Consider the following 101,475-nt stretch of genomic DNA (forward strand, 5'->3'; position numbering starts at 1 on the left):
TGCACGCAAAAAATCCACCAGTTTTGAATGGACTGATGGATTTTTTGTGATTCAGATAAAGATTTCCTTTATTTCAAGAGATTTTATTCTCTTATTTTTCATTTATCAGGATAATGATCCGCTTTAGGTTTACTGCAAATATAGCCATCGCTCCCTGTATCTCCATGTTAATGAGGCCTGATGATGACGCCGTGTCATAACCATGCCTGTGCTTTAACTCGCTGTTCTTTGCCGCTATCTTATAACGCTCCTTCATTTTTTCTTTGAAGTGTTCTGTCTCCTGAAACTCTGCCTGTTTACTGTGGGCATCGCTTTTTAGGGTTTCACTGTATGTTTTCTTTTTCGCCCCTTCCTTATAACATCCGTCCCTGTATGGGCAGTATTTGCACTTTTCGATATCAAAAAAATAAATCATGCGCGGATTCTTATTCTTCTTTTCTTTTTCACGCCTGTCCAGATATTTACGGACTGCCAGATGCCCTGCCTTACACTGATACATTCCTGCGTCTTTATTAAATTCAAATTCATCCTCTTTTGTCCGCTTTCCCTGCGTAATTACGCTGTTTAATCTGGAAATCAGTTCATAGCCGCCATCTTGTGCCGCTTCGATATTTTGCTGCTCGGAATAGGCTTTATCTCCAATTACTGTTTTCACTTCCATTCCGGCTTCCCTGCTTTTTTGAATTAGTTTCGGCAGTTCTTTCCCATCTGTCTTTTCTCCGTTGGTAACTGTGGCTGCTGTAATGATGCGTTCCTCACTCATTGCCATATGTGTTTTGTATCCAAAGAAAGCGGTATCTGCCGTTTTATGCCCTGTCTTTGCTTCTGTGTTTTTAGCTGGAAACAGTTCTTTCATTGATTCATCTATTTCATAAACAGCGCGCCGCAGTTTCTTTGACTGCTCCAGAAGCGCCTGCCTTGGTGTTTTCTGGTTGTGCCTTGATTTTGTATGGGTTGCATCCACAATAATGGATTTTGATTTTATAATGCCTTTTTCTAATGCAATTTGAACTGTTTTTCCAATCAGCATATCTAACAGGTTCATATCTTTTAGGCGCAGCTTACGGAATTTTGTCAGAGAACTTGGATTAATTACTGCTTCTTCTGGTGCCATATCAAGAAAGTATTTGAAGGACATATCATATTTGGAGCGTTCTGCAACGTCAATGTCAGATAATTCATAAATGGATTTCAGAAGCAGATATTTGAACATCCTGACAGGCGAGATTGCATTGCGTCCATTATCAAGACAGTATTTATCAATAAGCTCTTCATAAATAAATCCAAAATCTACCAATTCTTTAATCTGCCGGAGCAGGTTGTCTTTGGGAATGACTAACTCGTATATTTCCATATAGGGACTTAATAATAACTTTTGCTGTTGTTCAATCATGATACCACCGCCTGTATTTGATAATTACATTATACCAAATATAAGCGGTGGTATCTACTTTTTCAGCGGCCTCCTTGAAGTGGGGGTGGTGATTAGGGGAATTAATCGGTTTTGCGGATTACAGCGTATTCTTACAGAAAAAGACAATAGATACAAGAAAATAGAGGGGATTGACGTATATTCTGAATGGTGCAGCTATACAAAAATTTTTTCGGAAGCTGCTTTGGAGGAAACGATCGAAGCATATAAAAATTCAAATGCCGGTCTTTTTTACCAGTCTCAGGGAATATTTGAAAAGGTTCTGGATTGGAGCCGTATGGTAAATAGGGAAATTGAAGGTTTGGAGGAAAAAGAAAAAACGGCATTCGATGGCGTAAAAGAAGCTCTTTCAGAAGCTTCTAAATTTGCCGATACCGCAGTGGTTTCCAGCGCAAATTCTAAAGCAGTTGAAGAAGAATGGCATAGATGCGGACTTATGGATTATGTAGATTATTTCATGACACAGGAAATGGGTTCAAAAGAGGAGTGTGTTTTTATTCAATTTTGGCAGGAAAAGAAATAGAAAGCTGGAAGGAGTTCAGAGATATTATACTAAATGCATTTCTAAATGAAGAATATCAAAAGACTTATAGTGAAAAAAAGATAAAGGAATTTGAAAAAAATCTTCAGTAAAATATAAGCCACTTTGACATGTTAATTAATGTCAAAGTGGCTCAAGCAGGTTTGGAGAATCGTTTTTAGATACAATATCGTTTTTTCTTTGTTTCTTCCAGCTTTTTCTTTTGCCCAATCAAGCAAGGTTCCTGCAAGCGCTTCTGTATAAAAATTTGCAAGGAAATTTTTAAACTCTGGATCGAGATGTTTTTCTCTGGTCTTGTCAGCTTCATTGATAATTGTAGATATAATGTCTATAAAATCTGAATAAAAGAAACGCTTCATTTCATCCCGTCCAATGGCATCATAGGCACAGTTGATAATATAATCGTTTTCGTCAATATAATTCATAATAAATCGGATTGCATCTTCATAATCCACTAATAAGTTGAATTGCCTTACAATATCAATGGCTTCTTCTGTTAACATCCACCGCAACAGGGTGTATATGTCATCAAAATGGTAATAGAAGGTATTGCGGTTTACGCCGCAATTTTGAATGATTTCTTTTACCGTGATTTTTGAAAAAGGTTTATGACGCATTAATTCTTTTAATGTATCAATTCCGGAAGTATTAGAAGAAGAAAAACGAATCAGCGCCGTATCCGATATAAGGGAAATCATAGGCGATGAAAATGCGATGTCTGGAAGCGCTGTTTCAACAGCTACAGCCACAACAAATACCGTTTCAGAAATCAGGAAAATTACAGTGATTGCAGTGTTGTTTGTGCTTATTGTACTAATACTGACTACTACCTCATGGGCAGAACCGCTGATTATTTTGATTGGTTTGGGGATTGCAATCTTAATCAATGGCGGAACAAATATGATGTTTGGCGAGATCTCTTTTGTGACAAATGCAGCAGGGAGTATTTTGCAGCTTGCGGTTTCACTGGACTATTCTGTATTTTTAATCCATCGTTTTGAGGAATGCCGGAAGGAGCAGCCAGACGAGCAGATAGCAATGGTGGATGCGCTGTGCAAGTCCACGACTTCTATTTTGTCCAGCGGCCTTACAACAGTGATCGGTTTTCTTGCGTTGGTATTGATGCAGTTTAAAATCGGGCCTGATTTGGGTCTGGCTTTGGCAAAAGGAATAGCAGTCAGTCTTATCACAGTTTTCATTTTTATGCCTTCCTTGATACTCATGGCTTTCAAGATTTTAGACAGGACAAAACACCAGATGTTTATGCCTGGATTCCAAAGATTTGGGAAAGCAGTAAACCGTATCGCAGTTCCTTTGGTCTGCGTATTTGCCATTATCATTGCGCCCGCTTATCTGGCTTCTAATGCAAACGAGTATTATTATGGCTCATCAAATATTTTTAATGAAGAAACACAGTTAGGCAAAGATATTGCTTCGATTGAAGAAGTGTTTGGACAGCGTGATACTTATGTATTGCTGGTTCCATGTGGAGATACAGCTACGGAAACAAAACTTTCAGACGAATTGCATGAGCTGCCTGAAATAACAAGTATTATATCTTATGTTGATATGGCAGGCGCAGAAATCCCCCTGGAATATCTGGATGAAGACACACTGGCAATGCTGATGAGTGATGACTACAGCCGTATGGTGCTTTCCGTAGACGCCCATTATGAAGGTGAGGAAACGTTTGAATTGGTTGAAACAATCAGGGAGATTGCTGAATCCTGTTATCCTGGGACGTGGTATCTTGCAGGAGAGGGCGTAAGCACTTATGACTTAATGGATACGGTAACGGTGGATATGGTGAAAGTAAATTTAGCCGCGATTGCTGCTGTTTTCATCGTGCTTCTTTTGACGATGAAATCGATCTCTTTGCCTGTTATTCTGGTATTGAGCATAGAAACGGCTATCTGGCTGAATCTTTCCTGCCCGTATTTTATGAATCAGACAATTTTCTATATTGCATATCTTATCATCAGCTCTATTCAATTAGGAGCCACGGTAGATTATGCAATTCTTATGACAGACAGGTATAAAGAAAACAGGCAGACGTTTCAAAAGAAAGAGGCTGTATGGCACACGATTTCAGATGTGACAGTTTCGATCCTGACATCTGGTATTGTGCTTACAGCAGTAGGGTTACTGTTGGGCTATATATCAACCAATCAATTATTGGCACAGCTTGGCATTTTTGTAGGACGTGGCGCGATTTTTTCGTTGATGATTGTGCTTCTGATTCTTCCGGGATTGTTATTTTTGTTTGATAAACTGATTACAAGAACACCGAAAAAAAGCAGGGAACATAAGCCGGCGGCTTTAAAGCGCAGACATAGACCGGCATTATTAAGGAGGTAATGTAAAATGAACTGTTCTAAATTAAAAAAAATTTTGGCAGCCTTACTGGCGGCAGCCATAGCTGCAACTGCTGTTTTGCCAGTTTTTGCGTCAGCTTCTGAAGCAAATTCACAGAAAGAAGAAGTAGTGTATGTAAATTTGGATAATGGCGGCTCTGCAAAGGAAATCAATGTGGTCAATATTTTCAATGTAGAAAGCGGAAAAGTTGTTGATTATGGAAAATATCAGAATATAAGAAATATGACTACCACGGATGAGGCGGATTATTCGGGTAATACAGTGACAATCCATACGTCTGCGGAGAAACTTTATTATGAGGGGAAACTTGACAGTGTAGTTATGCCCTGGGATATTAAGATTCAATATTATATGGATGGAAAACCTTATTCCGGAGAAGAAATTGCAGGCATGAGCGGTGCAATGAAAATGAAACTCCAGATTGAAAAAAATGAAAAATGCCGGGGGAACTTCTATGAAAGTTATGCATTGCAGGCGTCTTTATCGCTGGATACTGACAAGTGTAAAAATATTGTCGCAGGGGATGCTACTATTGCCAATGTAGGGAGCGATAAACAGCTCACTTATACGATTTTACCCGGCAAAGGGGCAGATATTGAAATTACGGCAGATGTGACAGATTTTGAGCTGGGTGGAATATCCATCAATGGAATCCCATTAAACCTTAATATAGAAGTGGATGATGATGAACTGATGGATCAGGTTACAGAACTGCTGGATGCAATCGGGAAATTAGATGATGGGGCAGGAGAATTGCAGGATGGCGTTTCCAAGCTGCAGGATGGAGCAGAGACTGAGTTAAAAGATGGGGTACATGACCTGACAGATGGAGCTTCCAAACTACAGGATGGGGCCTATGCGTTAAAAGACGGTGGGAACAGCCTGCAAAGCGGAGCCGCAGAACTGCAAAATGGAGTAAACGAGTTAGATGAAGGAATTCATTCTTTGAATAGCGGAATAGGGCAAATGCAGGAAGCGCTGAATGCTTTAAATGGACAGTCGCAAGAACTTGTAAATGGCTCTTCTTCTTTTCGAACAGCGCTTGGGAAACTGCAGGAAGCATTAAGCGGCATATCTGTAACAAGTGAAGATTTAACCGCATTGACAGACGCATCTTCTGCGATAAAGAGTGGAATTGATGATCTTGTTTCAGGAATCACTTCACTACAAGATAATATAAGTTTTAGCGCTTATAAAGCGGCCATGCTGCAGAATGGGTTAGATATTGATGGACTTCGCCAGAAAAACGAGTCAGCAATCGGAAATTTACAAGGACTGATCAGCAGTCTGTCCTCCCAGATTGAAACTTTGAAAAATGCAGGGATGGATACCGGAGACTTGGAAGCGCAGCTTGGGAGCCTGTCAGATATTATTGCATTGCTTGGCGCTAATAATGCAAGCATAGGAGGAACTGAAAGTTATCTATCAGCGCTCAATTCTAACTTGTCTGCATTACTGCAGGGCGCAACAGCTTTACAAGCGAATTACGGAGCCTTTGACAGCAAAATTGGAGAATTGGTAAATAAAATCGGAGGTCTGGCATACCAGATGTCGGAACTTTCCACAGTGGTAAATACATTGGTAACAGAGTATGAAAAGCTAGACAGAGGAATTAGAGGATATACAGATGCGGTTGCAAAAATTGTTGCAAGTTATTCGCAGATTACTGACGGAGCTTCCAAACTTGTTTCTGGGAGCGGCGCATTAAAAAACGGAAGTGATAGTTTATACAGCGGAACAGGAGAACTGCTTTCTGGTATTGTGGAAATATACAATGGAACAGGCACTTTAAAGGACGGAACAGGCACTTTAGATGAAGGGGTTGCAGAATTGATTTCCGGCATAGCGCAGCTTTATGACGGTGCAGGAAAGTTGAAAGACGGAACCTCCGAAATGCGGGAAGAAACTGATGGCATGGATTCAGAGATTACAGATAAAATTGACGAATTGCTGGAAACTGTTACCGGAGGTGATCTGGAAGTCGTATCTTTTGTGTCAGATAAAAATACAAATATAGATAAGGTGCAATTTGTGATTAAAACAGATGGAATTCATACAGAAGAGATAGAAGAAGACAATGCCGTGGAAGCAAAGACTTTGAATATGTGGCAGAAATTTTTGAATCTGTTTGGCCTGTATGATAAGGAGTGAGCGCTAAGAGAATAATTAATAACAAAATACTATATGGAGACTGTAGAATTTCGATGAGCTGAAATATAGGAGATAAGAAAGCCGGCAGACTTAATTCTATCTGCTGGCTTTCTTTCATGTGTGCCCGATGGGCACACGTTCTAACGGGTGAAAGTCCCCAATCCGCCCGGCAGTGGGAAGGATACAGCCGAAGCCAAGGGAGTCCACAGTGAGGTGGAATCTGAAGAAAGGATTAGGCAAAACTTTGGCTTACTGCATTCGAGGCTAAATGCAGGGATAAGATTGCATGACAAATCGAAGTCCAATAACTGCACGGGACTGTATTTAGTATTTATAGAGCGAGTATAAGAGAAAGAGGGCTGAACTTTAGGAGATGTGAGTAAATGAATGTAACCAAAGATGGGTTTAAGGACAGACAACTTCATATGGAAGACTATCTGCAAATGGAAACTGCGGAACAGGGAGAGTATGCAGAAGTGTCCGTCTACCAGCGGATTACTGAAAACAACGACATCATCATGGACTTGTGGACGGACAATCTACTGGAAGTGATTTTACGGAAAGACAACCTAAACAAGGTATATAAGAAGGTAAAATCAAACAAAGCCTAGGAACTGACGCCGCTGTTTGAACCACAGTTTTTGGAGAACAGCTATGGGTTCAGACCGGGGAGGAGCCAGCATGACGCACTAAAAGCCTGCAAGAGGAATGTAGACGAAGGGTACGTGTATGTGGTGAGCATGGATTTAGAGAAGTTCTTTGACAAGGTGAACCACAGCAAATTAATAGAGGTGCTGTCACGGACAATCAAGGACGGACGTGTAATATCGCTGATACACAAATACCTGAATGCAGGAGTATTGCAGAACGGATTCTTCGAGAAAACGGAAGAAGGAGTGCCGCAGAGAGGGCCAGTAAGTCCGGTATGCGGAAATGTGATGTTAAATGAACTGGACAAAGAACTGGAATGCCACCGGTTCGTGAGGTCGCAGACAACGCGCTGATATTCTGCAAGAGCAGAAAGAGTACGGGGAGGACGCTTGCGAACATCATTCTATTCATAGAGGGAGAATTATTCCTGAAAGTAAACCGAGCCAAGACAACAGTAACTCACGTCAGCAGGATAAAATATCTGGGGTATGCATTTTACAGGAGCAGAGGGAAGTGCAGATTCCGGGTACACCCCAAGAGTGCCAAAAAGATGAAAGGCAGGATAAGAGAGATAACTCAGAAAAACAAAGGGTGGAGTAATGACTACCGAAGACAGAAACTAGCGAAGTACGAGGTACCGAAACCTAAGAGTATTAAAGCTTGAAGAATGGCAGGTGCATCAGATAGCCAACAGCCGGAAGGGTTACTGGAGGACAGCGCAGATATTAAGCGTAGCCCTCACCAATAAAATAATAGCCAAGCGGGGCTATATCTCTATGCTTGACTATTATCTGAAAGTATCGTGAAAACTATTGAACCGCTGTATACCGAACGGTATGTACAGTGGTGTTATTCCGACTTTTTCATTATTCCGAAATATCCAGTCTAAAGTTACATTTATAAGGAATCTGTGTCAAAAAGTCGGGATAATTATTGTCTTACTTTAAGCAGTAGAGCCGCTTCAAAAGTTCTTCATCATCTTTCCAATTAATGTCGTATTCAGTTGAATATAACGGATTTATATCGGATGTTGCTTTGTCAATGGCTTCTTTTTTCATTGTTGTATCAGCATTGTTACTATTCACAGCCAATTTATTGGCATGTCAAAAAAAGCGGGTGGACAGTGATTGTTTGCCCGCTTTTTTGTCAGATTGATATTTTATGCTGATTTATGTATGAATATTTCCTCTACAGTATATGGAGTTCCTTCACAAAGACGCTGCAGCGCATGGATCTCATTTATGTTATTTCTGCGGCATGTTTCAATATAAGTCTTTATCCTGGCAAAGTTCTGTGCCGCTTTTTCTGATTCAAACTGTCCAGATATTTTCATATGGGATTTTATTCCACGCAGCCCCCTTTCTGAAAGATTATTGGTGGTCGGCAGGGTAAAGTATTCTACCCAAAGAAAATAATTTCTTCGGTATTCCTCTATCCGTTTCAAAAGGGTTTCCTCAAAACCCTTATGTGGGATGGGCGGTCTGGTAATGGAAATCCGCAGGTTGGTGCAAATTTGGATTTGAAGATATAGTGTGCCGTTTGCCCTTAAAGACGATGCCCCGATGCGAATCATCTCGGAATCGCTCGGGGGTTAAATATCAATGTTTTTACTTGCTTGAGTTTTGTTGACATTTAACCGCTGGAGTAATAAAACGCATGAAATAGTTCAGATAGAGATTAATTTTTATTGCAGGGCTGGATATCTGGCGTTAAGATAAAAATGAAACGGCATTTGGCAAATCATTGATTTAGGAGACCGAAATGAACCAGGAGATGACATTACAGCTTTTCAGGGATACAGAAGAACACATGCATTTTCATCCGGACATGGAAGTGATTTACGTTATTGAAGGGGATGCAGCCGTAACGATCCGGGAATGGGAATACCATCTTGGCAGGAATGATTTCATTCTGGTAAACTCCGGGATTGAGCATTCTCTGTCCTGCCGGGAACATGCAATCCTTTGTTCTGTTTGGTATTCTCCCAGGCTGGTTGCAGAAATGGCAGACGGTGAAAACCTTTATTTTCACTGTAACAGCGTAAATGACAGCGGCCCTGCATATGACAGGATGCGGCAGATTTTCCGCAGCCTTATTCTGGATGAAGTGGACGGGGCCAGGGAAAGCCTGTGCAGCCAGAGAAGCCTCTTGTACCGTCTGTTGGGAGAGCTGAACAGCCATTTTCTGGTGAAGGAAACAGGAGGTACGGGCAATTATCAGATTTCAGAAGAGGATATGCGCCTGCAATATGCACTGCAGTATATCAGCCGGAATTATCAGGGAACCATTGGCCTTTCGGAACTGGCAGAGCAGATGTATATGTCGGTTTCCACGCTGTCCAGGCTGTTTAAGAAAAAAACAGGAACCTATTTTGCCGATTATGTAAAGCAGATGCGCCTTCGCCATGCCTGTCAGGAACTGGCATTTTCCAGTGATAATATTACAAAGATTGCCGTAGAGAGCGGATTTACCAATCTTTCCGGATTCAACCGGGCATTTCGGGAAACTTATGGGGCGTCGCCATCGGAATACCGTAAAAGAGAGCAGAAGGCCCTGGCTCCTGCAGATAGCGGGCAGCAGGATTTGAAGCAGCGGCTTCAGAAGGAACTGCAGGAGGAATTTATCTCTGAAACGCCTGCCGGAAACCATAATCTTACCGTTTATGCGGACACAGAGTCCGGAGAAGATTACCGGAAAGTATGGGAAACAACCATCAATGTTGGGGCGGCGGCTTCCGTGCTGATGGCAAATATCCAGTATCATATTACGTTTCTTGCAGAAAATCTTGGTTTCCGGTATGTGCGCATTTGGAATCTGTTTTCCAAACAGATGAAATTGACAGACGGAATCCATACAGGCAATTATAGTTTTGATAAACTGGATATTGTGTTTGACTTTCTCAGGAAATATCACCTCTGTCCCTTTCTTGATATGGGAATTAAGCCGGAAACTGCGGTCAGAACAGCCGTGGAAGTAGTGTATTTTGAAGATGAGTCTATTTTGTTCCATTCCCAAGAGGCGTGGGAAGCAACGGTGCGGGCGTTTTTGCATCACGTCATAAGCCGCTATGGGAAAGAATATGTGGAACAATGGATTTTTGAGTCAGGCTATGATCCGGTTCATGAGAAAAAGTATTATGAATCCGAAGATTATGATTACTTTGATACCTATCAGTTCCTTTACCGGGAAGTGAAAAAGCTTCTGCCGGGGGCACAGGTTGGCGGGCCAGAAGCAATCACTAATTATAAGCCGGAGCGGATCAAAGATTTTTTGGAACGCTGCAGGGAAAGCGGATGCATCCCGGATTTTGTTTCGGTATTGATGTTTCCGTATTTGACGAAGGAGAAAGAAAATGGAATTTCAAGGCTGCGCATATCAAAGGAGGATTATGAAACAGAAGAGTTGAAGGAAATCCATGAAATAATGGCGCAGGCGGGAATCAGCAGCAGGGTGTACGTTTCCGAATGGAACGGCACTCTTTCCAGCAGAAATTACCTGAATGACAGCTGTTACCGGGGAAATTATCTGATTAATAAGCTGATAGAGATGTGGGGGCAGGCAGATATGATTAATGTTTGGATGGCTTCTGACTGGGTAAGCAATTATTTCGATGTCCGGGGCGTGGCAAACGGGGGAAACGGCCTGCTGACCAAGGATACCGTCTGCAAGCCCGTATATTATGCCCTGCTGTTTTTAAACCAGCTTGGCGGAAAGCTTCTGGCAAAGGGGAAGAATTACATTGTAGCCAGTAATGGACAGCAGGAATATTATATTCTCGGCACGAATTTCAGGCAGCCTGGGGAAGGGTATTTCATGAAACAGGAAAATATAGAGAATCCGGGAGAAGTGGCAAATCTTTTTGGAGACAGCAATCCGCTGGAACTTAAGATTATCCTCCAGGGAGTCCAGCCAGGCAGATATGTGGTGAAAAAACGGACGGTCAGTCCGGAAGAAGGGAGCCTTCTTGCAGAATGGGGAAAGTTTGGGTATGACAATGACCTGGGCAGTCCGGAGGTAAAATATATCCGCCAGCTCAGCGTTCCCCGTCTGTATATGAAAAAAACAGAAGTGGCAGAGGGAGAGCTTCAGATAGAAGAAACGCTGTCCGCCCATGAGATTGTATTTCTGCATATTTATCCTGTCTGAGACGGAACGTAAAAGGGAAATGCAACAATTGCTATACAATTGTTGCATTTCCCTTTTTGTTGTCGGAAAGGATGAAAATAATGGCAGAAATCCTGCCGCTTGATGGGAAGTAAAAAGATTCAGAAGAACTTATAATAAGACCATGCAAAAGAGATATCTCAGAACTTTGGCGGCCGGCAGTGCCAGAGTTTAATCATTTGAGAAAAGAAAGGCGAGAAAAATGAATCAAAAGAAAACAGCTTCAAAAGCGGCCGTAATCTGCTACGGATTCGGGGATTTGGCGTCACAGTTTGTCTGGACCTTTGTAGGTTCTTACCTGACGATTTTCTACACAGACGTGGTAGGGCTTGCGCCCATTGCTGTATCTGCCATTATGATGGCGGCTCGGGTGTGGGATGCAGTCAACGACCCGATGATGGGGGCTATTGCAGAACGGACCCGTTCCAAGTTTGGAAGGTTCCGCCCCTATATTGCATTCGGATGCCCGTTTCTGGCAATATTCGGGGTTCTGACTTTTACCAGTCCCTTTCAAGGCGGTTCATCGGCAGGAGTGATCTGGGCGGCAGTTACATACATTGTGGCAGGCATGCTCTATACACTTACCAATATTCCTTATGCAGCTTTGGCAGGAGTGATGACGGAGGACGCCAACCAGAGAAACCAGATTAATACTTCCAGAAATATCGGCATGAACCTGGGTATGGTGATTGTAAATGCCTGTTCTGCAGGTTTGATGCTGAAATTTTCCGGGGCAGGGGCAGAGGTGGCAAATGGAAAGGGCTACATGATGACAGCAATAGTTTACGGACTGATCTCGGTTCCACTGTTCCTGATTGTATTCTTTACCGCCAGAGAAAATGTGCAGCCGACAGAAAAAGTAAAGCCATTTTCTTTTAAAGAAACGTTCGGCAGTCTGGTAAAGAATAAATACCTGATGATTGTGACGCTGGTGATGGCGATCCAGATGACGGCGTTTATGGGACGGATTGCCGTTACATCCTTTTATGTGATTTATTGCCTGGGTTCTTTTACCATGATTGCGCTGATTATGACAATTCCTTCCATCGGCGGCATAATCGGTTCCCTGTTTGTGCCAATCGCAGCGAAAAAAATTGGAAAACGGAATGTGCTGATGGGTTCCATGGTAATTCAGGGGATTGGACTTTTGGTGATTTACCTTGCGCCTTTTGACAATATAACGATGGTGCTGGCAGGATGTTGGATTTTTGGACTGTTCAATGTGGGATTTCCCATGACTCTTTCCATGGTGGCGGATTCCGTAGATTATATGGAGCTGAAAACAGGGCTTCGGACCGATGGCACAGCTTATGCAACTTACGGTCTGGCAACTAAATTTGGTAACGCCGTAGGCGGAGCGGTGGGAGTGCTCCTTCTTGGGGCTTTCGGTTATGTGGCAAATGCAGAGCAGACGGCCGGAGCGTTAAAGGGCATCAATATTGTGGTTAATCTGATTCCTGCCATCCTGTTTTTCCTGGCAGCGGCAGCATGTCTGTTATGGAATATCACAGATAAGGATGCGGAGGATATCCGCAGGCAGTTAAAAGAAAAAGCAGCAAGCAGGAATGGTGAGGCCGGAGCATAAAAAGCCAGATATAGTTGTTCCAAAGGAAAGATAAAAAGATAAGAGCGGCGGAGAGCCAAAAAGCAATATATACGATAAATTATGAAACAAATGGAAAAAACAGGAGGAATTAATCATGAAAAATGGAAAATTACAGGTAGCAGTTGTTGGATGCGGCGGAATCGCAAATCAGAAGCACTTTCCGGCATTGAAGTCCCAGGCAGATAAATGTGAGATAATTGCATTCTGTGACATTCAGATAGAGCGGGCAAAGAAGGCGGCAGAGGAATACGGTGCAGAGGATGCGAAAGTATATGCTGATTACCAGGAACTTCTGAAGAATAAAGAGATTGATGTGGTGCACGTATGCACCCCCAATGTGGCCCATTGCCCCATTACGGTAGCGGCTTTTGAAGCAGGCAAGCATGTAATGTGCGAAAAGCCCATGGCAGCAACCACAGAGGATGCACAGAAAATGATGGAAGCCTGGAGAAAATCAGGAAAGAAGTTTACCATTGGATACCAGAACCGGTTCCGCACCGATGCACAGGCGCTGAAACGGGCGTGCGAGGAAGGCAAGCTTGGAGAAATTTATTTTGCAAAAGCCCATGCAGTCAGAAGAAGGGCTGTTCCCACCTGGGGCGTATTCCCGGATAAATCCAAGCAGGGCGGCGGACCTTTGATTGATATTGGAACCCATGCCCTTGACATTACCCTGTGGTGCATGGATAACTATGAACCACAGACCATTACAGGCTCCGTATTTGAGAAGCTGGGCCATCTTCCGGAGGCTGCAGAAGGAAATATGTTCGGACCCTGGGACCCCAAAACCTATGAAGTGGAAGATTCTGCATTTGGCTACATCAAAATGAAAAACGGCGCAACCATTTTCCTGGAGTCTGCATGGGCGTTGAATGTGAAAGACTCCAGAGAGGCGGCCACCACTCTCTGCGGGACTAAGGCAGGGGCAGAGATGATAGGCGGAATGAGCCAGGAAGGGTATGATCTGGTGTTCAATGAGACTACAGGCGGAATTTTGACGGAAGAGCATATTTCCGATACAGGCGCAATTGCGTTTTTTGAAGGAAGCAGCGGGGGATCGCCGGAGGTAAAAGAATGTAAGCAGTGGTTAGAGGCCATAATCGAGGACAAAGAACCGCTGGTAAAACCGGAACAGGCGTTTGTGGTGACAGAAATCCTGGATACCATTTACAAGTCCGCAAGGGAAAATAAAGAAATTCGTTTGTAACAGGAGGAGATTATTATGTCAAGAATTAAACCGGCTGTAAGCCTTTACAGCCTGCAGGATGAATATTTGAATCACAGAATGGATTTGGCGGACCTTATGCGCTATGTGAAGGAAAAGGGAGCTGAAGGGGTGGAAATCCTTCCAGATCAGATGTTAAAAGGCGCTCCTCATATTTCCGATGAGACGCTGAATCAGTGGAACAGCCTTTTGGCAGAGACAGGGCTTGCGCCAGTGATTGCCGATGTGTTTTTAAATACAAACCTATATAAAAACAGAACGCTGACCCGAAAAGAATGCATTGGGCTTCTGGCAGAGGAAATCAAACAGGCTGCCCGCCTTGGCATCCATTTGATCCGATTGGTGTCCATGGTTCCATACTGGGTGATTGAGCCGCTTCTTCCTTACTGTGAAGAGTACGACGTAGCAATTGCATTGGAAATTCATGCAGGAATGGCCTTTGACATTCCAGAAACAAAAGCGTTTATTGAAGAAATGAAGCGGGTAAATTCCCAATATGTAGGTCTTGTCATTGACACCGGCATTTTCTGCAAGCGTTTCCCCAGGGTGGTGCGGGAATATGAAACACAGAACGGAACCAGCAAAGAGGTGTTTGACTATATTGACTCCCTTTTTGACAAAGGCTCTGACCTTCACCGGGAAATCCGGGAAAACGGATATCAGTATCCAAAAGAATTAGAGGAAGCCATACAGACAGAACACGACAGGATGTTTGTTCCCCTCTGTGACGGTTATGAAAATTATAAATTTGAAGATTTGGATGAATATATGCCGTATATTAAGCATTTCCATTTCAAATTGTTTGAAATGACGCCGGAAGGGCCGGAATATTCCATGGATTACAAAGGGCTGCTCCAGTATCTTCATAAAAAAGGCTATGACGGATATGTGGCAGCAGAATATGAAGGAAACCGCTTTACTTTGCCAGGGGAGAAAATGAAAGAAAAAGAACAGGTAGCGGCGCAGCTCGCCTATATTAAGGAGTGCCTGAAAGAAATCGAAGGACAGGAGGGAAGATAGGATGTTTGACAATAACGTATTCAAAGAAAATACCTGTAAAAATATGATAGAAAACGGTAAGGTTACAGGATATGGAATGGAAACTAATATCACATATTACAGAGGAATTCCCCTGTCTATGGTGGAATATATCAGAGTATGCACAGACGGACAAGAAGTTCCCTCAGAACTCATCAGGATTTCTGTGGATCAGACCGACTGGTTTACGCTGAAAGAAGCGGAAACGGTGACAAGCTATAAGTGGGAATACGGAGAACCGCTGTACATCCGCGTAGATCAGGAAGGCGGGCTTGCAGCAGGAACCCATAAGATAACATTGACAGTAGCCACACGGACGGCCTATATTCCGGTGCCATTAGAGGGAATTCGGGAACGGGAAGTGACCATTGCATAGAGGGGGAGGACAAAGATGAAGAAAAAGAACGTATTGGGAATTTCCTTCGGCCGGAAAATGGGAAACACAGACGTTATGGTAAAGACATCATTGATGGAATGCGAGAAAGCGGGACATGAAGTGCATTTTATCCATGCCGATGATTTGGATATTAAACCCTGTACGGGATGCATCTCCTGTGTAGTAGGCATGACCACAGGAAGAGGGAAAGGCGGCTGTCCTCTGAAGGATGAATTTCATATTTTGGAGGAAGCGCTGATGGAATGCGACGCAGTGATTGTAGGTTCCCCAACTTATGTGTTGGGACCCACCGGAAGGTTTAAGACCGTATGCGACCGCATTGGGCCTTCCCATGACATCACCTTTCGAAAAGCCGCTTATGAAGAGGGGCTTGCAGCAGGAAAAACGCAGGAACAGCTTCCGGACGCCAGAAGCTTCAAGAAACGTGTAGGCGCGCTGCTTTCCGTAGGCGGCGCCATGACGAAGAACTGGCTGTCCTTTATGCTTCCTACCATGTATGAGTTTACCATGTCTATGGGAATTGATGTGATTGATATGCATGAATATCACGGCGCAATGGCGTATGAGCATGTGCTTGGCAATGAAAGACAAATGGAACGCATGAAGAAAATGGGGCAGAATATTGCCGCTGCCCTGGCCGCAGAAGAAGAGGAAGAACGAATGAAGTGGAGGGGTCAGGAAGACGGGGTATGTCCGGTTTGCCACTGTGACATGCTGACCATTTCCAAAGACAGGTCTTCCATTGAATGTCCGGTCTGCGGGATTTACGGAGAACTGGAATGCCGGGATGGTAGGATTCAGGTGCATTTTAGCGAAGCAGAGCAGCAGCGCTCCAGGCTCCGGTGGGACGGCAAGCTGGAGCATTCCACCGAGATTAAAACAAAGGCTGTGGGGCCGGGGCAGATCCCCAATTTACAGGAATTAAAGAAGCCATATATAGGATATGCGGAATAAAAATTGCTGATGCCAGGTGAGAAAGGAAGGATCGTATGAAATTAGGTTTAATTACATCTATTTTAGATGGAATGACATTGGAAGAAGTGATAGAATTTGCAGCAAAACAAGGTTTGAAATGCCTGGAAGTTGCCTGCTGGCCAGCAGGCGGCGCACAGCGCAGGTATGCCGGCGTGAGTCATATCGATGCAGAGAATCTGACGGAAGAGAAAGCTGCCGGCATCAAAAACCTCTGCCAGGAAAAAGGAGTGGAAATTTCCTCCCTTGCCTATTATCCAAACACGATGGACCCGGATTTGGAGAAACGGAAAGGGTATATCAGCCATCTTTACAAGCTGATAGACGCATCAGCCATGCTGGATGTGAATATGGTGACGACCTTTGTGGGAAGGGACCCGAAAAAAAGCGTTTCCGAGAACCTGGAATTGGTGAAGGAAGTATGGCCTCCAATTGTAAAGTATGCAGAAGAAAAAGGGGTAAAGATAGCCATTGAAAACTGCCCTATGCTGTTTACTGAGGACGAATGGCCAGGCGGACAGAATCTGATGACAACGCCGGATAACTGGAGGAAAGTTTTTGCCATAATTGACAGCCCTAATTTTGGAATCAATTATGACCCCTCCCATTTTGTATGGCAGCAGATTGACTATATCCGGCCCATTTATGAATTTAAAGATAAGATTTTCCATGTGCATTATAAAGACATTAAGGTGTATCAGGAGAAGCTTGCCGATGTGGGCGTGATGGCGGTTCCACTGGCCTATATGTCTCCTAAGCTTCCTGGGCTTGGGGACGTGGACTGGGGCCGATACGTCTCGGCTTTGACGGATATCGGCTATGATGGATACACCTGCATTGAAGTAGAGGACAAAGCATTTGAGCAAAGTTTGGAAGATGCCAAAAAAGCTGTAATTTTGAGCGCCAGATACCTCAGAAATTTTGTGATTTAGGAGATTTAGGAACTGGCGGGAAGGCTGAAAACCATGCAGAATGAATAGTTTAAGTCAGAAAAAAGGAGGGTTTCAGAATGATGGGAGATATCAGGATTGGAATAATCGGATATGGATTTATGGGCCATGAACACGTAAAAATGCTGACAGAGCTGGAAGGCTACCGCATTGTGGGCGTTGCTGACATTGACAAAGAGCAGTTAAAGGAAGTTCCAGAAGGAATTAAGCGTTATGCTTCAGATGAAGAGTTAATCAATGATCCGGAAATTCAAGTGGTTCTGATTTCTGCAAATAATAACCAGCACCATGGGCTTGTGCTTCAGGCAGCGCAGGCAGGAAAAGACATTATCTGTGAAAAGCCGGTTGCTATGAGCCTGAAAGAACTGGACGATATGGTAAAGGTGACGAAAGAGTGCGGCGTTAAGTTTACCGTTCACCATCAGCGCAGGCTGGATCCGGATTACCGGACAGTAAAGGAGATTTTTGATCAGGGAACCCTGGGGAATGTTTTTACTATCAAGAGCAGCCTGTATGGATTTAACGGAAATATGCATGACTGGCATGTATATATCAAAGAAGGCGGCGGAATGCTGTATGACTGGGGCGTGCACCTGCTGGATCAGATTTTGTGGATGATGCCGGAAGCAAAGATTACAAGTATTTATGCAGATATCCGCAATGTCATCAATTTTGAAGTAGATGATTATTTTAAAATATTGATGCGGTTTGACAATCATATTGTGGCAGAGGTGGAACTGGGCACTTATTACCTCACCGATAAGATGCATGACAAATGGTTTGAACGTCATTGGTTTATCGGCGGAAATCAGGGCAGCGCTTATGTGGATGGATTTGAGCCGGAAGGAAAAATCGTGCGTACCGCAGGGCTTCTCCAAAATGTTGGCGGCACAAGGACTATGACGGCAGCAGGCCCCACACGCTCCTTCGGGCCGCCGCCGGAAGGAAAAATCCTGACAGAGCCGGTGCCGCAAGTGCATACCAAACATCGGCAGTATTTTGAAAATTACAGAAAGGCTTATGTTGGAGAAGAGGAATTTCTGGTAAAAATTCCGGAGACCAGAAGAGTGCTGGCGCTGATGGACGCCGTCAGGGAATCCGGAAGAACCGGGAAGTCGGTAGAATTTGAGGGAGGGCTGTAAACAGAAAACATAAACAAGAAAGGCCAGGGAAGATTGGCGCATTCCCTGGCCTTTTAGTTGACTTCAAAGTTTAAACGAAGAGAACGGTATTTGTTTGGCGCAACTCCTTTATATTCCCGGAATTTCCGTATAAAGTAACTGAAATTGTCAAATCCAACGGAAAGCGCGATATCAGAAATCGGCATTTTTGATTCAGAAAGCATTTCACAGGCTTTTTCTATTCGATATTCATTGATAAAACTAATCGGCGTCTTTCCAATTTCCTGTTTAAAGTAGTGGCAAAAATAATTGGGGCTCATAAAGCATATTTCAGATAAAGTCTGCAGGGAGATTGATTCTGCGTAATTGATGTGAATAAACTCAATTACTTGTTTCAATTTATTTAAAGAATCTTTTCCTTTGGATGATAACGTGTTCTTTAAGAGATAATTTGCCTGAAAAAATAGTTCAATCATGTGCAGTATGTGGAGTTTAATGCTTAAAAGGGCGCATGTGGGGAGTGTATGATAAAGATTTATAATCTTCTGCATATGGAACAGAATCTGTTTTTGGTCAGCCGGCGAAAATGCAGAGCAGAAGGTTGGAAACAACAATGTTCCATTGGTTATCGGCCGGATGAAATTATGCTGGCAGGCGTCATACAATGCGAAGTCTAAAAATCCAGGGTTAAAGACAACGGCATGGTGCAGGGATTCACCAATAGATTTAATTTCATGCAGTTGGCCGGAATTGATAAAACAGAATTCCCCGGGATTTAAAACAAAGGATTTCCCGTGAATGGTCAAATTAAGAATTCCATATTCTGCATACACCCATTCCAGTTCTTCATGCCAGTGCTGCGATACAAAATAGAATCCATCTTTGTCATGGTGGGAATATACTTGTAAAGGAAAAACGGAAGTTCCATGGGTTTTATCTTCATGATAAGCGCGTGACATATCTATCAACTCCTAAATCGTAAAATTATGTTATTATCTGATAAAATTATGCAAGTAATCAGGACTCCTTTACAGTATACTAAAAACACCGAAGAAAAACAAGAAGCGAGGTTTAAGAAAAATGGTGAAAGAAAAATGGTGGAAAAGGAGTGTCGTATACCAGATATATCCACGAAGCTTCTGTGACGGCAATGGTGACGGAATCGGCGATATTAACGGTATTCGCTCAAAATTGTGGTATTTGAAGAAACTGGGAATTGATGTAATCTGGCTCAGCCCGGTCTATGGTTCCCCGAATGCGGACAATGGTTATGATATCTCTGATTATTATGGAATATCACCGGAGTACGGTACAATGGATGAGATGAAGGCTCTGATCCGGGAATGTGAAAATTGTGGTATTAGAATCATGATGGATCTTGTTGTGAACCATACCTCTGATGAACATCCGTGGTTTATGGAGGCGAAAAAATCAAAGAATAACCCATACAGGAATTATTATATCTGGAGAAAGGGCGAAGCGGGTTCACCGCCCAATGGGCTGGAATCCTGTTTTGGAGGCAGTGCATGGGAATATTCGGAAGAAACAGGGGAGTATTATCTGCACTTCTATCATAAAAAGCAGCCGGATCTGAACTGGGAGAATGAGGCAATGCGAAAAGAAATCTGGAAAATGATGAATTTCTGGATTGATATGGGCATCGGCGGTTTCCGGATGGATGTGATTGATGTCATTGGAAAAATCCCGGATCAGGGAATTAAGGAAAACGGGCCGAAACTTCACGAATATCTCCAGGAAATGAACAGGGAGACATTTGGGGATAAGAATTTGATGACGGTAGGGGAATGCTGGGGAGCAGATATTGAGAATGGAAGTTTATATTCTGATCCGGAGCGGAAGGAACTGGATATGATTTTTCAGTTTGAACAGATGCTGACGGATCAGGTTCCGGGGAAACAGAAATGGGATTTGAAGCTTCTTGAATTGAAACAGTTAAAGCAGGCTTTTGCAAAATGGCAGAAAGCATTGGAGGGGAAAGGATGGAACAGCCTTTTCTGGAACAGCCATGACCTTCCGAGAATCGTTTCCAGGTGGGGAAATGACAAAGAGTACCGGGTGGAATCGGCAAAGATGCTGGCGACTGTGCTCCATGGAATGAAAGGGACGCCTTATATTTATCAGGGAGAAGAAATAGGGATGACGAACTATCCGTTTTCAGGTATTGAGGATTTTATGGATGTGGAGTCTGTCAATATGTATCAGGAACGAAAGCAAATTGGGTATTCAGAGGAAGAAATTATGGAATCCCTTTGTGCAAAATCAAGGGATAATGCAAGAACTCCCATGCAGTGGAACAGCGGCCCCCAGGCAGGATTTACAAAAGGGACGCCCTGGTGCAGGGTAAATCCCAATTATACAGAAATTAATGCGGAAGAGGCGTTAAAGGATTCGGATTCCATATTCTATTATTATCAGAAATTAATCAGTCTCCGAAAAGAAGAACCTATATTAATCTATGGAACTTTTGAGCTGCTGTGTCCGGAGGATGAACAAGTTTTTGCGTATATGAGGGAATGGATGGGAAAGAAATGGCTGGTAGTATGTAATTTCTATGGGAAGCCAGCAGAATTTGACTATCCTGGGAGGGGCAGAGTTATCCTGTCGAATTATAGACAGGATAGCGTAACTCAGCTGGAACAGATGAAATTGCGTCCATATGAAGCAGCCATTTATGAAATGATAGAATCAGGAAATCATATAATCCAAAGGAGGGACTAAGAATTATGACAAAGGAAGAACGTTATCAGGCGTCTGCCGAAGAGCTTTTAAGGTTGGTGGGCGGAAGAGAAAATATTATCAGCGCCGCTCACTGCGCAACCAGGCTCAGGCTGGTGTTGAAAGATGAGGAAAAGGCAGATGTGGATGGAATTCTGAAGGTGGATCTGGTGAAAGGCCAGTTTGCCAACGGAGGCCAATTCCAGATTATTATTGGCAGCGGCACCGTAAATGAAGTTTATAAACGATTCATTGAAACAGGAGGGATCGCAGAAGCAACGAAAAGCGAAGTGAAGCAGGCGGCGGTGCAGAAGATGAATCCGCTGCAGCGGCTTGTAAAGACGTTGTCTGACGTATTTGTACCGCTGATACCGGCATTGGTTGCCAGCGGTTTGATGATGGGATTAAATAATGTGCTTACGGCAAACGGGCTGTTTGTTCCGGGTCAGTCTTTGGTAGAAGCATATCCGGCGCTTTCCGATATTGCTGCTATGATCAATACATTTGCCAGTGCTGCGTATGCCTTTTTGCCCATCCTAATCGGGTTTTCTGCCACAAAAATGTTTGGGGGCAATCCGTATCTGGGGGCAGTGATCGGCATGATTATGGTTTCGGGAGATTTACTGAATGCTTATGCCTACGGCACTGCTGTAACAGAAGGGACAATCCCGGTATGGAACATTTTGGGGATTACAATAGAAAAGGTAGGATATCAGGGAACCGTTCTTCCGGTTCTGGCTGCTTCTTATATTCTTTCGTTTGTAGAGAAAAAGCTGCATAAGTATATTCCGGAGATTCTGGATAATCTTTTGACGCCGCTTCTTACGGTTATGATTACTGGCTTTGTTACTTTTACAGTTGTAGGCGGGATTATGAGGACGGCAGGCGATATGCTGACAAACAGCTTTGTGTGGATGCATGATACATTAGGAATTGTAGGCGGTATGGTTTTGGGCTTTTTATATTCTCCCCTTACTATGACGGGTATGCATCACAGCCTGCTTCCAGTAGATATCCAGATGGTAGCGGCAGGCGGCTCCTTCCTGCTTGCGATTGCGTCCTGTAATAATGTGGCTCAGGGCGGCGCAACACTCTGTGCCATGCTTCGGACAAAGGATAAAAAATTAAAGAGCGTTGCGGCGACTTCAGGTGTATCTGCTATGCTGGGTATTACAGAGCCTGCGATGTTTGGAGTTAACCTGAAACTGAAATATCCGTTTTATGGCGCTATGGTTGGATCCGCTCTTGGAGGCGGGTATGTAACGATGACCAATGTTTTGAATACAGCTCCCGGAACGGCAGGAGTTGTGGGGTTTGTCTGTGTGCCTGCATCTAGTATGCTGAACTTTTTGATTGGTGCGCTAATTTCTATTGCGGCAGGATTTATCTTTACATATATCATGTCAAACATGAAAAAGTTTAATAAAGAACTGGAGAAAAAAGAAGTTTCTGCAGAAGAAAAAGCAGATACGTCTATGGGTGTTTTTCCGGCAGCAGAAAAGAATGTAATCTGCAGTCCGCTGACAGGAACAGCAATTCCAATGAGCGAAGTGCCGGATGATACCTTTGCCGCAGAAGTATTAGGAAAGGGAATGGCAGTAATTCCCTCGGAGGGTAAAGTGACAGCGCCTTGTGCGGGTGAGATTTCCACGCTGTTTGATACGAAGCATGCCATTGGCCTTACAACGGAAGAAGGGGCAGAGTTGTTAATTCATGTGGGTGTGAATACGGTAGAGCTTGAGGGGAAGTATTATGAGGCCCATGTGGCACAGGGCGATCAGGTAAAACCAGGACAGCTGCTTCTTACATTTGATATTCAGAAAATTCAGGAAGCAGGTTATCCTGTGACCACTCCGGTGATCATTGCCAACACGGACGATTACAAAAGCGTGGAAGGTCTAAAGTCCGGTGAGGTTCACTGTATGGAGCCTCTCATCAAATTGGAGGAAGCATAATGACAGATAAAAAGATTGTGTTTTTAGATATCGACGGGACATTTACGGTCCCGTTGGAAAAACCAACAGAACTTGCGTCAAGGGCAGTGCAGGAAGCAAGAAAAAATGGACACAGGGTTTTGATCAGCACAGGACGTAATATGGCCATTGTAAGTGAAGATGTTCTGGAAGTAGGGTTTGACGGTGTGGTTGCCAGCGCAGGAAGACATATAGAAATTGATGGGAAAGTGATCCGTGACAGTGTGCTTTCGGAAGAAACCATTCAGAAATGCCTGGAAGTTTTTCATAAATTCGGAATCTACTGCCGCATAGAAAGCCCGGAGGGAATTTATATTGACAATAGCCTTCAGGAAATCCTTACGAGCGCAACGGCAGATTTGTCTAATTCAGAGTTGATCCGGATGAAGAAGGAACTGGCTTCTGACGTTGGGGTAAAGCCGTATACGGAATATCCTCGCAAGGGAGCGTATAAGCTGGGCTTTATCTGTACAGACCTGGCAGAACTTGAGAAAACAAAACCGTATCTGGAGCAAGAGTTTCATTATGTGGTGCATCCCTATGCAAAAGATGCGGACTGCTATAATGGCGAGATTATACGGCGGGATATGGATAAAGGCGAGGCCATGGAACGCGTCTGTGAATACTATGGGGCAGATCTGGCAGATACGGTTGCTTTTGGCGACAGTATGAATGATCAGCAGATGCTGGAATATGCAGGGATTGCCGTTGCCATGGGGAATTCCTGCCAGGACTTAAAAGACAGTGCAGATGTTGTCTGTGAGAGTGTTGAGGAAGATGGAGTTTATTTTGAATTGAAAAGAATGAATTTGATATAGGGAGAGGAAACATCATGCAGATATCATCGAGGTGTCTGCCTGCATAAAAAATGATCCATAACAGAAAATTTCAGGATGAAAGAAAAGGAATTTTATGTTATACTGACTGCAAGGCAGCATATTTGAGGAGATGGCGTGCAGCACATCTGCCGGAAAGGAAAGAATATGAGAAAAAAGAAAAATCTGATTCGTTTTATTTGCATACTTGCAGCAGTGTGTTCCATGACTATGGGAACCTTGCCAGTCTTTGGGGCCAAGCTTCCGGCTCTGAAGGCAGAGGGCACCCGTCTGGTCAATGAGAAAGGGAAAACCGTCCGGCTGAAAGGGGTCAGTACCCATGGACTTTCCTGGTATCCTCAGTATGTGAACCAGAAGGCGTTTACCTATATGAAGAAAAATTGGAAAATCAATACCGTGCGCCTGGCTCTTTATACCAGTGAATATAACGGTTACTGCACCGGGGACAAGGCAAATCGCAGGGCGCTGGAAAAGAAAATCGATCAGGGCGTAAAATATGCCGTAAAGGCAGGATTGTATGTGATCATTGACTGGCATATTTTAAGCGACGGCAATCCCCGGACCTATGAAAAAGAATCTCTTGCATTTTTTAAGAAAATGGCTTCCAAATATAAGAAATATACCAATGTGATTTATGAAATCTGCAATGAGCCAAATGGAGGCGTTTCCTGGGATACCATCAAGTCTTATGCCGAAAAGGTGATAAAGGCAATCCGTGCCAGAGATAAAAACGCCCTGATTCTCATTGGAACGCCCAACTGGTCCCAGGATGTGGAGCTTGCGGCTCAAGACCCAATCAAAGGATATAAAAATCTGATGTATACCCTGCATTTCTATGCGGGAACTCATGGGGAATACTTAAGGGAGAAAGCGCAGACGGCATTGGATCAGGGACTGCCCCTGTTTGTGTCGGAATTTGGAATCTCAGACGCTTCCGGCAGCGGGACGCTGAACAAAACAGAAGGCAGCCGCTGGATGAAGTTTTTAAAAAAGAATAAAATAAGCTATATTGGATGGAATCTTTCCAATAAATCAGAAAGCTCTGCATTACTGAAAGATTCCTGCAGCAAAACCTCCGGCTGGAAATCCAAAGATTTGACTCCCTGGGGAAAGTGGCTGCTAAAGCAGCTGAACATGGAATAGCGGTGAAAGGATTCGATTAGGAAGAGAGGGCTTATGGGAAAAATTCTTCCAGGTACAGATCCCGGTAATAATCCAGCTCCTCTGCAATAATTTCATCCAAGACCCGCATTCCCAGAAGCTCCACCGGGGCTTTGTCATCGGTCAGAATCAAATCCCCGGATTCCCTTAAGGATAACTGTCCGGAAACGGTTTCCATCATATCAGAAAGAGCCGGATCAGAAAGAGCGTTTCTCCTGGAATCAAAGGCTTCCATCGCTTCAGAATTCTGGAAGGCAAACACCTCGCAGTTGGTTCCGCCGTTTACCGGGGCAGTATAAACATATTCAAAAACGGTTCCCATCGTATCACAGAGATAATCATTGATGGAATTTTCAGAACCGGATTTCATATTCATATTTACCACCATAACGCCGCCGGGATTCAGATGCCCTGCCACTTCCGTGAAAAATTCCTTTGAGGACATCTGAAAGGGGATGGTGATATCCTGATAAGCGTCTACCATAATTACATCATAGGTTTTGTCAGAGGCTGCCAGGTAAGAGCGGCCGTCATAGATAGAGACTTGTACAGAATCCGGCAGTTCAAAATATTCCGTTGCAAGATCTGCAATTTTTTCATCTATTTCCACCCCCTCAATGGAACATCCCGGAAAATATTCGCTGCAGTATTTGGCAAAGGTTCCGGTGCCCAGGCCCAGAATCAGAATATCTCCGGGCTTATCCTTTGTGATTCCAGCCATCAGAGGCGCAGCCAGCGCATAATCATAATACATTCCAGTAAGGCGGGCGTCTTTCATCAGAATGGACTGCACGCCGAAGAGTACGTTTGTAGACAGAATAACAGAGGAATCCGTTTCTTTTACCTGCAAATAATTATAGATGGATTCATCTTCCAGCGTAATATCCTTTTCCCAAAAGGCAAAACTATAGGAAGAAGAGGTCAGCCCCAGCGCAAGAATCAGCAGGGCAGTCAGCCCGCATTTTACCATTTTTTTGCGCAGAGAGAAAAAATATATCATACTGATACAGGCCAGCACGCCGGAAAATATCAGAAAAGTCACTGCCGTTCCCACGGAAGGGATCGTTACGAAGGTGGGCAGAAAGGTTCCGATAATACTTCCGATAGTATTTAAAGCTCCCAGCTCCCCTACGGTCTTTCCATTGTTGTCAAGGCTGCTTACAGCATATTTCACCAGCGAGGGAGTGACAGTCCCAAGGAGCGCGCATGGGAAAGCAAATACAGCCAAACAGGCAAAAAGCGCAGCCCACACCAGAAAGTTTTTGGTGATAAACACTGCAAGAAACAGCGAGATTCCGCCGATCAGATACCTTCCTGCAAAGGGGATCAGTGCAATCCAGACAGCGGCAAGGAGGAGTCTTGCGTACAGCATGTCCGGGGAGGGTGATTTGTCTGCCAGACGGCCGCCCCACACATTTCCAAGAGCCATGGCAATCATAATAACGCCGATAATTACAGTCCACACAATCTGAGAGGAACTGAAGTAAGGGGCCATCAGCCGGCTTGCGCCCAGTTCCACTGCCATGACAGACATGCCTGAGAAAAATTCCGTCACATACAGAAAGTATTTGTTGTTTAAAATGTTTTTGTCTTTCATAAGTTACCACCTTTTATTTTTGATTTTATTCCTATTCTAACACAGACATTAGAAAAAAAGTAAAATTTTTAAAATTTTTGAATAAAGAGAGAAAATCCGTTCATACTATTATCATCCGAAAGGGACAAAGCCCCCACTTGTCCTGCTCGGTGAAGCAAAATGCTTTGAACCAAAGATAAGGTTAAATACTTATCCTCCCCTTTTTAAAAATCCCCTGTCTGCATTTGCAGGCGGGGGATTTTGTAAAGTCTCTGTCCATTTCCCGGCCTGAGAGAAGGCTTTTTGGTTTTTCATAAAAAACCCTTTGAAAAACTGGAGAAAATGAGTTATACTAGTAAGGCCTGTATAAAAATGCGCAGTGGAAGGATGGTATTTAAAATGGCGTTATTAGAACAATGGAAAGAAATTGCATACAATCAGGAAACAAATAAAGGGGATCTCCAGAAGTTCTGGCAGAGATATTTTCTCTTGGAAAAGGGAGTGTACGAGCAGCTGTTAGAAGAGCCGGATCAGGCAGTGGAAGGCACGGTAAAAGAGCTGGCGGAAAAATATCAATTGTCCATTATGGATATGACAGGATTTTTAGACGGCATTAACGACAGCCTGATTACTCCTAATCCCATTGAAGAAATGGAAGAGGATACTCATGTTAGCCTGGCGTTTGACAAGGAAAAATTATACAAGAACATGGTGGACGCCAAGGCGGACTGGCTCTATGAGCTGCCCCAGTGGGAGAAGATATATGATGAAGAAACCAGGCACAGACTGTATCTGGAACAGAAGAAGTCCGGCACAATCATCAAGGAAGATAAGGTATATCCCAACGATCCATGTCCTTGCGGCAGTGGGAAAAAGTACAAAAAATGCTGCGGAAGGAACAAATAGACCTTTACAGACAAGGGAAAATGGATTATAGTATAGGAAGCAGAATTTCCGGACAGAAGCGAGTGTAAGTTTTTTGGCGCTGCAGTCTGAGGATAACTGCAGGTTATGAAGAAACAAAAGCGTTGATAGGAAGAGTAAGCTGTGAAATGCCGGGTTTTCTTATTTTAAATATTGCGTATCTATAAGAAAACAGGCAGAGAGAACCGTCGAAGAACGAGATTTGTTCAAAGGCTCTGTGAATCCGCAGAATGGAAGTCAGCAAGAGCCGTTCAAGGCAAGATTCGTTCGGGCGCTGGAAACGGTTTGGCAGGAAACAGCCCAAGACCACCCTGGAGCGGCCAAGGCCCGGTGACTCCGTTATCGTCAGAATGAGAGGTTTTGTTTTATTTGTTATACATAAAACAGAACAAGCAGGGTGGAACCGCGTTTGATACGTCCCATGCAGTACAGTTGATGTTGTAGTGCATGGGATTTTTATTTCACAGAAAAAGCACTGCCAGGCGCAATTGTCTAAGCTGGCATTGCGCTGCTGATTAGAAAGGAGAAATAATGATGTGCAAATTGAAAGAATGGACCAAAACGTTAACGGATGTTGTGGCAATGACAAAGAAAGAATATGTTCTGACTATTGCTACCAGCTTATTAGGGGGAATTGTCATAGGCTTTGTGTTTGCCCCTAAACGAACCAGGCATACTACCATTGGTTCCCATAACGGCAGTGATAATAACAATAATGGGAAGGAAAATGGGAATGAATATCCAGATGATTTCTATGAGAACTGGGAAGATGCCGATGAAATGGAAAATATGGAAGATTTTGAAGATATGGAAGAAGAACTTTCTTTTCATTAGAAAAAAGACAGAAAGAGGAGCGTAAAAATGAAAATTACATTAAAAGACGGTTCCGTAAAGGAATACAGCGAAGCAAAAAGTATCTATGACATTGCATTGGATATCAGCGAAGGTCTGGCCCGCATGGCCTGTGCAGGGGAAGTAGATGGACAGGTGATGGATTTGCGGACTGTAATTGACAAAGACTGCGGGCTGAATCTTCTCACCCAGAAAGATCCAGAGGGAATCCGCACGGTTCGCCATACTTGTTCCCATGTGCTTGCAGAGGCGGTAAAACGGCTGTTTCCCAATGCAAAGCTGGCAATCGGTCCCTCCATTGACGAAGGGTTTTACTATGATTTTGAGGCGGAACCATTTTCCAGAGAAGATCTGGACAAACTGGAAAAAGAGATGAAGAAAATCATAAAAGAAGGAAACCGGCTGGAGAGATTCACCCTTCCCCGGGCCGAAGCCATTCAGCTAATGAAAGACAGAGAAGAACCCTATAAGGTGGAATTGATTGAAGATTTGCCGGAGGATGCAGAAATCTCTTTTTATAAACAGGGAGAAGGATTTACCGATCTCTGTGCAGGTCCGCATTTGATGAGCACAAAGCCCGTTAAGGCCTTTAAGCTGATTTCTTCCTCCATGGCTTACTGGCGGGGAGATTCCAACAAAGCTCAGCTTCAGAGAATCTACGGTACGGCTTTTGCCGCAAAAGATGAACTGAATGCTTACCTGGAGCATTTAGAGGATATTAAGAAACGGGATCACAATAAGCTGGGACGGGAGATGAAGCTGTTTACCACTGTGGATGTGATTGGACAGGGACTTCCCCTGCTCATGCCCAGGGGAGCCAAAATTATCCAGACCATGCAGCGGTGGATTGAAGACTTAGAGGATAATGAATGGGGTTATATCCGCACCAAAACTCCTCTGATGGCAAAATCTGATCTGTATAAGATTTCCGGCCACTGGGATCACTATATTGACGGCATGTTTGTGCTGGGAGATGAGGAAAAAGATAAAGAAGTGCTGGCATTGCGTCCCATGACTTGCCCTTTCCAGTATTATGTATACAAGGCAGAGCAGCATTCTTACCGAGATCTGCCTTTGCGTTACGGAGAAACTTCCACCCTGTTTAGAAATGAGGATTCCGGAGAAATGCATGGACTGACCCGTGTCCGCCAGTTTACCATTTCGGAAGGCCATCTGATTGTCCGCCCGGATCAGATGGTAGAAGAGTTCAAAAAATGTATTGCGCTGGCCAAATACTGCCTGTCTACCCTGGGCGTGGAAGAGGATGTTACCTATCATCTTTCCAAGTGGGACCCAGAGAACCGGGAAAAATATATCGGCGAACCAGAGGTCTGGGAAGAAACCCAGCAGCATATGCGGGAAATTATGGATGAACTGGAAATCAATTACACAGAGGATGTGGGAGAAGCAGCCTTTTACGGGCCTAAAATTGATATTAATGCCAAAAATGTTTATGGAAAAGAAGATACCATGATTACCATTCAGTGGGATGCGCTGCTGGCGGAACAGTTTGATATGTACTATATCGATCAAAACGGAGATAAAGTGCGGCCCTATATTATCCATAGAACATCCATGGGCTGTTATGAGAGAACGCTGGCATGGCTGATTGAGAAATATGCCGGCAAGTTCCCCACCTGGCTGTGTCCAGAGCAAGTCAGAGTGCTGCCGATTTCCGATAAATATGAAGCTTATGCAGCGGAAGTCGAAAAAGAACTGAAGGCCAACGGAATCCTCTGCACCACAGATAACCGTTCGGAAAAAATTGGTTACAAAATCAGAGAGAGCCGGCTGGAAAAGGTTCCTTACATGCTGGTTGTGGGTCAGCAGGAGGAAGCAGAACAGACAGTTTCCGTCAGAAGCCGGTTTGCAGGAGATGAGGGCGTGAAGCCTTTAAGTGATTTTATCAGTCAGATCTGCAAGGAAATCTGTACAAAGGAAATCCGCAAAGAGGAAATGACGGAAGAGTCTAAAAAGTAATTTTCCCAGGGCGTTTAGCGGAAAGAAGCGGTAAAAAGGTTCAAAAGCAAACTCTTCAGAGTCTATAGCATAAACATTGAAAAGCTGAAGTCTTAAGTATAATTCATTTTAAATTTTCAAATACTAGTACAGCGGATATTGAGCGGAAAGAAGCGAGACATCCGCTGTATGATTGTTGTGGTAAGAAAGGAGATATAAAATGACACAGTTAAAATGTTCAGCAAGAAACTGTATGTACAACGATGAGCAGCTTTGCTCCAAAGGGGATATTACCATCGGAGGCCATGATGCTTCCAAATCCAATGAAACCTGCTGTGAAAGTTTTCGGGAGAGAACGGGAAGCATGACGAACTCTGTGGGACATGCAAGTAAGGAAGTCAGCGTAAAATGCCAGGCAACCAACTGTGATTTTAATGATAACTGCAGATGCAGCGCAAATGAAATTGGTATTGCAGGAAGCAATGCATGCAGCTGCGGAGAAACAGAATGCGCAAGCTTCGACTGCCACTGTAAATAGACAATGGATTATTCCGGCAGCTGTGACTGTCACAGAGGATACAGTCAAAATTGGAAAAATATGTAATTCTATAAGAACAGTTTGTGAATTTATAAAAAATACTTGTAATATTTGAAAACAGGAAGTAGAATGGAACTGTAGCGTTTAAACAGTATTCTTCTTCCTGTTTTTGTTGGATATAAAAGTTTCTTTACAGACAAAATCTGTAAAGAGTATAGGCTTGAGCGTATATAATCAGGAAGAGGCACAGTGCATATGGAGGATAACAGTGAGAAAGAAATCTCATATATCATTGGCAAAATACATTGTAGACAGTTTAGAAGAGCAGGAGCTGCAGAAGCATAAAAAGGCATTTTATTTAGGCAGTATCCTTCCAGACTGCAAGCCTTCCTTTATTACAGTGAAGCATGAAATGGAAGGGACGTTCCCTAAGGTACAGCGGGAATTAGAGGAGCTTGTGCAACGTCAGAGAAACTCTCAGATTAATATGCGGGTGTTTTACCGGAATCTGGGAGAAGTCATTCATTACATAGCAGATTATTTTACATTTCCCCATAATCCTCACTATCCTGGCAATCTGAAGGATCACTGTATCTATGAGGAACAATTAAAGCGGGGACTAAAGGAATATATTGCCAGCGGTGAGGCGGAAAGAAACAGTCAGTGGATTCGCTTTTCGGTGACAAATCTTAACAGTACGACAGATATTTGCAATTTTATACGGAAAGCACACGAAACTTATGTTAAATTGAAGAATTCTGTCGAAGATGATTGTCGACATATTGTGACATTGTGTCATCAGGTGGTAGTGGCGGTAATCCGGCTGATTAAGCGGGATACAGCCCCTGAGATCACAGCGGCGGCAAGTTAGGAAAATGATAAAATGTCGAATAAAAGCATTTTATGTCGAAATGTCCTGTAAAAAAATGGCGATTTTCGTTTGCTTTTTTTCTCCAAAGATAATACAATATATGCGAGGGGAAAAAGGAGCATAAGATGAACATGTCAGAGCTGGTGAGAGAGATTGAAATTAAACGACAGGCATTGGATGTGGAAGCAGGGAAGGCCATCTGGACGCCAGAGTGTTATCAGATGAGTATCCAGTTGGATAAACTGATTGAAACTTACATGCAATGCAAAGAGGAAGTTCAGCTGCTGAGCTGCAGCTGAATTAAGCAACAAACAGAAAAAGGGAAGGGGCGGATAGCTCCTTCCCCAGGGGGAAGGAAGCAGAGTTGAGAGACGATGAGAAATCAGATTGCAAGCGAGTCTCAACTCTGTCTTTCTGTTATAAAATATTAAAAAAATTGAAAAAAATATTGACATATGACGAAATATGATAAAGAATATAAAGTGAATACCATCTTAAAGAAATGTAAGATTATTTAAGAAAAAGAGGGCATGATATGGGACTTGGAAAAACAAAGAGACTGGTGAAATCAATTTCAGAGCTGAGGGATGATAATTATGCAGGGGAACCGGAGTTAAGTGATATCTACCGGCGTTTAGTACATAACAGGGATCAGTTTGCAGAGATTCTTGAGAAAAATATCAAGGCAGTGATGCAGATTAGTTCCCTGGACTTAACGGTGCAGCATGAAACAGATAAGATTCTTGAGATATCCCATAATGTGGCGAAGGCTACAGAGGTTATTTTTGGAGCCGGCGGGGATCATTCAGAAGTGGAAGGCAACAATTCCCTGGAACAGCTGACCAACACGATCATCAGGGTGTCAGAAGAGACAGAAGAGGTCTATCAGAAGATTGAGAAAGGGCAGGAAGAGCTTACCTCTATTCGGGATCTTTCGGATCAGGCCATCGAAGTATCCAAAGAGATGCGGAAGGATATGGATGAACTGCTGGATGTGATTAATAATATGAATGAGGTAATTTCAGGAATAGAGTCTATTTCCATGCAGACCAATCTTCTTGCATTGAACGCCTCTATAGAGGCTGCAAGGGCAGGAAGAGCAGGCCGGGGATTTGCTGTAGTGGCAGATGAAATCCGTGCTTTAGCAGAGCAGACTCAGAAATTAACCGGAGATATGGGAGAATTTGTGGAAGGAATTCGGGGAGCCTCCCAGAAGAGTGCCGGAAGCACCACGAATACGATAGAAGCGCTTGGAACTATGACCGGAAAGATTGGGAACGTATGGGAATTGAATGATGAGAATCAACGGCATGTGTCGAAGGTCAGCGAATCTGTTACTTCGCTTGCGGCAGTCAGTGAGGAAATCAGCAGCACTATGGCCGAGATGGAGAATCAGCTGAGGAACAGTACAGATTTTATGCGTGAGATCGGAAACGAGCTGATGAAGGCTACAGAGCCGGTGGTGGATATTGAGGAAACCCTGGATTCTGCAGTCAAACTGATGGGAAAGATGTCCAATGACAGCTTTTTACAGATGAAAAATGCAGAATTCTGCAAATATATGCAGAATGCCATTGGCGCCCATCGGAGCTGGATTAATAATTTGGAGAAAATGGTAAAGGAACGGGTGATTGTGCCTCTTCAGCTGGATTCTTCCAAGTGCGGATTCGGACATTTTTATTATTCCTTTACGCCGGAGATACCGGGAGTCCGGGAAATATGGGATGGATTGGCGGAGAAGCATCAGAAGTTCCATGCCTTTGGTTCCGATGCGATCAATGCATTGTTTAATGATGATTATGGCAAGGCAGAACAGGTATGCCGGGCGGCAGAAGAATATTCCAGAGAATTGATTGCAGACATGGAGAAAATCATTCGTCTTGCAGAAGGTTAAAAGCAGAAAACCGCTTTACGGCAGGTTATTTGTCGTCAAAAGCCGAACAAAGAAAGAAAGTGAGCATTCACTTTCTTTCTTTTTTGTGCAAAATGTCTTAAAAAACACTGATTTCAGAAAATTTGACAGAAATCTGGCAAATAGGAGGGAAAATTTGCCTTTTTGGATTTCACAAATTTACTATTGCTTTTTTGTCTGTGATAAGCTAGAATGTAATAAAAGTGGAGAGAAGTGGTGAAAAAGGGTGATAAGTGGTGAGAAAGTGGATAATAATGTTGGCAGTGCCCACAGAATAAACCGCCACATCCTTTCTGACAGAAGGTGATGTCTATGTTCATGGGTGAATACAATCACACAGTTGATACAAAAGGCAGACTGATAGTTCCGTCCAAATTCAGGGAATTGTTGGGAGATGAATTTGTTGTGACAAAGGGACTGGATGGATGCTTATTCGTGTATTCTGGTGATGAGTGGAAGCTTATGGAAACCAAATTCAGAGAAGTATCACAATTCTCCAAAGAAGCCCGGAAGTTTGCAAGATTTTTCTTTGCAGGTGCAGCAACCTGTGAAGTGGACAAACAGGGGCGTGTACTGTTGCCGGCAACCCTCAGGGAATTTGCCGGGATTGAGAAAGAGGTTGTCTTGGCAGGCGTGGTGAACCACATAGAAATCTGGAGCAAAGACAGATGGCAGGATACTAATGAATATGATGATGTGGAGGAAATCGCAGAACATATGGCAAGCCTGGGACTTTCGATTTAATGCAGACTTTGGCTGCGGATGATCTGTGGAGAAGCCTAAACAGGAGAAATAATAAAAAGGAACAGAAAGGGAGCTTATGGAATTCAGGCACAAGTCTGTACTTTTAAAGGAAACAATTGAATACCTGAAGATTAACCCCGATGGAATATATGTGGATGGAACTTTGGGCGGCGGCGGACATGCCTATGAGATATGCAGGCGCCTGTCCTCCAAAGGAAAATTAATAGGAATCGATCAGGACGAGGATGCAGTTCGGGCAGCCGCCCAAAGGCTGTCGGAATTTGAAGACAGAACACAAATTATCAGAAGCAATTACCGCAGGATGCGGGAGGTTCTGGCAGAATACGGTACAGAACAGGTCAATGGCATTTTGCTGGATTTGGGAGTTTCCTCCTACCAGCTGGATGACCCTGAACGGGGATTTACCTACCGGACAGAAGATGCACCGTTGGATATGCGGATGGATAAACGTCAGAAGTTTACAGCAAAAGAGCTGATAAATACATATAGTGAGACAGAGCTATACCGGATCATCCGGGATTATGGGGAAGATAAATTTGCGAAAAACATTGCAAAACATATTGCAGCAGCAAGAGAAGAGAAAGAAATTGAGACAGCAGGAGAACTGACAGAGGTGATTAAGAGAGCAATTCCTGCCAAGGTGCGAATGAGCGGCGGACATCCGGCCAAGCGTACCTTTCAGGCTATTCGAATTGAGTTGAATGGCGAATTGGAGGTTTTACAGGATTCTCTGGAAGATATGGTGAAGCTGTTAATTCCCGGAGGAAGGATTTGCGTGATTACGTTTCATTCTCTGGAAGACAGAATTGTCAAGAATATCTTCCGGAACTGTCAAAATCCATGTACCTGCCCGACTGATTTCCCGGTTTGTGTATGTGGGAAAAAATCAATGGGAAAGACAGTGACAAGGAAGCCTGTTCTGCCAACGGAAGAAGAAATAGAATATAATTCACGGGCGAAAAGTGCAAAGCTGAGAGCATTCGAAAAGGCATAAAATGTAAGACTTAAATTTAAGATAGGAGTGAAAACAGTGAGACAGCAGGGAAATGCAGCGCGTAAAGAAAAAACTGTAAGCTACATAGAAGGGAATACAGTAAGAAAACTTCAACCGGACCCAGCGCGGCGGAGTGAAGAAACCCATCGGGAGTTTAAGGAGAAGCAGAGACTTGACAGAGAACAAAGAGAAAGAAAGCGGACTCTTCGGGCAGCGGCCAGAAGGAATCAGGAAAAAGCTCTTCAAATGAGCCCGGGCTATGTGTTGTTTTTAGCAGCGGCAATGCTGGTGATGGTAGGAGTGACTGGCGTTTATTTGAAGCTGCAGTCGGAACTTACCACCAGAATCAGGCATGTGGCGTCCCTGAAAAGTGAAGTGATGAACCTTAAGACAGACAATGATGCAGAGCAAAAGCGGATTGATACTTCCGTAGATTTGGAAGCGATTCGTCAGAAAGCTACAGGAGAATTGGGAATGATTTATCCTGGAAAGGATCAGATTATATATTTTGAAGTGGATTCCAGCGATTATATGAATCAATATCAGGATATCCCGGTAAAATAAAGAAGGTAATGACTATTGGCAACGAAAAAAAGAAAACCCGGAAAAAAGAAAGAACCCTTTAAGTTTTCCAGAAGAATGAAGAAAAAACTGCTGGTCATGGTTTCTCTTATCATGGCGATGCTGGGAGGGCTCGTTGGAAGGCTGATTTATATCGAGCAAGTCAAGGGCGATGAATATGAGAAACAGGTACTGAGCCAACAGGGATATGAAAGCCAGAGCATTCCATATCAACGGGGAGAGATTCTGGATTCCAAAGGAACCATATTGGCAAACAGCGTGGATGTATATAATGTAATTTTGGATTGCAAGCTGATTAATGAGGAATTTTACGACAGGGAGACGGAAAAGGATGTCAAGAAATATGTGGAGCCTACCATTGCGGCGCTGACACAATGTTTTCCGGATGTTACGGAAGAAGAGGTAATGGCTGCTCTGACAGAGAAAGCAGACAGTCGTTATTTTGTTTTGCGTAAAAAGCTGTATTATGACGAAATAAAAGAATTTGTAGAGTTGGAAGCAAAAGTAAATAAAAAGGGGAAAAAAGTAAATCCGAACGTACAGGGGGTATGGTTTGAAAAGGAATACCAGAGGGAATATCCTTACGGTACGCTGGCGTGCAAAGTGTTGGGATTTACCACTTCGGGAAATGAAGGAATCGGCGGGTTAGAAGATTATTACAATGACATTTTAAACGGCGTGAACGGCCGGCAGTACGGTTTTTTGAATTCCGATAATAATTTTGAGAAAACCATCAAAGAGCCGATCAACGGCAATGCAGTGGTGACTACTCTGGATTTGAATATCCAAAAGATCGTTCAAGAAAAGATTGCGGCATTTCAGGAAAAATACAGAAACGGCGTAACAGAGGGAGCAGGCAGCAAACAGGTCGGGGTGGTTGTGATGAATCCCCAAAACGGTGAGATTATGGCCATGTCAGACGGTCTTGTTTATGATTTGAATCAGCCAAGAGATTTATCCCTGTATTATTCGGAAGAAGAAATAAAATCTTTCAGTGAGGAAGAAAAGCTGAATAAACTGAATGAAATCTGGCAGAATTATTGTATCACTTATACCTATGAACCGGGTTCCACCGCAAAGCCGTTTACTGTAGCCACCGCATTAGAAACCGGAAAAACCAGGGAATGGTATGACTGTGACGGGATTGAGAAAATCGGCGGCCATGATATCAGATGCGTACAGCGTTCCGGGCATGGTCCCCAGACCATGGAACAGACTTTGATGAATTCTTGCAATGATGCAATGATGCAAATGGTAGTGGACATTGGGAAAGAAGATTTCTATAAATATCAGAATATTTTTAATTTCGGTTTGCGGACAAATATTGATTTGCCGGGAGAAGCCAGAACCGACACTTTGATTTATACAGTGGGAAACACCGACGCAACTTCACTGGCAACCAATTCATTTGGTCAGAATTTTAATGTAACATTGGTACAGCTGGCATCGGCGTTTTCCTCACTGATAAATGGAGGATATTACTATCAGCCTCATCTTGTGAAGAAAATTGTGGATGAAAATGGGAATACTGTACAATCTGTGGAGCCTGTGGTATTAAAGCAGACCATATCCCGGCAGACCAGTGATACTGTGAGACAGTATCTTTACAGTGTGGTATCAGAAGGAACTGGAAAAAGCGCCAAAGTGGATGGATATTCCATGGGCGGAAAGACCGGTACGGCACAAAAAGGGAATCGTGACGATAAGAAGTATGTGGTGTCTTTTATCGGATTTGCTCCGGTAGAAAATCCGGAAGTGCTGGTTTATGTGGTCATTGATGAGGCAAATGTGCCTATAGAGCAGCAGAGCAGCAGCCTTGCCACAGAACTGGCAAAGGAAATCTTCACAGAGATTCTTCCTTATTTGAATGTATTTCAGGATGAGGAAACAGAAAGCGGAGAAGAACCGGAAGGAACAGAGAATCTGCCGGAAGGAGACAATCCTGCAGGAACAGAAAATTCGCCGGAGGGGGCAGAGAATCCATCGGGAGAAGGAGAACCGGAAGGAACAGAGAATCCACCGGAGGGAACAGAGATTCCGCCAGAGGGCGGAGAACCGGAAGGGGACGAAGAGTCGCCGGAGGAGGGAGGCCAGGAAGGGACAGGGAGTTCCCCGGAGGACGAAGAGGGCCAGGAGAATCCGGGAGGAGATGAATATCCGGCAGAGGGCGTGCCGGAGGCTATGCCGGAAGGAGCTGAAAATCCGGTGCCAGAGGAGCAGTAAAAGAAGAGAAAGTGGAAAAACAGTACATAACCTCACAGAATATGTAATAAATTATAGTAATTGTAATTGTGAGGTTACTGTATGTTCCGCAATAAAACCTTTAATCGAAGGAAAATATTAATTGTTTTTACCGTGATTCTTCTGGTATTGTCCATTCTTGTAGGAAGGCTGGTGTATCTGATGATTTTCTGTTCTGAATATTACGGACAGAAAGCGGAAGATTTGCATGAGCGGGAACGAGATATCAAGGCGGCCAGAGGCAAAATCATTGATTCTACCGGCACTGTGCTTGCTACGAACCGTACGGTGTGCACTATTTCTGTTATTCACAGTCAGTTGGAGGAGCCGGAGGAGGTAATCCGGGTGTTGACCAAAGAACTTGAGATGGAAGAAGAGACGGTGCGCAAACGAGTAGAAAAGGTAAGTTCTATTGAAAGAGTAAAATCCAATGTAGATAAAGAAGTGGGTGACCGTATCCGTAATTATGGACTGGCAGGAGTGAAAGTAGACGAAGATTATAAGCGTTACTATCCTTATGGAACATTGGCTTCCAGGGTGCTGGGATTTACCGGAGGTGATAATCAGGGAATTATCGGACTGGAGGTTATGTATGAAGACTATCTGAAAGGCAGCAGCGGAAAAATTCTCACGCTTACAGACGCCAGGGGAGTGGAGATTGAAAATGCCGGAGAACGGCGGCAGGAGCCGGTAGATGGATATAATCTGCATATCAGTCTTGACTACAATATTCAAATGTACTGTGAGCAGGCAGCAAAAAAGGTGATGGAGGCGAAATCTGCAGACGGAGTATCGGTCATTGTAATGAAGCCGGATAATGGAGAGATACTGGCAATGGTAAATGTGCCGGAGTTTGATTTAAACGATCCGTTTACCCTGATACAGGAAGAAGAGGAGCAGTCAGAGACGAATCAACAAGATCTGCTGAATCAGATGTGGCGGAATCCCTGCATTAATGACACCTATGAGCCAGGTTCTGTATTTAAAACAATTACCACGGCGGCTTCTTTTGAGGAAGGAGTGGTATCCTTAAACGACCATTTTTTCTGTCCCGGATATAAAATGGTGGAGGACAGAAGAATTCACTGCCATAAAAGGGCAGGGCATGGAGCGGAAGATTTTACCCAGGGGATTATGAATTCCTGTAATCCGGTTTTTATTGAACTGGGACTTCGGCTGGGCGTCGATAATGTTTATAAATATTTTGAACAATTTGGGCTTTTGAACCGGACAGGAATTGATTTGCCGGGTGAGGCGTCCACAATAATGCATGATAAGAAGAATGTAGGTCCGGTGGAACTGGCTACCATTTCTTTCGGACAGTCTTTTCAGGTTACGCCAATCCAGCTTGCCACAACAGTTTCTTCCTTAATTAATGGAGGAAATAGGATTACGCCTCATTTCGGGGTATCTGTAAAGGATGATCAGGGCAACTTAATAGAGACGCTGCAGTATGACGTAAAGGAAGGGATTGTCAGTGAAAGCACCTCTGAGACGCTGCGGAGCGTTCTGGAAAAGGTGGTGTCTGAAGGGAGCGGGAAACGGGCATACATAGAAGGGTTTTCCATTGGAGGCAAAACTGCCACTTCCCAAACATTGCCCCGGAGCGCCAACAAGTATATTTCCTCTTTTCTGGGCTTTGCCCCGGCAGAGGATCCTCAGGTGCTTGCGCTTCTGATAATCAATAATCCCCAAGGAATCTATTATGGCGGGACCATAGCGGCTCCTGTGGTAAAAGAAATTTTTTCCAACATACTGCCGTATCTGGGAATTGAAAAACAGGCAGTTCCGGAAAAAGAAGATTCCGCGGAAAATTCAGAGGAAAATTCAGAGGAAAATTAAAAGAAAGATGCGGTGAGGGTAAAACATCGTAGAGATGAAGAGGTGTAGAGAAAATGACACAGAGAGTAATAGTTCCGGTATTGATTGCTTTTGCCATTACAGCCCTGTTAGGGCCTGTGGTAATTCCTGTGCTGAGGAAACTGAAAGTAGGACAGACAGAGCGGGAGGAGCTGAAATCCCATTTGAAAAAAGCCGGTACGCCTACCATGGGAGGACTGATGATACTGGCTGGGATCCTTGTAACTTCCATGATATATGTGAAGGACTATCCCAAAATTCTGCCGGTTCTGTTTGTGACTGTGGGGTTTGGCATTATCGGATTTCTGGATGATTATTTGAAAGTAGTGCTGCGGCGTTCTGACGGGCTGCTGCCCTGGCAGAAAATGGCGGGCCAGATACTGGTGACGGTTGTGTTTATTTTCTATATGAATCAATATACAGAAGGTTCCTCAAGGATGCTGATTCCCTTTACCGGAGGCTTTGAGCATGGAATTTATCTGGATTTGGGATGGCTGGCAGCGCCGGTTATGTTTCTGGCTATTCTTGGTACGGTAAACGGTGCAAATTTCACAGACGGCCTGGATGGTCTGGCTTCCAGTGTAACAGTATTGATAGCAACCTTTTTTTCCGTAGTTGCAATCGGAACCGGCAGCGGCATAGAACCTGTCACCTGCGCGGTAGTGGGGGCGCTGCTTGGATTTTTGCTTTTTAATGTATATCCTGCCAGTGTTTTTATGGGGGACACAGGCTCTCTTGCGTTGGGAGGATTTGTAGCTTCCACTGCTTATATGATGCAGATGCCCATATTTATTTTGATTGTGGCATTGATTTACTGGGCGGAACTGCTGTCAGTGATGATACAGGTGACCTATTTCAAGAAAACAGGCGGGAAGCGCATTTTCCGCATGGCTCCCATACATCATCACTTTGAATTATGCGGATGGTCTGAAACAAGGGTAGTGGCGGTATTTTCCATTATTACAGCCATATTATGCCTGATTGGGCTGCTTGCGCTTTAGGAGGGATAACATTGAATCTGGATGGAAAGAAATTTTTGGTAACAGGGTCCGGGATCAGCGGAATTGCAGCCGCAGAGCTTTTAGTGAACCATCATCTTCCGGTTGTGCTTTATGACGGTAAGGAAGACATGGAACCGGAGGAAATAAGACAGAAATCCCCTTTGCTGGAAAAGGTTGAAATTTATACCGGCAGGCTGCCCGAACAAGTGCTTTTGGACTGTAATACTGCAATCTTAAGCCCTGGGGTGCCTCTGGATAGTCCTGATGTGGAACGGATGAAGGAGGCGGGGCTTGCCCTTTGGGGAGAAATTGAGCTTGCCTGCATGTTTGAACGTGGCAGGGTGCTTGCGGTAACCGGAACCAATGGCAAAACCACAACTACTTCTCTGTTAGGTGAGATTATGAAGCACGCCGGCCTGGATGTGAAGGTAGTGGGGAATATTGGAATTCCTTATACCAGCCTGGTATCAGAAACCACGAAAGATTCTGTGACAGTGGCAGAGATCAGCAGCTTTCAATTGGAGACGGTGCATAAGTTCTGTCCTCAGATTTCTGCTGTGTTAAATCTTACGCCGGATCACTTAAACCGTCATCATACCATGGAAAATTATCAGAAGGCGAAAGAACGGATTGCGGCAAACCAGGGAGCAGATCAGGTATGTATTCTGAATTATGAGGATTCGGCGCTGCGGGAGTTTTCCGGCCGGGTGAAAGCGCAGGTGATATTTTTCAGCAGCCAGAGAAAGCTGGATCAGGGAATTTATCTGGAAGGAGAAGAGATAATCTGGAACTGGAAGGGGGAAACGGCAGTTTTTTGTAATGTTCACGATCTTCTGCTTTTAGGAAAGCATAACTATGAAAATGTCATGGCCGCTGCAGCGATGGCACGGATGGCAGGAGTTTCCATAGAAAAAATACGGGAAGTTTTGGTTACTTTTGCGGCGGTGGAGCATAGAATAGAATATGTGGTGACTAAAAAGGGCGTCCGTTTTTATAATGATTCCAAAGGGACCAATCCGGATGCGGCAATTCAGGCCATACGCGCCATGCAGTGGCCTACATTATTGATTGGAGGGGGATATGATAAAGATTCCGAGTATGAGGAATGGATTCGTGCGTTTGAAGGTAAAGTAAAAAAATTTGTACTGCTTGGAGCTACCAGAGAGAAAATAAGGGACACGGCAGTCAGGCTTGGATATCCCAGGGAGGATATTATCATGGCGGACAGTTTGCAGGAAGCGGTCAAGGTATGTTTTGACCATGCAGTAAGCGGAGATGCAGTGCTGCTTTCACCGGCCTGCGCAAGCTGGGGGATGTTCAAAAATTATGAACAGCGAGGAGAAATCTTTAAGGAACTGGCGAGGGCGTTAGAGGAATAACTGTGAAATTGTAAGTCAGGAGTGCTGATATGGGTAGAGATGGAAGAGTTGACAGAAGACAAAAAAATATCCGCTATTTTGACTATACGCTGCTGCTGATTGTATTTTTTCTGATCTGTTTCGGGCTGGTCATGCTGTACAGCACAAGCGCCTATAATGGCCAGCTGAGGTTTAAGGATTCCGCCTATTATCTGAAGAAACAGCTGCAGGCGGATGCCCTGGGAATTGCAGCAATGGCAATTGTTTCCAGAATTGACTACCGTGTGTGGAAGAATTTCTGGATGCTTGCGTACATAGGAGCATTTGGGTTATGTACCCTGGTGCTTTTCATCGGAGATGAATTAAACGGTGCAAAGCGCTGGCTGAACCTGGGGTTTACAAGTTTTCAGCCTTCAGAGGCGGCAAAGCTTGCAATCATTGTGTTTTTAGCCACAATTATCAGCAAAATGCCCAAGCAAATGGGGAAATTTTCTTCCCTGGTGAAAATAATTGCAATCGTCCTTCCTATGGTTGCCGTTGTAGCCATCGGTAACCTTAGTACGGCAATTATTATATTAGGAATCGCTATTTCCATGGTGTTTGTTGCAAGCCCCAAATACGCCCAGTTTTTTATTGCAGGAGGAACCGTAATTCTGTTCGGGGCAATTTTTATTATGATGGAAGCCTACCGTGCAGAACGTCTGCGGATCTGGCTGAACCCGGAAAAATATGAGAAAGGGTATCAGACGCTTCAGGGCTTGTACGCCATCGGTTCCGGCGGTCTCTTTGGAAAGGGGTTAGGGGGCAGCATGCAGAAGCTGGGATTTGTGCCGGAGGCCCAGAATGATATGATTTTCTCTATTATCTGCGAGGAATTGGGTTTATTTGGCGCTATCAGCGTCATACTGCTGTTTGTGATTATTATCTGGCGGTTTATGGTAATTGCCAGCAATGCTCAGGATTTGTACGGAGCATTAATTGTCACAGGGGCGCTGGCTCATATTGCCATACAAGTCATCTTGAATATTGCGGTAGTAACCAATACCATACCTAATACAGGAATTTCTCTGCCGTTTATCAGTTATGGGGGAACGTCAGTGCTTTTTCTGCTGGCGGAAATCGGGCTGGTGTTAAGTGTGTCAAGAGGAATTCATCTGGAACAGGAGTAGGATATGGGAAAAGGAAAACGAAAACAGAAAAAACGATGGAAGACGGCGGGACTGACATTTCTTATGATTTTGCTGTTTTTTGCAATAGCGACGCTGATTGTGGTGAATGTTTTTACAGTGAAAAAAGTGAAAGTAACCGGCAATGAGCATTATCCGGACGAAGCCATGGAGGACTGGCTTCTGGATGATGAATACTGCTGGAACAGCTTGTATGTTTATTTTAAATACAAGTTTGTGGAACCTAGAGAAATGCCTTTTGTAGACAGTATGGAAGTGTTTCTGAAATCACCTCATACGCTGGAGATCAAAGTATACGAAAAAGCATTGTTGGGCAGGGTTTATATTGATGCTTTGGGGCAGAATGCTTACTTTGACAAAGACGGATTTGTGGTGGAAATGTCTTCTGAGGTGATCGAGGGGGTTCCTGTCATCAGCGGGTTGGAGGTGGAACAGATTGTATTGTATGAAAAACTTCCGATTAAAGGGAAAAATATTTTGAAAAATCTGTTATCACTGACGCAAATGCTGAAAAAATATGAACAGGTTCCGGAAAATATCAGATATGGAGGAGAAGGGAATTTTACATTGAGTTACGGCGAAATTACTGTCCAGATCGGACAAGCCCAAAATCTGAATGAGAAAGTGGTACGGCTTTCTCATATTATGCCGAAACTGGACGGGCAGAAAGGCGTACTGCATCTGGAAAGCTGGACGGAAAATACAACAGATATTGCTTTTGAAAAAGCGGGGTAAAAGGTTTTTTACTGAATATTCTGCTGTTTTTAAAAGTAGGAAACAAGAACTATTGAAAAAAATATCATAAATTTAAAAATTCTTATTGATTAATTCTTCAAAAAATTATAGTATAGTGTATAAGAGTTTAAAAATGGAATTGAAAGAAAAGTTCAGATATAGGATAAAAGGAGGAAGAACCTTGCTTGAAATAATGACAACAGAGGCAGATTCCAGTGCGAAAATTATAGTAATCGGTGTTGGAGGGGCTGGAAATAATGCAGTCAATAGAATGATTGATGAAAGTATCGGCGGCGTTGAGTTTATTGGAATCAACACAGACAAGCAGGCATTGACGCTCTGTAAGGCGCCCACGCTGGTTCAGATTGGCGAGAAGCTGACAAAGGGGCTGGGAGCAGGCGCACAGCCGGAAATCGGTCAGAAAGCGGCAGAAGAGAGCATTGACGAGCTGACCGCAGAGATTAAGGGCGCGGATATGGTGTTCGTAACCTGCGGAATGGGAGGCGGAACAGGAACTGGCGCCGCTCCGGTAGTTGCGAAGATTGCCAAGGATATGGGAATTCTGACCGTAGGGGTAGTGACGAAGCCCTTTCGGTTTGAGGCCAAGGCCCGTATGGTGAACGCCATGGGGGGAATTGAGCGGCTGAAGGATAGCGTGGATACCTTGATTGTAATACCCAATGATAAGCTTTTGGAGATTGTGGACAGAAGAACCACCATGCCGGATGCTTTGAAGAAGGCGGACGAAGTATTGCAGCAGGCAGTGCAGGGAATTACAGACCTGATCAATGTACCTGCTCTGATTAATCTGGATTTTGCAGATGTTCAGACGGTAATGAAGGATAAGGGAATGGCTCATATCGGTATCGGTATGGCAAAAGGGGATGATAAGGCGACCGAAGCTGTGAAGCTGGCGGTGGCAAGTCCTTTGTTGGAGACCACCATTACGGGAGCTTCTCATGTGATTATCAACATATCCGGAGACATCTCCCTTGTGGACGGCAGCGATGCAGCCAGCTACGTGCAGGATTTGGCAGGAGAGAATGCGAATATTATCTTTGGCGCCAAGTTCGATGAGAGTATGGCAGATGAGGCAATTGTTACCGTGATTGCCACAGGGCTTGGAGACGGAGCCCCAGCGCCTAAGGTAATGCCCAGTATGAAGTATGCCCAGAATACTGGCTCAAGAATGACAAATACCACAAGAACTTCCAGCAATCTGGGGTCTGTGACACGTCCGGCCAGCCCTTACGGAACTGTTAACCAACCGGCTTCCGCCGCAGGGTCAAGTAATCTTGGCGTAACGGCTTCTACCCTTGGGATTCAGAGGCCCAGAAGACCGGAGAGCACAGTGCCGGAGCGAGATATTAAGATTCCTGAGTTTTTGAAGAATACAAGGAAATAAAAGGATAAGAGAATAGAAGTGTACATATTGAAGTTGCTGTATTGATACAGTATGCATGGCTGCTGCAGATCGTGCGTATTAATACAGTGGCTTTTTGTTTGAGCAGGCGGAATTTAAGCGGGCCGATGAACCGAAGAAAGTCCTTCGCCTTGCTGCGGTTAGTAAAAGCAAGACAGAAAAAAGCAGAAATTATCGGGAAAACTCCATGTGAAAAGGATATACTAAAGAGGAACACAAGACAGCGCTAATATGGAGGAAATTGCGGTGAAAGAGAATATTTTAGAGCATTACAGGAAAACAGGAACTTATACATATGCCGGAGCATACGGGGATTATTTTCGTTCTCTGCCAGATGATATTTCGGAACTTGGCAGGCTGGTATGCAGTCAGGTGATACACAGGGTAACGTTACAGGAAGGAAATTCCAACGCCAATGCAAATCTTATCTACGGAGACATGGAACGGTATCCCTGGTATCGGATGCGGTGCGAGGATGATGTTCTTTTGACTGCGCCGGCTCTTGTTTCAGAACTGTTTCGGTTGGATGCCCGGGGGTTCGTAAAGGACAGGAAAGTGGAAGATAAAATTGTGGTGACCTGCCGCTATGTATCAGTTCTTATGAGCGCTATTTTAAAGGCAAAAGGGATTCCAGCCAGATGTCGCGCCGGGTTTGCCCCTTATTTTCAGGAAGGAGTCAGCATGGATCACTGGGTGAATCAATACTACAGTGAGAAAGAGGAACGATGGATTACCTTTGATGCTGACGGTTTCTACGAAGAGTGTGGGATGTCCCTTTCCCAGTATGATATACCGCCGGACAGCTTCGACTGGGCCGCAGATGCTTATCTTGCAGTGAGAAATGGGAAAACAGACGGGAATCAGTATATATTTGCGGACAGGATGGGAACCCGTTCTCTGCCGGCATTGATTCGTTACCTGCTTTATGATTTCCATGCTCTTATGAACAATGAGCTCACTTACAGCTTTCTGCCTGCCTGTCTGGAGGGAAGACTTGCAAAGCTGAGCCGGGAGGAACTGGAGGAATTGGATTATCTGGCAGAGCGGCTTTTGGAGCCGGATCGAAATTTTGATGAATTGTGTGAACTGTGGCAGACAGAAAGAAAATTCCGAATTATAAATAGTCCGTTGGTGGGAACCGATGCCCATGACGCAGACTGGGGCAACTCATAAACAGCCAAATGGTTATGCGAGGGATGACGCATTACAAACCAGAACGCCACTGGTGGGAGAAATGGAGCGACATATGGAGTGGATTCGAGCAGTAGAAGATGCACTTGCGTATATAGAAGAGCATATTACCGATGATTTGACAATCAGCAGAGTCGCCGCAGAAGTGAATATTTCCCCTTTTTATTTTCAAAAGGGTTTTTCCATGTTGTGTGGGTATACAATGGGAGAATATATTAGGATGCGGCGTTTATCACTGGCAGGCAGTGAGATTTTGTCATCTGGCAGAAAAGTAATTGATCTGGCAGTTCAGTATGGCTATGATTCTCCGGACAGCTTTACAAAGGCCTTTACCCGGTTTCACGGAAGCACGCCCACGGATGTAAGGAAAAACGGCGCGCCGCTGAAATCATTTGCGCCGCTGCATATCAGATTAACCCTGGAGGGAGGCATGGTGACCGAGTACAGAATTGAGGAAAAGCCTGCCTTCAAAGTAATGGGGCTTTCACGGATATTTTCTTACGAGTCTGCAAATGCAGAGGTTCCCAAGTATTGGGACGAGATGCATAGCTGTGCAGAGGAAAGGCCTGTGATGGGAAAGTATGGAATCTGCCTTGATGAAGAGATGACAGGAAATCAGTTTCGATATATGATCGCAGATGATTTCCGGCAGGAAGAGGCTTTGCAGAAACGTTTAGAGGAATATGAGATTCCGGCTCATATATGGGCGATTTTTCCCAGCAGAGGGCCTATGCCGATTCAGCTGCAGGAGATTAACAGAAGAATTTTTTCCCAATGGCTTCCCTCAAGCCGGTATGAGATTGCAAAGGGGTATAATATTGAATCTTACAGCAATCCCGCTGATTTCAAATACGGAACCCAGGATTCCAGGTATTATGCGGAAATCTGGATTCCTGTGAAAGCCTCTGTTTTACTGGCGGAAGAATGAGACTAAGATTGCAGTGAGTGACGATGTATTAGCATTGTTAGTTTAAATATCAACGTGCCGGTACACTAGATATTTCACGGCGGGGCTGTCGAGAAATGACAGATTTCTCACAATATATATTGTGATTCTTTCAATGTCACAACCATATATTGTGTACAAATTTCATTTCCAGACAGCCCCGTTTTTGTCGTATTCTGTAAAAGAATTTTTCCCAAAGTGGACAATGGTTTGACAAAAAAATCTGCATCTTCCGTTTATACTGTACTTGTCGATATTCGGAAAGGAGGGTGTAGGTGAAATATGAACTATATGCAGACGTGTGGTTTCTGACAAATTTCACAATGGACAGTACAGCGCTCTGGATTGCAGGAAAGTTTATGAAACAGCAGATTCGGGCGGGAAGGCTGTTGTTGGGAAGTTTTGCAGGAACGGCTGTTTCCATGCTCCTTTTTTTTGTGTGGGACGATTATACCTGGTATCAGATCTGCGTGCATTTTTTAGTTAATCCCGGAATGGTATTCCTGTGCTATCGAAGCAGGGAGAAAAAAGAATTTCTGGGACAGTGTGCAGTTACGTATCTGGCGTTTCTTCTTTTGGGCGGCATACTGGAGTGGAGTATGCAGAATGCGGCAGGAGGTATAGATTTTGTATGGTATTTTTCGGGTGCGGCGCTGTTTCTTGCAGCGGCAAAAAAAATGCTTGGACATTTAAAAAGAGAAAAAGAAACCGTATATGACCTTCTTCTGATTACTGGGGAAGGGAATATTTCTGTAAAGGGTTTTTACGATACGGGGAATCTTTTGATAGATCCTCTGGTGGGCCGGCCGGTACATATTATTAAAAAAGAGATCTTAAAGGAACAGATACAGCAGGGAAAGCTTCCGGTACGTTTGATTCCCTATCACTCTCTGGGGCAGGAGTCAGGGCTGCTGGAAGCAGTTACTTTAGAGGGAATGTATATTATGCGGGAAAACCATCCGGTATACTTAAAAAAGCCTGTTTTTGGCATGGCAGAGGAAAAGTTATTTCAGAATGACAAATGCGAAGTGATATTAAATGGAAAAAGTATGGAGAATTGAAGGAGGATGATTATGTATATCAAAATCACAATACCGCGGCATTTTCAATTAAAGCTGATCCCAACGATACGGAATCTGCTGTTATTGAAAAAAGGGGATGTCCACTATATCGGAGGAGCGGAAATTCTGCCGCCGCCGTTGGAAACAGTGGAAGAGAACCGATGTATTCAGATGCTTGCAGGGGAAGAGTCGGAAAATGCCAGAAGCGTGCTGATTGAACATAATCTGCGGCTGGTGGTGTACATAGCGAAGAAATTTGATAACACGGGAATTGGAGTGGAGGACCTGATTTCTATTGGAACCATAGGACTGATCAAAGCAATCAATACCTTTAATCCCACCAAAAATATTAAGCTGGCCACCTACGCTTCCCGGTGTATTGAAAATGAAATTCTCATGTATTTAAGGCGGAATAACAAGACCAGAATGGAGGTTTCCATTGATGAGCCCCTGAATGTGGACTGGGATGGAAATGAACTTCTTCTGTCAGATATTTTAGGAACGGATGAGGATATTATTTATCGGGATATTGAAACGGAAGTGGAGAAAAATCTTTTGAAAAAGGCGGTGGAAAAGCTGTCAGACAGAGAACGTACCATTGTAGAGCTGCGGTTCGGCTTAAACAGTCCTCAGGGAGAGGAGATGACCCAGAAAGAAGTTGCGGATCTTCTTGGGATTTCCCAGTCTTATATTTCACGGTTAGAGAAGAAGATTATGAAACGTTTGAAAAAAGAAATCGTCAAACTTGAATAGATATGATATACTTTATCATGAGGAGGGACCCAGCTCTGCTGGGAGGAGCCCTGATGATTTATCATGAGGAGGGACCCAGCTCTGCTGGGAGGAGCCCTGATGATTTGTAACAGGTTAAAGTAGTAACACAATATAAATTTTTCACAAAGGAGATGGTAATTTGAAGCTTGAATTTTTGGGGGCAGCCCATGAGGTAACCGGAAGCTGTCATTATGTGAAGATGGGGGATATTCATCTTTTGGTAGACTGCGGAATGGAGCAGGGGCCGGATTTGTATAAGAATCAGGATATTCCGGTGAAAACAGCGGATATTGATTATGTATTGATTACGCATGCCCATATTGACCATTCTGGATTATTGCCGCTGCTTTACAGTCATGGCTTTCGGGGGAAAGTCTACGCCACCAGGGCGACGGCGGAATTGTGCCATATTATGCTCAAAGATTCTGCCCATATCCAGATGTTTGAAGCGGAATGGCGGAACCGGAAAGGGAGGCGCGCCGGGAAGCCTCTGATAGAGCCTATGTATACCATGGAAGATGCTATTGGGGTGCTGAATCTTTTCATTCCATGCGAATATGGGGAAATTATTACATTATGCCCGGAAATCACGATTCGTTTTGTGGACGCCGGCCATTTGCTTGGCTCTTCCAGTATTGAAATCTGGGGAACGGAAGAGGGAAAACAGGTAAAACTGGTGTTTTCCGGTGATATCGGCCATGGAAATAAACCGCTGATCCGCAATCCTCAGTATATCAGAGAAGCGGATTATGTGATTGTGGAATCCACTTATGGGGATCGGCTGCACCAGGATCCGCCGGATTACGCCAAAGAACTGGCAGCCGTATGCCGGGAGACATTTACCAGGGGAGGCAATCTGGTGATTCCCGCCTTTTCTGTAGGAAGAACCCAGGAAATGCTGTATTTTTTCCGAAAAATTAAAACAGAGGGGCTGCTGCCGGATTTTTCAGATTTTGAAGTGTATATTGACAGTCCCCTGGCCGTGGAGGCAACCAGCATTTTTCACAAAAATGTCAAAGAGTGTTTTGACCATGAGGCTCTGGAACTGGTGCGGAAAGGAAAGAATCCCATCAGTTTTCCGGGACTTAAGGTTGCGGTTTCCAGTGAAGAATCCAAGATGATTAACTTTATCCAGAAACCAATTGTCATTATTTCAGCCTCCGGCATGTGTGAGGCTGGACGCATTCGGCATCATTTGAAGCACAACCTTTGGCGTGAGGATTCAACAATTCTGTTTGTAGGCTATCAGGTGCCGGGAACCCTGGGAAACATTCTTCTGAACGGAGGAAAGGAAGTAAAACTCTTTGGGGAAGCCATTGAGGTGCATGCGCAGATTAAAAATCTGGCAGGAATCAGCGGCCATGCAGATCAACAGCATCTTTTGGAGTGGATAAAGGCATTTGGGGAAACGCCCAAACGGGTATTTGTGGTTCACGGAGAAGACAGTGTCTGTGATGCCTTTGCATCGCTGATTACCAGAGAAACCGGGCTTGAAGCAACAGCCCCCTACAGCGGAGACATTTATGATTTGGAAACAAATGTATGTCTGGCTCAGGGAAGCCGGGAAAAGAAGGTTTCCAAAACGAAGGAATCCCGTGCCGTTTCCAATGTATTCGCAAGGCTTTTGGCAGCCGGAGAACGGCTGCTTGCCCTTATCCGTAAATCGGAAGGGCGGCCCAACAAAGAACTTGGGAAATTTGCCGATCAGATTAACTCTCTCTGCGATAAGTGGGAGTAAGGGAGAGATAGTTTTTCATATTTTTTAAAGCGGATTTTTCCAATCTGCTGACCTGGGCCTGGGAGATGTGGATTTCTTCTGCCACTTCCATTTGGGTTTTTCCCTCAAAGAAGCGGAGCTTGATAATGTAATTTTCCCGTTCGTTCAGCCGCTTCATGGCGTCGCTTAAGGAAAGCTCTTCCACCCAGGTTTCTTCTTTATTTTTTTTGTCGCTGATTTGATCCATTACATAGAGGGTGTCGCCGCCGTCTGTGTAGACCGGATCATAAAGACTGACGGGACATTGAATGGCATCTAGGGCAAATACAATATCCTCTTTTGGAATATCAATTTCTTTGGCGATATCCTCTATGGTGGGTTCTCTGGAAAGCTCTTTGGACAGCAGCTCTCTTGCATGGATTGCCTTGTATGCAGTGTCTCTTAGGGAGCGGCTTACCCGGATGGAATTATTGTCCCTGAGATACCGCCTGATTTCGCCGATAATCATGGGAACCGCATAGGTGGAAAATTTTACTCCGATGTCAGGATTGAAATTGTCGATGGATTTGATTAACCCAATGCACCCGATCTGGAATAAATCGTCTACATTTTCATTACTGTTGGAGAATCTCTTGATTACGCTTAAAACAAGGCGGAGATTGCCCTTAATATAAGTTTCACGTGCATTCTGATCTCCCGCCTTAATGCGGGAAAACAAGTCACTTTTTTCTTCTTCTTTTAATACCGGGAGTTTTGCAGTGTTGACCCCGCAAATCTCTACTTTGTATGCAGCCATGATGTTACCTCCGGAAAGTTTAATGTATTAAAAGAATGCACGTAATTTGCCACTTTTATTCAAGAAATTTTCGTGGTATAATTTATCATGAGGAGGGACCCATCGAAGATGGGAGGAGACCTGATGATTGTTATCATGAGGATTTATCCATCGAAGATGGGAGGAGACCCTCAACGATTTATGTTAGAAGGAGAAAACAACAATGAAAGATGCAATAGATAAGAGGAATGACAGAGAAAGAATTGCAAGAAGCATTGTAAAACGCAGAAATATTGTGTATATCAGCCAAGAAGAGCTGAATCGGAAACAGCGGGAAGAGGAACGGAAGCTGAAGCAGGAAAGAACGGAAGCAGCGGAACAGCTTGTGAAACAATTTAAAGACGAAGCGAAGCAAAAGCAGGCAATGGAGATTGAACGTCTGCTGGCAGAACAGGCTATGCTGGAAAAGCAGCTGGAAACTGGAATGGACGCCACCGGCAAGAAGCCTATGAATGATATTACACAGGAAAGAGTAGAGGCGATTTTAAGTGAAAAGAACAAACAATTGGAAATTATTGTATCTTCCGGCGGTTTATTGGTGGAGCAGGAAGCCGGGCCGGTGGAAATATCTGTACCAGAAGAGAATCCGGTCCATGAGTCTCCAACAGAAACAGACTCTGCACAGCATATTGTGTCAGCTTCCGAGACAGATGGCCCGGACGGTGAAACAGATGCTAAGCCGCTGACACAGGCAGATGCTTCGGTACAGGAGGATGGTATACAGTTAGAAGAAAGTGTGGCAGCAGAATGATGAAAGAATCGGAAAAAAGAAAACGGCAGCAGGAAGAAACGGCCAGGAAAGCTCAGAGGGAACCAGGTCCTCTGAGTGAAACCTGGTCCCAGGACGCCCAGGATGAACTGGAAGATTTTATTGAACAACAGGGAATTTATATCCGTCAATAGCGGAGAGGGAAAAAGTTTTTGGAGATATTCCGTAAAATTTGCGGAAAGCCCGCAGGAAAGTGGAATAATCTGAGAAACCGCACTTAGCGGCGGCTTTCAGTACAGGGGTGCCTCCCCGCATCAGATCTGCCGAATGCAGCAGACGTTTCTGCTGAACATAACTGTGAAGGGTATAGCCGGTGGTTTCCTTAAATTTGTGCATTAAGTAATATTTACTGACATAGAATCGGTCTGCCAGCGCTTCATTGGATAAATCTTCTGCCAGATGGGTATTGATATAGGTTAAAATATCCGTAATCCGCTGATCGTAACGGGAAGCAGAATCATCCAGTTGATATGTTTCAGGGAGAAAAATACGGTTTAAGTATACCATAAACTGTAAAAAATAAGACTGGCTTAAGAGTTCATGTCCAAATTCTCTGCTTTCCAGAGAAGATTCCAGTTGATGGAGCAGCGTCTGGATCTCTGTCTGCAGCGTCTGGTTTAAGCGGATCAGATTAAAACTTTTTTCCGTAGTGGCAGTAAAGCACTGAGACAGGTCGCAGGAATGAGTTGCCTGGGTCTGAATGTAATCTGGCTGCAGCCACAGAACCACCCTCTCATAGGTGACATTGGGATCGATGACAGGCTTGTGAATATCATGATGATTGATGAGAAGGATGTCCCAGGGCTTTAAGTCATAGGCTTTTCCTTCCACAAGGTAGGTGACATTGCCAGATAGAAAGATGATAATTTTATTAAAATCATGATAATGAAATTCAAATTCCTGATTTTTTTTATCTTTCAGATGGAACAGACGAAAATTCTGATGAAGGTATCCCGTCTGTTTTTCGCTGCTGATTTGTGCTATGTCTTCCATATATAATCTCCTTTCGTATTTATACCAACGAGCATATTTATTTAATCATACCGCATTTTTTGCAATATTTCAAGCAATATATTCTCTATGATATGCAAAAAGAATGAGTTAAAATGGTATTAGAATGAAACCAGAGCATAAGGCATAGTTTGAAAGGAGAGAATGCTGTGTGCAGAGAAAGGGTGAACGGTATGGAAAACAATATTACAATGAAAAAGTATCATGGACTTGGAAACGATTATCTGGTGTTAGATCCCAATAAAAATGATTTAGAACTTCAGACCAGGAATATTGAGCGGCTGTGCCGGAGGAATTTCGGGGCAGGAGCGGACGGTCTCTTGTACGGGCCGCTGATGGAAGAAGGCAAAATAAAAGTGCGTATTTTTAATTCCGACGGCTCGGAAGCAGAAAAAAGCGGCAATGGCGTGGGAATTTTTGCAAAATATCTGTTGGATGAAGGGTATGTGACGGAATCAAAATTCAGCCTGAATACTCTGGCAGGAGATGTAGAAATTGAATTTTCTGAAGAAAATAAAAATGTGATGCGGGTGAATATGGGAAAGCCTTCTTATGCAGGGAAGGAATTGCCCCTGACCGGGCTGGAAGGAGAGATTGTAAATGCGCATTTAAGGTTCCATGACAATGACTACAATACCACCTGCCTTTCTGTGGGGAATCCCAATTGCGTGATTATGATGGAAGAGGTAACGCCCCGGAAGGCAAAGGAACTGGGTCCTTATGTGGAAAGCTCTGACTATTTTCCCAATCGAATGAATATGCAGCTTTGTAAGGTGACGGATCGTGAGAATATCACCATTGAGATTTATGAGAGAGGGGCAGGCTATACCCTTGCATCAGGAACAGGCGCTTGTGCGTCGGCGGCGGCAGCCAGACGAATGGGTCTGGTGGATGATAAAGTGACTGTGCATATGCAGGGCGGCGATCTGCTGATTGAGATGGAAGAGGACGGTACCATTTTTATGACCGGCAGTGTTGGAACTGTGGGAACATTTATGCTGGCAGAGAATTTTTTTGCATAGTTGGACTGGAAAATATAGCAATAGGACTAAAGTATCATAAGAAATAGAAAAAGTGGGTGACATTTAGCCCACTTTTTGTTATTATATATAAATAAGTAGGAAGAGAGTAATCCCCAGGATACCAAAGGCGGATTGCAAGAGAATTACAGAAGCAACAGGAGAGGATTATGGAAAAGATATTAGACATTATCAGCAAAGAAGTCATGGAAGCGATGAAAGCCAACGGGTATGATGAAAAATACGGCAAAGTAACCTTGTCGAACCGGCCGGATCTCTGCGAATATCAATGTAACGGAGCGATGGCGGCTGCCAAGGAATACAAATGCGCTCCCTTTCTGATTTCAGACAAAATTGCACAGAGCCTGGCTGGGAACAGACTGTTTGCATCGGCAGAATCCGTGAAGCCTGGATTTTTGAATTTGAAAATTAATCCAGATTATCTGGCAGCTTATCTGCAGGAAATGGAATCTGACAGAGAGCGTCTGGGCTGTGATAAATGTAAAGAACCAAAGACGATTATGATAGATTACGGCGGGCCCAATGTGGCGAAGCCTCTCCATGTGGGGCATTTGCGTTCGGCAATTATTGGGGAAAGCGTGAAGCGGATCGGCAGATTTATGGGACATCATATGATTGGAGACGTACATCTGGGAGACTGGGGGCTTCAGATGGGGCTGATTATCACAGAACTGAAAGAACGGAAGCCGGATCTTGTGTATTTTGATGACAAGTATGAGGGGGAATATCCTAAGGAACCGCCCTTTAACATTTCTGAACTGGAGGAGATTTATCCCACAGCCAGCGGGAAGTCTAAGGAAGATGAGGCTTATAAAGAAGAGGCTATGACTGCCACCTATGAGCTTCAGCATGGAAGAAAAGGGTACGGTGCACTGCTGAATCATATTTTAGAGGTATCTGTCAGCGATTTAAAGCGGAATTATGAGAATTTGAACGTGTCCTTTGAGCTTTGGAAAGGGGAATCTGACGCCCAGCCTTTTATCCCGGGAATGGTGCAGAAGATGAAGGATGATGGATTTGCCTATATCAGTGAAGGGGCGTTGGTGGTGGATGTGAAAGAAGAAACAGACGCCAAGGAGGTTCCCCCCTGCATGATTCTGAAATCAGACGGTGCCTCCCTTTATAATACAACGGATCTTGCGACTATTGTGTGGCGCATGCAGGAGTATCATCCGGACAAAATTATATATGTGGTGGACAAACGGCAGGAATTGTATTTTACCCAGGTATTCCGTTGTGCAAGGAAAACCGGGCTGGTGAAACCGGAAACAGAACTGAAATTTCTGGGATTCGGAACCATGAACGGCAAGGATGGCAAACCTTTCAAAACAAGGGAAGGAGGCGTGATGCGTTTGGAACATCTGGTATCAGAAATTAATGAAGAGATGTACCGAAAAATTGCGGACAACCATACGGTAGAGGAAGCAGAAGGACGTAAGACGGCTCAGGTGGTTGCCCTTTCAGCCATTAAGTATGGCGATTTGTCTAATCAGGCTTCTAAGGACTATATTTTTGATATCGAACGCTTTACCTCTTTTGAAGGCAATACGGGTCCTTATATTTTGTATACCATTGTAAGGATTAAGTCTATTCTGAGAAACTATCAGGCAGAGAAAACTATGCCGGAACAGGCCAGGATACTTCCGGCGCATTCCGACAGTGAGAAAGCATTGATGTCAGAGCTCAGCAGGTTTAACGGCATGATGGAAAATGCATTTGCAGAGACTGCGCCTCATAAGGTATGCGCTTATATTTATGATCTTGCCAATGCTTTTAACCATTTTTATCACGAAACAAATATTATGAAAGAACCGGATGCAATGGTTCAGGCCGGTTATATCAGGCTGCTGGAGCTGACGAAACGGGTGTTGGAGCTTTGTATTGACGTGTTGGGATTTGAGGCGCCGGAGAGGATGTAGCGTTTTCAAAAAGCGGGAATTCGGGGGAAATTATGATTACAATAAAAGAAATCGCATCGATATTAGGTCTTAGCCCCACAACAGTATCCAATGTTGTAAACGGGCATACGGAAAAGATGTCAAATGTTACCAGGCAGAGAATCGAAGAGGCGCTGATCCAGTATGGGTTTCAGAAGGCAGTACATCAGGAAGAGTACGGTAAAGCATTGAAGCTGATATCCGTGGATTTCTTTCTCAGTTCAAAAGAGAATGTTTTTATGGATCCTTTTTGCTCGGAACTGTTGAACGCAATCTGCATGAAACTGCAGGAATCCGGCCGGTATCCAGTATGCGGAATTCCAAAAGAAGAGGAAGAGATTTGCCGCAAGCTGCAGGCGCGCAATATTGAGGGTGGGATCGTAGTTGGTTTCCATCCCTGGGAGTGTGAAGATTTTGTAAAAAGAGCCGGCAAACCAGTGGTTTTTGTGGACTGCGGCGAAGGAAATTATGATAATGTGGGAATTGCCGATTACAAAGGCGGCAGGGAAATTACGGAATTTATGCTGAAGCAGGGGCATCGTAAAATTGCATATTTCTGTGATAAAAAGAGTCCTGTGTCCAGTACCTTTGAGCGGTTCCGGGGGTATTGCGACGCCTTGGAGAGTTATGGGATTGCTTATAACAACAAGGATTATTACTATTTGCCCGATGATCGGCACGCCCGGCGGGAAGCGCTGCGCAGCTTTGCTCACAACGCCAGGAAAGAAGGGTATACGGCTGTTTTTGTAGTTTCAGATTTTCTGGCCAATGAAGCCATCAGTATTTTCTTTGGGGAGGGGCTAAAGGTGCCGGAGGATATTTCGGTGGCAGGGTTTGATGATAATGTTTACGCCAGGCTGAGCCGGCCTATGCTGACTACCGTCCGTCAGTTTGTTGCCGAGAAAGGGGAAGAAGCGGTAAAATTGCTGATGCAGCGGATCAAAGGGGAAGAGATTATTGCCAAATCTTTCAAATTGCCGGTGGAGCTTATCGTCAGGGAAAGCGTAAGAAATATCAATGGGTGATTGCTGGCAAGGTGCAGCGGATACTTTTGAAAAACGTGAGAATGATACAGAATGAGAAATTTATTGCGGGAAACAGGCAGAGGACAGAATCAGGATCTTCTGTCTGTTTTTGCGTAAATCGTGATGACAGCGGGGCCTGTTGACTGGAGTATTTTTGTGCATTGCAGCATATCCGGCAGTTCAGATGTTCTGGGAAAAGAAAATATTTCTTAACAGAAATTTTTTTGTATAAATTATACATAAAATATTCCTAAAATTTGTATAAAAAATTGGTTATGCACATAATATATTGCAAAACAAAACATAACTAAATAAAATTAGCAATGCATAGAGCAAGGTTCCAACAGAAAATTTGTTTAAAAAGACGAGGAGGTTAAAAATGGCAAAGAGAAAGAAAAGAGTAATGGCATTATTCCTTGCTATGATAATTGTCTCAGGGCTTTTGCTTAGTGGCTGTGGCAAAGAGGATGATGCGGATGGAAAGGTCGTGATTGAACTGGTTCATTACAAACCGGAAGCGGTGGATGTATTTGAAGCTTTAGAGGAAAAGTTCAATGCTACCCACGACAACATCAAGCTGGTAATTGATTCACCAAATGACGCCATGGTAATTCTGAAAACCAGGTTCATCAGGGAAAATAACCCTGACATTATTGGAATCGGCGGAGACATCAATTATTCTAATTTCCTGGATGCCAACATGCTGATGGATATTTCCGATTTTGACGGATTGGCAGACATCAAGGATAATTACCTTTCCACTAACAAGGATTTGGAATATGTTCCGCAGGATGGCGTCTATGCAGTGCCTTATATGGCAAATGCGGCAGGCGTCCTCTACAATAAGGATATGTTTGAGGAACATGGATGGACGATTCCTACCACATGGGAAGAATTTAACCAGCTCTGCGAAACCATAGCAGCAGAGGGAATCCAGCCTTTGTACTTCGGATACAAGGATACATGGACCTGCCTTGCACCATGGAATGCGATTGCAGTAAACCTGTGCGATACGGACATTGCATATCAGGTAAACAGTGGCAATGCTAAATTTTCAGAGGCATATGAAGAAATTGCAGTGAAGACAAAAGAACTCCTGAAATATGGCCAGTCTGATCCAGTGGCTTATAGCTATAATGATGCCTGTACCGCTTTTGCGAGAGGCCAGGCAGCCATGTACACCATTGGCAGCTATGCAATCCCCCAGATTAAATCTGTAAATCCTGATATGAATATCGATTCTTTTGTATTCCCGGCAAGCAGCAATGCAGAAGAAAACATCTTGAATTCTGGTAACGATTTGATGTTCTGCGTGATGGAAGACTGTGAACACAAAGAAGAGGTGTATGAAGTATTGAGATTTCTGTTGGAAGACGAAAATGTTCAGGATTATGTGAATGACCAAAGCGCAGTGCCATGCAAGAAAGGTGAGTTTGAGATTGCTGCGGAACTGACTGGTATGAAGGAATACATAGATAATGGAATTATTGCGGATTATCAGGATCACCATTATCCCAATGAGATGGCAGTGGACGCCATGATCCAGACCTACCTGTTTGACGACAGCAGCAATGCTCTTGAAACATTCCTTACCAGATTTGATAACGAATGGGTCAGATATAACAGAGATATTATCGCCAAAGTGCAAGAATATCAGGAAAAGGGGGAATAGACCATGGGAAATGAAGGAAAGAGAGATAAATTATGGACCAAAAATGATAAGATTTTTCTTGGAATGCTGATTCCTGTGCTTATCCTGTTCTTTTGTTTCAATACCCTTCCTTTGTTGAAAGGTTTCTATTATGGACTTACGAACTACAAAGGATATGGTGATTTTGATATGGTGGGTCTTAGGAATTTTAAAGACTTATTTACCGACCTGCGCGTAGGAAAATCTTATCTGTTTACTTTTAAATATGCAGTTGTTATGACCATTGCGGTCAATGTAATCAGTTTAATCCTTGCTTTGGGATTAAATCGTGAAATACGGGGAAAAAGTGCGTTACGAGGAATTTATTTTGTGCCAAATATATTGGGAGGATTGGTTGTAGGTTACATTTTCAGTTTTGTATTTACCTATATCCTTCCGGCAGTGGGAGAAGCAACCGGAATCGGATTTCTCCAGAACAGTATGCTTGCAAGTACTAAAACGGCATGGCTTGCCATTGTAATTGTAGGTGCATGGCAGGGAATTGCAATGAATACAATTATTTACATATCAGGACTGCAGACCGTTCCGGCAGAGGTTTATGAAGCAGGAATGATTGACGGCGTCAGCGGATGGAAAAAATTCTGGAACCTTACCTTCCCGTTGATCCTGCCATTCTTCACCATTAACCTGGTGCTTTGTATGAAAAATGCATTGATGGTATTCGACCAGATTATGTCCTTGACAAAGGGCGGTCCGTCCCAGAGTACGGAATCCATTTCCTACCTGATTTACAACAACGGTATGAGCGGCGGACAATTCGGATTCCAGAGTGCAAATGCGTTTGTATTTTTTGTAGTCATCGTAGTGATTTCGTTCCTGCAGATGAAATTCTTAGGAGGTAAGGAGGAGCAGTTATAATGGGAAAAAAAGAAAAAGGAAGTGAAGGAGCAGTTGGCGGCAAGGCCGTGAATAATGTAATCAATGTACTTTTGGCAATTGGCTGTCTTACCATCTTATTCCCTCTTTACATGACAGTAATCATTGCCTTCAAGAAACCTTCTGAAATGACCAATGACGTGGCAGGAGCGTTAGGATTTCCGGCAAGCTGGAGTTTTGACAATTTCGCAGAGGCAATGCGGGTAACGGATTTCTGGCGTTCCTTGGGCAACAGTTTGCTGCTCACTGGCATAACCGTAATTATCTGTATCCTGCTGCATTCCCTGGCAGGTTATGTGATAGGAAGAAAAATGGCGAAGCTGAAAGTGTTTAAGATGTCTTATTTCTATATTGTAAGCGGTATGTTCGTACCTTTTGCAGTGCTGATGATGCCTTTGGTAAAACAGACATCCCAGATTGGAATTGCGAACCGGTTTGGCGTTATTGTGTTGTATGTGGTGTTCTTCATGCCTATGAATATCTTGTTATATTCTGGATATTTGAAGAATATCCCAATAGCGTTGGAAGAAGCAGCCTGTGTGGACGGTGCAGGCGTATGGCAGACTTACTGGAAAATCATTTTCCCTAATATGAAGCCCATGCATGCAACCGTGGCAGTTTTGACAGCTATGAGTACATGGAACGACGTAATGACTCCATTGGTTATTATGTCCGGTAGCGATGTGAATACGCTTCCGCTGGCACAGTTGAATTTCCAGTCACAGTTCGGAACGAACTATAACCTGGCATTTGCATCTTACCTGTTGGCATTGCTGCCGATTCTGATTTTCTATATCGTATGTCAGAAGCAGATTATCAACGGCGTTGTGAATGGAGCAGTAAAATAATTCCTGTTTTGGAATGTAAGAAATAGAAAAGATTAGAGTTTAGCCATAGCCTGTATATGTGTGTTGTAGATCGAATACGCACATTTACAGGCTATGTGTGAAATAAAAATCAGAAAGGGAACATATGGTATGGACTTACAAAACAGCTATTATGAGCTATATGGAAGAAATGAGATTACAGAATATCGCTGGGGACAACTGCTGTCCATCATAGAACATGCCGGGAAAACCCGGCCTGCTGCCCTGAAAAAAACAGACAAAAACGGCAATGACTGGTATCAGTCAGAAAAAATGGTGGGTATCATGCTGTACGTGGATCGGTTCAGCAATAACCTGGTGGAATTTGAGAAGCGGATTGATTATCTGTCTGAGTTAGGAATTACCTATGTGCACTTTATGCCTTTGTTAAAATCCAGGGAAGGAAACAATGACGGCGGTTATGCGGTATCAGATTATCTGATGGTGGACGACAAATTCGGAACCATGAAGCAGCTGGAACGGGTTATGAAGCTTTTAAAAGGAAAAGGAATCCGCACCTGCATTGATTTTGTTCTGAATCATACGGCAAAGGAGCATCTGTGGGTACAGAAGTACAAAGAAGGCGATCATGATTATGACGATATGTATTTTATGTTTGATGACGACACGATTCCCAAAGAATATGAGAAGCATATGACGGAAATTTTTCCAGGAGTGGCTCCGGGGAATTTTACCTGGTATCCGGACCTTCAGAAATTTGTAATGACCCGGTTTTATGAATTCCAGTGGGACTTAAATTACAAAAATCCCCAGGTCTTCAACAAGATTGTGGAGGTAATGCTTACGCTCGCCAACAAAGGAGTTGACATCTTCCGTCTGGATGCGATACCATATATGTGGAAAGAGCTGGGAACAATTTGCATGAATCATCCCAACGTACATAAATTGCTGGGCATGATGTATGATATTGTTCAGCAGGTATGTCCCGGCGTGGTATTTTTGGGAGAAGCCATTGTAGAGCCCTTTGAAATTGTAAAATATTTTGGAAACCAGGAAATGAAAGAGTGCAATGTGATGTATAACGCTTCCTTTATGGTGCTTCTCTGGAATTCCCTGGCCACCCGTGACGTACGGGTGATGGAACGGTCCCTTTCTATCGATTATGGCATTCCAGACAGCGGTACATGGATCAATTATGTGCGCTGCCACGACGACATTGGATGGGGATTTGAAAAAGAAATCTTAAAGGGATTAGGGTTAGATCCTGAACTTCATAAGCAATATATGATACAGTTTATGGAGGGAAGATATCCGGGCAGTTTTTCCACCGGAGAACTGTATGAATACAATCCGGTGACGCAGGACGCCAGAAACAGCGGAACTTTGGCTTCTATGTGCGGCCTGGAGCAGGCGATGCGGGAAAAGCATGTGTATAAAACAGAACTTGCCGTTAAGCGAATCCTTTTGCTGCATGCAATGATAATTTCTTATACAGGCATCCCACTTTTGTACAGCGGCGATGAAATTGGTCAGCTCAATGACTGGGGCTATAAGCAAGTGCCGGAACACGCAGCCGATTCCCGCTGGCTCCACAGGGGCATGATGGACTGGAATGCAGTGGAGCATCGGAATGATTTAAGCACAGTTCAAGGCTGGATTTTCACAGGAATCCAGACAATGATAAAAATCCGCAAGTCCAGCGAGTTTTTCAGTTCCGAATATCGGGCAGTTCCGGTAGATACCGGAAATCCGGCGGTATTCTGTTTCCACAAAGCAGATAAAATGCTGGTGCTCGCCAATTTCTCCGAACGGGAGCAGTGGGTGGATTCCAGTGCATTTGACTGGTTCGGCCTGCCCGGAGAAATGCAGGATCTGATAACCGGAAGGTATATCCGATCTTACGATAACCGGATTCAGTTAGGACCCTATGAATATCTTTGGCTAACTTAAACTTGCCCTGAGGAGGGAACCAACGCAAGAATAGAAAGGCTCCCATAGGAATTTATATACCAATATTTAAGGAAAGGCAGTTAATTTATGGCAATTATAATCAAAGACAACGTATTTACCCTTCAAACCCAAAACAGCACATACCAAATGAAAGCGGACAGCAAAGGCGTCCTTCTTCACACTTATTACGGAAGAAAAACGGATGAAACAGATTATTCTTATATGATTTCCATGGCAGACAGGGGATTTTCCGGAAATCTCTATGAAGCAAGAGAGGACAGAACCTATTCCCTTGATTTTTTGCCTCAGGAATTCCCGGTGCGGGGAAGCGGAGATTACCGGATTAGCTGTATGCACGCTGATCTGGGAACAGGCGTCCGGGATTGCCTGCTGTTTTTCCACGATTACCGAATCTGGCATGGCAAATACGAATTAGAAGGGCTTCCGGCAATGTTTGCCTCCGAGGAAGAAGCGGTAGATACCCTGGAAATTATTTTAAAAGACAGTCAGGAAGAGTTCTACGTGCACCTTTATTACGGGGTGTTCGAGGAACATGATATCATTACCAGGGCGGCAAGGGTGGAAAACAGGACAGACAAGGAAATCCGTCTCTCGAAAGTCCTCTCTGCCTGTCTGGATATGGATCATGACGGTATGGATATGATTCATTTCTTTGGACGCCATGCCGGAGAGCGGGAGATGGAGCGGGTGCCTTTGTTTCATGGCGTTACGGAACTGCGGAGCACCCGGGGAACTTCCAGCCATCAGCACAATCCTTTTGTGATTCTTGCGGACAAGACCACCAGTGAAGAAATGGGGGCCTGTTTCGGTTTTTCTCTGTTATACAGCGGAGGCTTTCATATGCATGCAGAGGTGGATCAGTTTCATCAGACCCGGCTTGTGATGGGAATTGATGATTCCGTATTTACCTGGAGTCTGCAGCCGGGAGAATATTTTGTGACGCCAGAGCTTGCCATGGCTTACAGTGGTCAGGGATTATCTGGACTGTCCCATTGCTACCACAATGGTTTTCAGAAAAATTTAATCCGCAGTGCCTGGAAGGATAAGAGGCGGCCGATTCTTGTGAATAACTGGGAGGCCACATATTTTGATTTTAATGCAGAAAAGCTTTTGGACATTGCCAAAGAAGCGGCAGAGCTGGAACTGGATATGCTCGTTTTGGACGACGGCTGGTTCGGGAAGCGGGACGACGATTATTCCGGGCTTGGGGATTGGTATGTCAATGAAGAGAAGCTGGGCTGTTCTCTGAAAGAACTGGCGGATAATGTCAATGAGTTGGGATTGATGTTCGGCCTGTGGTTTGAGCCGGAAATGATTTCTGAGGACAGTAATTTATACCGAAGCCATCCGGAATGGGCGATGGTGGTGCCGGGCAGGAAGCCGATCCGGGGAAGATCTCAGCTTGTATTGGATATGAGCCGGGAGGATGTGCGGCATTATATTAAAGAAAGGCTGTTTGCAATCCTGGATTCTGCCAATATCCAGTATGTGAAATGGGACATGAACCGTTCTGTGGCGGCTGCCTACAGTGCCCTTCTGCCCAGAGAACGGCAGGGAGAACTGCGCCATCGGTATGTGCTGGGATTGTATGAAGTGATGGAAGCTATGTTAAAACGGTATCCGGATTTGCTGTTAGAGGGATGCAGCGGCGGCGGAGGCAGGTATGATGCAGGAATGCTTTATTATGCTCCTCAGATTTGGTGCAGCGACAATACAGACGCCATTGAACGGCTGAGCATCCATTACGGAACCTCTTTCGGCTATCCCATGTCCTCGGTATCCGCCCATGTGTCTGTGTGCCCCAATCATCAGAATGGAAGGGTTACGCCTTTTAAGACAAGGGGAATCTGCGCTATGCAGGGAACCTTCGGTTATGAGCTGGATTTAAGCAAGATGACGGAGGAAGAGAAAGAGGAGGCAAGAGAACAGGTTCGTACCTTTAAGGAGCGTTACCGCTTATTCCAATTCGGAAATTATTACAGGATCACCTCTCCCTTGGAAAACCGGGATTTTACTGCCTGGGAGTATGCGGATAAAGATGGGAAAGAAGCCTATATGGGAGTTGTTTATACTGATTTGCACGGAAATCCAGCAGCACAGTCAGTAAAGTTTCAGGGGCTTTTGCCGGAGGGAAATTATGTAATGCAAAAGGACAACAAACCGGCAGGCACCTATACGGGAGCTGCGTTGATGAACGGCGGAATTCTTTTGCCGGTGCCAGTGGAAAATTATGATTCCTGCCAGATTTATATCCGGCTGGAGGAGTAGAAATATGCTGGAGAAGATCCTGCAACGGATTCAGAAGAGGTCTGAAAAACATGTTCTTTGGAACGTGCTGTGAGTGATGGAAATTAGAGGTATTATTTATAAATATGCATATAAAAACAGGGAGACAGCAAAAGGGAAATGCTGTGTCCCTGTTTATGTAAGCTGTATTTGGTTTTTTAAGAAAGGCGCTTATAACGCTCTTAATTGATTCTGGTGCATATTGATGTAGATGTCCTGGATTTCCTGTTTCGCTTTGATGTCGCTGCTGAGCCTTACGGCTTCGTTTAACTTTCGGGACAAATCGAGATGGCCTTCTGCTATGATTTTGATGTTACGGTTTGTTTCATTTTCAAGAGTGACATTAATCTTTGAGACTTCGCATTCCAGGGAAGCAACCTTTTCATCCAGGGAAGCAACCTTTTCATCCAGAGAAGCAACCTTTTCATCCAGGGAAGCAACCTTTTCATCCAGGGAAGCAACCTTTTCATCCAGGGATGTAACTTTGTGTTTTACAGTCTGCATATCATTATACAATGCCTGCAGCAATTCTGTGTCTGTCATGTAATTCCTCCTTTTTCTATACTTTACGTAAGTATAGCATACGGAGCTGGAAAAGTCTATGAAATATTTTATTATGCCGCAGCCTATGATTCTTTTATTGGTAAGATAGATTGACCCAACGCATAAGCCCGGCCTATCCGGCAGTCAGCCGGATAGGAACGACAAAATAATATACGCTTCTTTCAATTTTGTATCTTACATGAACAAATTTACAGAGATTGTTTTTCCAGTTTGTCCATATCAGCAAATTCTTTCCGTACCACAGCAATGCTTAAAAAGAATGCAAGCACATCTGCTACCGGAGCAGAATACATGATTCCGTTTAATCCCCAAAATAGAGGGAAAATCAGAATCAAAGGAATCAGCAGAAGCACCTGGCGGGAGAGCGACAGCAGCACGCCCTTCATGGGTTTTCCGATGGCAGAAAAGAAGCTGGCGGAGAGCATCTGAACATTATTGATGATAATCATCATTAGAAATATTCTCATAAAACGAACTGTGAATTCCATATACAGCCCTTCCCCGGAGCCGAACAGAGAAATAATTGTCTGTGGGAACAGCTGGAAGGTGAGGAATGCCAGAATGGACATCACAAAGGAGCACTGGATTTCCAGCTTGTAAAGAGCCTTCACTCGATTGTACTGCTTTGCGCCGTAATTAAATCCCAGAATTGGCTGGGAACCCTGGGCCAGTCCCACGAATACGCCAATCACAATGGAATTTACCTTCATAACTATGCCTGCGCCGGACAGGGGAATATCCGAGCCGTAAACAGACAGTCCGCCGTAGTAAGTCAGAGAATTGTTCAGCACAATCTGTAGCAGTGTAAGGGCTAATTGATTTAAGCTGTTGCTGATGCCCAGAGAAACAATTTCCACGCACTTAATGGGAGAAAGATGGAAAAAGTCTTTGCCCAGTTTAACGGTTTTAAAGCGGAATAAATACCGGAAAGCCACCAGAAAGGAGATTACCTGGGAGATCATGGTAGCCCAGGCTGCTCCGGCAACGCCCATGTGAAAGCCGAAAATAAAAATGGGATCTAAAACAGTGTTGACCACTGCTCCGATTACCATGCAGGCCATAGAATATTTCGGGCTTCCGTCTGCCCGGATGCTATTGCTCAAAACATTGGTAAGAAGCAAAAAAGGGACTCCTATGCCGATAATCCGCACATAACTGTGGGAATAAGGCAGCACGGTTTCCGTTGCGCCAAAAGCATTCAGCAGCGGGTCTATAAAAAGCTCCGTTACAGCACAGATGACAAGGCCGAAGGCAACTGCCATCCAGAACATATTTCCTATGCATTGCTGAGCTTCCTTTATATTTCCAGCTCCTAATTCCAGGGAAAATTTAGCCGCGCCTCCAACTCCCACTAAAAGTGCAGCGGCAAGGCAGATCGTAGTAATCGGAAACGCCACATTGGTTGCCGCATTTCCAAGATATCCCACACCTTGTCCGATAAAAATCTGATCCACGATATTGTAAAGGGAACTGACTACCATGGCAATGATGGAAGGGATGGCAAATTGCCTTAAAAGAACAGGTATTTTTTCGTGTCCAAGAGGATTTTTGTTCATTTGTATCATTACCTTCTTTCTATAATTAATGTAAATGGAATTATTTGTTAGATTTTAGCCTGAAATTTTGTTTTTGTCAAATAATTTAATAAAGGTTCCTTATTGAAAGAATAAGATAAAAAAATTGTAAAAATAGTGCAGATTATGGGGATGCAACAGATTATTGCTGGCGCAGCGCCAAAAAAAATGATAGGATGATGGAAAGAAAAATGCCGTATGCAAGTTTTAGCAGGAGCCTGCGCTGCTCATCGAAAAAGCAAAAACTTTCATAGGCAGAAGAAAGGAATGTGCATATGAACCAACAAAAAGAAAGGAATTCTAATCCAGGAAAGAACATTGAACAGCAAAATAACATGCATTCTGCCTTGGAACACAGCAGGAATCAACAGCAGCCAGATACGAGACAAAGCCTGGGAAAGAAAATCCGGCAATTCCGGGAACAGCACGGAGTCACTCAGGGAGAGCTGGCAGAAGAGATGTCTGTCACCCGGCAGGCAGTTTCCAACTGGGAAAGAGAAAAGACATTGCCGGATGTGTATACCCTGCAGCAGATGGCAGCATACTTTGGCATAACTTTAGATGAATTGGTGGAAGGAACCAAAGAGCCGGAAATCACTATGCCGAAAATGCCGGGAAGGCTTGCGGCAGCAACCGGACTTGTAAGCGTCTGTTATCTTCTGGCAGGGGGAATGACTGGACATTTGTATGTAGAGACAATGATCACCATGATCATTATTGGAATCTTCTGTCAGTTGTTTCTCCATTTGTATTTTTCTAATTCAGTAAAGACGGGAAATTTTTCTGCCTTGGCGGGATATGACAGCAAGGTAGAATACAACCAGAATGAGGTAAAGAAAGTCCTGGTTCAGATGGATCAACATGTGGCGTGCATTTCTTTTGGAAGTGTGCTGCTGTACGCAGTCGGTGCGTTTCTGGGAGGAGAACAGGCAGATATTTTCTATGGCGCATTGACCTTTGCCTATTGCGGCGATCTGATCTTTGCACTTTTACTGTACAATTACCGTAGCCTGAACAGAACGCTGGTAAAGGAACAGGACAGGAAGGCAGCAAAGGCAGGGTATTTGTCTATCGTATGGACGGCAGCATGGTCTATGATTTTTCTGGGAGCGATTTTTGCAAAAATGGAGTTTGGCTCTATAGAAAATAATTCGCCCCAGGCAGCAGGGATTCTTGGATGGATGTTTTTATTTCTGCTGGTGGTGATTGCAGAACTGTTTTATGAACAACACAGGGTAAAAAAGAAACTGGCAGAAACAGGGGCATACCGGCCGGGAGCGGCATTTTGGCTCAGTACAGCAGCGGCGCTGGCGGTGACAGTTCTGATGCTTTTCTGACAGAGAAAGGAAGATACCGAAAGTCGGGAGGAAAAAATTAAATTGTCAGATTTGGAGTAGTAATCAGCAAGAATATCGTTTATAATAAAAACAGAAAGGCGGTGGATGAATGAGTACAGCAGAAAAATTAGAATTTTATACCGTGGATGATATTTATGCTCTTCCAGAAGGCGAACGGGCAGAGCTGATTGACGGGCAGATGTATGGCATGGCGTCTCCTGGCAGAACGCATCAGCAAATTTTGCTGTCAATTGGAAGAAAAGTGGCAGATTATATTGAGGCCCATCATGGGAAATGCGAGGTCAATATCGCTCCCTTTGCTGTTTTTCTGAATCAGGATAACCGAAATTATTTAGAGCCGGATATCAGCGTTGTGTGTGACAGAAGCAAGTTGACGGAGAAAGGCTGTAACGGCGCCCCAGACTGGGTCATTGAGATTGTATCTCCTTCCAGCCGGACGATGGATTATTACAGGAAATTAATTAAATATGAAAAATCAGGAGTCCGGGAATACTGGGTGGTGGATCCAGAACGGAACAGGGTCATGGTTTATAATTTTGAGCATGAGACAATGGAGGAATATTCTTTTGAAGAAGAAGTAATATCCGGAATTTTTGAAAATTTTTCCATTATAGTTCCTAAAATCTGAAAAATATGGCATGCATAGTTCTCTGAAAAGGCGGAAAGATAATCTTGACAGGCAAATGTTCCAACGCCTGATTCAGACAAGCGAAAGGAGATTCCCATGAATCAGATATCAGAAAAAGAACTGTCTGCTTTAAACGATTTGCTTTCCGGCGAGGAGCTTTTGATTAAGAAGTTCCAGGTGCTGGCGGATAACTGTGGAGATGCAGAAATGAAAGCGAAATTCACCGAAATTTCCAACGAGCATAAAGAACATTTCCGCTCTCTTTATTCCCAGTTAAGCTAATGGTTTGAAAATCTGCCGTTGAGCCTTCATAAATGGACTGGCAGAAAGCAATATTCAAATACGTTTCAACAAAACCACAGGTGAACTCAGGAGGAAATTATGCAGCAGTCATTTTATTCAGAAAAAGAGATTCTTGCGGATGCGCTGACCGCAGAAAAAACAGCTACTACACTGTATAACACATTTTCCAATGAATGTGTTCATGACAATGTAAGAAATGCGATTCTGGACTGCCTGGAGAAGGAGCACAAAATCCAGAATCAAGTATTTAATATGATGCATGACAGAGGATATTATCCCACCCCATCAGCAGAAATGCAGAAGGTGGACGAGGCAAAGCAGAAGTTTGGACAGTGTATGCAGAGTTTTTAAGAATTAGTCTTGAGTGCAGGAAAACCTTTTCAGAAAGGTTTTTTGTCCCGGAATTTTTGCCTATGAAAGATTAGGAACAAATAAAGAAATTCTTAAAATTTTATGAAAAGGATGTTTCCACTGATAGAAATTAACCGGATATCGTGGAAATATCCTTTTTTTATCCCAGATGCAGACTGATTTTCCATTGATATTTAAAATGAGATCAGGTATAATAAATCGTTGAAGAGAATTACAGGAAGAGGAGGCGGCGCAATGAGTCAGCCGGAAGAAACTGTAATGGAGTTGATTCCGAAGCCAGTTACAGAAGAGCAGAGAAATAATTTAAAAAAGGAACAGAGGAAATTAGAAGAAGACAGAAGGAATTTTGAACTGGAGAAGAAGGAATTCTATTTCCGTAAAAAGATGGAAGAAAAACGTCTCACAGAGGAAAAGCGTTTGTTCCAGATGAAATGGAAGATATTAGAGGAAGAACTGCAGAACTTAGCCAAGGAGAAGCAGGATGTAGCCAAAGAGAAGGAATGGCATTACCAGAGAGCGGACAGAGGCCGTTCCCATACCGTTTCAGGCTCAGAGCAGGATGCGGATATGTTTTTTTCCGGCATGGACAGTGAGCTTGCCTTGAAGAAACGTTACAAAGAATTAATCAAGATTTATCATCCCGATAATCTTTCTGGAGATACAGGAACCCTTCAGATGATTAACAAAACATATGACATGTTAAAGAAACAGTTTTCAGCGTAGGCGGTAACAATATGATAAATGTATTAGAATATTTAGAAGAAACTGCTGGGAAATACCCGAATAAAGAGGCTTTTGCAGATGAGAATACTTCTTGTACCTGGCAGGAATTACAGGAAAGGGCCAGAAGGATTGGAAGCTCCCTTGCCGGCAGGACAGAGCCGGGAAAGCCTGTTGCTGTGTGGATGGAAAAAAGCGTCCATGCTGTAGCCGCTTTTTTGGGAATTGTATATTCCGGCTGTTTCTATGTAATGCTGGATAAAAAGCAGCCTTTGTCACGTATCCGGCAGATTTTAGATACCTTAGAACAGCCCTTGGTAATTGCAGACGGGGAACAGGGGAAAGAAAGAGAGAAGTTAAACCAGGCGGGAGATCCAGAAAGAGGATTTCAGGTTTTGGATTATGAAGTTTTAGAGAAAAAACAAGCGGATTCAAATGTTTTGAAGGAAATCCGAAATACGTTGACGGATACGGCGCCTTTGTATGGAATTTTTACTTCCGGTTCTACCGGAGTTCCTAAGGGAGTTGTTGTCAGCCATCGTTCTGTCATAGATTTTATTAACTATTTTACCGTGAATTTCGGAATTACAGAGCAGGATGTGATTGGAAATCAGGCTCCCTTTGACTTTGATGTTTCTGTCAAGGATATCTACAGCGCATTAAAAACTGGGGCAAGCGTACAAATTATTCCCAAAAGAATATTTTCCTTTCCCACGCAGCTACTGGATTATTTATGCGAAAAAAGGATTACAACATTAATCTGGGCAGTGTCGGCTCTTTGTATTGTAAGTGAATTAAAAGGTTTTTCCTACCGGGTGCCGGATACCGTGAATAAAGTGTTGTTCAGCGGGGAAGTGATGCCGGTGCATCATCTGAATATCTGGAGGCAGTTTCTGCCGGATGCCATGTATGTGAATCTGTACGGTCCTACGGAAATTACCTGTAATTGCACCTATTATGTGATTGACCGGGAATTTGAGCCAGGCGAGACCATTCCTATCGGAAGACCCTTTCAGAATGAAAAGGCGTTCCTTTTAGATGAAGAGGACAGGCTGGTGGAGCAGCCCAGAATCCGCGGAGAAATCTGCGTCAGCGGCACAGCCCTTTCCCTGGGCTATTATAACAATCGGGAACAGACGGAGAAAGCTTTTGTACAGAACCCTCTGAACCGTCAATATTCAGAAACAATTTACCGGACTGGAGATCTGGGATATTACAATGAGCAGGGAGAACTGTGTTACGCCACCCGCAAAGATTTTCAAATTAAGCACATGGGACACCGGATTGAACTGGGAGAAATTGAGAAAGCCATGGAAAAGGCGGGAAATGTCAGTCGTGTTTGCTGTGTCTATGATGAAATTTCCGGTAAAATCATTGCTTTTTACGAAGGGACGGCAGAAAAAAGGGCGATTGTAAAAGAACTGAGGGAGCTGATTCCGGCTTTCATGATCCCCAATGTATTTTGCAGAAAAGAAGGATTGCCTATTACCAAAAACGGCAAAATTGACCGGGCGGCTCTGAAAAAATCATATCAGAAAGAACTGCAATAGAATATTCTGGAGTTATCAGAGAAGTAAGAATTCATATATGGTAAACGTATCAGGAGGTACAGCAATGAAGCAGCAGGAATTAGAATTGATCCTGAAAAAATATCAGACGCCGGCCTATGTGTTTGATTTGGACGCTCTGGCCCGGCGGGTGCAGCGTATTTCGGCCTGTCTGAAGAAAGCAGGAATTAATTTATGCTATGCCATGAAAGCCAATCCTTTTCTGACAGAGGCATTGGAACCTTTGGTGGAACGGTTTGAAGTGTGTTCGCCGGGAGAATTCCGAATTTGTGAGCGGCAGGGACTTCCCATGGAACGGCTGGTTATTTCTGGCGTGAATAAAGAGCGGAAAGATATGATCCGGATGATAGAAAAGGAGCAGGGCAGAGGAATTTTTACGGTGGAATCTATGGAACATTTCAGGCTGCTGTCAGAATGCGCCAGAGAAGGAAAGGTGAAGCTGAATCTTTTGGTGCGTATTACCAGCGGCAACCAGTTTGGCGTGGATTATGAACTGGCGAAGCAGATGTTTCGAGAGAGGGAAGCCTATCCAGAACTTTCCCTGCGGGGCATTCAGTATTATTCCGGCACTCAGAAAAAGAAGCCGTCTGTGCTGGAACGGGAGCTTAAGATGTTGGACAGGTTCTGCCTGGAAGTGCAGGAAGAACTGAACGTTGCTGTTTCAGAACTGGAGTATGGGCCGGGGCTTTTTGTGCCTTATTTCCAGTCAGAGCCCAAAGAGCAGTTGGAAGAGATGCTGGAGGAACTGATACAGTTGATTGGCCGGATGAAATTTTCCGGAAAAATTACATTGGAAATGGGAAGGTTTCTGGCAGCGGAATGTGGGAATTACCTCACCAGAATTGTGGATCGGAAGGAGAACGGCGGGCAGATTTACGGGATTGTGGACGGAGGAATCCATCAGTTGAACTATTTCGGACAAACGATGGCCATGAAGCTTCCTTATGTACAGCATATTTCCGTGGAAAAAGGCGGTACCGATTTCGCGCAGTCTCACAGCCGGGGGAAAGCAGACGTTGCAGATACGTCAGAGAATAAGGGGGCAACCCAAGAATGTATGTCCATGAAAAAGGAAGAAAAATGGAATATTTGCGGTTCTTTGTGCACGACGGCAGATGTGATTGTGAAACAGTATCCTCTGATGGATGCGAAGGTAGGAGATGTACTGGTATTTGAACGGACAGGCGCTTACTCTGTGACAGAAGGGATCAGCCTTTTTCTCAGCAGAGATTTGCCGAAAGTTCTGTTTTATTCCCAAAAGGAAGGAATCCGCTTAGTGCGGGACAGGAAGGAAACAGACAATATGAATTCTGTCAGCTGCTGGTAATTTCAGAAATAGGGAAAGAACGGCAGAAAACAGATACAGAAGATAGAGATAAAAACAGAAAGGATGAGAAATTATGGAAAAATTACTTGAGATTTTGGAGGACATTCAGCCGGACGCTGATTATGAGACATGTGAAACGCTGATTGATGACGGTATTCTGGATTCTTTCGCTATTTTATCCATTGTCAGTGAACTTCAGGATGAATTCGGGATTACGATTACCCCGGCAGATATTATTCCAGAGAATTTTAATTCAGCGAAGGCACTGTATGCAATGGTAGAGAGATTACAGGCAGAGTAGAAGCGGAGGAAACGTTATGTCTTTGATTTCCATGGAGTTTTTACTCTTTGTACTTCTGGCGGCGGCAGGATATTATCTGATTCCTTCAAAGTATCAGTGGATGTGGCTTCTGGCATTCAGCTATATCTATTATATCAGCGGGGGATTCCGTGTAACCTGTTTTCTGATTTTTACCACGGTCAGCACTTATCTTGCTGGCGTGTGGATGGAGAAAGTGCCGGAAGGCGTACAGGACAAAAAAGAAGAAAAGAAGAGAAAGAAGCAGATTTTGGCTGGAACGCTGGTGCTGAATTTTGGCGTGCTGGGAGTATTAAAGTATACTAATTTTGTAATTGGCACAGTCAACAGCATCTCAGGAGGGGATTTTGAACCACTGCAGCTTTTGCTTCCTCTTGGAATTTCCTTTTATACGTTTCAGTCTATGGGATATATTCTGGATATTTACTGGGGCAGAAGTCAGGCGGAACATAATCTGTTCCGTTTTGCTTTGTTTGTATCCTTCTTTCCCCAAATTTTACAGGGACCCATCGGAAGGTTTGGAAGTCTGGGAAAACAACTGTATGCGTCCCATTCTTTTGAGATTGACAGATTAGAGCGGGGGTTTCTGCGGATTCTGTGGGGATATTTTAAAAAAATGGTAATTGCAGACAATGCGGTAATTTTTGTAAATGCAATTTTTGACCATCCTGATATTTATGACGGACTTGGATTAGTGGGCGTGCTGGCATACAGCGTACAGCTTTACTGCGATTTTTCCGGTGGAATGGACGTGGTAATCGGAATTGCGGATTTGTTTGGAATCCGGCTGGATGAGAACTTTAAACGTCCTTATTTTGCGGTTTCTATCACGGATTTCTGGCACCGCTGGCATATTACTCTGGGAACCTGGATGAAAGATTATGTATTTTATCCAGTGTCTCTGTCTGGCTGGATGAAAAGTTTTTCCAAATTTGCTAAGAAATCATTTGGAAAACAAATCGGCAGAACCCTGCCTATCTGTGTTGCCAACCTGATTGTTTTTCTTGTGGTGGGCGTCTGGCATGGGGCAGCCTGGAAATTTATTGTCTACGGTTTCTACAATGGCTTGATTATTGCTTTCAGCGGTCTGATGGCTCCTTCGTACCGAAAATGGAAAAAAGCGCTTCATATTTCAGATGACAGTAAAGGGTTTTATCTGTTTCAGATGTTCCGGACGTTTGTGTTGGTAAATATCAGCTGGTATTTTGATCGGGCAGGGGATGTGAAAACGGCGTTTCTTATGATGAAAAATACTCTGACTAAATTTGATTTGCGCCAGATCTTAGAGCCTGGAATAGAAATTGGAGAGGCCAGCGGAACCGCTTATACCATGATTGCCCTTGCAGTAATATTGGGAGGATGCGTTCTGTTGTTTTTCGTAAGTGTTCTCCAGGAGAATGGGAAAGATTTGACAGCAATTTTTGCGAGACAGAACTGGCTGGTGAAGGCGGTGGTTTATGCATGTCTGATCTTACTGCTGCCCATGCTGGGACAGCCTTCCGGAGAGGCAGGAGGATTTATTTATGCGCAATTTTAAGAGAATTCTGCTGCCGGTTGTGCTGATTCTGACAATTGCGGCAGTAAACCTTGGCTTGAATTATGCCCTGATTCCGTACAGTTATGTAAGGATTATGATGCATCAGATTCAGACAGAAGAATACGATACGGTATTTCTGGGAACTTCCCACGGGCTGAACGGCATCAGTCCCAAAGTGATTACTGAGAAAACAGGAAAAAATGCCGTAAATCTGAGTCTGGGCGGGGAGTATCCCAGGGACGCCTATTATCTTTTGAAACAGGTCTGTGAAAAGAAGAAACCAGAGCGGGTGGTCTATGAGCTGGACCCTGGATACTGGTGTACGCCGGAAGGTCAGAGAGGAGACTTCAATCGCATTTTTTACGAGATGCCTGCATCTCTCACCAAGGTGGAATACTTTTTTGCAAAAGAACGAGAGCTGGATTTTCGGGCCGCATTGTTTCCTTGGTTCTATTACAGAGGACAGTTTCGGGATATGAAAGAAATTATACAGGTGAAACAGGGGGAAGATTATAAGAATTATGGGACTGCGGCCTTTTGGGACGGCGGGCAGGAATTTGCAGATGGTTTTCTGCGCAATACCCCGGTACCAGGAATGAAGGAAGAGAAGGATCTGGTCTTGTGGAAGGAAGCGGACAGGAATGAGGATTCTTTTCGGTATTTTGAAAAACTGGCGTCATTCTGCAAAAAGCGGAACATAGAACTGATTGTAGTGACAACGCCGGTTCCCGCAGAAACACTGGAAAAATATGCAAAGGAATTTCAGGAGGCGGACGCTTTCTTCCAGGAGTATTTGGAAAGGCTGGGCCTTGAATACTGGAATTACAACTGTACGGAAAGGAAAATAGCGGATTTTGATTACAGCCTGAATGCTTTTACAGATTATGAGGGCCATATGAACGTTCAGCAGGCGGAAGCATTCAGCGCACAGTTGGCAGAAGATCTCTGGTAGGCTTTTGCGCGCCAAAGGCAGCCTGCAGGATCTGACATACAGGAGGAGCATTTTATGAAATGGAAGAAATATACCATTCAAACCACTACCCAGGCAGAGGATTTCATTAGCAGCATGATGGCGGATCTGGGGATAGAGGGGGTACAGATTGAGGATAATGTACCCTTGTCCAACCAGGATAAGGAAAAAATGTACATTGATATTCTGCCAGAACTTCCGCCGGATGAGGGAATCGCATATGTCAGTTTCTTTCTGGATGCAGAAAAAGAGCAGGAAGCTTTGCTGGCGCAGGTGAAAGATGGGCTGGAAGAACTGAGACTTTTTGTGGAACTTGGGGCAGGAACCATAACCCAGAGCGAAACCGAGGATCAGGATTGGATCAATAACTGGAAGAAGTATTTTAAATCCTTTGCCATTGAGGATATACTGATTAAGCCCACCTGGGAACAAGAGACGGATGCCGGGAATTACCGCTGTGTCATTGAAATTGACCCGGGAACGTCCTTTGGAACTGGGAAGCATGAGACGACCCGTCTTTGCATTCAGCAGATTCTCAAATTCATTCAGCCAGGGGACAGAGTGTTAGACGTGGGCTGCGGAAGCGGGATTCTTTCCGTGGTAAGCTTAAAACTGGGTGCAGGGGAGGTGACAGGAACAGATATTGATCCTTTGTGCATCACTGCTTCCCGGGATAATATGAACGTCAATCATTTGTCGGAAAAAACAGGCAGGTTCTACCAGGGAAACCTCATTGAAGATGACAGGCTGCGGGAAACCGTTGGGAACGGATATGATATTGTAACTGCAAATATTCTGGCGGACGTTGTTATTCCGCTGACTCCGGTGATTCCAGATTGTCTGAAGCCGGGCGGCATTTATATCACAAGCGGTATTATTGATTTTAAAGAAGAAGAGGTAACGGCTGCCATTGAGGCGGCGGGGCTTAAGGTTCTGGAAGCGATCCATTTGGGAGAGTGGGTCAGCATTACAGCCAAAAAAGAGTGACGTCGGAAGAATGGAGGAAAAGATGTTTCAGTTTTTTGTAGAGCCTGAGCAGATCACGGCAGAACAAGCCGTGATTACCGGCAGTGATGTGAACCATATCCGAAATGTTCTTCGGATGAAATGCAAAGAAAAGGTGAGAATCAGCAATCAGGAGGGAGGAGACTTCCTCTGTGAAATTGCAGAAATACATCAGGATCAGATTATCCTTCACGTTATGGAACCATGCCTGGGAACGGAACTTCCGGTAAAGGTGACGTTATTTCAGGGCTTGCCTAAAGGAGATAAAATGGAGCTGATTATTCAAAAAAGTGTGGAACTGGGGGTCAGTGAGATTGTCCCGGTGGCAATGCGCAACTGTGTCGTGAAACTGGATGCAAAACGGGCAGAAAATAAGCGTGTCCGCTGGCAGGCCATTGCAGAAAACGGAGCCAAACAGTCCAAACGGAGTATCGTCCCTGAGGTAAAGCCGGTATGCAGCCTGAAAGAAGCGGCAGAATATGCCGGGAGTTTGGATGTCCGCCTGCTGCCCTACGAACAGGAACGGGGAATGGCCCATACCAGGGAAGCATTGGGCAGAATAAAAAAAGGAGATTCCATAGGAATTTTTATCGGCCCTGAGGGTGGATTTTCTTCTGAGGAGATAGAACGCCTCAGGGAGAACATGGAAATTATTTCACTTGGAAACCGGATTCTGCGCACAGAGACGGCAGGTCCCGCTGCCCTGGCCATGTTGATTTATGTGATGGAGGATTAAATATGGAGGCATATTTTGACAATGCGGCAACCACGCGCTGTTCTGACGGGGCAAAAGAAGTGATGATGCGGGTCCTGTCCGAAGATTACGGCAATCCTTCCTCTCTGCACCGAAAGGGAATGGAAGGGGAAAATTATATCAGGGAAGCCAGGAAAAATATCAGCAAAACCCTGAAAGTTAACGATGCAGAACTGATTTTTACTTCCGGCGGAACGGAAGCTAATAATCTGGCCATTATTGGCGCTGCCCTGGCAAACCGCAGGCAGGGCATGCATTTGATTACCACCCGAATAGAGCATCCGGCTGTGGCCGCTCCTATGCGGTATCTGGAAGAGCAGGGATTTTCGGTTACCTGGCTTGAAGTGGATTCGGACGGGTTGATTTCTTTGGAGAAGTTAAAGGATGCGGTAACGAAAGATACCATTCTGGTATCTATAATGTATGTGAATAATGAAATCGGGGCAGTGGAGCCCATAGAAGAAGCAGCAAAAGTCATTAAGGAAAAAAATTCCGGAACCTTATTTCACGTAGACGCCATCCAGGCATATGGAAAGTATATCATTCATCCCAAAAAGCTTGGTATAGATTTGATGTCGGTCAGCGGCCATAAAATACACGGGCCCAAGGGAAGCGGATTTTTGTATGTGAAAGAAAAGACCAAATTAAAGCCGGTGATTTATGGCGGAGGACAGCAGAAAGGCATGCGTTCCGGAACAGAAAATGTGCCGGGAATTGCCGGAATGGGTCAGGCTGCAAAAGAAGCTTATGAGGATTTCGGACGGAAACAGGAGCATCTGTATCAGCTAAAGAATGCATTTCTTTTTGGTCTTGCAGATGTGGAATGGGCCAGGATCAATGGGAAGACAGGAAGAGACAGCGCTCCCCACATTATCAGCCTGAGTATCGAAGGCCTGCGCAGCGAAGTGTTGCTCCATGCCTTAGAGGACAGGCAGATTTATGTATCAGCCGGAAGTGCATGCTCGTCCAACAAGCCGGCGCCCAGCAGCACCCTTAAGGCAGTCCATGTCAAAAAAGAAGCCCTGGAATCCACAGTAAGAATCAGCTTCAGTCCGGAAAATACCCTGGAGGAAGTCAATTATTGTCTGGATGCGCTGAAAGAGCTTGTGCCAAGTCTTCAGAAATTTACCAGGCGTTAGTCAGGAGGAATTATGTTTAAAGCATTTTTGATAAAATACGGGGAAATCGGAATCAAAGGAAAGAACCGCCATTTGTTTGAGGATGCATTGGTGCATCAGATCAAATATGCCCTAAAACCAGTAGAAGGGGAATTTCTAATCAGCAAGGAGCAGGGTCGCATTTACATTGAGGCTCTGGGAGACTACGATTATGATGAAGTTATTGAAAGCCTGCAGTGCGTCTTTGGAATTGTGGGAATCTGTCCGGTGGTTCTGAAAGAAGAGGAAGGGTTTGAACAGCTTGCAAAAGATGTTATGGAATATCTGGACAGGCGTTACCCGGAAAAAAACAAGACCTTTAAAGTCAATACCAGAAGAGCGAAAAAAAGTTATCCCATGACTTCCATGGAAGTAAGCGCCGCATTAGGCGGACGGATTCTGGAGGCTTTTCCGGAAATGAAGGTGGATGTCCATCAACCGGAGCTTATGATACATGTGGAGATCCGCAAAAAAATAAATATTTATTCGGAAATGATACCAGGGCCTGGCGGAATGCCAGTAGGCACCAACGGGAAAGGAATGCTTCTTTTGTCCGGCGGAATTGACAGTCCGGTGGCCGGATATATGATTGCGAAGAGGGGCGTAAAAATTGACGCAGTTTATTTCCATGCGCCTCCCTATACCAGTGAAAGGGCAAAGCAAAAGGTAGTGGATCTTGCGAAAATTGTTGCAAAGTATTCCGGGCCCATTTACCTTAAAGTGGTTAATTTTACAGATATTCAGATGTATATCTATGAAAAATGCCCCCATGAGGAGCTGACAATTATTATGAGACGCTATATGATGCGGATTGCGGAGCATTTTGCCAGAGAAACTAATTCCCTGGGACTGATTACCGGCGAGAGCATTGGGCAGGTGGCAAGCCAGACCATGCAGTCTCTTGCGGCCACCAACGAGGTTTGCCAACTTCCGGTGTACCGTCCGCTGATTGGATTCGATAAGCAGGAGATTATCGCAGTTTCAGAGAAAATCGGCACCTATGAAACATCCATTCTGCCCTATGAGGACTGCTGTACCATATTTGTGGCGAAGCATCCGGTAACAAAGCCCAATCTGAAAATTATCCGGCGTTCGGAAACCCATTTGGAGGAAAAAATCGGGGAAATGGTAAAAACAGCCATTGAAACGGCAGAAACGATAGTGGTGGATGCATTGTCTTAAAAGAGAAGCGGGCTTGGCTTTGAAAATCATACCGAATGCCAGAGCATTTCTCAAACACATTCTGACATAGAAAATTCGGAAATACCATAGAAAATCCGAATATATAAAACACTCTCCAAGACATAAACTTCTGGAGAGTGTTACAGTTTCAGGAAAGCAGATAACAGCCCTCTTTGTCTTTAAACCAGATATGGCTGCAATGCTTCCAGAATTTCATCAATGTCATGTTCCACATGGATTGCGAGTTCAATGGGCTTGGAAAGGTCCAGGCTGAAAATACCCATAATGGATTTGGCGTCAATGACATATCTGCCGGAAATTAAATCAAAATCATAGTCAAATTGTGTAATTGCATTTACGAAAGATTTTACCTTGTCGATGGAATTTAAAGAAATCTGTACTGTTTTCATGTAAATAGCCTCCTTAATATGTTAATAATGGTTTTGCTTGAAATATTTAACAAATTGTTTTCTATATAGTATCCTCTTTCGGGGAAAAAGTCAATGGCGCCATCACCAATTTAATGAAAAAAACAAGAAAGTTTTTTGGCAGTTTGCCATGGAATACAGGAGTAGAAAGGATAGAAAAATGAGAAAAGCAGCGTTGCATAATCTGGGATGCAAGGTCAATGCATATGAAACAGACAGCATGCGCCAGATGCTGGAACAGGCAGGATATGAGATTGTGTCTTTTGAAGAGCAGGCGGATGTCTATGTGATCAATACCTGTTCTGTTACCAATATTGCAGACCGCAAATCCAGACAAATGCTGCACCGGGCGAAAAAGAGAAATCCGGGCAGTGTTGTAGTGGCGGCAGGATGTTATGTGCAGACTTCAAAGGAGCAGGCCCAGGCAGATCCTGCCATAGATATTTTAGTTGGAAATAACAGGAAGCATGAACTGCCGAGGCTACTGGAAGAATTTTTTCAGGCTAATTCCTCCGGTTCCTGCAGTTTAGTGGCCGATATTGGCAAAGAACAGGAGTATGAAGAGCTGCATATCAGCCGCACCGGAGAACATACCAGAGCTTTTATTAAAGTGCAGGATGGGTGCAATCAATTCTGCAGCTATTGCATTATCCCTTATGCAAGGGGGAGAGTAAGAAGCCGGAAGCTGGCAGAAGTAGTCCGGGAAGTGGAAACCCTTGCCGGCAGGGGTTACCGGGAGGTAGTGCTGACCGGAATCCATTTAAGTTCCTATGGCATGGATTTGAAGCCAGAGGATGGTTTTAAACCCGTTGGGTTATTGGATTTGATCTGCAGGGTGCATGAAGTGGAAGGAATTGACAGAATCCGCCTTGGGTCTTTGGAGCCGGGCATTGTTACAGAAGAATTTGTATCCTCCCTGTCTGGATTGCCGAAAATCTGCCCCCATTTTCATTTATCCCTGCAAAGCGGCTGTGATGCTACTTTAAAACGAATGAACCGGAAGTATACTTGTGCAGAATATGAAGAAGGATGCAGACTCCTTCGTAAATATTTTACCCATCCGGCCATCACTACAGATGTGATTACAGGCTTTCCCGGGGAAACAGAAGAAGAATTTGCCCTTACCAGAGAATTTTTGAAACGAATCAATTTCTTTGAGATCCATATTTTTAAATACTCTCTGCGCAAAGGAACCCGGGCAGCGGAAATGGACCATCAGGTGCCGGAAGAAATCAAGGGAAAGAGAAGTGAGATTCTCTTTGAAGATCTGTTGGCAATGAACCAGGAATATCTAAAATGGCATCTGGGGCGGGAGTTGGAAGTTCTGATGGAAGAGGAGGTTACTTTCAGCGGGAAAAAATATTTTCTGGGCCACACGAAAGAATATGTGAAGGCTGCCCTGCCGCTGCCAGAGGGAGAAGGAAAAAATCTGGAAAATAAGCTGGTGAAGGGAAGAGCAATGTCTTTGCTGAAAGAGCATGTTTTGTTATTGGAACTGGAAGATATGAGCTGAGACAGAGAAATTGTATCATTTGCAGAAAATGATCCGATTCAGAACAAACGGCAATTCAGGGACAGCCTTGAATTGCCGTTTGCTTTTAAAAGGTCCGCGCCGTAAATTTCAGGTTCCGTAAAATATAGAAGCGAAACAGGATTTATTTACCAAGCAGTCCCTTTATGATCAGAAACAGAATCATCAGAGGCAGAAAACAGGTCACATAGATTCGAATCCATCCAGGGATTTTTAGCCCGTTTCCGGTGTTGGCTTCTTTCTGATAATTTTCAAATCCCCAGCCCAGGCGGGTGACACAGAACAGAAGATAGCAGAGAGATCCTATGGGAAGGATAAGATTGCTTACCAGAAAATCTTCCAGATCCAGAATCGTACTGCCATCTCCTAAGGGCTGAATGGCAGACCACAGGTTATAGCCAAATACGCAGGGCAGGGATAAGAATGTGATTGCCGCAAGATTCATAAGGCAGGACTTTTTACGGCTCCATTGAAATAAATCCATGCCGCAGGAAATAATATTTTCAAATACGGCAAGTATGGTGGAAAATGCCGCAAATGTCATAAAAATAAAAAACAGTGTCCCCCAAATCCGTCCGCCGGCCATTCCGTTAAACACATTGGGCAGCGTAAGGAAGATGAGGCCCGGTCCCTGAGCCGGACTAATGTCAAAGGCAAAACAGGAGGGGAATATAATCAAACCAGAGACAAATGCTACAAAGGTATCCAATATGGCGATATTTACAGATTCTCCTAACAGGCTGTGGGTCTTATCAATGTAGCTGCCGAAGATTCCCATAGCGCCGATGCCTAAGCTCAGTGTGAAAAACGCCTGGTTCATGGCTGCGGTTACAATTTCCCAACCGCCGGCTTCTTTCATTCTCTGAAGGTCAGGGATCAGGTAAAATTTCAGCCCTTCCATACCGCCTTTTAAGGTACAGCTATGTATTGCCAGAATGACAATGATGGCAAGAAGCAGTGTCATAAGGACTTTTGTGATCCGTTCCACGCCTTTTTGCAGTCCCATAGAACAAATGAAAATTCCGGCGATGACAATGATCAGCATAGAGCCGCCCAGAATGCCGGGGCTTGCCAGCATAGACTGAAACATTTCCTCCACCTGGAGGGTGGTTTTTCCTTGAAATTTGCCGGTGAGCATCTGATAAAAATAATACAGCATCCAGCCGGTTACCGTAGTATAGAACATCATCAGAAGATAGTTGCCTGCCATGCCCAAATATCCGTTCAGATGCCATTTTTGCCCGGGTTTTTCCAATTCCTGAAAACTTTTCACAATGCTTTTCCTGCTGGCCCGGCCTACGGTGAATTCCATTGTCATAACAGGAACCCCCATAATAATCAGAAAGAACAGATAGAAAAGTACAAAGATTCCTCCTCCGTACATACCTGCAATGTAAGGAAATCTCCATACATTTCCGATTCCGATGGCACAGCCTGCGGACAGAAATATAAATCCCAGCCGCGATCCTAGTTTTTCTCGTTCCATTTTTAATTTTTATTTGGCTGCCGAAGCAGAGCAGCCTTTCTCCTTTCCTGATTCTTCTGCTTGGGATGAGTCAAAGCGGCGTCTATGCGCATCCCAAAAATCAGCAGATTACGTTTACTATATCATATGCATGGAAAGAAAGGAAGTAATAACTTGAAAACAGCAGATGGAAATTTAGACAAGTAAAAACGCCGCTATTTCACCGCCGGGGTAATAGGATAGATAACCTCTTAGAACAGTAACAATAGAAACAGCATAAAAATACTGGAACCTTTTTGCATCAAAGGATTCCAGTATTTCAGGGTTGGGCTATTTAATTATAGCTAACAGCTCGTAGGGGAATCGAACCCCTGTTTCCGCCGTGAGAGGGCGGCGTCTTGACCGCTTGACCAACGAGCCATATTGTTATGTGCTGTAACTCAGCAACAAATTCATTATATATGCTTGCTTTCAAAAAGTCAAGCATTATTTTTAAAAAATTACAAATTTCGTAAGAAAAGATTAAAAATATTTCCAATTTCTCTTGCATTTACTTGTGTGAAGTGCTATCATAAATACGATAACATGATAAACTCAGACTTGGGAGTGGGCAAAGCCCACTCTCAATTTTGTGTAAGCCGGCAAAGTCTGATATAAAAATAGGAAGAAAGAAGGTGTAGGAATGTCAAGAAGAGAATTGTATGAGCAGCGGACCGAAGAGCTGCTGCTTCCGATTATAGAAAAGTATCATTTTGAACTGGTGGATGTGGAATATGTGAAAGAAGGCGGAAATTGGTATCTGAGGGCCTATATTGACAAAGAAGGCGGAATTACGGTAGATGACTGTGAAATCGTAAGCAGGCAGATGAGCGATTTACTGGATGAACAGGATTTTATTGAAGAGTCCTATATTTTTGAGGTGAGTTCCCCGGGATTGGGGAGACCCTTAAAGAAGGAAAAGGATTATCAGAGAAGTTTGGGTAAGGAAGTGGAAATCAGAACCTACAAGGCCATAGAGAAAGAAAAAGAATTTTATGGCCTCTTAAAATCATATGATGAAACTACGGTAACAATAGAGATGGAAGAAGACAAGGAAATGATATTTGCAAAAACAGATATTGCATTGATTCGCCTGGCTTTTGATTTTTAGAATGCGTCGAAGAATAAGAACACTTTTCAGGAGGATAAAAAAATGAACAATGAGTTATTGGAAGCGTTAACCATATTGGAAAAAGAAAAAGACATCAGCAAAGACACGTTGCTGGAAGCCATTGAAAATTCCTTGATTACCGCATGTAAAAACCATTTCGGCAAATCTGACAATATTAAAGTAAATATCAATCCGGAAACCTGTGAATTCCATGTATATGCAGAAAAAACCGTAGTAGAAGAGGTGGAGGACCCAGTACTTGAAATCAGCATAGGCAATGCGAAAATGATTGATTCTAAATATGAGGTGGGAGATATTGTCAATATTGAAGTGAGATCCAAAGAATTCGGACGTATTGCCACACAGAACGCCAAGAATGTAATTCTGCAGAAGATCCGTGAGGAGGAACGAAAGGTACTGTTTGATCAGTATTACGGGAAAGAAAAAGATGTGGTAACCGGAATTGTGCAGCGCTATGTAGGCAAAAACATCAGCATTAATCTGGGAAAAGTAGACGCAATTTTAAGTGAAAACGAACAGGTAAAGAACGAAGTGTTTCAGCCTACGGAACGTATTAAGCTCTACATCCTGGAAGTGAAATCCACTTCCAAAGGACCGAAGATCCTGGTATCCAGAACGCATCCGGAGCTGGTGAAACGTCTTTTTGAATCTGAGGTTACGGAGGTAAAGGACGGAATTGTGGAGATTAAGAGTATTTCCAGAGAGGCCGGAAGCAGAACCAAGATTGCAGTGTGGAGCAACGATCCGGACGTAGATCCGGTAGGAGCCTGCGTGGGATTAAACGGAGCCAGAGTCAATGCTATTGTCAATGAACTGCGGGGAGAGAAAATTGATATTATCAATTGGAGTGACAATGCGGCAATGCTGATTGAGAATGCATTAAGCCCTGCAAAGGTAATTTCCGTAATAGCAGATGCTGAAGAAAAAACCGCCAAAGTGGTAGTGCCGGATTATCAGTTATCCTTGGCGATTGGAAAAGAAGGACAGAATGCAAGGCTTGCGGCAAGGCTGACCGGTTTTAAAATTGATATTAAGAGTGAAACTCAGGCCAGAGAAGCCGGAGATTTCATGGATTATGAGAATGAATACGAAGAGTATGAAGAGGATTTTGAAGCTGAGTATCAGGATGAATCGGCGTTAGAGAAGCCGGAGTATGAAGGCGAATCCGGGTATGAAGAAGAACCGGATTACGAAGAGGAATCCGACTATGAAGAAAATCCGGCTTACGAAGAAGATTCTGATTATGAAGAAGATTCTGATTATGAAGAAGATTCCGACTATGAAGAAGAGGTCAGTGAGAATGAGTAAGAAGATTCCTATGCGTCAGTGCGTGGGCTGCGGTGAAATGAAGAATAAGAAAGAACTGCTGCGGGTGATACGGACCGCAGAGGATGCAATTCTTCTGGATGGAACCGGGAAGAAAAATGGCAGGGGCGCTTACCTTTGTCCCAACAAAGAATGCTTAAAGAAAGCAGTCAAAACAAAGGGTCTGGAACGTTCTCTGAAGACAGCCGTACCGAAAGAAATTGTTGAGGATCTGACAAAGGAGATGGAGCAAATTGCAGCAAGATAGAATACTGTCTGTACTTGGTCTGGCAATGAAGGCCGGTAAAATAGCCAGCGGAGAATTCTCTACGGAGAAAGCAGTGAAATCCCACCAGGCGTTTCTTGTGATTGTATCGGCAGAAGCATCAGAGAATACAAAGAAAATGTTTCGGAATATGTGTTCTTTCTATCAGGTTCCCATGTATTTGTATGAATCAAAAGAAAGGTTGGGCCATGCAATTGGAAAACAGTACCGGGCAAGCCTTGCGGTGCTGGATGAAGGGTTTGCAGAGAGCCTGATAGACAAGTTGAAAATAGCAGACAAAACGGAATAACGGAGGTAGTACCATATGGCAAAAGTCAGGATTTATGAAATTGCAAATGAGTTAAAGATACAATCCAAGGATGTAATTGAGTTTTTAAAAGAAAAAAATATACTAAAAAAGACGGCCAGCAGTGCCATAGAAGACGATGTGATAGATATGGTGAGAGGAAAATTTAACGGAGGAAAAGGGGAAGGAAAAAAACAACAGGAGTCTGCAGGCCAGCCTTCCGGAAAGAGTAAAGAGGAACCAGTGAAAACAGAATCAGTGAAAATGGAAACAGAACATGCAATGAAAGCAGAAACCCCGAAAACAGTAGCGCAGCCGGTAAAGGCAGAAATGCCCAAAGCAGAAGCACAGCCGGCGAAAGGGCACAAAACAGAAGCAAGCAGGACTGCAGAGGAAGGAAAAGAAGACGTGGAGCGTCCCAAAAAGAAATCCAGTATTACAGCAGTCTACAATCCTCAGAACAGCAAATCAGCCCCGAGACGTCAGCCAAGACCTCAGGGAGCCAAGAACGATCGTAATGACAGAAATGACAGAAGCAGCCGTTCCCAGGGAGATCGGAATGATCGAAATAACCGCCCTCAGGGAGACAGAAACAACCGCTCCCAGGGAGACAGAAATAATAACAAATCTCAGGGAGAACGCCAGCCAAGATCCCAGAGCGGTGAAAAAAATCTTAGGGCGCAGGAAGAGCGCCAGCCAAGGCTCCAGGGAGACAGGAACGATAGAAACGACAGAAATGACAGAAATAACCGTTCCCAGGGAGACAGGAACAATCGTCCCCAGGGAGACAGAGGCAGCCGTTTCCAGGGAGACAGGAATGAGCGTAATGACAGAAATGACAGAAATAACCGCTCTCAGGGAGACAGAAACAACCGTTCCCAGGGAGACAGAAACAATCGTCCTCAGGGAGACAGGAATAACCGTCCCCAGGGAGACAGGAATAACCGTTCCCAGGGAGACAGAAACAACCGCTCCTTCCAGAACGGACGTCCCGGTCAGAAAAACCGCTTTGAACAGGAGATTAATAAGCTGAACCAGAACAGCGGATCAGGTTCTATGGAAGAAACCAGAGGAAAAGAGAGCCGGGAACGCGATAACCGCAAGGGAAATAATCAGCGGCATGAGAAGGAGCTGATGGGAAGGAAAAAGGAACGTTTTGACAATTTAGAGAAGAAGACCAGAGGAAAAAAACCCCAGCAGCAGCCGAAACCGCAGCAAAAGGTAGAAGAAACCATTAAGACCATTACCATTCCGGATAAGATGACCATTAAGGAACTGGCTGACCGGATGAAAATTCAGGCTTCCGTTATTATCAAGAAACTGTTCTTACAGGGAACCATGGTAACCGTAAACAGTGAGATTGATTTTGCAACTGCCGAAGAAATTGCATTGGAATTTAACTGCATCTGTGAACAGGAAGAAAAAGTGGATGTGATTGCAGAGCTTTTGAAGGAAGAAGAAGAGGATGTATCTGTTCAGGTAAAGCGTCCCCCGGTAGTCTGTGTAATGGGCCACGTAGATCATGGGAAAACTTCTCTGCTGGACGCAATCAGGGATACCCATGTCATCGATCGGGAAGCAGGGGGAATTACCCAGCATATCGGCGCCTATATGGTAGAATGCAACGGAGAGAAAATCACATTTCTGGATACTCCAGGCCATGAAGCCTTTACCGCAATGCGTATGCGGGGCGCAAACGCAACAGATATCGCAATCCTTGTGGTGGCGGCAGACGACGGCGTAATGCCTCAGACCGTAGAAGCCATCAGCCACGCCAAGGCAGCAGGGGTGGAAATTATTGTGGCAATCAACAAAATTGATAAGCCAAGCGCCAATATTGAACGGGTTAAGCAGGAACTTGCAGAATATGAGCTGATTCCGGAAGACTGGGGCGGAAGCACAATTTTTGTGCCGGTATCCGCACACTCCCATGAGGGAATCGACTCCCTGCTGGAAATGATACTGCTGACAGCGGAAATCTGTGAGTTAAAGGCCAACCCGAAACGAAATGCAAGAGGGCTTGTCATTGAAGCTCAGCTTGATAAGGGCCGGGGTTCTGTAGCTACCATTTTGGTTCAGAAAGGAACCTTAAAGGTGGGTCAGCCTGTTGCCTGCGGAAGCTGCTATGGAAAAGTAAGGGCTATGATAGATGACAAGGGCAGACGGGTAAAAGAAGCCGGCCCTTCTACTCCGGTGGAAATATTAGGCTTGAATAATGTGCCCAATGCCGGGGAAATCTTTGTATGTACGGATTCGGAAAAAGAAGCCAAAAGTTTCGCGGAAACCTTTATTTCCGAGGGACGGGAAAAGATGCTGGAGGAAACCAAATCCAGAATGTCTCTGGATGATCTTTTCTCCCAGATACAGTCCGGAAATGTTAAGGAACTTCCGATCATTGTAAAAGCAGACGTACAGGGCTCCGTGGAAGCAGTAAAGCAGAGTCTGATGAAATTGTCCAATGAGGAAGTAGTGGTAAAAGTGATTCACGGCGGTGTAGGAGCCATCAATGAATCTGACGTAAGCCTTGCTTCCGCTTCCAATGCAATTATTATTGGATTTAATGTACGCCCGGATGCAACCGCTAAGACCACGGCAGAGCGGGAAGGCGTAGACATGCGTCTGTACAAGGTGATTTACAATGCCATTGAGGATGTGCAGGCTGCAATGAAGGGAATGCTGGATCCGGTATTTGAGGAAAAAGTTCTGGGCCATGCAGAGGTGCGCCAGATATTCAAATCCTCCGGCGTTGGAAATATTGCAGGCTCCTATGTGCTGGACGGTGTGTTCCAGAGAGGCTGCAAGGTTCGTATTTCCAGAGAAGGAGAGCAGATTTTTGAAGGTGATTTGGCATCCCTGAAGCGTTTCAAGGATGACGTAAAGGAAGTAAGAGCGGGATATGAATGCGGACTGGTATTTGAAGGCTTCAGTGATATTCAGGAAATGGATATCGTTGAGTCCTACATTATGGAAGAAGTGCCGCGTTAAAGACAGAAAGGCAGAATATGAGGAAAAACAGCATTAAGAATACAAGAGTCAATGAAGAGGTGTTAAGGGAACTGAGCAATATTATCCGCGGTGAAATAAAAGACCCGCGGATTAATCCCATGACTTCTGTGGTAGCCGTGGAGGTAGCGCCGGATTTAAAGAGCTGTAAGGCTTATATCAGCGTATTTGGGGATGCAAATTCCCAGGAATCAACCCTGGCAGGTTTAAAAAGCGCGGAAGGATATATCCGCAGCAAACTTGCCAGAAATATCAATCTCAGAAATACGCCGGAGATTCGTTTTGTATTGGATCAGTCCATTGAATACGGCGTCAATATGTCAAAACTGATTGATGATGTAAACAGACAGGGAGAATATTGATATGAAAGATTTAGCATCTGAGCTGGCACAGGTAAAAACAGTTGCCATTGCCGGGCATGTAAGGCCGGACGGCGACTGTGCAGGGTCCTGTCTGGCAACCTACAATTACATTGCCACCTGGTTTCCGGAGATTCAGGCAGATGTGTACCTGGAGCCAATCCCGAATATTTTTAAATTTTTAAAGAATGCAGATAAGATTCAAAACAGCTGCAAAAGCGACCAAGTATACGATCTCTGCATTGTTCAGGACTGCGGAGACGCCGGTCGTCTGGGAGATGCGGTAAAATATTTTCACACAGCAAAAAAGACAATCTGCATTGACCATCATGTAAGCAATTCCAGCTTTGCAGATGTTAATTATATTTATCCCCAGGCAAGCTCCACCTCAGAACTGATTTTTGAACTGTTGGAGGAAGAAAAAATTACAAAAGAAATTGCGGAATGCATCTATGTGGGAATGGTTCATGATACCGGGGTGTTCCAGTATTCCTGCACTTCTGCAAAAACGATGAACGCAGCAGGGGTTTTGATGGAAAAAGGAATCAATTTCAGCAAAATTGTGGATGATACCTTCTATACCAAAACCTTTGCCCAGAATAAGATACTGGGCCAGGCATTATTAAACAGTGAACGTTTTCTGGAGGATAAAGTGATTGCGTCGGCTGTCACCAGGGAAGAAATGGAGAGGTATCAGGCGCTTCCCAAGCATCTGGATGGAATTGTCAGCCAGCTTCGGGTCACAAAGGATGTGGAGCTTGCTATTTTCCTTTATGAGAATGAAGATCATTCCTGGAAAATCAGCATGCGATCCAATGGAAAGGTTAATGTAGCAGAGCTGGCCATGAAATATCAAGGTGGCGGTCATGAAAGAGCAGCCGGAGCCACAATGGAAGGCAGTTCAAAAGAAATTATTTCGGCCTTATGCAGGGATGCTCAAAAGCAGATTTTTGGAGAATGTGAAAATGGAGGAACATCCCGGGAGGCAGAACATTAGCTGCAGGAGTTTATGGAATGATTAATGGAATCATCAATGTGTACAAAGAAAAGGGATATACCTCCCATGATGTTGTGGCAAAGCTGAGAGGTATCTTAAAACAGAAAAAAATCGGCCATACAGGAACGCTTGATCCGGAGGCGGAAGGGGTGCTTCCAGTCTGTCTTGGAAAGGCAACCAGAGTGTGCGATATGCTGACAGAAAAAGACAAGGTATATGAGGCGGTGCTGCTGCTGGGAAAAATCACAGATACCCAGGATGTTACGGGAACTGTTTTGAGAGAATGCCAGGCGTCCTGCTCTGGCGAGGAGGCGGCAGAGGCCATAGCGTCTTTTGAAGGAGAGTATGAGCAGATTCCGCCTATGTATTCCGCCTTGAAAGTCAATGGAAAGAAGCTTTGTGATTTGGCAAGGGCAGGGATCGAAGTGGAGAGAAAGCCCAGGACTGTGACAATTTTTTCTATTCGTATCCTAGAGTTGTCTCTGCCTCGGGTGCGTATGGAGGTTCATTGTTCCAAAGGCACTTACATTCGGACTCTGTGCCATGATATCGGAGAAACTTTAGGCTGCGGCGGCTGTATGGAATCACTGATCCGCACCAGGGCGGCAGGATTTGAATTAAAGGATGCCAGAAAGCTGGAAGAAATTGAAGCCTTGGTGCATTCCATAAGAGCCGATAACTTCGGACGGGAATTGGTGCCGGAAGAAATAGAAGGGCAGGTTCATTCCGGAAAATCCGGCGGTTCTCAGCGGGAACTGACCGCAGAAGATTTACCTGGTCTGGTGAAAAATACAGACTTTGTATTCCGGCAGTATCCCGGGGTATCTGTGAAAACAGAGTTTCACAAACTGCTTTCCAATGGGAATCCCCTGAAGCTGGATTGGATGACAGCATGGAAGCAGGAATACAGAGAAACCCTTCTGCGGGTGTATGATGAACATGGAGTGTTTCATGGAATCTATCAGTGGGATGGAGCGCGAAAGGATCTCAGACCTGTGAAAATTTTAAGGTAGGACAGAAAAATGGAATACATAAAGCAGAGTATCACCTTTGAAATTCAGGAACCAACGGTGCTGTCTTTGGGAAAATTTGACGGGCTGCACCGGGGGCATGAACTGCTGATGGAATACATGGCAGAGAAAAAAAGAGAAAGAAAAGATTTAAAAGCGGTTATTTTTACTTTTGATATACCGCCCAGGGAGCAGCTTCAGAACCTTTCAGCCCAAGTGCTAACCACTAATCAGGAGAAAATGAAGCTGTTTGAAAGCATCGGCATTGATTATTTAATCGAGTGTCCCTTTACCAGAGAAGTTATGTGTATGGAACCGGAGACTTTCATTGAGAAAATAGCGGTTCAGCTCAATGTGAAGTATATGGTGGTGGGAACAGATTTCAGATTCGGCCACAAACGCCGGGGAGATTACCGTCTGCTGCAGGAATACGCAGAAGCTTACGGATATGAGGTAAAAGTGGTGGACAAAATGCAGGAATACGGCAGAGACATCAGCAGTACCTTCGTGCGGGAGGAGATTGCCGCAGGAAATATGGAAAAGGCAAATGAGCTGCTGGGTTATCAGTTTTTCGTGGAGGGAACGGTTCTCCATGGGGAAAAAATGGGAAAGGCTGTTCTGGGAATTCCAACCATCAATCTGCTGCCGCCCAAGGACAAGCTGCTGCCGCCCTTCGGCGTTTATGTGACAGTGACAGAATGCCGGGGAAAGAAATATCCAGGCATTACCAATGTGGGCTGTAAGCCTACCATTGAGGGGAAGCATCCCACAGGCGTGGAAACCCACCTGTTTGACGTCACAGAGGAAATGTACGGAGAAGAGGTAAAAGTAAGCTTCCTGACACAGGTTAGGAGAGAACGGAAATTTCCGGATTTGGAAGCTTTGGTTGCACAGATGAAACAGGATATCCAGTTTGGAAAGGACTATTTTCATGCCAGAGAACAGGATTTTCAGCAGCTCAAGCAGGATACGCAGCCTGGAAAGAACTATATAATACCAGAGAAAAGGATGCCGCAAAGTAATATTTGCTCGCAGGAATAAAGGGAGAACAACATGGAATTGATATTAACATTGCTTGGAGGCCTTGGACTGTTTTTGTTCGGAATGAATTTTATGAGCCAGGGTTTACAGAAAGCAGCGGGAGCAAGACTCAGGACAATTTTAGAGGCGATGACGAAAAATAAAATTATTGCCGTTTTGTTCGGTGCGCTGTTTACCGCAATCATTCAGTCATCGGGAGCCACTACTGTTATGGTAGTCAGTTTTGTAAATACCGGTATTATGACGCTGGCTCAGTCAGTTGGAATTATTTTCGGCGCCAATATTGGTACAACCATTACATCCCAGCTTGTAGCTTTTAATCTGACCGGAATTGCCCCGTTTATTCTTTTTGTGGGAGCCGTATTCATGATGTTCGGAAAACGGCCCATGGTAAAGAAAGTGGGGGAAGTAATTCTGGGATTCGGCGCATTGTTTATGGGAATCAGCATGATGAAGGATTCCATGTCAGGGCTTAGGGAATACCAGAATGTATTGAATGTTCTGGGGAGCCTTGATAATCCGTTTTTTGGAATTCTCCTTGGAACCCTCATTACGGTAATTGTCCAGAGTTCTTCCGTTACCGTAAGTATTCTTCTGCTGATGGCAAGCCAGGGGCTTGTAGATCTTTCCGTTTGTTTTTATGTGGTTCTCGGCTGTAATATCGGCTCCTGTACCCCGGCAGTTCTGGCAAGCCTGGACGCCAAGAAGGACGCCAAACGTGCGGCGCTTATCCATGTGATGTTTAACGTATTCGGCATGGTAATTATAGGGATACTTCTGGCCTTCGGCATGTCCTATTTTGAGCGTTTTATTTTACATATTTCAGGTGCGGACGTGGGACGCTGCGTAGCCAATGCAGATTCCCTGTTCAAGATTTTCCAGACCATTATGTTCCTGCCATTATCGGCGCAGTTTGTTGCGCTGACGAAGAAACTGATACCCGGGGAGGACGTACAGAGCGAAGGATACCAACTCCTCTATATCGGGAAACAGAATATATTCTCCCCTTCTACCGCCGTGGTGGAAACCACTCAGGAAATAGAGCGGATGGCAACTCTGGCAAGCGGAAATCTGCAGCTCTCCATGGAAGCGTTTTTTGACGGTGATGAGAAGAAGATTTCCAGGGTCTATGAAACAGAGAAACAAATTGATTTCCTGAGCCATAAGCTGACGGATTACCTGGTTAAAATTAATCAGCTGCAGCTGCCGGTGGTGGATGCAAACAGGATTGGCGTCCTGTTCCATGTGGTAAGCGATATAGAGCGAATTGGGGATCATGCAGAAAATTTTGCAGATTTTGCAGTGAAATGCCGAGAGGAAAATCTGGATTTTACCAAGAAAGGCGCAAAAGAAATCCAGGAAATGCATCACAAGACCATGGTGATTCTGGAAAAAGCCATGGAAATGTTTGTGACGCTGGATGAAAAGAACCTGCCGGATATTCTGGCTTTGGAAAACGACATTGATCATATGGAGCGGGAACTTCATCAGAACCATGTAAAGCGGATGGCAAAAGGAAAATGTTCCCCCATGTCTGGAATTATTTTTACAGATATGGTAACCGGGCTGGAGCGTGTGGCAGATCATGCCACCAATATTGCATTTTCTATTCTGGATAAAGATCCGGAAGAGGGAAATGTTCTGGGGTAGAAGGATACCATATCTTGTGGAACACTGCCATTTTTGGTAGGTTTTGAGAGTGAAAAACACTATATTTTGTGTATAACTGACACTTTTAGAAGCAAAAATACGAAGAAATACTGTGAAGTTTGTACAAATATTACATAAATATTACGGTCTTCTTGACAATGCAATTTCCGGTTGATATAATCTACACAGAATAGTAAAACATGTAACTATTTTAGTAAAAATGAATATAAGAAAACGGAAGATACAGACTTGTCTGGGAGGTAAAAATGAAGAGGAAGGAATTCAGAAGAGTAATTGCAGCATGTATAGCAGGAGCAGTTGTTTTTGGGATGATTCAAATGCCGGTGAAGGCAGCCGGAAATGTGGAAGCGGGCGTTACGGCCATGCTGAGGCAGAGTCTTACGGATGAGACAGAGGAAGCAACAGCGGAAGCGGGAATTACAGCCATGCTGGGTCAGAGCCTTACGGCAGAGGAAAACACAGAACCTGAGACGCCGGCTACTGTATGCGGTTACACAAATCTGGGAATCGCCCAGGTGGAAAATCATCTGAATATTCGGGAAGGCGCCGGAGAAGAATATGATCTGGTTGGCAAACTGCCGGTAGACGCAGGATGTGAGATCTTATCCCAGGAAGGAGAATGGTATCAGATACAGTCCGGTAAGGTGACAGGATATGTAAAGGGTGAATTTTTGCTCACTGGACAAGAAGCGGCGGCCAGGGCAGATGAAGTGAAGTCTATTGTTGCAACTTCGGTCACCCAGACCTTGAATGCAAGGGTAGAGCCGAATACAGACTGTTCTATCTGGACTATGATTGCAGAAGGAGAAGAACTGCAGATGTTAGAGGACCAGGGAGAATGGCTGAAGGTAGATGTGGACGGCGACGAGTGCTATGTGGCCAGAGAGTTTGTGGAGCTATCCGAGCAGCTTCCTAAGGCAATGACTATGACAGAGATCCGCTACGGCGAAGGCATCTCTAATGTCCGTGTGGATATGGTTCAGTATGCATGCCAGTTTGTAGGAAACAGATATGTCTGGGGCGGCACAAGTCTTACCAACGGCGTAGACTGTTCTGGGTTTACCATGCGGATTTATGAGAAATACGGCATTTATCTGCCTCATTCCTCCAGTGCGCAGTCCGGTTACGGAACAAGAATCAACCCCAATGAGGCCAAGCCGGGAGACCTGTTCTTCTATGGAAACGGCGGCGGAATCAATCATGTGGCAATGTATATCGGCAATGGACAAGTTGTGCATGCAAGTTCATCCAGAACCGGAATTAAGATTTCCAATGCATTCTACCGTTCCCCCATTTGTGTGACAAGACTGATTAACGATTAATGGAATTGACCGCAATTGCAGTCAGATGCAAGAGAACTGATTTGTAATAAATAAGAGAGATTAAAATCCCCTGTGAACGCTTTTTATTCACAGGGGATTTATCTTGTGTCATTTTACGGTTGATAACCATTATCATTTGTGGTACTATCTGTAGTGATAGAAGAACAGAATCGAGGTTTAGCATATGACAATACTGGATGGCGCCATCAATCATGCGTATACGGTGACGGACATTTCCATGGAAGAGAATATTATGCGCCGACTGGAATCTCTGGGCATTAACAGCGGCGCCAGACTGCTGATGATGAACCGGAAACGGAACGGCACAGTCATTATCAAGGTGCGGGGAACCCGCTGGGCAATCGGAAGAGATATTGCCGTGGGAATTCTGGTTTGCCCTGTGGAGGAGGAAATGTCAGATGGACATAATTAGAGTTGGATTTGTGGGAAATCCCAATTGCGGGAAGACCACGTTGTTTAATGCATATACCGGAGCCAATCTGAAGGTGGCAAATTGGCCCGGGGTGACTGTGGAAAAGGTGGAAGGGGAGACCAGTTATAAGGGGCAGAAGCTGAAATTGATTGATTTGCCGGGGATTTACAGCCTGACTTCTTATTCCATCGAAGAGAAGGTTTCCAGACGGTGCATTATGGAAAATGAAGTGGATGTGATTATAAATGTGGCAGACGCTTCTGCACTGGAGCGGAACCTGTATCTGACCCTGCAGTTACTGGAGCTGGGAAAGCCAGTAATCCTGGCTCTGAACATGATGGATATTGTAGAAGAGAGGGGCATGGAAATTGACCTTCACCGTCTGCCGGAACTTTTGGGTGATATCCCGGTGGTGCCTGTTTCCGCAAGGAAGAGAAGCGGGCTGGATGTGCTGCTGCATGCAGTGGTGCATCACTATGAGGAAAAACACCGGCCAGAGATCATCACCTATCAGAAGGAAATCGAAGAAAAAATCCGTCTGCTGGAGCAGGAACTGGAACAACAATATCACATTTCGGAAAATTCCCGCTGGTATGCCTTGAAACTGCTGGAACAGGATCAGGAAATTACAGAGCTGTATCCGCTGGATTTGCCAAAGGCATTAGATCGGAGTTATGAAAAAGACATTATCAATCAGAAGTATGATTACATAGAAGAAGCCTTGGAAGATACCCTATTTTATAAATCAGAGAAAGCCGCATTTACCGATCGGGTGGATGAAATACTAACCCACCCGATTTGGGGCATGCCGATTTTCTTTGGGATTATGGCAGTGGTTTTCTTTCTGACATTTTTCGTGGGAGATGGGTTAAAAGGCGGCTTTGAGGTGGTTTTGGAAACTATTTCCAGCGGAGTTTTGCATATGCTTGAGCGTATGCATGTGGCGGAATGGATGATTTCTCTGGTGGTGGACGGAATCCTGGCAGGCGTAGGGGGAATCCTGACGTTTCTTCCCAACATTTTTATTCTGTTTCTGGCGCTTGCTGTTTTAGAGGACAGCGGTTATATGGCAAGGGTGGCCTATGTGATGGATGGACTGATGGGACATCTGGGCTTGTCCGGCAAGGCGTTTCTGCCTATGGTTCTTGGATTTGGCTGTACGGTACCTGCCATTATGGCAGCAAGGACATTGGAAAAAGAATCCGACCGAAGGCGCACCATACTGATTACGCCGTTTATGTCCTGTTCCGCAAGGCTTCCCATTTATGTGCTGTTTGCAGATATGTTTTTTGAAAAATACGCCATGTTTGCAGCGCTTTCTATGTATTTTATCGGAATGGCGGTGGCAATTATCGCGGCGCTTTTGATTCATCGTGTGGAAACCCACCGGTCCCATCATACGCTGCTGATTGAACTGCCGGAATATAAAACTCCCAATGCCAGAACCATTGCTATTTATGTCTGGGAAAAAGTGAAGGGCTATCTGACCAAGGCGGGAACTACGATTTTTATTGCCTCCATAATTATCTGGTTTCTATTGAACTTCGGCGTTCATGGAATGGTAACGGAGGTTTCCGAAAGTTTTGGGGCGGTTTTGGGGCAGTGGATGGAACCTATCCTTGCTCCGGCAGGACTGGGCATGTGGCAGATTGGCGTGGCTCTGATTTCCGGTATTTCTGCGAAAGAAGTAGTAGTCAGCAGCTTCTGCGTGCTGTTTGGCGTCAGCAATGTGAATTCCGCAGCCGGGATGACAGCATTGACCGGGCAGTTGGCGGAAGTTGGCTTCGGGCCTTTGAACGCCTATTGCATGATGCTGTTCTGCCTGCTTTACGTACCCTGTGCAGCAACCATCGGAACCATTAAGAAAGAAACAGGTTCGATGAAATTCACATTGAAGATGCTGGCGTTTCAGATGGTTCTTGCATGGCTTGTCTCGGTTCTTGTGTATCAGGCCGGAAGTATGTTTCTATAGATTGGGGATCGGATCGTTTTATGCAGGAGGGCTTCAAAGTTCAGCCTTCCTGCTTTTTTTCATAAATCACGGATAACCACGGAAGAGTAACTGGAAAGTATTTTCTGAAAAACAAGGGAAAATACTCTTGCAGAGCAGACGCTTGGATGTTAAACTATTAACAAACTAAAAAGAGAGGTAAAATACGATGAATGCTGATGGAAATGTAATTAGAATCAAACATGATGTACTTTACGAAGTGGCAAAACTGGCATTTGCCGGAGAACTGGACGCCAAAAGAGATCACATTGCACTGGAATTAATTCCGGGACCTACGCCGAAGTTCCGCTGCTGTATCTACAAAGAGCGTGAGATTATCCGCCAGAGAGTCCGTCTGGCAGAGGGCAAGGCTCCAGGGCCTGTAGATGACGGGAATATTATTCAGGTTATCAGCTCTGCCTGCGAAGACTGTCCGATTTCCAGCTACACAGTCACAGAGAACTGCCAGAACTGTATTGGAAAGGCATGTATCAATGCCTGCAAATTCGGCGCCATTGAAATGGGCAGAGATCGTTCCCATATTGACGCCTCCAAATGCAAAGAGTGCGGAAAATGTGCACAGGCCTGTCCTTACAATGCCATTGCCCACTTAAAACGTCCCTGCAAATTCAGCTGTCCGGTAGACGCGATTACATACGATGAGCATGGAATTTCCATCATCGACAAGCAGAAATGCATCCGCTGCGGGAAGTGCATTCACAGCTGTCCCTTCGGCGCCATCGGCTCTAAGACCTTTATTGTAGATGTGGTGGAAGCGCTGAAATCCGGAAAAAAAGTATATGCAATGGCGGCGCCGGCAACGGAAGGCCAGTTTGGCGCAGACATCACGACTGCAAGCTGGAAAAAGGCCATGAAAGAACTGGGATTTGAGGATTTCTATGATGTGGGATTGGGCGGAGATATGACAGCCGCTTACGAAGCCGAGGAGTGGGCGGAAGCATATGGAGAAGGAAAGAAGAAAGTAACCTCCTGCTGTCCGGCGTTTGTAAATATGGTGCGTCTCCATTATCCTCAATTGGCTGACTGCGTATCTACCACAGTTTCCCCTATGTGTGCAGTTTCCCGGCTGATTAAGGCACAGGACCCGGAGGCAGTTACAGTATTTATCGGACCCTGCCTTGCTAAGAAATCCGAAGTGGTGGATCAGAAGATTCCGGGAAATGCAGATTATGTACTGACCTACAGTGAAATCCGTGCGATTATGAAAGCAAAGAACGTTACGTTACAGCCCTGTGAAAATGATGACCAGATTTCTTCTGTTTACGGCAAACGGTTTGCGAATTCCGGCGGAGTTACCGGAGCTGTACTTCAGAGCCTGAAGGAATCCGGCCATGAGATAGATGCAAAAGTCTATAAAGCAAACGGCGCGGCTGAGTGTAAGAAAGCGCTGCTTCTATTAAGAGCCGCAAAACTGCCGGAAGATTTTGTGGAAGGCATGATTTGCGACGGCGGCTGCGTTGGCGGGCCAAGTGCGTTCAATGATCAGATTTCTTCTAAGAAGAATAGAGATACTTTAATTTCACAGGCAGACGGCCGTGGAATTCATGAGAATTTAAATCATTATGATATGGACAGTTTTTCCATGCATCGGGAATAACAGTATTCGTTCCTTTGCTGGATAAGAACAGAAAACAGAAGGCGCAGAGCCTGTGGTTTCATCCACAGGCTCTGTTTTTTTCTTTATAGGAAATTGCGATTTTTGAGGAGAGAAAAAGAACAAGAGTTTACCGAAC

90 protein-coding genes and 1 tRNA gene are annotated in these 101,475 nt (G+C 44.3%); 79 read left to right on the forward strand and 12 right to left on the reverse strand.

Annotation, left to right across the window (positions count from 1 at the left end; translation table 11 throughout):
• Window positions 1-91: 91 nt before the first annotated feature.
• Window positions 92-1,393 (reverse strand): transposase, encoded by a 1,302-nt coding sequence (locus tag E5329_RS08990; protein ID WP_135989238.1) that lies wholly within the window; start codon window positions 1,391-1,393, stop codon window positions 92-94.
• An 88-nt stretch (window positions 1,394-1,481) separates the two neighbouring features.
• On the opposite strand from E5329_RS08990, the gene E5329_RS08995 reads away from it, so the two are divergent.
• Entirely contained in the window at window positions 1,482-1,955 is a 474-nt protein-coding gene (locus E5329_RS08995) for an HAD hydrolase-like protein (protein WP_168356563.1), read from the forward strand.
• A gap of 131 nt (window positions 1,956-2,086) precedes the next feature.
• Here E5329_RS08995 and E5329_RS09000 read toward each other — a convergent pair whose 3' ends face one another.
• Entirely contained in the window at window positions 2,087-2,722 is a 636-nt protein-coding gene (locus E5329_RS09000; protein WP_275443135.1) for a TetR/AcrR family transcriptional regulator C-terminal domain-containing protein, read from the reverse strand.
• Here E5329_RS09000 and E5329_RS09005 point away from each other — a divergent pair.
• The 5 genes from E5329_RS09005 (at window position 2,670) to E5329_RS31630 (ending at window position 7,957) form a co-directional block, all read left to right on the forward strand.
• Complete coding sequence (locus E5329_RS09005; RefSeq protein ID WP_275443141.1) at window positions 2,670-4,331, forward strand: efflux RND transporter permease subunit; 1,662 nt, start codon at window positions 2,670-2,672, stop codon at window positions 4,329-4,331. The genes E5329_RS09000 and E5329_RS09005 overlap by 53 nt on opposite strands.
• Before the next feature lie 6 nt (window positions 4,332-4,337).
• On the forward strand, window positions 4,338-6,500 hold the full coding sequence (locus E5329_RS09010; RefSeq protein WP_135989240.1) for a YhgE/Pip domain-containing protein: 2,163 nt from the start codon (window positions 4,338-4,340) through the stop codon (window positions 6,498-6,500).
• 383 nt (window positions 6,501-6,883) lie between these two features.
• Entirely contained in the window at window positions 6,884-7,111 is a 228-nt protein-coding gene (locus tag E5329_RS31620) for a hypothetical protein (RefSeq protein ID WP_330572048.1), read from the forward strand.
• A 30-nt stretch (window positions 7,112-7,141) separates the two neighbouring features.
• Entirely contained in the window at window positions 7,142-7,504 is a 363-nt protein-coding gene (locus E5329_RS31625) for a reverse transcriptase domain-containing protein (protein WP_334295740.1), read from the forward strand.
• A gap of 321 nt (window positions 7,505-7,825) precedes the next feature.
• Entirely contained in the window at window positions 7,826-7,957 is a 132-nt protein-coding gene (locus E5329_RS31630) for a hypothetical protein (protein WP_330572049.1), read from the forward strand.
• A 353-nt stretch (window positions 7,958-8,310) separates the two neighbouring features.
• Here the strand turns inward: E5329_RS31630 and E5329_RS09020 are convergent, their stop codons facing one another.
• Window positions 8,311-8,595 (reverse strand): transposase, encoded by a 285-nt coding sequence (locus tag E5329_RS09020; RefSeq protein ID WP_168356564.1) that lies wholly within the window; start codon window positions 8,593-8,595, stop codon window positions 8,311-8,313.
• Window positions 8,596-8,912: 317 nt separating this feature from the next.
• Between E5329_RS09020 and E5329_RS09025 the strand changes: the two genes are divergently transcribed.
• The 8 genes from E5329_RS09025 (at window position 8,913) to E5329_RS09060 (ending at window position 18,645) form a co-directional block, all read left to right on the forward strand.
• The gene (locus E5329_RS09025; protein ID WP_135989242.1) at window positions 8,913-11,297 is read left to right on the forward strand and encodes a GH39 family glycosyl hydrolase; all 2,385 of its coding nucleotides are present in this window, start codon (window positions 8,913-8,915) and stop codon (window positions 11,295-11,297) included.
• A 220-nt stretch (window positions 11,298-11,517) separates the two neighbouring features.
• Window positions 11,518-12,900 carry an MFS transporter gene (locus tag E5329_RS09030; protein ID WP_135989243.1) on the forward strand — a complete coding sequence of 461 codons (1,383 nt, stop codon included), beginning with the start codon at window positions 11,518-11,520 and terminating at the stop codon, window positions 12,898-12,900.
• 115 nt (window positions 12,901-13,015) lie between these two features.
• Window positions 13,016-14,128, forward strand: coding sequence for a Gfo/Idh/MocA family protein (locus E5329_RS09035; RefSeq protein ID WP_135989244.1), 1,113 nt, complete (start codon window positions 13,016-13,018; stop codon window positions 14,126-14,128).
• A 15-nt stretch (window positions 14,129-14,143) separates the two neighbouring features.
• Window positions 14,144-15,166: a sugar phosphate isomerase/epimerase family protein gene (locus E5329_RS09040; RefSeq protein ID WP_135989245.1), complete on the forward strand. Its 1,023-nt coding sequence runs from the start codon at window positions 14,144-14,146 to the stop codon at window positions 15,164-15,166.
• 1 nt (window position 15,167) lies between these two features.
• On the forward strand, window positions 15,168-15,560 hold the full coding sequence (locus tag E5329_RS09045) for a C-glycoside deglycosidase beta subunit domain-containing protein (protein ID WP_135989246.1): 393 nt from the start codon (window positions 15,168-15,170) through the stop codon (window positions 15,558-15,560).
• Between the two features lie 15 nt (window positions 15,561-15,575).
• On the forward strand, window positions 15,576-16,535 hold the full coding sequence (locus E5329_RS09050) for a flavodoxin family protein (RefSeq protein ID WP_135989247.1): 960 nt from the start codon (window positions 15,576-15,578) through the stop codon (window positions 16,533-16,535).
• Between the two features lie 35 nt (window positions 16,536-16,570).
• Window positions 16,571-17,485, forward strand: coding sequence for a sugar phosphate isomerase/epimerase family protein (locus tag E5329_RS09055; protein ID WP_135989248.1), 915 nt, complete (start codon window positions 16,571-16,573; stop codon window positions 17,483-17,485).
• A gap of 77 nt (window positions 17,486-17,562) precedes the next feature.
• Window positions 17,563-18,645: a Gfo/Idh/MocA family protein gene (locus E5329_RS09060; RefSeq protein WP_135989249.1), complete on the forward strand. Its 1,083-nt coding sequence runs from the start codon at window positions 17,563-17,565 to the stop codon at window positions 18,643-18,645.
• 53 nt (window positions 18,646-18,698) lie between these two features.
• Here the strand turns inward: E5329_RS09060 and E5329_RS09065 are convergent, their stop codons facing one another.
• Window positions 18,699-19,583, reverse strand: a complete 885-nt coding sequence (locus E5329_RS09065; protein ID WP_135989250.1) for a helix-turn-helix transcriptional regulator — start codon at window positions 19,581-19,583, stop codon at window positions 18,699-18,701.
• A 121-nt stretch (window positions 19,584-19,704) separates the two neighbouring features.
• Between E5329_RS09065 and E5329_RS09070 the strand changes: the two genes are divergently transcribed.
• The 4 genes from E5329_RS09070 to E5329_RS09085 all read left to right on the forward strand — a co-directional run bounded on the left by E5329_RS09070 (window position 19,705) and on the right by E5329_RS09085 (window position 25,312).
• Window positions 19,705-21,363 carry a glycoside hydrolase family 13 protein gene (locus tag E5329_RS09070; protein WP_275443136.1) on the forward strand — a complete coding sequence of 553 codons (1,659 nt, stop codon included), beginning with the start codon at window positions 19,705-19,707 and terminating at the stop codon, window positions 21,361-21,363.
• A 5-nt stretch (window positions 21,364-21,368) separates the two neighbouring features.
• Window positions 21,369-23,315 (forward strand): sucrose-specific PTS transporter subunit IIBC, encoded by a 1,947-nt coding sequence (locus E5329_RS09075; RefSeq protein WP_135989251.1) that lies wholly within the window; start codon window positions 21,369-21,371, stop codon window positions 23,313-23,315.
• Entirely contained in the window at window positions 23,315-24,151 is an 837-nt protein-coding gene (locus E5329_RS09080) for an HAD family hydrolase (RefSeq protein WP_135989252.1), read from the forward strand. The genes E5329_RS09075 and E5329_RS09080 overlap by 1 nt, the downstream gene beginning before the upstream one ends.
• A 165-nt stretch (window positions 24,152-24,316) precedes the next feature.
• On the forward strand, window positions 24,317-25,312 hold the full coding sequence (locus E5329_RS09085) for a glycoside hydrolase family 5 protein (RefSeq protein WP_135989253.1): 996 nt from the start codon (window positions 24,317-24,319) through the stop codon (window positions 25,310-25,312).
• Window positions 25,313-25,343: 31 nt separating this feature from the next.
• Here E5329_RS09085 and E5329_RS09090 read toward each other — a convergent pair whose 3' ends face one another.
• Complete coding sequence (locus tag E5329_RS09090; protein ID WP_135989254.1) at window positions 25,344-26,927, reverse strand: fused MFS/spermidine synthase; 1,584 nt, start codon at window positions 26,925-26,927, stop codon at window positions 25,344-25,346.
• A 378-nt stretch (window positions 26,928-27,305) separates the two neighbouring features.
• Here E5329_RS09090 and E5329_RS09095 point away from each other — a divergent pair, with 378 nt between their 5' ends.
• The 22 genes from E5329_RS09095 to E5329_RS09200 all read left to right on the forward strand — a co-directional run bounded on the left by E5329_RS09095 (window position 27,306) and on the right by E5329_RS09200 (window position 51,818).
• Window positions 27,306-27,812, forward strand: a complete 507-nt coding sequence (locus E5329_RS09095; RefSeq protein ID WP_135989255.1) for an SEC-C metal-binding domain-containing protein — start codon at window positions 27,306-27,308, stop codon at window positions 27,810-27,812.
• Between the two features lie 549 nt (window positions 27,813-28,361).
• Complete coding sequence (locus tag E5329_RS09100) at window positions 28,362-28,664, forward strand: hypothetical protein (protein WP_135989256.1); 303 nt, start codon at window positions 28,362-28,364, stop codon at window positions 28,662-28,664.
• A gap of 27 nt (window positions 28,665-28,691) precedes the next feature.
• A complete protein-coding gene (gene thrS, locus E5329_RS09105) occupies window positions 28,692-30,662 on the forward strand; it encodes a threonine--tRNA ligase (RefSeq protein ID WP_135989257.1) in 1,971 nt (656 codons plus the stop codon).
• Window positions 30,663-30,861: 199 nt separating this feature from the next.
• Window positions 30,862-31,179: a DUF1540 domain-containing protein gene (locus E5329_RS09110; RefSeq protein ID WP_135989258.1), complete on the forward strand. Its 318-nt coding sequence runs from the start codon at window positions 30,862-30,864 to the stop codon at window positions 31,177-31,179.
• Window positions 31,180-31,447: 268 nt separating this feature from the next.
• Window positions 31,448-32,050: a zinc dependent phospholipase C family protein gene (locus tag E5329_RS09115; protein ID WP_135989259.1), complete on the forward strand. Its 603-nt coding sequence runs from the start codon at window positions 31,448-31,450 to the stop codon at window positions 32,048-32,050.
• Between the two features lie 125 nt (window positions 32,051-32,175).
• Entirely contained in the window at window positions 32,176-32,349 is a 174-nt protein-coding gene (locus E5329_RS09120; protein WP_135989260.1) for a Spo0E family sporulation regulatory protein-aspartic acid phosphatase, read from the forward strand.
• A 236-nt stretch (window positions 32,350-32,585) separates the two neighbouring features.
• Window positions 32,586-33,944, forward strand: coding sequence for a methyl-accepting chemotaxis protein (locus E5329_RS09125; protein ID WP_135989261.1), 1,359 nt, complete (start codon window positions 32,586-32,588; stop codon window positions 33,942-33,944).
• 330 nt (window positions 33,945-34,274) lie between these two features.
• The gene (gene mraZ / locus E5329_RS09130; RefSeq protein WP_135989262.1) at window positions 34,275-34,706 is read left to right on the forward strand and encodes a division/cell wall cluster transcriptional repressor MraZ; all 432 of its coding nucleotides are present in this window, start codon (window positions 34,275-34,277) and stop codon (window positions 34,704-34,706) included.
• 76 nt (window positions 34,707-34,782) lie between these two features.
• On the forward strand, window positions 34,783-35,721 hold the full coding sequence (gene rsmH, locus E5329_RS09135) for a 16S rRNA (cytosine(1402)-N(4))-methyltransferase RsmH (RefSeq protein WP_135989263.1): 939 nt from the start codon (window positions 34,783-34,785) through the stop codon (window positions 35,719-35,721).
• A gap of 36 nt (window positions 35,722-35,757) precedes the next feature.
• Window positions 35,758-36,285, forward strand: coding sequence for a hypothetical protein (locus E5329_RS09140; protein WP_135989264.1), 528 nt, complete (start codon window positions 35,758-35,760; stop codon window positions 36,283-36,285).
• A 15-nt stretch (window positions 36,286-36,300) separates the two neighbouring features.
• On the forward strand, window positions 36,301-38,526 hold the full coding sequence (locus E5329_RS09145; RefSeq protein WP_330572052.1) for a penicillin-binding transpeptidase domain-containing protein: 2,226 nt from the start codon (window positions 36,301-36,303) through the stop codon (window positions 38,524-38,526).
• 81 nt (window positions 38,527-38,607) lie between these two features.
• Entirely contained in the window at window positions 38,608-40,386 is a 1,779-nt protein-coding gene (locus E5329_RS09150; protein WP_135989265.1) for a peptidoglycan D,D-transpeptidase FtsI family protein, read from the forward strand.
• Between the two features lie 53 nt (window positions 40,387-40,439).
• On the forward strand, window positions 40,440-41,405 hold the full coding sequence (mraY, locus tag E5329_RS09155; RefSeq protein ID WP_135989266.1) for a phospho-N-acetylmuramoyl-pentapeptide-transferase: 966 nt from the start codon (window positions 40,440-40,442) through the stop codon (window positions 41,403-41,405).
• An 11-nt stretch (window positions 41,406-41,416) separates the two neighbouring features.
• Window positions 41,417-42,784 carry a UDP-N-acetylmuramoyl-L-alanine--D-glutamate ligase gene (gene murD, locus E5329_RS09160; RefSeq protein ID WP_135989267.1) on the forward strand — a complete coding sequence of 456 codons (1,368 nt, stop codon included), beginning with the start codon at window positions 41,417-41,419 and terminating at the stop codon, window positions 42,782-42,784.
• A 29-nt stretch (window positions 42,785-42,813) separates the two neighbouring features.
• Window positions 42,814-43,932, forward strand: a complete 1,119-nt coding sequence (locus E5329_RS09165; protein ID WP_135989268.1) for an FtsW/RodA/SpoVE family cell cycle protein — start codon at window positions 42,814-42,816, stop codon at window positions 43,930-43,932.
• 3 nt (window positions 43,933-43,935) lie between these two features.
• On the forward strand, window positions 43,936-44,685 hold the full coding sequence (locus tag E5329_RS09170) for a cell division protein FtsQ/DivIB (RefSeq protein ID WP_135989269.1): 750 nt from the start codon (window positions 43,936-43,938) through the stop codon (window positions 44,683-44,685).
• A 181-nt stretch (window positions 44,686-44,866) separates the two neighbouring features.
• Window positions 44,867-46,090 carry a cell division protein FtsZ gene (gene ftsZ / locus E5329_RS09175; protein WP_135989270.1) on the forward strand — a complete coding sequence of 408 codons (1,224 nt, stop codon included), beginning with the start codon at window positions 44,867-44,869 and terminating at the stop codon, window positions 46,088-46,090.
• Between the two features lie 264 nt (window positions 46,091-46,354).
• Window positions 46,355-47,281: a transglutaminase-like domain-containing protein gene (locus E5329_RS09180; RefSeq protein ID WP_168356565.1), complete on the forward strand. Its 927-nt coding sequence runs from the start codon at window positions 46,355-46,357 to the stop codon at window positions 47,279-47,281.
• Window positions 47,250-48,227, forward strand: coding sequence for an AraC family transcriptional regulator (locus E5329_RS09185; protein ID WP_330572054.1), 978 nt, complete (start codon window positions 47,250-47,252; stop codon window positions 48,225-48,227). The genes E5329_RS09180 and E5329_RS09185 overlap by 32 nt, the downstream gene beginning before the upstream one ends.
• 293 nt (window positions 48,228-48,520) lie before the next feature.
• Window positions 48,521-49,306 carry a sigma-E processing peptidase SpoIIGA gene (locus E5329_RS09190; protein WP_135989272.1) on the forward strand — a complete coding sequence of 262 codons (786 nt, stop codon included), beginning with the start codon at window positions 48,521-48,523 and terminating at the stop codon, window positions 49,304-49,306.
• 12 nt (window positions 49,307-49,318) lie between these two features.
• Complete coding sequence (gene sigE, locus E5329_RS09195) at window positions 49,319-50,059, forward strand: RNA polymerase sporulation sigma factor SigE (protein ID WP_135989273.1); 741 nt, start codon at window positions 49,319-49,321, stop codon at window positions 50,057-50,059.
• Between the two features lie 160 nt (window positions 50,060-50,219).
• Window positions 50,220-51,818 (forward strand): MBL fold metallo-hydrolase RNA specificity domain-containing protein, encoded by a 1,599-nt coding sequence (locus tag E5329_RS09200; protein ID WP_135989274.1) that lies wholly within the window; start codon window positions 50,220-50,222, stop codon window positions 51,816-51,818.
• On the opposite strand, the gene sigG is transcribed toward E5329_RS09200, so the two are convergent.
• Window positions 51,790-52,593 (reverse strand): RNA polymerase sporulation sigma factor SigG, encoded by an 804-nt coding sequence (gene sigG, locus E5329_RS09205; protein WP_135989275.1) that lies wholly within the window; start codon window positions 52,591-52,593, stop codon window positions 51,790-51,792. The genes E5329_RS09200 and sigG overlap by 29 nt on opposite strands.
• 202 nt (window positions 52,594-52,795) lie before the next feature.
• Between sigG and E5329_RS09210 the strand changes: the two genes are divergently transcribed.
• Both E5329_RS09210 and E5329_RS30570 read left to right on the forward strand, forming a co-directional pair.
• Window positions 52,796-53,383 carry a hypothetical protein gene (locus E5329_RS09210; protein WP_135989276.1) on the forward strand — a complete coding sequence of 196 codons (588 nt, stop codon included), beginning with the start codon at window positions 52,796-52,798 and terminating at the stop codon, window positions 53,381-53,383.
• Entirely contained in the window at window positions 53,380-53,535 is a 156-nt protein-coding gene (locus tag E5329_RS30570) for a hypothetical protein (protein ID WP_275443138.1), read from the forward strand. The genes E5329_RS09210 and E5329_RS30570 overlap by 4 nt, the downstream gene beginning before the upstream one ends.
• Here the strand turns inward: E5329_RS30570 and E5329_RS09220 are convergent.
• A complete protein-coding gene (locus E5329_RS09220) occupies window positions 53,501-54,394 on the reverse strand; it encodes an AraC family transcriptional regulator (RefSeq protein WP_135989277.1) in 894 nt (297 codons plus the stop codon). The two genes, E5329_RS30570 and E5329_RS09220, sit on opposite strands and share 35 nt — an antisense overlap.
• A 191-nt stretch (window positions 54,395-54,585) precedes the next feature.
• On the opposite strand from E5329_RS09220, the gene dapF reads away from it, so the two are divergent.
• The 8 genes from dapF (at window position 54,586) to E5329_RS09260 (ending at window position 66,067) form a co-directional block, all read left to right on the forward strand.
• Window positions 54,586-55,434 carry a diaminopimelate epimerase gene (gene dapF, locus E5329_RS09225; RefSeq protein ID WP_135989321.1) on the forward strand — a complete coding sequence of 283 codons (849 nt, stop codon included), beginning with the start codon at window positions 54,586-54,588 and terminating at the stop codon, window positions 55,432-55,434.
• Between the two features lie 167 nt (window positions 55,435-55,601).
• Window positions 55,602-57,371: an arginine--tRNA ligase gene (gene argS / locus E5329_RS09230; protein ID WP_135989278.1), complete on the forward strand. Its 1,770-nt coding sequence runs from the start codon at window positions 55,602-55,604 to the stop codon at window positions 57,369-57,371.
• 32 nt (window positions 57,372-57,403) lie between these two features.
• Window positions 57,404-58,414: a LacI family DNA-binding transcriptional regulator gene (locus E5329_RS09235; protein WP_135989279.1), complete on the forward strand. Its 1,011-nt coding sequence runs from the start codon at window positions 57,404-57,406 to the stop codon at window positions 58,412-58,414.
• 379 nt (window positions 58,415-58,793) lie between these two features.
• Window positions 58,794-60,086, forward strand: a complete 1,293-nt coding sequence (locus E5329_RS09240; protein WP_135989280.1) for an ABC transporter substrate-binding protein — start codon at window positions 58,794-58,796, stop codon at window positions 60,084-60,086.
• A 3-nt stretch (window positions 60,087-60,089) separates the two neighbouring features.
• Window positions 60,090-60,983, forward strand: coding sequence for a carbohydrate ABC transporter permease (locus E5329_RS09245; RefSeq protein ID WP_135989281.1), 894 nt, complete (start codon window positions 60,090-60,092; stop codon window positions 60,981-60,983).
• 110 nt (window positions 60,984-61,093) lie between these two features.
• Entirely contained in the window at window positions 61,094-61,849 is a 756-nt protein-coding gene (locus E5329_RS09250; RefSeq protein ID WP_408634650.1) for a carbohydrate ABC transporter permease, read from the forward strand.
• 129 nt (window positions 61,850-61,978) lie between these two features.
• Complete coding sequence (locus E5329_RS09255; protein ID WP_135989283.1) at window positions 61,979-63,778, forward strand: amylosucrase; 1,800 nt, start codon at window positions 61,979-61,981, stop codon at window positions 63,776-63,778.
• 87 nt (window positions 63,779-63,865) lie between these two features.
• A complete protein-coding gene (locus tag E5329_RS09260; protein WP_135989284.1) occupies window positions 63,866-66,067 on the forward strand; it encodes an alpha-galactosidase in 2,202 nt (733 codons plus the stop codon).
• 189 nt (window positions 66,068-66,256) lie between these two features.
• Here E5329_RS09260 and E5329_RS09265 read toward each other — a convergent pair whose 3' ends face one another.
• Window positions 66,257-66,628, reverse strand: coding sequence for a hypothetical protein (locus tag E5329_RS09265; protein ID WP_135989285.1), 372 nt, complete (start codon window positions 66,626-66,628; stop codon window positions 66,257-66,259).
• Between the two features lie 209 nt (window positions 66,629-66,837).
• Complete coding sequence (locus tag E5329_RS09270) at window positions 66,838-68,205, reverse strand: MATE family efflux transporter (protein WP_135989322.1); 1,368 nt, start codon at window positions 68,203-68,205, stop codon at window positions 66,838-66,840.
• Window positions 68,206-68,498: 293 nt separating this feature from the next.
• On the opposite strand from E5329_RS09270, the gene E5329_RS09275 reads away from it, so the two are divergent.
• The 14 genes from E5329_RS09275 (at window position 68,499) to thiI (ending at window position 81,423) form a co-directional block, all read left to right on the forward strand.
• Window positions 68,499-69,560 (forward strand): helix-turn-helix domain-containing protein, encoded by a 1,062-nt coding sequence (locus E5329_RS09275; protein ID WP_135989286.1) that lies wholly within the window; start codon window positions 68,499-68,501, stop codon window positions 69,558-69,560.
• Window positions 69,561-69,669: 109 nt separating this feature from the next.
• Window positions 69,670-70,209 carry a Uma2 family endonuclease gene (locus tag E5329_RS09280; RefSeq protein ID WP_135989287.1) on the forward strand — a complete coding sequence of 180 codons (540 nt, stop codon included), beginning with the start codon at window positions 69,670-69,672 and terminating at the stop codon, window positions 70,207-70,209.
• 96 nt (window positions 70,210-70,305) lie between these two features.
• The gene (locus E5329_RS09285; protein ID WP_135989288.1) at window positions 70,306-70,491 is read left to right on the forward strand and encodes a ferritin family protein; all 186 of its coding nucleotides are present in this window, start codon (window positions 70,306-70,308) and stop codon (window positions 70,489-70,491) included.
• Window positions 70,492-70,590: 99 nt separating this feature from the next.
• Window positions 70,591-70,863, forward strand: a complete 273-nt coding sequence (locus tag E5329_RS09290; protein ID WP_135989289.1) for a spore coat protein — start codon at window positions 70,591-70,593, stop codon at window positions 70,861-70,863.
• 255 nt (window positions 70,864-71,118) lie between these two features.
• On the forward strand, window positions 71,119-71,607 hold the full coding sequence (locus E5329_RS09295; RefSeq protein WP_135989290.1) for a molecular chaperone DnaJ: 489 nt from the start codon (window positions 71,119-71,121) through the stop codon (window positions 71,605-71,607).
• A gap of 11 nt (window positions 71,608-71,618) precedes the next feature.
• Entirely contained in the window at window positions 71,619-73,154 is a 1,536-nt protein-coding gene (locus E5329_RS09300; protein WP_135989291.1) for an amino acid adenylation domain-containing protein, read from the forward strand.
• 64 nt (window positions 73,155-73,218) lie between these two features.
• A complete protein-coding gene (locus tag E5329_RS09305; RefSeq protein WP_135989292.1) occupies window positions 73,219-74,499 on the forward strand; it encodes a diaminopimelate decarboxylase family protein in 1,281 nt (426 codons plus the stop codon).
• A gap of 73 nt (window positions 74,500-74,572) precedes the next feature.
• A complete protein-coding gene (locus tag E5329_RS09310) occupies window positions 74,573-74,800 on the forward strand; it encodes an acyl carrier protein (protein ID WP_135989293.1) in 228 nt (75 codons plus the stop codon).
• A gap of 16 nt (window positions 74,801-74,816) precedes the next feature.
• A complete protein-coding gene (locus E5329_RS09315; RefSeq protein WP_135989294.1) occupies window positions 74,817-76,355 on the forward strand; it encodes an MBOAT family O-acyltransferase in 1,539 nt (512 codons plus the stop codon).
• Window positions 76,342-77,307 carry a hypothetical protein gene (locus E5329_RS09320; protein ID WP_135989295.1) on the forward strand — a complete coding sequence of 322 codons (966 nt, stop codon included), beginning with the start codon at window positions 76,342-76,344 and terminating at the stop codon, window positions 77,305-77,307. The genes E5329_RS09315 and E5329_RS09320 overlap by 14 nt, the downstream gene beginning before the upstream one ends.
• Window positions 77,308-77,361: 54 nt before the next feature.
• On the forward strand, window positions 77,362-78,312 hold the full coding sequence (prmA, locus tag E5329_RS09325; RefSeq protein WP_135989296.1) for a 50S ribosomal protein L11 methyltransferase: 951 nt from the start codon (window positions 77,362-77,364) through the stop codon (window positions 78,310-78,312).
• A gap of 22 nt (window positions 78,313-78,334) precedes the next feature.
• Complete coding sequence (locus E5329_RS09330) at window positions 78,335-79,066, forward strand: RsmE family RNA methyltransferase (RefSeq protein WP_135989297.1); 732 nt, start codon at window positions 78,335-78,337, stop codon at window positions 79,064-79,066.
• A 2-nt stretch (window positions 79,067-79,068) separates the two neighbouring features.
• Complete coding sequence (locus E5329_RS09335) at window positions 79,069-80,223, forward strand: cysteine desulfurase family protein (RefSeq protein WP_135989298.1); 1,155 nt, start codon at window positions 79,069-79,071, stop codon at window positions 80,221-80,223.
• A 12-nt stretch (window positions 80,224-80,235) separates the two neighbouring features.
• Window positions 80,236-81,423 carry a tRNA uracil 4-sulfurtransferase ThiI gene (gene thiI / locus E5329_RS09340; RefSeq protein ID WP_275443140.1) on the forward strand — a complete coding sequence of 396 codons (1,188 nt, stop codon included), beginning with the start codon at window positions 80,236-80,238 and terminating at the stop codon, window positions 81,421-81,423.
• A 179-nt stretch (window positions 81,424-81,602) separates the two neighbouring features.
• Here thiI and E5329_RS09345 read toward each other — a convergent pair whose 3' ends face one another.
• Window positions 81,603-81,833 (reverse strand): HPr family phosphocarrier protein, encoded by a 231-nt coding sequence (locus tag E5329_RS09345; protein ID WP_135989300.1) that lies wholly within the window; start codon window positions 81,831-81,833, stop codon window positions 81,603-81,605.
• Window positions 81,834-82,011: 178 nt separating this feature from the next.
• Here E5329_RS09345 and mtaB point away from each other — a divergent pair, with 178 nt between their 5' ends.
• Window positions 82,012-83,364, forward strand: coding sequence for a tRNA (N(6)-L-threonylcarbamoyladenosine(37)-C(2))-methylthiotransferase MtaB (gene mtaB, locus E5329_RS09350; protein ID WP_135989301.1), 1,353 nt, complete (start codon window positions 82,012-82,014; stop codon window positions 83,362-83,364).
• Between the two features lie 142 nt (window positions 83,365-83,506).
• On the opposite strand, the gene E5329_RS09355 is transcribed toward mtaB, so the two are convergent.
• On the reverse strand, window positions 83,507-84,868 hold the full coding sequence (locus E5329_RS09355; protein ID WP_135989302.1) for a sodium-dependent transporter: 1,362 nt from the start codon (window positions 84,866-84,868) through the stop codon (window positions 83,507-83,509).
• Between the two features lie 327 nt (window positions 84,869-85,195).
• A tRNA-Glu gene (locus E5329_RS09360) sits at window positions 85,196-85,267 on the reverse strand.
• Between the two features lie 262 nt (window positions 85,268-85,529).
• Here E5329_RS09360 and rimP point away from each other — a divergent pair.
• The 14 genes from rimP (at window position 85,530) to E5329_RS09430 (ending at window position 101,339) form a co-directional block, all read left to right on the forward strand.
• A complete protein-coding gene (rimP, locus tag E5329_RS09365) occupies window positions 85,530-85,997 on the forward strand; it encodes a ribosome maturation factor RimP (protein ID WP_135989303.1) in 468 nt (155 codons plus the stop codon).
• A gap of 42 nt (window positions 85,998-86,039) precedes the next feature.
• Window positions 86,040-87,326, forward strand: coding sequence for a transcription termination factor NusA (gene nusA, locus E5329_RS09370; RefSeq protein ID WP_135989304.1), 1,287 nt, complete (start codon window positions 86,040-86,042; stop codon window positions 87,324-87,326).
• Complete coding sequence (gene rnpM / locus E5329_RS09375; RefSeq protein WP_135989305.1) at window positions 87,319-87,591, forward strand: RNase P modulator RnpM; 273 nt, start codon at window positions 87,319-87,321, stop codon at window positions 87,589-87,591. The genes nusA and rnpM overlap by 8 nt, the downstream gene beginning before the upstream one ends.
• A complete protein-coding gene (locus E5329_RS09380) occupies window positions 87,578-87,898 on the forward strand; it encodes a L7Ae/L30e/S12e/Gadd45 family ribosomal protein (RefSeq protein ID WP_135989306.1) in 321 nt (106 codons plus the stop codon). The genes rnpM and E5329_RS09380 overlap by 14 nt, the downstream gene beginning before the upstream one ends.
• Window positions 87,899-87,913: 15 nt before the next feature.
• On the forward strand, window positions 87,914-90,880 hold the full coding sequence (gene infB, locus E5329_RS09385; RefSeq protein WP_135989307.1) for a translation initiation factor IF-2: 2,967 nt from the start codon (window positions 87,914-87,916) through the stop codon (window positions 90,878-90,880).
• Between the two features lie 17 nt (window positions 90,881-90,897).
• Complete coding sequence (gene rbfA, locus E5329_RS09390) at window positions 90,898-91,260, forward strand: 30S ribosome-binding factor RbfA (protein ID WP_135989308.1); 363 nt, start codon at window positions 90,898-90,900, stop codon at window positions 91,258-91,260.
• Window position 91,261: 1 nt separating this feature from the next.
• Window positions 91,262-92,254: a DHH family phosphoesterase gene (locus tag E5329_RS09395; RefSeq protein WP_135989309.1), complete on the forward strand. Its 993-nt coding sequence runs from the start codon at window positions 91,262-91,264 to the stop codon at window positions 92,252-92,254.
• Window positions 92,255-92,271: 17 nt separating this feature from the next.
• On the forward strand, window positions 92,272-93,267 hold the full coding sequence (gene truB, locus E5329_RS09400; RefSeq protein WP_135989310.1) for a tRNA pseudouridine(55) synthase TruB: 996 nt from the start codon (window positions 92,272-92,274) through the stop codon (window positions 93,265-93,267).
• Window positions 93,268-93,276: 9 nt separating this feature from the next.
• The gene (locus E5329_RS09405; RefSeq protein ID WP_135989311.1) at window positions 93,277-94,305 is read left to right on the forward strand and encodes a bifunctional riboflavin kinase/FAD synthetase; all 1,029 of its coding nucleotides are present in this window, start codon (window positions 93,277-93,279) and stop codon (window positions 94,303-94,305) included.
• A gap of 12 nt (window positions 94,306-94,317) precedes the next feature.
• Window positions 94,318-95,955: a Na/Pi cotransporter family protein gene (locus E5329_RS09410; RefSeq protein WP_135989312.1), complete on the forward strand. Its 1,638-nt coding sequence runs from the start codon at window positions 94,318-94,320 to the stop codon at window positions 95,953-95,955.
• Window positions 95,956-96,221: 266 nt separating this feature from the next.
• The gene (locus tag E5329_RS09415; RefSeq protein WP_135989313.1) at window positions 96,222-97,298 is read left to right on the forward strand and encodes a C40 family peptidase; all 1,077 of its coding nucleotides are present in this window, start codon (window positions 96,222-96,224) and stop codon (window positions 97,296-97,298) included.
• Window positions 97,299-97,482: 184 nt separating this feature from the next.
• The gene (locus tag E5329_RS09420) at window positions 97,483-97,731 is read left to right on the forward strand and encodes a FeoA family protein (protein WP_135989314.1); all 249 of its coding nucleotides are present in this window, start codon (window positions 97,483-97,485) and stop codon (window positions 97,729-97,731) included.
• Window positions 97,718-99,703, forward strand: coding sequence for a ferrous iron transport protein B (feoB, locus tag E5329_RS09425; protein ID WP_135989315.1), 1,986 nt, complete (start codon window positions 97,718-97,720; stop codon window positions 99,701-99,703). The genes E5329_RS09420 and feoB overlap by 14 nt, the downstream gene beginning before the upstream one ends.
• Before the next feature lie 187 nt (window positions 99,704-99,890).
• Window positions 99,891-101,339 carry a 4Fe-4S dicluster domain-containing protein gene (locus E5329_RS09430; protein WP_135989316.1) on the forward strand — a complete coding sequence of 483 codons (1,449 nt, stop codon included), beginning with the start codon at window positions 99,891-99,893 and terminating at the stop codon, window positions 101,337-101,339.
• Window positions 101,340-101,475 lie beyond the last annotated feature (136 nt).

Origin of the sequence: Petralouisia muris (assembly GCF_004793545.1) — a bacterium.
GTDB classification, from domain to species: domain Bacteria; phylum Bacillota; class Clostridia; order Lachnospirales; family Lachnospiraceae; genus Petralouisia; species Petralouisia muris.

What these genes read in the sequence shown, in the direction of transcription:
- E5329_RS09065 (WP_135989250.1), bottom strand. Translation starts at nt 19,583, where the DNA reads ATGTCACGCGCTTATCATGAAGATAAAACCCATGGAACTTCCGTTTTT.
- E5329_RS09410 (WP_135989312.1), top strand. Translation starts at nt 94,318, where the DNA reads ATGGAATTGATATTAACATTGCTTGGAGGCCTTGGACTGTTTTTGTTC.
- mtaB (WP_135989301.1), top strand. Translation starts at nt 82,012, where the DNA reads ATGAGAAAAGCAGCGTTGCATAATCTGGGATGCAAGGTCAATGCATAT.
- E5329_RS09075 (WP_135989251.1), top strand. Translation starts at nt 21,369, where the DNA reads ATGACAAAGGAAGAACGTTATCAGGCGTCTGCCGAAGAGCTTTTAAGG.
- truB (WP_135989310.1), top strand. Translation starts at nt 92,272, where the DNA reads ATGATTAATGGAATCATCAATGTGTACAAAGAAAAGGGATATACCTCC.
- rbfA (WP_135989308.1), top strand. Translation starts at nt 90,898, where the DNA reads ATGAGGAAAAACAGCATTAAGAATACAAGAGTCAATGAAGAGGTGTTA.
- E5329_RS09080 (WP_135989252.1), top strand. Translation starts at nt 23,315, where the DNA reads ATGACAGATAAAAAGATTGTGTTTTTAGATATCGACGGGACATTTACG.
- infB (WP_135989307.1), top strand. Translation starts at nt 87,914, where the DNA reads ATGGCAAAAGTCAGGATTTATGAAATTGCAAATGAGTTAAAGATACAA.
- E5329_RS09310 (WP_135989293.1), top strand. Translation starts at nt 74,573, where the DNA reads ATGGAAAAATTACTTGAGATTTTGGAGGACATTCAGCCGGACGCTGAT.
- E5329_RS09150 (WP_135989265.1), top strand. Translation starts at nt 38,608, where the DNA reads ATGTTCCGCAATAAAACCTTTAATCGAAGGAAAATATTAATTGTTTTT.
- E5329_RS09250 (WP_408634650.1), top strand. Translation starts at nt 61,094, where the DNA reads ATGACAGTAATCATTGCCTTCAAGAAACCTTCTGAAATGACCAATGAC.
- E5329_RS09240 (WP_135989280.1), top strand. Translation starts at nt 58,794, where the DNA reads ATGGCAAAGAGAAAGAAAAGAGTAATGGCATTATTCCTTGCTATGATA.
- E5329_RS09185 (WP_330572054.1), top strand. Translation starts at nt 47,250, where the DNA reads ATGCCCATGACGCAGACTGGGGCAACTCATAAACAGCCAAATGGTTAT.
- E5329_RS30570 (WP_275443138.1), top strand. Translation starts at nt 53,380, where the DNA reads ATGATGAAAGAATCGGAAAAAAGAAAACGGCAGCAGGAAGAAACGGCC.
- dapF (WP_135989321.1), top strand. Translation starts at nt 54,586, where the DNA reads ATGGAAAACAATATTACAATGAAAAAGTATCATGGACTTGGAAACGAT.
- E5329_RS09085 (WP_135989253.1), top strand. Translation starts at nt 24,317, where the DNA reads ATGAGAAAAAAGAAAAATCTGATTCGTTTTATTTGCATACTTGCAGCA.
- E5329_RS09290 (WP_135989289.1), top strand. Translation starts at nt 70,591, where the DNA reads ATGCAGCAGTCATTTTATTCAGAAAAAGAGATTCTTGCGGATGCGCTG.
- thiI (WP_275443140.1), top strand. Translation starts at nt 80,236, where the DNA reads ATGTTTAAAGCATTTTTGATAAAATACGGGGAAATCGGAATCAAAGGA.
- E5329_RS09120 (WP_135989260.1), top strand. Translation starts at nt 32,176, where the DNA reads ATGAACATGTCAGAGCTGGTGAGAGAGATTGAAATTAAACGACAGGCA.
- E5329_RS09255 (WP_135989283.1), top strand. Translation starts at nt 61,979, where the DNA reads ATGGACTTACAAAACAGCTATTATGAGCTATATGGAAGAAATGAGATT.
- E5329_RS09235 (WP_135989279.1), top strand. Translation starts at nt 57,404, where the DNA reads ATGATTACAATAAAAGAAATCGCATCGATATTAGGTCTTAGCCCCACA.
- E5329_RS09285 (WP_135989288.1), top strand. Translation starts at nt 70,306, where the DNA reads ATGAATCAGATATCAGAAAAAGAACTGTCTGCTTTAAACGATTTGCTT.
- feoB (WP_135989315.1), top strand. Translation starts at nt 97,718, where the DNA reads ATGGACATAATTAGAGTTGGATTTGTGGGAAATCCCAATTGCGGGAAG.
- E5329_RS09210 (WP_135989276.1), top strand. Translation starts at nt 52,796, where the DNA reads ATGAAAGATGCAATAGATAAGAGGAATGACAGAGAAAGAATTGCAAGA.
- E5329_RS09040 (WP_135989245.1), top strand. Translation starts at nt 14,144, where the DNA reads ATGTCAAGAATTAAACCGGCTGTAAGCCTTTACAGCCTGCAGGATGAA.
- E5329_RS09415 (WP_135989313.1), top strand. Translation starts at nt 96,222, where the DNA reads ATGAAGAGGAAGGAATTCAGAAGAGTAATTGCAGCATGTATAGCAGGA.
- sigG (WP_135989275.1), bottom strand. Translation starts at nt 52,593, where the DNA reads ATGGCTGCATACAAAGTAGAGATTTGCGGGGTCAACACTGCAAAACTC.
- E5329_RS09335 (WP_135989298.1), top strand. Translation starts at nt 79,069, where the DNA reads ATGGAGGCATATTTTGACAATGCGGCAACCACGCGCTGTTCTGACGGG.
- E5329_RS09270 (WP_135989322.1), bottom strand. Translation starts at nt 68,205, where the DNA reads ATGAACAAAAATCCTCTTGGACACGAAAAAATACCTGTTCTTTTAAGG.
- E5329_RS09095 (WP_135989255.1), top strand. Translation starts at nt 27,306, where the DNA reads ATGGCGTTATTAGAACAATGGAAAGAAATTGCATACAATCAGGAAACA.
- rsmH (WP_135989263.1), top strand. Translation starts at nt 34,783, where the DNA reads ATGGAATTCAGGCACAAGTCTGTACTTTTAAAGGAAACAATTGAATAC.
- E5329_RS09405 (WP_135989311.1), top strand. Translation starts at nt 93,277, where the DNA reads ATGGAATACATAAAGCAGAGTATCACCTTTGAAATTCAGGAACCAACG.
- E5329_RS09090 (WP_135989254.1), bottom strand. Translation starts at nt 26,927, where the DNA reads ATGAAAGACAAAAACATTTTAAACAACAAATACTTTCTGTATGTGACG.
- E5329_RS09245 (WP_135989281.1), top strand. Translation starts at nt 60,090, where the DNA reads ATGGGAAATGAAGGAAAGAGAGATAAATTATGGACCAAAAATGATAAG.
- E5329_RS09395 (WP_135989309.1), top strand. Translation starts at nt 91,262, where the DNA reads ATGAAAGATTTAGCATCTGAGCTGGCACAGGTAAAAACAGTTGCCATT.
- E5329_RS09125 (WP_135989261.1), top strand. Translation starts at nt 32,586, where the DNA reads ATGGGACTTGGAAAAACAAAGAGACTGGTGAAATCAATTTCAGAGCTG.
- E5329_RS09010 (WP_135989240.1), top strand. Translation starts at nt 4,338, where the DNA reads ATGAACTGTTCTAAATTAAAAAAAATTTTGGCAGCCTTACTGGCGGCA.
- E5329_RS09220 (WP_135989277.1), bottom strand. Translation starts at nt 54,394, where the DNA reads ATGGAAGACATAGCACAAATCAGCAGCGAAAAACAGACGGGATACCTT.
- E5329_RS09060 (WP_135989249.1), top strand. Translation starts at nt 17,563, where the DNA reads ATGATGGGAGATATCAGGATTGGAATAATCGGATATGGATTTATGGGC.
- E5329_RS09050 (WP_135989247.1), top strand. Translation starts at nt 15,576, where the DNA reads ATGAAGAAAAAGAACGTATTGGGAATTTCCTTCGGCCGGAAAATGGGA.
- E5329_RS09030 (WP_135989243.1), top strand. Translation starts at nt 11,518, where the DNA reads ATGAATCAAAAGAAAACAGCTTCAAAAGCGGCCGTAATCTGCTACGGA.
- sigE (WP_135989273.1), top strand. Translation starts at nt 49,319, where the DNA reads ATGTATATCAAAATCACAATACCGCGGCATTTTCAATTAAAGCTGATC.
- mraZ (WP_135989262.1), top strand. Translation starts at nt 34,275, where the DNA reads ATGTTCATGGGTGAATACAATCACACAGTTGATACAAAAGGCAGACTG.
- E5329_RS09280 (WP_135989287.1), top strand. Translation starts at nt 69,670, where the DNA reads ATGAGTACAGCAGAAAAATTAGAATTTTATACCGTGGATGATATTTAT.
- E5329_RS09055 (WP_135989248.1), top strand. Translation starts at nt 16,571, where the DNA reads ATGAAATTAGGTTTAATTACATCTATTTTAGATGGAATGACATTGGAA.
- E5329_RS09110 (WP_135989258.1), top strand. Translation starts at nt 30,862, where the DNA reads ATGACACAGTTAAAATGTTCAGCAAGAAACTGTATGTACAACGATGAG.
- E5329_RS09100 (WP_135989256.1), top strand. Translation starts at nt 28,362, where the DNA reads ATGATGTGCAAATTGAAAGAATGGACCAAAACGTTAACGGATGTTGTG.
- E5329_RS09070 (WP_275443136.1), top strand. Translation starts at nt 19,705, where the DNA reads ATGGTGAAAGAAAAATGGTGGAAAAGGAGTGTCGTATACCAGATATAT.
- E5329_RS09045 (WP_135989246.1), top strand. Translation starts at nt 15,168, where the DNA reads ATGTTTGACAATAACGTATTCAAAGAAAATACCTGTAAAAATATGATA.
- E5329_RS31620 (WP_330572048.1), top strand. Translation starts at nt 6,884, where the DNA reads ATGAATGTAACCAAAGATGGGTTTAAGGACAGACAACTTCATATGGAA.
- thrS (WP_135989257.1), top strand. Translation starts at nt 28,692, where the DNA reads ATGAAAATTACATTAAAAGACGGTTCCGTAAAGGAATACAGCGAAGCA.
- argS (WP_135989278.1), top strand. Translation starts at nt 55,602, where the DNA reads ATGGAAAAGATATTAGACATTATCAGCAAAGAAGTCATGGAAGCGATG.
- E5329_RS09165 (WP_135989268.1), top strand. Translation starts at nt 42,814, where the DNA reads ATGGGTAGAGATGGAAGAGTTGACAGAAGACAAAAAAATATCCGCTAT.
- E5329_RS09170 (WP_135989269.1), top strand. Translation starts at nt 43,936, where the DNA reads ATGGGAAAAGGAAAACGAAAACAGAAAAAACGATGGAAGACGGCGGGA.
- E5329_RS09420 (WP_135989314.1), top strand. Translation starts at nt 97,483, where the DNA reads ATGACAATACTGGATGGCGCCATCAATCATGCGTATACGGTGACGGAC.
- E5329_RS09300 (WP_135989291.1), top strand. Translation starts at nt 71,619, where the DNA reads ATGATAAATGTATTAGAATATTTAGAAGAAACTGCTGGGAAATACCCG.
- E5329_RS09275 (WP_135989286.1), top strand. Translation starts at nt 68,499, where the DNA reads ATGAACCAACAAAAAGAAAGGAATTCTAATCCAGGAAAGAACATTGAA.
- E5329_RS09305 (WP_135989292.1), top strand. Translation starts at nt 73,219, where the DNA reads ATGAAGCAGCAGGAATTAGAATTGATCCTGAAAAAATATCAGACGCCG.
- E5329_RS09330 (WP_135989297.1), top strand. Translation starts at nt 78,335, where the DNA reads ATGTTTCAGTTTTTTGTAGAGCCTGAGCAGATCACGGCAGAACAAGCC.
- E5329_RS09260 (WP_135989284.1), top strand. Translation starts at nt 63,866, where the DNA reads ATGGCAATTATAATCAAAGACAACGTATTTACCCTTCAAACCCAAAAC.
- E5329_RS09295 (WP_135989290.1), top strand. Translation starts at nt 71,119, where the DNA reads ATGAGTCAGCCGGAAGAAACTGTAATGGAGTTGATTCCGAAGCCAGTT.
- E5329_RS08990 (WP_135989238.1), bottom strand. Translation starts at nt 1,393, where the DNA reads ATGATTGAACAACAGCAAAAGTTATTATTAAGTCCCTATATGGAAATA.
- E5329_RS09025 (WP_135989242.1), top strand. Translation starts at nt 8,913, where the DNA reads ATGAACCAGGAGATGACATTACAGCTTTTCAGGGATACAGAAGAACAC.
- nusA (WP_135989304.1), top strand. Translation starts at nt 86,040, where the DNA reads ATGAACAATGAGTTATTGGAAGCGTTAACCATATTGGAAAAAGAAAAA.
- E5329_RS09035 (WP_135989244.1), top strand. Translation starts at nt 13,016, where the DNA reads ATGAAAAATGGAAAATTACAGGTAGCAGTTGTTGGATGCGGCGGAATC.
- mraY (WP_135989266.1), top strand. Translation starts at nt 40,440, where the DNA reads ATGACACAGAGAGTAATAGTTCCGGTATTGATTGCTTTTGCCATTACA.
- E5329_RS09430 (WP_135989316.1), top strand. Translation starts at nt 99,891, where the DNA reads ATGAATGCTGATGGAAATGTAATTAGAATCAAACATGATGTACTTTAC.
- E5329_RS09345 (WP_135989300.1), bottom strand. Translation starts at nt 81,833, where the DNA reads ATGAAAACAGTACAGATTTCTTTAAATTCCATCGACAAGGTAAAATCT.
- E5329_RS09315 (WP_135989294.1), top strand. Translation starts at nt 74,817, where the DNA reads ATGTCTTTGATTTCCATGGAGTTTTTACTCTTTGTACTTCTGGCGGCG.
- E5329_RS09265 (WP_135989285.1), bottom strand. Translation starts at nt 66,628, where the DNA reads ATGACAGACACAGAATTGCTGCAGGCATTGTATAATGATATGCAGACT.
- rimP (WP_135989303.1), top strand. Translation starts at nt 85,530, where the DNA reads ATGTCAAGAAGAGAATTGTATGAGCAGCGGACCGAAGAGCTGCTGCTT.
- E5329_RS09320 (WP_135989295.1), top strand. Translation starts at nt 76,342, where the DNA reads ATGCGCAATTTTAAGAGAATTCTGCTGCCGGTTGTGCTGATTCTGACA.
- E5329_RS09355 (WP_135989302.1), bottom strand. Translation starts at nt 84,868, where the DNA reads ATGGAACGAGAAAAACTAGGATCGCGGCTGGGATTTATATTTCTGTCC.
- rnpM (WP_135989305.1), top strand. Translation starts at nt 87,319, where the DNA reads ATGAGTAAGAAGATTCCTATGCGTCAGTGCGTGGGCTGCGGTGAAATG.
- prmA (WP_135989296.1), top strand. Translation starts at nt 77,362, where the DNA reads ATGAAATGGAAGAAATATACCATTCAAACCACTACCCAGGCAGAGGAT.